The following is a 96,983-nucleotide window of genomic DNA, read 5'->3' as shown; positions in this document are numbered from 1 at the left end:
TATGTTTCTTAATTTTTTAACCGCAGAGTTCGCAGAGGTCACAAAGCTGGGTTGCCCTTAATATTTGATTTAGATTCTCTAGTTTATGATGTTATAAAACAAGTCCGTAGGACTGACATCATTATAGAATTTTCAAGGTAAATAATTCAAGAATCCCATAGGGATGACATAAAATTAAATCTTTAACAAATATTACAAATTTGCAATAATTACCAATTTTTGGTAATTTCAATAAAAAAAATTGAATATGAAAAATACATCAATATCTCTAGGTGATTATTTTGACCAATTTGTGAATAGCCAAGTTACAGCCGGTAGATATAAAAATGTTAGTGAAGTGATTAGAGCAGGACTTCGTCTTTTAGAAGACGAAGAAAGTAAGACTGCTGCTTTAAAAAATGCCATTCAACAAGGATTAAATAGCCCACGTATAGAAAACTTCGATTTTGATGAACACTTAGCCAAACTTAAATCAGAAAGAAATAAGTATATAAAACGTTCTTTATAAATTTTAAATGGAGAATATAGTATTAAAAAAGTATGAAGACTATTTAGAGGCTTTTGAGTCCATAATTTACGATAACTTAGCTATAAAATTAGCGGCTTTTAAAGGTTTTAAAGAGTGTTTAGATTCTGACTTCAAAACAGCTTCAACTAATCTTCCGCTTCTTTATTTTATTATTAACTCTATGCATGTAGATACAGTTATGACAATCTGTAAGTTGATAGAGAATAATAGAGGAGAGGGAACAATACAAAATTTTTTAAACTTCATTTCTTCTAATCAAAAAATAATACAGAAAAAGTATAAAGATTGTGGAGTAAATGTTGTTAATGATAATAAAGTCGATTTAGAATCTTTAAATGAAAAAATAATAATTATTATCAAACAAAGGGACAAATATTTTGCTCATGCTGATAAAGAATATTTTCTAAATCCGAACAAAATTTCCATTGATTTCCCAAATACCTATGATGATATATCAGATATTTTAAGAGTTTTACAAAAGATTATTTCAGCCCATATCTTTATTGTCTCAAAAAGAAAAAGGGCTTGCATTGCTGATTTTTTTTATTTGAATACTTTTAAGATTATTAATCTATTAAATAATAAAAATAATATTACGTTTAAAGGAACAGACTAAATGTTGTTTTGTTAAAAACATAGTATTATTTGCCATAAAATTAGTTAGTAATGAAAATTGATAATGACAATAATGAGCTAAAGTTAGCTCTTTCTTTAGTTCGAGAGACTAATTTGTCATTTTTTTTAACAGGGAAAGCAGGGACAGGAAAATCAACATTTTTAAGATATATTATTGAAACAGTTTCTAAGAACTTTTTGGTTGTTGCCCCTACAGGTATTTCTGCGATTAACATTGGGGGAGTAACAATTCACTCTTTTTTTCAATTTCCATTGAGACCATTGTTACCAAAAGATACAGATATTAAGATATTTGATAAGGATTCAGAAAGGAGAAAAATAATTTCAAATTTAGATACTTTGGTAATTGATGAAATTTCTATGGTCCGAGTTGATTTAATAGATGGGATTGATTACTCATTGAGAGTGAATGGTGGTAATCCTAAACTTCCTTTTGGTGGTAAGCAAGTAATCTTTGTTGGCGATTTATTTCAACTAGAACCAGTAACTGTAAAGAATTCAGGTGATTACAATATATTAAAAGGAATTTATAAAGGAGTCTTTTTCTTCAATGCTAAAGTATTTGAAAAGGTGAAATTACTTAAAATTGAATTTCAAAAAGTTTATAGACAGTCAGAACAGGATTTTATTTCTTTATTGGAAAAAGTCAGGGTTAAAGAGTTATCTAAATCAGATTTGGATAAAATTAATGATAGGGTTTTATCTGACTTAAAGGAATATGAAAATGATTTTATAATCACCCTTACGACAAGAAATGATTTAGCTGATAATGTTAATTCTATAAAACTTGCAGAATTAAAAGGCTCTATATATAATTATAATGCTGAAATTTTTGACGATTTCGAAGTAAGTAAATATCCAACGGACCCTCAATTATCGCTAAAAGTTGGTGCTCAAATTATATTTCTAAAAAATGATATAGCTAAGCGATGGACGAATGGAACTATTGGTCAGGTTTGTGAGCTTTCAAATAATGAAATAAAAGTTAAGCTTAAAAATGAATTAATTTATTCTGTAGAAAAGAGAGTCTGGGAGAATGTAAAATACAAGTATAATAGGAATACTGGAAAAATAGAACAAAAAATAGTAGGAACATTTAAGCAGTACCCTTTAAAGCTTGCGTGGTCAATTACAATACATAAAAGTCAAGGTTTAACTTTTGATAAATTAATTGTTGATTTTGGAAATGGGACGTTTTCTAGTGGACAAGCTTATGTAGCTTTGAGTAGAGCTAAAAACTTTAATGGACTTTTTCTTAAAAATGTAATTAGTTTTCATGATATAAATGTTAACGAAGATGTTAAAAAGTTTTATAGGTCTATTGATGATATAAGTAATATAAGCGAAACACTAGATATAGAACGTGATACATACATTTTAATTAAAAAAGGTAATCATGATAATGTCGCAAGGCGGTATTTAAAGGGGGCTAACAAATTAATTGTAAAGCAACGATATAAGGAAGCATATCACTATTTAATTTCAGGATTTAATTATCTAATCTGTGATTGTATGATATATTTAGCTGTACCGGATGATTTTAGCAAAGTCACTTTCAAAAATATATCTTATGGTTACGCTGAAAATTATATGTACTTTTTAATAGCATACGTTTTTTGGATTAAAAGAGATTATGAATTGGCTCTAAATAATATTAATACTTACATTAAGGGTGCAGAAAATGAAGAAATTGGATATTATTTAAAAGGAAGAATCTATTCTTTAATAAAGGATTTTAAGAATGAGAGAATCTGTTATAGTAAGGCTCTAGAGAGGGAGAAAACAAATAGGTCACTATATAGACTGGGTAGATTAAAGGAAGAAAGATTTAATGAAAATGGTATAGCTGAATTGTATGAAGCATCCTTAGATGATGTGCTTAGTCATGGAGGCGCTTGGTTGGCAAAGTGTTCTTTGAAAAGAGGTAAATTACTTAAAGAAGAATCTTCTTATTATGTGAATATATTTAATAAAGGTGGTGAGTTATTTTATTTGCATGGTTATGAATTTAGTGCAGGGGATAAAATTATATCAGATAATAATAATCAGCTGAATTTTACAATTGAAAAAAACAAATTGAAAAAAGCTCTAATAGAAAATAGTAAGCTGTTTTTATCTGAAAATATAAAGTGTATAAATTATGAATATTATGTGAATGAAATTAATAATATAAATTTAGAAATTAGTGAATCCGAATGGACTGGTCCTGATGACTCTTTTAATGAGGTACTTCTTAATACTAAATTTCATCAGTACCCGGAAAATTATTGGAATATTTCAGAGAGCGATTACTATCATATGAGGTATAATGTATTCCTAGAATTTTGCGAACACAATTATAATATTCCAGAATGTTTAGAGAATTATGGACTCGTTTTTGTAAGTCCTTTTATCCTAGATTATTTACAGTACAGTTATAATTTTTTTGAATTTGAACTGTATTATCGAACTTATAGCAAATATTTAAAAGACTTTGATTATGATTTGGGTTTCATTGAGTTTAGTAAAGAATATTACTTAATGACTTTTACTAGTGATTATAATTATACTTTGGAAAGATATTGGGACTTGTCTGCAAATTATTCGCCATTTTTTTTCCATGGTAGTTTTGAACATCTGGACGACGAATATTATCGCAATAACTACTTGATTTATAATCAAGATAATGGAGTTTATAATGATACAATTGATAGTTTAATTGATTGTATTTTTGATGACTATTTTTGGTACTTATATTAGAGTTCTTAATTCATAAAAATCAAGCTTTCTCTACTTCTTCATCTCCTCCATAATAGCCTGATGAAGTTCTGCTGGTCTTTGGGTACCAATTACATAAATCAAGCCGTCGCGGTCTGTTAAGCGGATGGCATCTTTGCCACCAGCATAAAATTTAATAGAACCGTTTCTGTGTAAATTATATACGGGGTTATTAAGAAAATACTTGCTGTATTCGCCTTTTTCAACTTTAACAATGCTATTTAAATCTATTTTAACCAATCTGGTGGTCCATAAACCATCAATTAAAACAGCTTTGTTGTTTACAATGGTGCGGTAATGAAGTAAAAACAGCATCAACACGCTAACGGCTAAAATTCCGCATCCTACTAAAAGCAATAAATCGCCGTTTTTATCTTTGTTTTCTGTCCAATAGTAAGCCAAGAAACAAAAAATAGCCATCACCAACCTAATGCTTATAAAAGAGTAATCTCTTCCAAGGTATTGTTTTTCATAAAAAGGGTAATAATGAATCATGGCTTTATATTCTTTAATTCGAATTTAGTTATTTTTTTAGTATCGGTAGTTATTTTAAATCTTTCATCTAAACGGTAACCCGCAATCCAAATGATGTTACCATCAGCATTAACTAAAACCGGAATCAGATGTTTTTGCATAAGCGGTATTTTTAAGCTGATGAAAAAATCGCTCAACTTCTTAAAGCCTTTCATTCCTAAGGGCATAAATTTATCTCCTTCTTGCCAAGTTCTTAGCGTTAAAGGGTATTTTAATTTCTCGGTATCAATAAAAGCTATATTTGGATGACGATTGAAACGAGAATCAGTAATTTCTTGGGTGATGATGAAATCCTGAAAATAAAGCATCAAATCATCTTTATTTAAAATTAGCTCGGTATGTTGCTCTTGCTGTGTTTTTTGTAAAAAGATATAAGCTCTATCAATCAATAAAACATAATCTTTACCAAAAAAAGTTTTGCCACTCTCTTTATCTAAACCCAAAATAACATCAGTAACTGTTGTACTATTAAAACCATAAGGCAATAATAGCTCAGTTAAAATAAATTGTACAGCAGGTATTTGTTTTAATTTTTGGATGCTGATTTGATAGCCTTTCGGATGTTTCTGAAACAGTTTTTGCTTATATTCTTGGATACTTGCTTTTAAAAAGGCTTCCAAATCAGAAAAATAAGCGATGTTTTTTTGAAAAGTATCTTCCAAAGAGGGGTTAATCTCTTTCATCACCGGAATAATTTGATGTCTGATTTTATTTCTGATGTATTTGGTAGAGCTGTTAGAACTATCCTCAACAAAATCTAGCTTGTTTGCAGTAATATAAGCATCAATATCCTCACGTTTAAAAAGCATTAAAGGTCTGATGATATTTTGCCTTTCTGTTTTAATGCCATGTAAACCGGCAATACCTGTACCTCGAGTTAAATTTAAAATCACAGTTTCTATCGCATCATTTTGATGTTGAGCTACAGCAATTTTTTGATAATTAAAAGCAGATTTTATTTCCTCAAAAAAGCGGTATCTTAAATCCCGAGCCGCCATTTGGGTGCTTATTTTATGTTCATCAGCGTAAGCCAAAGTATTAAAACTAGTTACATGAAAAGGTACTTCTAAAGTTTTGGCTAATTGTGCTACAAACTGCTCATCATGGTCAGATTCTGTACCTCTCAACTGAAAATTACAATGCGCTATGGCAAAAGAAAAGTTTGCTTGTTTAAATAAATGAGCCATGGCAACAGAGTCTTTACCACCGCTAACAGCCAGCAAAACAGTATCTTTGGGCCCAATTAAGCTTTCGGATTTAATGAAATCCTGAAAAGATTTTAGTTGCCATAACATCAATCAAATTTAACCGTTTAAAATCGTTACCAAAAAACTAATTTTGCTTTGTGAAAAAGTATTCCCTTTTATTGTTTATTCTGGTGTTGGTGCAAATGGTACAGGCACAAAAAATCACTCGTGTAGAACTGTTACAATCACAGTCCTTTATCGGGATGAAAAGGAACGGACAAAATATTCAGAAAGTTATTAGGCCTGTTTTTCAGCAAGATAACGCCACTTTAATTTGCGATAGCGCTTATTTTTATATAGAAAAAAATAGCTTTGATGCTTTTGGACATGTACATATTAACCAAGCAGATACCGTTAATATTTTTGCCGATTTACTGAATTATAACGGTAATACCAAGATGGCGGTATTAACCAATAATGTAAGAATGGTTGATAGAGGCTCGGTTTTAACTACCAATAATTTAACTTACAATATGGCCAGCAAGGTAGGTACTTATACCAATGGCGGTAAAATTGTAAACGGAGATAATACTTTAACCAGCACCAATGGTTATTATTTTTCTAGCTCTAGCGATGCTTATTTTAGATACAATGTAAGGGTTAAAACGCCAGAAGTTTTAATAAAATCTGATACTTTACGCTATAATTCTTTAAGTAAAATTGCTTATTTCTACGGGCCAACCAATATTTACGGTAAAGACGATACTTTATATACAGAAAACGGCCAATACAATACCGCTACAGAGCAGGCTGCCTTTGGAAAAAAGAATTTGTATACGCAAAACTCTAAAAGTTTAAAGGGAGATAGCTTGTTTTACGATGGAAAAGTAGGCTATGGCAGGGCAGTTAAAAATATTCTTTTTGTTGATACCGCCCAAAAAGTAGAACTAAGAGGAGATTTAGGAAATTATCTTAAAAAGGATGAAAGTATAACCGTTACGCAAAATGCTTACATCGTTTTCGTAACAGAAAAAGATTCGGTCTCAAAAGATAGCATCTGGATGTCGGCAGATACTCTTTACAGTAAGGTTTATAGGAAAAAAGAACTCTATGCTATACAAAAAGCAAAGGCTTTGGCCGCATTTGCAGATAGCTTAGCGGCAGATAGTGCTAAAACTAGTTTAGATAGTGCAGCTTTAACTTTGCCTAAGCAAGAAGGTATCACTCAGGCTGATTCTTTAGCTGCCGATACGCTAAAAGCCAATAGTTTAGTCATTATTGAAGATACACCAAAACAACCGGTTACAGTTAAAGCTGCCGAGGAAGAAAAGAAACCTAAACGAAGCAGAAAGCGAAAGAATAAGAGTAATGAAGAGCCTGTACAAGAAACTGCTACGCAAAATAAACCTGCTGTAGAAGACAAAAATTTGGAGCCCATTAAAGTAGATTCTGTTTTAATAAAAGCCAATTTGCGTAAGCAATTTGTGTTAGATAGTATTAGAAAAGATAGTATTTATGCTTTAGAAAACGATACCACAAAAATTAGAGTTGTAAGTGCTTGGCGTAAAGTGAAAGTTTTTAAATCTGATTTACAGGCCAGGTCTGATTCTGCTTTTTTTAGCTACGGAGATTCTACTTTGAGAATTTACCAATCGCCAATGGTTTGGGCACAAGGTAGCCAAATTTCTGCCGACACTATGTACCTGCAAATGGTTAATAAGAAAATGGACAATATGGACATGATTAGAAATGCCATTGTTGTTAATACCGAACAAGACTCTACTTATTTTAACCAAGTTGCTGGTAAAATGATGAAAGGTTATTTTGTTAACGAAAAGCTAGACCGTGTTTTTGTGGATGGTAATGCCGAGAGTATTTATTTCCCTAAGGATAGTACAGCATATAATAGTATGTCTAGGACGCTAGCTGCCCGTATGCGGATTAATTTTACTAATGATAGCTTAATGTCTATCACTTTTATTAGGAAGCCAGAAATGACTTATTATCCTATAGAAGATGTTACAGAAGAGCTAAAGACCTTACCAAACTTTAGCTGGAAACCTAAAGACAGACCAAAGTCTAAGGATGAAATTATTGCTAAAAAAGTAGTTAAGAAAGCAACAAGTAAAAAGCCCACAGCTAAGGCAAGTACAGTTAAACCTAAGACGAATACTTCATCTAAGGCAGCTCCAATTGTTAAGAAAGAGAACGCTCCACCAGCTAAGCAAGAAGCACCACCTAAGAAAATAAGCAGTCAATAATTTAAAAGACAATGGAAACCAAAATCTATACCTTGGTGATAAAGGGTAAACCCGAAGGACCTTTTAGTTTAGAAGAATTAAAAGCTTTGGATGTTAAACCCGATGCTTTCATTAGAAAGCCCGGTATGGATGATTATAAAGAAGCCCATGAGTTTGAAGAGCTAAGGAGTTTATTTGGTTTTAAACAGCAATTTACAGCTCCGCAATACTTCGCCGGCTTTGATTTACGACTGTTAGCTGCCGCCATAGATTGGTTTTTAGTTTTATTTGTGGTGGCTGTTGCCGAGTTTACTTATATCCTAGTTTTTGATAAGGAAGATGCAGTGCAACTTATCATATTAGCCAATTTGATAGTGCTACCGCTACTGAAGTTTGTTTATCAAATTATTGCAGAAACTAAAACTCAGTTTACCATAGGGAAACGTTTGTTAAATATAAAAGTTACCAACTTAGATGGCTTAAAACCATCATTTAATCAGGTATTTATCAGAAATTTTAGTAAAATCATCAGTACTTTAACTCTTTTTATGGGCTATTTATATAGTTTTTTAAATAAGAAGCAGCAATGTTTACACGATGTTTGGGCTGGCACTTTAGTTATAAAAGAGCGTTTAATTTAAAAGCATAAATTTTATGCTTTTTCTAAAACAAATTTTAAAAAGCAGGCTTTTAATAAAATCCTTTATTTTTGTTTAAATTTTATTTTATGGATGCAGAGGCGGCAATGTCTTTAAAAGGTATTTATTGTAATTCTTTAACCCAATACTCCAGATTTAATACGCTAGAAGTTTATATAGGAAATGTTCCTATGGGGGCAAATCATCCTATCAGGCTACAGTCTATGACTACTACTGATACGATGGATACCGAAGCTTCTATAGCGCAAAGCATCAGGATGATTGATGCGGGTTGCGAGTATGTAAGAATTACAGCACCATCTATAAAAGAAGCACAAAACCTAGCAGAAATAAGAAAAGGTTTACATGAAAAAGGATACCACGCACCATTAGTTGCCGATATACATTTTACCCCTAATGCAGCAGAACTTGCGGCAAAAATTGTAGAAAAAGTAAGGGTAAACCCAGGTAATTATGCCGATAAAAAGAAATTTGAAGAGCTTAATTATACGCCAGAAGCTTACGAGGCAGAACTACAACGTATAAAGAAAAAATTTGCGCCGTTAGTACAAATCTGTAAAGAACATGGTACAGCTATGCGTATTGGTACTAACCATGGCTCGCTATCAGACCGTATCATGAGCTGGTATGGCGATACCCCAAAGGGGATGGTAGAGTCGGCAATGGAATTTATTCGTATTTGCTACGAGTTAGATTACCATCAGTTGGTTATCTCCATGAAATCTAGCAACCCGCAGGTTATGGTGCAAGCTTACCGATTATTGGTAGCAACTATGGTGAGAGAGGGAATGAATTATCCTTTACACTTAGGCGTTACAGAAGCTGGTGATGGTGAGGATGGTCGAATAAAATCTGCTGTGGGTATTGGTACTTTGTTAGAAGATGGTTTGGGAGATACTATTAGAGTTTCTTTAACAGAAGAACCAGAGTTTGAAATACCAGTTGCCAGAGTGTTAGCCCAACGTTATGAAGAGCGTAAACATCAGCAAACGCAACTAAAAAATGCAGATGATGTTGAACTTCCTGAATATTTTTCTCCTTTCGAGTATAATAAGCGTCCTTCTGCTGAGCTAAATACTTTTATTGGCGGACATCAAGTTCCACGAGTTATTTTAGATATTTCTAATAAGAACCTAAAAGATCCTTTTGTATTGGTTGATGCTGGATATATCTATTCGGCAGCTTTAGATAAATACAACATGGGCGATCAATCCATTGATTTTGCCTATATGGGTAATCAGCTACCTTCTTTTAGCTTTCCGGGTAATTTAAAACAACTTTTTGATTATCCTACTTGGCAGCAATTGAAAAATAAAACCAATTGCCATCCGCTATTTAGCCTAACAGAATATATAAGCGCAACAGAAAGAGATACTGCGCTTAATCTAGTGAAAATTAAACGTGAGGATTTAGATACAGACGCTTTCGCTGATATTCCTTTCGATAAAACTTTGGTTTTTGTATTAGAAACTAATGAAACACATGGTATGGCAGACCAAAGAGCGTTTTTCTTTAAACTAGCCCAAGCAGGTATCGATACGCCGGTCATTATTAAAAGAAGTTATCAATTTGATGATGAAAATCAAGAAGATATAGCTTTAAAAGCTCAGCTTTATGCAGCTACAGATCTAGGTGCTTTGTTATTAGATGGCTTTGGCGATGGCGTTTGGATAGATGCCCCACAACTGTCATCAAAATTTATTGTATCTACCTCTTTTGGGATTTTACAGGCAACACGTAGCCGTATCTCTAAAACAGAGTATATTTCTTGCCCTTCTTGCGGACGTACCCTGTTTGATTTACAAGAAACCACTCAAATGATACGCAGCCGTACCGATCATTTAAAAGGAATAAAGATTGGTATTATGGGCTGTATAGTTAATGGTCCTGGTGAAATGGCCGATGCCGATTATGGCTATGTAGGAACTGGTCCGGGTAAGATAACCTTGTATCGTGGAAAAGAAGTTATCCAGAAAAATGTTAATACAGAAAATGCCCTGGATGAATTGATAGAAATCATCAGGGCAGACGGTAATTGGGTAGAGAAAGAATAAGTTTATTTAGCTTTTAACGCTGTTATAACTAAGTTTTTATCTGATATAACTTTTTCTGTTTCAATAGCTTTTTCAAGAACTTGATTTAGCGCAAGTTTTACTTTTTTCCTTTCAATATTTAGTCTTTTATTGGTGATAAGTTCACTATAAATAAGTTCTTGCTTATCATTATAAAACATAACGGTTGAGTTTTTTGGCGTTTTTACATTGGATACAATTACCCAATTCCCTTCTTTAATAGCTGTCTTTTCTTGTGCTATGATGTTAAAGCCATAGAAGGCAAGTACTAAAGTAATGATTAATGTTTTCATGTTGTTTGAGTTTTAATGAGCTCAAAATTGTAGAAGCATAGTTATTTATTATATCTCTGATGCTGAAAGACCATGTTAAGAGTTTACAAATCTTTAAAAGGCGTTTAAACGGTCTTTATGGATGAAATTTGGATATATAACTTGCAATAGCTGCTATTAGTCGATAAACTAAAGCTGTTTGTCTATTATTCAAGATTTTTATGAAAGTCTTCTTTATTTTAGATGATGCTTCAAGAGGTTTATTCTTTTCAAAAAATCAGTTATAAGCGAGTCCTGATTCACATCTTATTTTGGCTATTGGTACTTGCTGCACTTACTTTAATATACGGTATAAATAAGCCCAGTTATTTCATGTCTTTCAGAAATAACCTTTTTTATATGCCTGTACATCTTGTTTACTTTTATAGTCTGGCTTATTATTTTATACCCAAATTCTTATTAAAGGGCAGGTATATTGTATTTGCATTTTTGGTGATGTTCTTAGCAATTTCCTTAGCTTTTTTAACACGTATTATAGACATATTTATTGTAGACCCTTATATAGATAAAGTTTTAAAAGCTATGGGTATGCAGGATGAATGGATGAAAATACAAGGAAGCTTTTGGGAGCAATTTACCAATCCTTATTATCTTGTTAATGCTATAAAAGGCTCTAACCTTATCGTTTGGATTGCCATTGCTATTAAATTATTCAAGCTTTGGTATGAGCGTAGGCAGGCAGCCTTACAAGCCGAACTTAATTTTTTAAAAGCTCAAGTGCATCCACATTTTTTGTTTAATACATTAAATAACCTGTATGCATTAACGCTTAATCAATCGCCAAAAGCACCTCATATTGTTTTAGGCTTAGCAGAAATATTAAGGTATATGCTTTATGAATGCGATAAAGAATATATCTCCTTGAAAAAGGATTTAGAAATTTTAGAAAGTTATATCGCTTTAGAAAAACTTAGGTATGAAGACCGTTTAGAGTTAAATTTTAGTATCAGTGGGCAAGTTCAAGAGCAGCAAATAGCGCCCTTATTATTAATCCCCTTGGTAGAAAATGCCTTTAAGCATGGTGTTAGCGAACAAGTAGGCGAGTCGTGGATAAAGATGGATTTAAGCATCCAAAATCAAAAACTGAAATTTAAAATAGCCAATAGCAAACCGCAAACCATCTCAAACGATAGGCATATTGGTAATATTGGTCTAAGTAATGTTAAAAAGAGGTTAATGCTAATTTATCCCGACACACATGAACTCAAAATAAAAGAAGATGAAGATATGTTTTTAATTGTTTTAGATATTGATTTAAGTAGAGGTAATAGCAATCATGAAAATTAAAGTTTTAATTGTTGATGATGAACCTCATGCGATAGAGGTGATAGAAAATTACCTGAGTAATTTTTCAGAGGTAGAAATTGTAGCTACTTGTTATAATGGTATCGAGGCTTTTAAAGTATTGCAGCAAAAACCAGTTGATTTAATGTTTTTGGATATACAGATGCCTGGCATTAAAGGAACTGATTTGGTAAAAAGCCTCAAGAAGCAGCCTTGTATTATTTTTACAACCGCTTTTGCAGAATATGCGGTTGAGGGTTTTGAGTTAGAAGCTGTAGATTACTTAATTAAACCCATCTCTTTTGATAGGTTTTTAAGAGCTATGGATAAAGTGCTACGCCATTTTGGGGCGCAACAGCAAATTGTATTCAGTCAGCAATCTACTTTGGTAGAAAAAGATACTTTTTTATATCTTAAAGTAGATCGTAAAATGATGAAAATTGCTATCAAAGATATTTTATGGATAGAGAGTCAGAAAGATTATATAAAAGTTGTTCTCCAAAATAAGGAGCTTATTTCTAAGCAAAAAATTAGTTTGATAGAAGAGCTGTTACCAGAAGATGAGTTTGTAAGAATTCATCGTTCTTTTATTGTTTCTATATCCAAAATAGATAGTTATTATGCTTATGCCGTTGAAATCAATAATAAAGAGCTTCCAATTGGTAGAAATTATAAAGCCGAAACTCAAAAAAAATTGAAGATGATTAGTTAAGATTTTATGAAGGTAATACTAGCATCACAAACTTGTTTTAATTGTTCTGCTAGTTGGTCTTCTTTATAAGGATGACTAGCTCCGAAAACATGATTAGCTTTGTCTATCTCTATAAAATCAGCCTTCGGATGAAGTTTTAAGAAGTTTTGTACTACACTTAACGGAACATTAATATCATCATTACCATGAATAATAAGCCAAGGTTTTTTAATATTTTCTGCAGCAGTTTTGATGTTTAGTTTATCAGTATTTTGTTCAACATCCTGTAAAAGAGATAAATTTAAAGGCATGTATTCTTTAGTACGAGCGTTAAAAACCTCAATTATGCCTTTCTCTCGCCATTCTGCCTCTTGTTCTTTTTTCCATAAGCTACTAAAACTATCAATAGCGGCCCAAGTAATTAATTTATTTATGGTTTTATTTGTTGCAGTTGTTAAAATACTAATACCACCACCACGGCTATGTCCAATTAAAATAAGTTCAGCATCAGGAAATTTTTGTTTTGTATAGGAGATGACAAGATCTAAATCAAAAAGTTCAAAACTAGGTGTATTAGCAGCAAAAAGAGTTAAATCATTAACATCTACAGGGTTTTCTGGATTGACGCCGCTATGCGAAAAATTAAATTTTACGTAATGAATATCATGTAAAGCAAAATACTGAGCCACCAAATGATGAGCTCCCCAATCCTTAAATCCCTTAAAACCATGTACAAAAATGGCAACCTGCTTTGTTGGTTTTGCACTATAAGTTATGTCTCCTATGATAGTATGTTGATTACTGCCAGTTAGAGAGAAGTTTTCTTTTTTCATGATGATAAAAATAATTAAAACCTAAATCCGGTATTAAAGGAAAGCACTTTATCTTCTCTAGAAAATCCGTAACCTAAACTTATAAAAATATTATCAAAAAGGTTTAACCAAACACCCGGCCCATAACCTTGATGCCAGGTATTACTTTCTATTTCGGCAGAGTGTACGCGGCCAGTATCGTAAAAACCAAATACACCAAAATCTCCGGTTAAGATATACCCACGTATTTTGGTAACAGGTATTCTAACCTCGGTGTTGGCAAAATAGGCTGTTTTACCAGAAAAACGTTGGTTTCTAAAGCCTCTTAAATTTTCATTGTTTCCTAAAGAGCTAGCATGGTAAAACTGGTAATCGCCAATATTGGTTTCTGCACCTAGTCTAACTGCAAAAGTTACAGGGAAAGAAATATTAGGCGTAGCATAACCGCTAAAGCTGGTGTGTAAGTTTAGATGTTTATATTGCTCTGCATTGGTTTGCCAAATATAGTTGATGGTACTTAACCATCTGAATCCCGTTTGCGGATTGATTTTTTTATCTCTCAAATCAAAATCAGCATAGGATTTTAGCGTAATAAATTTATCTGTATTAGCGAAATCATCTGCCAGATTACCAATAAAGCTATTGGGTCTATCTTTCATAATATCAACATAAGCAAGTCCTGGCCCAATACCAAACTTGGCCCTTTCAGATAAACGGTACTGGAAATAAGCATTGGCTTGTAAAGCTCTGGAGCGTACACGATAAAAATCTACTTGATTTTCATTAGGTGTACTATTACCAATACCGTAATAATTAAAGCTGTAAGCTGGTCCGGCAAAATCTCCACTAAACACTAAATCATATTTTTTAGCAAATAAAGAGTGGAAGATACTACGGTATTTCACCTCAAAAGCTCCGTTTTTAGGGGCGTATAAAGCAGTTATTTTTTGCTCAAAAGCATAAGGGTCTTTCCTAAAACCATAGCGTTTTATTTGGTGAGACAAGCCAAAAGATGGTCCGTCTAAACCATTTGGATAATCTACAGAAGGTGCAATGCCTGCTTTATCATACTTAAACCAATTTGGGGTGTATTGGTTAATCCAAGCTTTGTTAGATAATACAATTCTGGTGTTTTTGCTTCCGCTGATGTTATTTTCTGGTGTGTCATAAATAATTATTTTACCAGCATCAGAAGTGTCTGCTATACGGTCTTTTCCATCTCCGCCAACAATTCTAATTTTTAACGGATGTTTGGAGTTACCTCTTACTACAGCGCTATCTCGTTCATCCAAAAGGAAAAAATTAAGCTCTTTGGTAAGGCTGTTATCAAACTTTCTGGAATAAATTATAGTATCGATATTCCCTTCTTTTCTGGTTTTATACAGGCAAACCAAAGTGCTATCGGCTTCTCTTATAATTTCCAGATATTCATATTTATCAGATCCAACAATGGTAACTTCTTTAGCTAAGGTTTTATAATAAGATATTGCAACATTTAATAATTGGTTACGTCTTGATTTTAGTTTTTCAATAATTTCATTCCCAGAAACCATAAAAGCTTCTTTAGGCATAGCTTTTACAGCGTTTACTATCACGCTATCAGTAAGTTCTGTTTGTAACTCTTTGGCTATTTTCTGCCAATCTTTAAGGTTAAGCTCGTTTAAGAAATTTCTATCTAAGTTTCTAGCAGCAATAGAGAGTTCGGCAGGGTCTTTAATTTCATAGCCAAAATGTTGTATGTCTGCCACAAAACTTTTAAAAAGCGAAGGTAGTAAGCCGTCAAATTTGGTGTAAACTTGGTCGCGGTCTCTAGGGATAGGCTTGTAAATAGCGCCTTTGTCTTTTTCAAACTCGGCCCAACGCCATTGGTCTTCATGTCTGTCCCAATCACCAATAAGCATATCAAATAAACGGGCTTTTAAAAAGCTTTTTTGGTCAACTTCGTTATCATTATCTTCTTTAAGTTTTTCATATAAGGTTTCTGTGCCAATGGCATTTTTGGTCCTCCCAAAGTTCTTATATAGCGATAAATTTTCATCGGGTCTTATTTCAATAATACCAACTTTACCACCAACTTCAGATAAATAAGGGCCTAGTAATCTGGAATATGGCATGTAAACCAATTGTGGTTTGGTATGATAAATTCCGGCAGCACTAGCCATTTCTGGTATGGTTAAAGCACCAAAAGGATGGGCAGAAGATATTTGGTCTTGCAAGAAATCATCAGCAAAAGTAGTTTCAAAACCATTTGGTAATAAATCAGAAGGATCTTTGTTTACCGTTCTAAATTGGTATTGGATGCTGTCTTTGCCAATCATCCGTAAAGAAGTAGTTTGTTTACCGCCACCAAGCTGTAAAGGCTTTAAGCCTCCGGCATATTTAGTTAAATCTAAATAGGGAATTTCTACTGGTGTAGCCCAAACGTTTCTATAATGCTCGCCCAAAATTTTCTTTTTAAAATTAGAAGCTCTGTACTGTTTACCTACGGCTACATATTTCATAGAATCTTGAAGGTCTAGCAAGTCCTCTTCCTTTATTTCTGCTTTGGTAGGTGCGGTGGCATATAGTGGTTTTCTGTATACCAGTTTTCCGGTAGAGCCATCTTCTACAGGCTCCCAAAACTCTACCCAGCATTGACCATTGGTATAATAGTTTAGGCGGGCAAAGCCTTTTGTACCATGCCCAAATAAAGCGTCGTTTCCTTTAAAAAGGGCGCTATTTTTACTGCCTGCACCACTAATAATATGATTTAAGTTTTGGTATTTAGTAAACTGCAAAGCGTGTTCATGTCCGGCAGCAAAAACTACATTTTCTGCATTGTTTAGTATAGAAAGTAAACCATTTCTTAGTTGCTGATAATCTTTATTAGAAATATCCTGACGAGACAAGCCGTATTGTCTTAATAGAGGATACAAAGAACCAACAATAGGTAATGGGATATAAAGGTTATCTTTTACTAGGCTTAATGGAAATATATAATCAATCAGGGTAAAATAACCACCGTGTTTACCATTAGAAAACAGCGGATGATGTTGTGTAAAGAGAATATTTTTGCCTTTATTTTTTAAGATGATATCTTTTACTTGTGTAAGTACCTGCTCTTTAGAAATAGCTGTACAACCTTGTTGGTATCGGTTAGATTTGCTGTATTTATGTAACCACCATTCGCTATCCAGAACAATAATTACCAAATCTTTATTCATGCGTACTTCTACAGGTCCGGCACAGCCATTACTTGGGATGAATACATCGGTACTATCTAAATATTGTTCTACAAATTGCTCTTGGCGTTTTACAGCGGCAAGTCCGCCCGGCCGGCTATGGTTCCAATCATGGTTGCCTGGAATAAATATTTTACGTCCTTTAAACTCTTTAACAATTTTTAGTTGTTCTACCAATCGTTTTTCTTTTTCTTCACGGTCATGATCATCCGGCTCTGGTAAACCATTATCATAAATATTATCACCTAAAAAAATAGCTACATCTTTAGGGTTAGATAATTTTTTGATAAGCGTATCGCTGCCAGTTTTAGAAACCACGGTATCGTAATTAAACATCTGCGATTCCATAAGTTTCAATGTAGGTTCTTGTTTATTCAAATCGGGGTTACCTACATCGCCAACCAAAAAAACAGTGTATTTAAGACTTAGTGTATCTGGATTATTGGCTGTTTTCCATTCCTTTTCTTTTTTAGCATAAAAAGGTTTATAAGTTGTACAAGCAGCGTACAAAAAGCTACTGAGAACGATAAATGATATTTTAAACTTATTTGTCATGTATAGATGTGATTTTTAAAATATTACCACTGAGTTTTTTTCCTTCGTTAGAGATGTAAAGCTCTCCTTTACTATTAAATGCCATACCTTCTGGTTGTGTAAAAGCATTACCAACCAAAGATATAACCTGCTTAATTTCTTGTTGATGTATAACCACAATAAAATTATTGGTTGATGATAAAATGTATAAATCCTTTTCTTGCGGATGTATAGCTAATGCTGTAGGAGAAAAAACTTTATTAAGATTCTCGTTTCCAAGTTTTTTAAGAAATGCCTTAGATAGTTCTTCCCATCGGTCTCCTTTAAAAATGTTTAAAAGTTTTTGATGAGATATACTTAAATAAGGATTTTCATCCACCTTAAAATTCGTTAAAGAGCAAGTGTAAATTGCTTTTTTATTTTCGTTGCCTTTTAAATCTTCAGCTTTTACAGCAATCAATAATTGGTGTTTGGCTTCGTCGTAAACGATAGATTCAATATCATTTTTCTTTTTAAAAGCTGTTTTATGTGCTATAACTTTAGGTTTTTTATCTTCAAAAGAAACAATTTGGGTTAAATTGCCTTTGCTATTGATGATAAAAAGATCGGTATTTACTTTTGTGATGTCTTCAAAATCTCCCGACTCTCCAAAAATTAATTTTCTGATGATTTTTTTTTGATGAAGATCAAGAAAGTAAACAATACCATTTTCATCTTCTACTGCGGCTATTAAACTATCGTTAACAAAGGTGATTCCAGAAATTTCTTTAAGCTGATAATCGAGGTTAATGGTTTCGAAATTTTTGATATATGATTTTTGAATAGCCTGTGCTTTATTTTTCTTCAAAGAAGAATTGGTACAGGATATGATAAGTAAAGATGAAATTATAAAAGGTATGATAAAAACCTTATTCATAAAAATAATTTGTAGCACACAAATCAAATCCTATACCATTAACAAAATATATAACCATGACAGCACTATCTGATTTATTGAAAGCAACAGAAGTTTATGTTTTTGATTTATTTAAAGATAAATTACCCAACGAGTTGGTTTACCACAATTTTAACCATACCAAAGATACGGTAGAGGCTTGCCAGGAAATGGCCGATCATTATCAATTAAGCACTCAGGATAAAGAAGATTTGCTGCTTGCAGCATGGTTTCATGATACTGGATATACCGTAAAATACAAAGACCACGAAGAAGAAAGCGTTAAAATTGCAGAGACCTTTTTGAGAAGTAAATTGGATGAAAAACGTTTAAATAAGGTTACTGATTTGATTAAAAGTACCCATATAAATGTTCCAGAAAGTAATTTAACAGAAGAAATTTTACACGATGCCGATTGTATCAATATGGGTAAAAAGCAGTTTTGTAAGAATGCAGAACTGTTGAGGGTAGAATGGGAGCAAAGCCTTAAAAAGCCTTATTCTGATTTAGAATGGGCTGAGGGGCAGTTGCATTTTCTCATCCATAAAAAGTTTAAAACAACCTATGCTTTACAAACTTATGGTGAAGGCAAAGAGAAAAATTTAAAAAAGCAAAGGAAACAGTTAGAAAAACTAAAAAATGACCAGTTTAAACTACATTTAAAAGAGAAAGGGGTAGAAGTAAAATCAAAAAAAGAAGGCAGAGGTATAGAAACTTTGTATCGTTCTGTTTACGATTATCATATCAATTTAAGTTCTATTGCAGATAATAAAGCCAATATCATGATTAGTATCAATACCATCATTGTATCCTTAATCATTACGCTGTTTGGTTCTGGCTATACCTTTACAGGTGACGGCACTTTTGCTAGTGTAAGATTTGTTTTTCCTATGGCGTTCTTAGTAATTAGTAGCTTACTTTCTGTTGTATTTGCTATTCTATCGGCAAGACCAAACATTACCAGTAAAGAAAAATTTGAGCTTGATAATAAAAACAGTAGCATCTTATTTTTTGGCAATTTTGCTCAAATACAAATCAATGAATTTGTGAGCCATATCAAAGAGCTTAAAAAGGAAAAAGATGAACTTTATGATAGCATGACGGTAGATATTTACCATCTGGGAGTAGTATTGGTACGAAAGTATAAGCTGTTAACCACTTCATATAATATTTTTATGGGTGGTTTGGTCCTTTGTGCTGTAGGATTTTTGTTAATTATGCTTTTCTCTTATTAAGCTTTTTAACATCAGCGAAAGCGATATAGTGATAAAACACCGTACCGAAATGTTCGTAATGGTCGGTTCCTTTTTTTAGCTTATCCCAGTTAAACCAGTTTTTAACAACTTTCTTATCCCTCAGCTTATCTATATACTGTTGCGATAAAAGGATATAATTATGTTGTTGTATACTGTTTTTTAATAATTTATGAGCCAGAATAACATCCTCGCCCATCAATTTAAAATGCCCTTCGATGTTTGAAATAGAAATTTTACCGTAATGTATGATAACTTTAATTCCAATTTCTTGATGAGCTAGATATTTGTGATAATTTTTTTCATCTATTTTTTCATAAGAAGCTATAAATTGATTAAAGGTATCATAGATAACCTTACACTGAAGTGCAACTTTTTGTACAGAAGGTAGTCTGCCAGTTTTATAAAAAAAAATAGCATCACCTTCAATCTCGGCAATACTTAATTCTAAAATATTTGATTTGATGAGCGTTTGCAATAAATGCGGAATAAACTCATGTGCAAAATCATGATCAACACTTGTCATAAATCTTGTAAAACCAGTGATATCAGGAATACAAAAAAATACAGGAATTTTAGATTTAGTTTTAATCATTTAAGTTTAAGCATAATTAAAATTACTCATAGCAAAAGCTAAACCATTTTTTTAAATATAAGATTTGAGTTTTAAAAAATATATTTACCTTTAAGAAATTAAATCAACCTAGTACAAAATGAAAAACACAGAAGTTGCACTTGCAGCATTTGATAGTTATAACCAGCAAGATCCAAGAACATTTACTTATAATGGAGTTACGTTTCCACAAGAATATTTTTTAGCACAGAAATTAAACGAATGGATTTTAATACTTCAACCTAAAGCAAGTGTAGAGTTATTATTAGCCTCAAAATGTCAGCATATAGGACGCTGGGAAATACCTCGTGATAAATACCCCCATGGGAGAGAAGGTTATCTGAAGTGGAGGAAGGAATTAGCTAATTTCCATGTCAATAAAGCCCTATCTATTTTAAGAGAAGTAGGTTTTGATGAAACGGTTTGTTACCGAGTAAAACAAATTATTTTAAAGCACAGGATTAAGCATGATCAAGAAGTCCAAATGATGGAAAATGCTTTATGCTTAGTTTTTTTACAATATCAGTTTGAAGACTTTTTAAGTACACAATCTACAGAGAAAATGATTAATATTTTGAGAAAGTGTTTACTTAAAATGGATGCAAAAGGTCATCAATATGCACTTAGTTTAAATCTCTCTACAAATTCAGAAACCGTGTTAGCTAAAGCTTTAGAAGAGCTAGCAGTTTTAAATGGGTAATATAGCTTTCCAATTTTTGTAATCTTTATAAGAGAATGTAACCTCGTGTTAAACAGAGAAAATTTAAGATGGTATAAAGTCTTAGGATTGAAGTTGGGCATATAAGCGCTAATAAACTTTTTAATGGTTTACTACTTTTAAAATTTATCTTGTTAAATAAAAAATGTAAAAAAAATATTGCATAAGAAAAATAAGTGTGTACATTTGCATCCAATAAACAAAAAATGAAATTTAACGCTACATATTACTTCGGTTACTTTTATTATTCAAATAAGAGCCGGGCATAGTATGTTGTAATAGACTTATAAAAATACAAAGACCCGGCCTACGCAGACCGGGTCTTTTTTTTTAAATCAGCATGAGCGGAAAAAAAAGAGTTGCAATACAGGGAATTAAAGCTTCTTTTCACGAAGAAGCCGCATTTAAGTTTTTTGGAGAGGATATAGACACCATAGAGTGCAACTCTTTTAAAGAAACTTTCCAGAAACTTAAAGCAGGTGAGGCTGACTATGTAGTGATGGCTATAGAGAATAGCATTGCCGGAAGTTTATTGCCTAATTACACTTTACTAAGAGAATATAATTTTCCGGTAATAGGTGAGGTTTATCTACACATTCAATTGCATTTAATGGCACTTCCTGGAGTAAAGTTCGAGGATATAAAAACCGTAACCTCGCATCCTATTGCTATCCGTCAGTGTAATGATTTTTTGGATGATTTCCCGCATCTTAAAGTGGTAGAAAGTAGTGATACTGCTGCCTGTGCTAAGAAAATTAAAGAAGAGCAATTAACAGATACGGTTGCTATTGCTAATAATTTGGCAGCTAAGCTTTATGGTTTAGAAATTTTAGAACGTAGGATAGAATCTAACAAGAAAAACTATACTCGTTTTTTAATCCTTACCGATAAAAAGGTGGATATCAAAGATGCCAATAAAGCTTCTTTATGTTTTCAAGTAAATAATAATGTAGGTTCTTTAGCAGCGGTATTAAATATATTCGCCGAGAATAATATTAACATGAGTAAAATCCAATCGATGCCAGTTCTGGGTAAAAGAAACGAATATAATTTTTATGTAGATATAGAGTGGAAAGACAATCAGCAGTATGATAAAGCCATTCGTGATTCATTAAAACATACCAGTAACTTTAGTATCATGGGCGAGTATAAAAAGAATGATAAGGTGTAAAGAAAAAAGATAAAAGAGCAAAGATGAATTGCAATTGTTAAACTATCAACTAATAACAGATAATCAAGTAATAAAATAGATATGAAACTTAACTTAAACATACAACCATTAAGCAGCTGGATGAAAGTATCTAGCGAGCCATTAATCATCTCTGGACCATGTAGTGCAGAAACAGAAGAGCAATTATTAGCAACCGCTCATTTAGTAAAAAACACAGGTAAAGTAAGTGTTTTAAGAGCAGGTATCTGGAAACCAAGAACTCGTCCTGGAGAATTTGAAGGTATCGGCAGTATTGGTTTACAATGGTTAAAAAGAGCTAAAGAAGAAACTGGTTTACCTACAGCAGTAGAGGTAGCAACCGCAAAACACGTTGAAGAAGCTTTAGCAGCAGGTGTTGATATCCTTTGGATTGGTGCTCGTTCTACCGTAAACCCTTTTACAGTACAAGAAATTGCTGATGCTTTACAAGGCGTTGATGTGCCTGTAATGGTTAAAAACCCTATCAACCCAGATTTAGCTTTATGGATTGGTGCTTTAGAGCGTATCAACAGAGCTGGAATAACTAAATTAGCAGCTATCCACCGTGGGTTCTCTTCTTTCGAGAAATCAGCTTACAGAAACGAGCCTATGTGGGATTTAGCTATCCACCTTAAAACGTTAGCGCCAGAATTACCTATCCTAAACGACCCAAGTCATATTTGCGGTACAAGAGACTTAATTCCTTACATCTCTCAACAAGCATTAGACTTAGATATGCAAGGATTAATGATTGAATCGCACATAGACCCTTCTGTGGCATGGACAGATGCTAAACAACAAGTTACCCCAGCTGCTCTAGCTGAAATCGTTAATAATTTAACCATCAGAAAGGCAGATTCTTCTAATCCAGAGTTTACCGATAAATTACAAGGTTTAAGAGATGCTATTGATAGAATTGATGATCAAATCTTACAAAAACTAGGCGAGCGTATGGCTTTGGTAGAGAAAATTGGTGAGTACAAAAGAGATAACGATGTAACCATCTTACAGGTTAACCGTTGGGAAGAAATTTTAGAGAAAAGAACTGCTTTAGCAAGTGCTTTAAAATTAGAAAAAGATTTCACAGAGAAGGTTTTAGAATTGATACACGGCGAGTCTATTCGTAAACAAACCGAAATCATGAACGCTAAAACAGAACTAAACTAATGAGCGGAAATATCCTCATCAGTAAAGCTCCAAAACAAATACAGGAGACGATTAGGTTAACAGGTTCTAAAAGCGAAAGTAATAGAGCGCTTATTATACAGGCATTAAGTGGCGGAAAGGTTAAAGTAGAAAACCTTTCGGCTGCTGCCGATACCGTAACGCTAAATCAAATCTTAAATAGTTTAGCACAAGAACCAGCAGAAGTAAATGTTGGTCCGGCTGGTACAGCTATGCGTTTCTTGGCTTCTTACCTAACTGTTAAAGGTGTTCAAACTGTATTAACCGGTACAGAGCGGATGAAACAACGTCCTATTGGTATTTTAGTTGATGCGCTTAATAAAATTGGCGGGCAAATTACTTATGTAGAAAACGAAGGTTTTCCACCTTTAAAGATAGCTCCTGTTTTTAAACAAACGCAAAATAAGGTAAGTATCAAGGGAGATATCAGCTCTCAATACATTACTTCTCTATTATTGGTAGCAGCCGCTTTAGAAGAGGGTTTAACTTTAGACATTGAAGGCGAGTTAACCTCCAAACCTTATGTAGAGATGACTTTAGGTTTCTTAACTCAGTGTGGTATACAACATACTTGGGAGGGTAACCAAATTACTATTGCACATCAAGAGTTTGAGCGTAGTACCCTTGTAGTAGAGCCAGATTGGAGTGCAGCATCTTATTGGTATGCTTTTGCTGCTTTGGCAGATGAAGCCACGATTACTTTACCTTATTTAAGGCAAAACAGCTTACAAGGTGATAGTGTTATTGCTACTATCATGGCGCATTTTGGTATTGCTACCGCTTATAGCGATGAGGGTATCATCATCAAAAAAGTTCCTCATCAGGTCAGCGAAAAATTCTTTGATTTAAAAGATTGTCCGGATTTAGCTCAAACTGTTATTGTTTGTAGTGCTGCACTAGGGCATGAAGCTACTTTTACAGGTTTGGAAACTTTAAAAATTAAAGAAACAGACCGTGTTGCAGCTTTACAAAACGAATTGGCTAAGATAGGAGTAAAACTTATTGAAGAAAACCTGAACTATACTTTAGATTGTAGCGGATTACATTTTCCAGATAAAATCAGCATTGCTACCTACGAAGATCACCGTATGGCGATGGCTTTTGCGCCTTTAGCAAGCTTGGTTAAAGAGGTTGAAGTAGAAGAAGCAAACGTGGTAGAGAAATCATATCCAAGCTATTGGGAGGATGTAAAGAAAATTGGATTTAGTCTAGAAAGTACAAAGTAGAAAGTAAAAAGTAGCTGGGTGTCTCTTGTTCTCGTTTTAATCATAGCCCTAGGTTTAAACCTAGGGCTATGATTAGGCTCAAGGTAGATTTGCGCTCGTTTGTAACGAGTGCTTAACATGGTTTAGCGATTCAATCGCTTAAAAGAGATAACCGGCAACTGAAAACCAACAACAGATAATAAATAAAAACATGGCAGGAAATTCATTCGGACAAGTATTTAGAATTACCACTTTTGGCGAGTCGCATGGAGCGGCTATAGGTGTTATTATAGATGGTTGTCCGCCAAATATAGAGCTAGACCTAGATTTTATTCAGTACGAGTTGGATAAACGTAAACCTGGTCAATCTAAAATTACTACTCAAAGAAAAGAGTCGGATACCTGTCAGATACTTTCAGGAGTTTTTGAAGGTAAAACCACAGGAACACCTATCGCTATAGTCATCCCAAATGAAGATCAGAAATCAAAAGATTACGATCATAACAAAGACACCTTTAGACCTTCACATGCGGATTACACTTATCAACATAAATATGGGATAAGAGACCATAGAGGAGGAGGTAGGTCATCAGCTCGTGAAACTGCTGCCCGTGTAGCAGCAGGAGCTATCGCAAAATTAGCTTTAAAAAAGGTAGGTATTGATGTAGTAGCTCATGTTTCTTCTGTAGGTACTATAGATGCTCCACATATTGATTTTACTTCAGTAGAAGATTTCGAAGCATTAAGAGAAAGTAATATTGTAAGATGTGCAGACCCTGCAACGGCAAAAGAAATGATTAACCTGATTGATCAAATCAGGAAAGAAGGCGATACCATAGGAGGTAAAGTAAGCTGTATCATTAAAAATTGCCCGGTTGGATTAGGAGAGCCCGTTTTTGATAAGTTACATGCAGATTTAGGCAAAGCTATGTTGAGTATTAATGCCGTACATGGTTTTGATTATGGTTCTGGTTTTGATGGTTCTACCATGCGTGGCTCAGAGCATAACGATATTTTTGAAAAGAATCATCTAGGAAATGTCATTACCAGAACTAATTTTTCTGGTGGTATACAAGGTGGTATTTCTAATGGTATGGATATCAACTTCAGAGTTGCTTTTAAGCCTGTGGCCACCATTATGACCAATCAACAAACAGTGAATAAAGATGGTGATGCTGCAGAAATTAAAGGAAAAGGCAGGCATGACCCTTGCGTTGTACCCCGGGCTGTTGCCATTGTAGAAGCTATGGCAGCCTTGGTGGTTATTGATCATTTTTTACGTCATAACTTATATCAATAAATACACAAGTCGCTTATAAGTAATGCCCCCAAAAAGTTAGATACTTATTGGGGGCTTTTTTGCTTCTAAATTAAGGTTCTACATCTATCATTTCTCATGATATAGATTTAAATATCTTGATTTTCAGGTATCTTTAAATTTGTACATCTTACATAGTAATCCGAAATAAAACAGAAGGAATAAATCTTAAGATAAAAAGTCTTTGCCTCGTTAAACGTTAAGAATAAATAATGATTTTTTAAATTATACACTTACATGACGATAATTTTTGCATCTATTTCTTAAAAGAATTGGTTTTTAGTAACTTCGGTCGACATTTAAACAATTAAACATTTCAATATAAAATCATGAAAATTACGGTAGTAGGAGCAGGCGCAGTAGGTGCAACCTGTGCAGACAATATCGCTAGAAGAGAATTAGCAGAAGAGTTAATTTTATTAGACATTAAAGAGGGTTTTGCAGAGGGTAAAGCTATTGATATGATGCAAACAGCTTCATACTTGGGGTTTGATACCAAAATTAAAGGTGTTACCAATGATTATGCTGCCACTGCTAATTCTGAAGTTGTTGTTATTACTTCTGGTTTGCCACGTAAACCCGGAATGACTCGTGAAGAGTTAATTGGTACAAATGCTGGAATCGTAAAATCAGTAACAGAAAATATTCTTAAATATTCTCCTAATACCATCATCATTGTAGTTTCTAATCCAATGGATACCATGAACTACTTAACCTTAAAAACTTCGGGTTTACCTAAAGAGCGTATTTTAGGTATGGGTGGTGCATTAGATTCTGCTCGTTTTAAGTATTACTTAAGTCAAGAGTTAGGTTGCTCACCGGCAGATTTAAATGCTGTTGTAATTGGTGGTCATGGAGATACAACGATGATTCCTTTAATTAAGCATGCAACTTGGAATAGCATTCCGGTAACAAACTTCTTAAGTCAAGAACAACAAGATAAAATTGTTGCAGCTACCATGGTCGGTGGTGCAACTTTAACTAAACTAATTGGAACTTCTGCTTGGTATGCACCAGGTGCAGGAACTGCTGCAATGGTAGAGTCTATCGTTCGTGATGAGAAAAAATTAATCTCTTGTGGTGTTGCTTTAAATGGCGAATACGGTCAGAGTGATATTTCATTAGTTGTACCAGTAGTTTTAGGTAGAAACGGTTGGGAAAAAATTGTAAACTTTGATTTATCTGAAGCAGAACAAGCAGAGTTTAATAAGAGCGCTGATGCAGTTCGTAATATGAACAATGTTTTAGAATTGTAATAAAGAGAGCCTTACCCTAAATGTCTCTCTAAATAAGAGAGATTTTCCTGAAATGAGGATTAATTTTTTAGGGCAATAATAAAATACATAAAGAAAAAAAGATTTGAAGAGCAACAATACAGGCATTTCCCTCTCCGAAGGAGAGGGGCAGGGTGAGGTACTCATTCCGTTAGAGCTCATAAATCTACAAGGCGACGGCTTCCACCTTTTGGTGGAAGTTGTTGTTTATGGGCAAAATTTTCAAGCTGTTTTAGATACCGGAGCTTCTAAAAGTGCTTTTGATAAAGAAATTATTGAATCTTTAGCTTTTAATGATATTATTCATCTTCCAAACCAACACGCCGTTGGTTTAGGAACTACTACCATGGAAAGATATGTTGCCAATTTTTCCGAATTGAAAATAGGCGATTTCCTTATAAAAAATTACGAAGCTCCAGTATTTGATTTATCTGCCGTTAAATACGCTTATGAGCAATTAAACCTACCCCCTGTAATAGGTGTAATTGGTGGTGATATTTTAATGGATTACCAAGCAAAAATCGATTATGAATCTTTAACTTTAGTGTTGAAAGCCGTAAACTGATAAAGATCATTTTTTGTAACTGATATTTTGTAGATGTTTGTTTGAAATAGGAAAAAATGAAAAAAGATATAAAAAGTATAGATGATATTCAACTACTGGTAGATACCTTTTATGATAATGCAGTAAAAGACCCACAACTAGGACACATTTTTAACGATGTGGCTAAGGTTAACTGGCAACATCATTTACCTATTATGTATAAGTTTTGGGCTTCTACTTTATTAGGAGAAGTGGGTTATACAGGTAACCCTATGGATGCTCATTTCAGATTAAACGAAAAAATATCTTTAAACCATGAAGCTTTTAATAGTTGGAAAAATATCTTTATCGCAACTGTTGACCAATTTTTTGAAGGCCCCATTGCTAATGAAGCAAAAAAGAAAGCTGTTAGCATAGCAGATTTAATGTTCTATAAAATACATAACTATAACCAATCTGCAGGTGTAAATATCGGAAAGGTTAGAAGAGATTAATTATACTTAAGCGTTTTAAAATTAAAAGATTTAGGTTATCTATACGCTAAAAAGTTCCAGACTTTCAAACACCAATCCATCACTTCAAATTCATATCACTTAAGTATAAAAGTTGATAAGAATTAATCTCATGCAAGCTATTTTTAATGTAAGTTGTTAGAAGATATTCGCTATTTTCGAAACTTAATTTTACTGTATGGTCATTGTTATTCAGTGTAAAGATAAAATAGGATTAGTTGCTTTGATATCAGGTGTGTTGGCTAAACATGGCATCAATATCTTATCCATGAGAGAGTTTGTAGATACCACAGCTAGCGTTTTTTTTGCTCGTCTGGTAGTTGATGCTCACGAGCATGCGTCTGATTTACATGACGCTTTAAAAGTTGTACTTCCAGAGGATGCAAGTATAAAGGTTAATCCAAATCCTATTAAAAGAGTTGTTTTATTGGTAACCAAAGAATATCATTGTTTAAGTGATATCCTCATCAGAAATCATTTCAAAACATTAGGTGCAAATGTTGAAGCAGTTATTGGGAATCATCCAGATTTAGAAAATATTTGCCAAAGGTTCGAGATTCCGTTTCATTTCATTAATCATGAAGGAAAGGATAAATCAGTTTTTGAGGAAGAAATTAAACAACAAATTAATGAATACCATTTTGATTATCTGATTTTGGCTAAATTCATGCGCATCCTATCACCAAGTTTTATAGCTGATTTTCCAGATTGTATCATCAATATCCATCATTCCTTTTTACCTGCTTTTATAGGTGCTAGCCCATACAGACAAGCTTTTAACAGAGGTGTAAAATTGATAGGGGCTACAGCGCATTTTGTAACCAACCAATTGGATGAAGGGCCAATTATTGCACAACAAACCATCCCTGTAAACCATACATTTAGTGTGGCAGATATGGTTAAAGCCGGAAAAGAAATAGAAAAAGCCGTTTTAATTAAAGCTATTCAGTTAGTTTTTGATGATAGAGTTTTTGTTTTAGATAATAAAACGGTTGTGTTTGATTAGTTTAAAGGACATTATTATACATAATTAATAACTTTTACTGAAATTAATTACACTACAATAATTTGTAAAAAACACTAAAAGTAAGCCTCAATTACTTAAATAAAGCTAATAAAAAAGCAAACCAGCTTATTTGTGGATCATCGGCTATTTCAAAGTGCTCATCTATCAATAAAGAAAAATCTAAGAGTTCTTTTTTCATGGCTAATTAAATATATATGTTCTAAAATAGTAATTTTTATACCAAAAACCAAAATGGTATATGTTTTATTCTGAAATAAAAAAAAGCTGCCTGTGTATTTTCAGACAGCTTCTATAAGAGTTTAAAATTATTTCTGTTTTACAGCATCGTGTATAACTTGTGCCGAGTCTAAATGTATCTTTAATTTAGGTAGAATTTTACCTGCAAAAGCACTCACTTCTACATCTTTACTTGTTGTGGCTTCTTCAAAAAGTTCTACGTCATCTTTATGGTCATCAACCATCATGTTCATGTAAGCTTTATCAAAATCAGCACCTTTTTTGTTTTTTAAATCATTAATCATTTTTTGATGATCTTCTCCCATAGTTTGCGGAAGCGTAATGTTTTTAGATTGGGCCAAAGCCATCAGCTCTGTGTTAGCAGCAGAATGGTCATTAACCATCATTTGCGCAAAGTTTTTAACACGTGGATGATTGGCATTAGCTTGAGCTAGTTTACCTAGTTCTACCTCCATCATACCTCCGCTAGCAGCTTCTACCATAAATTCTGCGGGGTCATCTTGTTGATTAGTAAGTGTAGAGTCATTAACGGCTTCTGCACTATCAACACTGTCTTGATTAGATTGTTGATTATTACATGCTTGCAAAGCAATCCCGGCTGCAAGCACTGTTGCTAAATAAAATGATTTTTTCATAGTGATGTATTTTTAATTTAACACTACACTTCCAAAAACCAGACCAAATATATTTTTACTGATTAGCCAAATAAATCGCTACTTAAATAACGATCCCCTCTATCACAAGCTATAAACACAATAGTGCCGCTTTCTAACTCGGCAGCCAGCTTTAAAGCAGCATAACAAGCACCGCCAGAACTCATTCCTGCAAAAATACCTTCCACTTTAGCTAATTTTCTAGTGGTTAAAGTAGCATCTTCTTGAGAAACATCTATCACCCTATCTACCCTTTCAGGATTAAATATCTTAGGCAGATACGCTTCTGGCCATCTTCTGATACCAGGTATAGAAGAACCTTCGGTAGGTTGGCAACCTACAATTTGTATATCAGGGTTTTGTTCTTTAAGATACATGGATGTACCCATGATGGTTCCGGTTGTACCCATAGAACTTACAAAATGCGTAACCTGATGGTTGGTATCTCTCCAAATTTCTGGTCCTGTTGTTTTATAATGCGCCAAGTAATTATCTGCGTTAGCAAACTGGTTTAAAAGTAAGTAATCGCCACTAGCACCTTTTTCCTCGGCATAATCTCTGCACTTTTCTATATCTTCTAGTAAAACTACTTTGGCGCCTAAAGCTTCCATGGTTAAAGTACGCTCTCTGGTAGAATTTGCAGGCATCACCAACTCAATTTCAATATCGAATAATCTGGCTATCATCGCTAGAGCAATACCCGTGTTGCCACTAGTAGCTTCTACCAAACGCATACCCGGTTTGATATCACCACGCTCAACTGCACTTTTAATCATATTGAGTGCAGCCCTGTCTTTTACGCTACCTCCGGGGTTATTACCTTCTAATTTGGCGTATATTTTAACGTTTGGGTTAGGGTTTAAACGTTGAATTTCTACTAAAGGAGTATTACCAACTAAATCTATAATGCCTGCCATAACTAAAACTTGGATTTACTTTTTTCTGCTACTTGTACGGATGATAAATGGTAAACAATAGAGTTTTCTGGAACACTCTTGGTAAGCCAAACATTACCACCAATGATACTGTTTTTACCAATAATTGTTTCGCCACCTAAAATGGTTGCGCCAGAGTAAATCACTACATAATCTTCTACGGTTGGATGTCTTTTGATACCCGCCATGTGTTTTTCTACACTTAAAGCGCCAAGAGTAATACCTTGATACAGTTTAACATGATTCCCAATGATAGCTGTTTCACCAATAACAATTCCGGTGCCGTGGTCTATATATAAATAATCGCCTATTTCTGCGCCTGGGTGAATATCAATACCTGTTTTAGAATGCGCATATTCTGTTAGAATACGTGGAATAAGCGGTGTTTTTAATTTCAATAAGCCATTTGCAATCCTATAAAAGGCAATAGCAATAAAGCCCGGGTAGGTTCTAATCACCTCAAATTCGTTATTAGCAGCAGGGTCTCCGGCTAACATAGCAGAAACATCTGTTTGTAAAGTTTCATATAACTTAGGAATATTGCTGATGAAGGTTTGAGCAATTTCCTCGTTATTACATTCTTTACAAGCTTGTGTAGCATTAAGTAAATTTAATAACTCGGCTTCTAACTTATCAAATGATACTTTAACATCCGCTTCTTGAGCGAAAGAAAAGTTAGTGTACTGCGGAAATAACAAGCTGATAAGCTTAATGGCCCATTTTGCTATATCAGAATTTGGTGGTACATTTTCTGTTTGCTGATGCTTGTTAAAAATGTATTGATAAAAGGAATTATCCATTTGTATAATCGCTGGGTTTGATTTACAATTTTATGGATTTTTATGTTTAATCTGTGTAAAAAAGCCTAAGTTTTGAAATTGTGTTAATACAATGAGGATTAATCGTAATGAAACCTACATTTAACGATTAAGATTTCATCATCTTGTACTTGGTATATCAACCTATGCTCATCATTTATTCTTCTAGACCAATATCCTTTGTATTTAAATTTCAATGGTTATAGCTTACCTAAACCGTGAAAAGGTGTTCTTGAAATATCTTTTAATAAATCGTTAATTTTTGATAATAACTTTTTATCAACTTTTTGCCAGTACAGATAATCTTCCCAAGACTCATCTACAAAAATGTATTTCATGATTCAATTAAATCCTTTTGGAAAGACTGCCTATTTTCTATCTTTTCAATGGCATTATCTAAACGTTTCTCATTTATCCTAGAACTTAATTCATGTTTAGTAGCCAGTAAAGAATTATACTCATCTAAAGACATGATAACAACACCATTATCTTTACCTCTGTTGATAATTAAAGTTTCAAAATTTTTAGAAACCTTATCGAAATAATTTTTAATGTCTTTCCTAAAATCGGAAATAGTGGTAGTTAGCATATTTTGTACAATTAGATGTACAAATATATGACTATTCTATATTATATTTTTTATTTTTTTTATAAGTAATTACAAAGCTGCTTTTACCAAATAGGGTAATATTTCTTTTTGAAAGGATATAAAATTCTTACGCACATCGGCATCGCTAACAGAGGTAAAAGCAAAAGAGAAGATGATACTCTTACTTGCTTTAATCAAAAATCTTAATCGCTCGGCGTAGTTATTACCATCATTAAACTCTTCAATAGCAATAAATTCGTTATATAATAAATTTTCTAACTCGTCTGAAAGTTTTTTTAGAAATTCTTGAGAATTGGTAGATTCCCGAATAAAATCCCAACCTATGAACTCGTTGCAAACAGTATATGATAACCTACTAACCTTTAGAATTAAGCTTTTAAGATGCTCTTCTTTTGATATTCCGGAAGTGTTTTGATGCACCACATCATTAACACTTATCTTAAGATAATCCATCAAAATAGCATGTAAAACAAGTTCCTTGCTCTCGAAATATTTGTAAATAGTAGCTTTTGCAATTTTAGCTTTCTTGGCTATCTCGTTAACACTAGTTTTATGATACCCGTATTTGCGAAATAAATCTTGAGCGGCTTTCTTTATGCTTTCTTTGATTTTATCTATTTCCATTAGTTTGTAATCGATATGAGGTTTCCATTTATAGAGACTCTGTATCTTTTTAAAGGTATGGTAGCAGGTGCTTTGGCAGGCGATCCATCTTGTAAATTAAATAATGCACCACTCACTTTATCTTCTGCTAAGTTGCCTCCTATAGGTATAACTGCATTTTTTTGTACTGGGTTAACGGTACTGCAACGGTCATAGGCTCTTATATTTCCTGCATTATTGTATAAAATTAATCCAGCAACACCTACTGCTGTGTTAGAAACTATCCTAACGTTACCCGGACTGGTGATGCCTTCTAATTCGCCACCTATTAAAGACCCGTTATAATTAACAGGCACATCCGGAATTAAGTTTTCTTTATTGCCACAAGCATTTAAGAAAAAAAATACTATTACGATTGCTGTTAATTTTTTAAGCTCCATTAAATGATTTCTGATTGGAATTGTTTTAAGAAACGTATATCATTCTCAGAAAATAAACGTAAATCTCTGATTTGATATTTTAAATTGGTAATACGTTCGATACCCATTCCGAAAGCAAAACCAGAATATTTTTTACTATCAATACCGACGTTTTCTAAAACGTTTGGATCAATCATACCACATCCTAAAATTTCTACCCAACCACTTTGTTTACACATTTGGCAACCATCGCCTTTGCAAATGGTACAAGAAATATCCATTTCTGCCGATGGCTCCGTAAAAGGAAAATAAGACGGGCGGAAACGCACTTTTGTACCCTCGCCGTAAAGTTCTTGAACGAAGTAATACAAAGTTTGTTTTAAATCTGCGAAAGATACATGCTCATCAACATATAAACCTTCTACTTGATGGAAGAAGCAATGCGCTCTGGCAGATATCGCTTCATTTCTGTAAACTCTACCTGGCATTAAGGCTCTAAAAGGTGGTTTGCCAGCTTCCATTAAACGTACCTGAACTGATGAAGTATGTGTTCTTAAAGCGATATCATCTTGTCCGCTATTTTTCTTGATAAAAAAAGTATCCTGCATATCTCTGGCCGGATGCTCTTCTGGAAAGTTAAGTGCCGAGAAGTTATGCCAATCATCTTCAATTTCTGGTCCTTCTGCAACAATAAAACCTAGTCTTTTAAAAATCTCTACAATCTCTTTTCTTACCAAAGAAAGCGGATGCCTGCCTCCAGTTTCTACACCAAAGCCAGGTAGTGTTAAATCATTAGGGATATCACTTTTTCTTGACTGCTTAGAAAAAGCATCTTTAAAATCATTAAACTTGGCCTCTGCAAGTTGTTTAAACTGGTTTAATACTTTTCCTAAAACACGCTTCTCTTCTGTAGAAACGGTTTTAAACTCTTCAAAAAGGTCTTTTACAATACCTTTTGTACCTAAAAATTTTATTCTGAAATTTTCAAGATCATCTGCTGTTTTGGGTTCAAAAACCTCTATTTCACTAGTGTACTGACTGATTTTAGACTGCATAGGTTACAAATTTAGTAAAAATAATTGGGCCTAATATTTTTACTAAATTTTTGTTAGGAAAATGATTTTGTTTTTTACTGTAAGACTTTTCTTTTTTGAGCGTTTATGCTATATTTAAGCATGTACAGCGTAGTGAGGAATGCTGTGGTGTAGACTTAGCTTTAAGGCTTTAAAACCATTTAATAAAAACACTTTTGCGGATTGATTATTGTTTGGCTGTGCTAAATATGAAGAGTAGTGCATTGATATTATTATTAGTGTTGAGTAACCTGTGTGGATTTTCTAATCCAAGATGGAAGGCTACCAATATGGCTGATAGTATTATCAAAAAAGTAATAGAAAGAAATAAAGTTGATAGCTATCTTACACTAGAAGCTGAAGCTTATCTTAAAAATTCTCATGTATTGAACAAAGCACCCAAAAGGTTTTTAGGAAAAAAAGTAACTTCTTTGCTGAAATTGGAATCAAATAAAGAGCAAATTTTGTCGCTTTATGAAGCTAGTTCAAAGCTTTATTTTTCTAAAACAGGAGAGATAAAAGAAGATGTTAAAGCGTACAAAACTTTAGGAAAATATAGAACCTGGGAGTTTAAACATGCAGCAGATTTACAACTAAATTTTAATAAGGACTATATTACACTAGAAGTTTTAACACCAAAAAAATTTATTTCTCCTATTGCTAAAAATGCTTTTAAATTTTATAAATACGAATTAGAGAGAACAGAAATAGATAAGAATGGTGTTAAAATCGATATTATTAAAATTATCCCTAAAAATAAGTTTTCACCTACCTTTAATGGTTATATCCATATAAATATCAATACTCAACAAATTTGTAAGTTGTCTTTAACACTTGGTAATAATGCAGGAATAAGTTTTGTTAACCAAATTAAGATACAACAAAACTTACTACAAATTGATAGTACTTACTATCCTACAGAAACAAAAATCACTTATCAAGGCGATTTAGCAGGTTTTTATTTTAGTGGCACTTGTGTAGCTACTTACAAGTATATGCACAATACTGTTTTTGCCAAAACTTTTGCTCCTTTAGAGGTACTTAAAATTCAGGCTCAAGATAGCAACTCTAACAACTATGTAATCAATAAAAGAACTGTTCCACTTAGTTCTTTAGAGCAAAAAGCTAGTTTTAAACATGATAGCTTGAAAAATAGTCAAGGAGAAAAAAAGTACCTAGATTCTTTAGATAGACTTACTTTAAAACAAAGACTATATCCTTTACTTTTTAGCAGATTTAAGTTTCAAAACTCTTATAGAAGGTATACTTTTTATATGGATGCTGTTGCACCTTCTTTATTTTATAATACAGTAGAAGGACCTGGTATAAAATACGGTGTTGAGTTTATTAAATATGCCTATAATGGTAGTTCGTGGCAAATAAGACCTGAGATTAGATACGGCTTTAAAAATAATGAGCTTAATTCTGACTTGTCTTTTTCGTGGCTTTATGACCCTAAGAACAGGGCTGCTGTAAACTTAAGTTTAGGAAGTACATATCGAGATTTGAATCCTAATGGTACTTTAAGCACCTTAAATAACTCTTTAAATACTTTATTATTTGAGCAAAATTTCTTGAAATTGTATCGTAAAGAATATGTAAGTGTATCATCTGGAAGAGAAATTACAAATGGTCTTTATTTCTCTGGAGGTGTTGAGCTCTCTAAAAATATATCTGTTTCTAATAATTATGATTATTCGTTAAGAGATATTAAAACAAGAAACTTTACCTCAAATAACCCTTTTGACCCTATAATTGGCGGTAAACTATTTCCTGATCATACAACTTTTAGGCTTTCGGGCTCCTTAATTTATAATTTTAATCATCAATACATTACTAAAGAGGGCATCAAAATTTATCAGATACCCAAAAACCCAAGGCTAATTCTTTCTTACCGCAAGGGTATTCCAAATATATTAGGTTCTGAAACTGATTATGATTTTGTTGAATTGGAGATACAGCAAGAACGCTTAGATTTAGGTTTATGGGGTTTCTCATCATTTTCTTTTTCAACAGGGAAATTTTTAAATAATAGAATCAATTATTATCCAGATTGGAAGCACTTTTTGGGTAACAATGCCTTGGTATTTAATAGTAACTTAAAAAGTTTCCACTTTCTTGATTTTTATGCTTATAGCACTGATAAACAATTTATTGAGGCCCACTACGAGCATAATTTCAACTCAAAATTCATTGGAAGATTGCCATTATTACGCAAATTAAAACTTCAAGAACTGGCCGGTGCAGCTTATTTAGGAAGCCCAGATAGAGGTAGTTATTATGAATTTTATATCGGCTTAAGCCGATTAACTGTAAGAGCAGATTATGCTATCTCTTTCGGCGAAAACGGGCGATTAAATCAAGGATTTAAACTGGCTTATTCTTTTTAATTATTTAAATAGCTATTATTTGTGTTGTATATCATTTTTATAATCTCCCTAAAAAACATACATTTGCAGCTCATTTAACACTGTTTACAGCAGTATCAATGAATCATGAAAGCATACCAAACACTTCTTTATTACTGTTATAGCCACATCCAGGATGCGGAGCAGTACGCAGCAGATCATCTAAAATTTTGTAAAGATTTAGGCTTAACCGGCAGAATTATCATTGCGGATGAAGGATTAAACGGAACAGTATCGGGCACACGTGAGCAATGTAAAGCTTATATGGATTATGTTTATGCTGATGGTCGTTTTAATGCTACAGAATTTAAGATTGACGATGTTGACGAGCCTTCTTTCATGAAGATGCATTGCCGTTATAAGTCGGAAATTGTACATTCTGGATTAAAAGACCCTAACGTTATAGATCCTACTAAGAAAACAGGAAAGCATTTAGAACCAAAAGAATTCATGGAAATGAAAGACCGTGATGATGTGGTTATTCTAGATGTTCGTTCTAATTATGAACATAACTTAGGTAAGTTTAAAAATGCTATCACTTTAGATATTGATAATTTTAGAGATTTCCCTGCCATGATAAATGAACTGGCACAATATAAAGACAAAAAAATACTAACTTATTGTACTGGCGGTATCAAATGCGAGAAGGCTTCTGCTTTATTGCTACATGAAGGTTTTAAAGATGTTTACCAATTACATGGAGGTATTATTAAATATGGTAAAGAAGCCGGCGGTAAAGATTTTGAAGGTAAATGTTATGTTTTTGATAACCGTATAGCAGTTGATGTAAACTCGGTTAACCCAGTGGTGGTTTCTACTTGTAGAAATTGTGGCAAAACTACACCTAAAATGATTAACTGTGCCAATCCAGAATGTAATGAGCACTTTACTCAATGCGATGAATGTGGATGGGAATTAGATGGTGCTTGTTCTACAGCATGCAAAGAACATCCGCGTAAGCGCCCTTATGATGGTACTGGTTATTATGTAAAAGTTCCTCAACCTGTAAATAAGAAAAAAGTAGAACTGGCAAATGCTTAACTATAGGAAATAGTGATTATAAAAAATCCCCGATTAGCTTATATCTGCAATTGGGGATTTTATTTTTATGTTAATATGTTTTAATTACAAATCTATATTAGCATATTTTGCATTCTTTTCAATAAACTCTCTACGAGGGGCAACTTCATCACCCATCAACATAGAAAAAATATGATCTGCTTCGGCAGCGTTATCAATGCTTACTTGTTTTAAGGTACGTGTTTTAGGGTTTAAGGTAGTTTCCCAAAGCTGCTCGGCATTCATCTCTCCTAAACCTTTGTAACGTTGTACGTGTACGCTATCTTCTTTACCTGCTCCTTTTAATCTTTGTATGGCTATATCACGTTGTGCATCATTCCAGCAATATTCAAATTCTTTACCTTTTTTTACTTGATAAAGTGGAGGTGCTGCAATATAAATATTTCCAAACTCTATCAATGTTTTCATGTATCTAAAGAAGAAAGTAAGAATCAGGGTGGTGATGTGAGAACCATCAATATCAGCATCCGTCATGATGATGATTTTATGGTATCTTAATTTTTCAATATTTAAAGCTTTATCATCATCCTGAGTACCAATACTAACACCTAAAGCAGTGAATATATTTTTTATCTCATCATTCTCGTATATTTTATGCTCCATCGCTTTTTCAACGTTCAAGATTTTACCTTTTAACGGAAGTATAGCCTGGAAATCTCTATCTCTGCCTTGTTTTGCAGTACCACCTGCAGAGTCGCCCTCAACTAGATAAAGTTCGCAAAGCATTGGGTCTTTGTTAGCACAATCGGCCAATTTACCAGGTAAACCAGAACCACCCATTACGTTCTTACGCTGTACCATTTCACGGGCTTTACGAGCGGCAGCCCTGGCTGTAGCAGCTATAATAACTTTGTTTACAATGAGTTTAGCTTCCTTTGGATTTTCTTCTAAGAAGTTACCCAAAGCTTCACCAACCGCAACGTCAACGGCACCGGTAACTTCATTGTTTCCTAGTTTTGTTTTGGTTTGCCCTTCAAACTGAGGTTCTTGTACTTTTACTGAGATAACCGCAGTTAAACCCTCTCTAAAATCGTCTCCAGTTATTTCAACTTTTAGATTTTTTAATAAACCAGATTTTTCTGCATAAGATTTTAAAGTACGGGTTAAGCCTCTTCTAAAACCTGCTACGTGTGTACCACCCTCAATGGTATTGATGTTATTTACGTAAGAATGTACATTCTCACTATAAGAATTATTATAAGTAAAAGCAAGTTCTACAGGGATACCGTTTTTCTCTCCTTCAATGTAAATTGCTTCTGGAATAAGTGGAGTACGGGTTTCATCCAAATATTGTACAAACTCTCTTAATCCACCTTCACTATAGAAGTGTTCTGATAAAAAAGTACCATCATCGGTTGTTTCTCTTTCATCGGTTAAGTTAAGTTTGATACCTTTATTTAAGAAAGCTAGTTCTCTTAATCTACCTGCTAATGTATCAAACTTATACTCGGTAGTTTGGGTAAAAATGCTATCATCAGGAGTAAAAGTAACTATCGTTCCCGTAATATTGGTTTCGCCAACAGTTTTAACATCATATTGGGGTTTACCGCAAGAATATTCTTGTACAAAGATTTTTCCATCACGATGAACTTCTGCTTTTAAATGGGTAGAAAGTGCGTTAACACAACTAACCCCAACTCCGTGTAAACCACCAGAAACTTTATAAGTGTCTTTATCAAATTTACCACCAGCGTGTAATACCGTCATTACAACTTCAAGAGCAGATTTTTTCTCTTTCGTATGCATTGCAGTAGGTATACCTCTACCATTATCTTTTACAGTGATGGAATTATCTTTATGGATGGTAACAAAGATATCAGAACAATATCCTGCTAAAGCTTCATCAATAGAGTTATCAACTACTTCATAAACAAGGTGATGTAATCCTTTAAAACCTGTATCACCAATATACATTGCCGGGCGCTTACGTACCGCTTCTAAACCTTCTAATACCTGTATATTATCTGCCGAATAATTTGACTTGTCTTCTTTTTCTTCGCTCATGATTTAAATTAGTAATAAATCAAAAATAAGCTTTTTTAACCGAATTTTATTGATAATGTGGATAAATAAAAAGTAGTTTAGTTTTTGATGTTAAATATTTGATTTTCAGTTTTTTATGTGTGATTTTTTAAATGAAAATTATCCACTTGTTTAAGGGTGATTTTTTTGAAAGGTGATGTTAAAATATATCCTGAAAATTAACGCTTATTTTAGATAAAAGCACTAGTTTTAAAGATGGCAATTCAAGAGATTAAACAGCAAGATTTATTGACTTTTGGTAACTTAGAAATTTTAGCTAACCAAGTTGTAGAAGGTTTTGTGACAGGGTTGCATAAAAGCCCTTTTCATGGTTTTTCTGTAGAATTTGCCGAACATAGGCTTTACAATGCCGGAGATTCTGTTAAGAATATCGATTGGAAGTTGTTTGCCAGAACAGATAGATATTTTACAAAGAAGTTTGAGGAAGAAACTAATCTGCGTTGTCAAATTTTAATTGATGCATCATCTTCTATGTATTACCCCCAGCAAGATATAAATAAGTTTCAGTTTTCGGTTATGTCTGCTGCTTGTATCATCAACTTATTAAAAAGACAAAGAGATTCTTTTGGATTAACTGTTTTTGCAGAGGATATAGAGCTTCATACTCCAGCAAAATCTACTCCAGTGCATCAAAAATATATTTACCACGAGTTAGAGAAATACCTGCAACAAAAAGCTACACAAAGAAAAACGCAGTTAGTTAAAAATTTACATGCCGTTGCAGATCAAATACCAAAGCGTTCTATGATAATTTTATTTTCAGATTTGTTCGAAAATTTCCTGCATAATGAGGATTTAGACCGCATATTTGCTGCTTTACAACATCTAAAATATAATAAGCATGAAGTTATAATTTTCAATGTTGCAGATGATAAACATGAGCTTAATTTCGATTTTGATAATAGACCGCACCATTTTATTGATATTGAAACTGGTGAAGAATTTAAGCTTAACCCTAAAGATTATGCAGAAATTTATCTGCAAAAGATGCAACATTTCCGGAGAGAAATAGCACTAAAATGCGGGCAATATAAAATTGATTATCTTAATACAAGTCTAACGCAAGGTTATTTTCATACACTGCAGGCTTGGTTACTTAAAAGAAACAAAATGCTATAATCAAGCATTGGTTTTGTTAACATGATGCAAGTATAAGTCTCTTTGTGGAAACGGTATAGTAATGCCCTCTTTATCAAATGCTTTCTTAATTTCTTCTAATTTATCTTGGTAAACATCCCAATATAAATTGTTTTCTACCACAGCTCTAACTTTAAGATTTACAGAATTGTCTGCCAAAGCGCCAACATAAATGTAAGGGTTGTCTTTATTGATGACTCTTTTATCAGTAAAAATAACCTCTTTGATAATACTTTTAACCTTGTCTATATCATCGTTATAGCCTATACCAAAAATCCACTCTACAGTACGGTTTGCTTCTGTTGTGTAATTGATAATCACATCGTTATAAAGTGGTCCATTTGGGATGATAATTGTTTTATTATCAAATGTTTTTAATACCGTGTGGAAAATTTGTATTTCTGATACGGAGCCAATAACACCTTGTGCTTCAATCACATCTGTAACTTTAAAAGGTTTAATCAGCAAAATTAAAATACCACCAGCAAAATTAGATAAACTACCTTGTAAGGCTAAACCTATCGCTAAGCCTGCGGCACCAAGTATGGCTATAAAAGATGTCATTTCTACACCTAAAGTAGAAAGTACCGTTAAAATGAGTAAAATGATTAGAGCGTTATGAATCAGGCTACTTAAAAATACTTGCAAAGAGGGCTCAACGCCTTTTTTTATGATGATGTTTTTAAACGTTCTGGATAAAAATTTAACAACTTGCCAGCCAATAATTAAAAGTAGTAAAGCTTTAATCAAGGTGAGAACAATATCTGCCCCTCGGGCAATAAAGAACTCTTTTGCATCTAAAAGGTATTCCATATATGGATGAATAGCCGCAAAAATGCTTCCAAAAATTTAAGCTTACTGCTTTATTCTTCTACTTCATCTATAACTTGTAGAATAATTTCACATGCTGTTTTAATTTGTTCATTAGTGATAATTAAAGGTGGAGCAATCCTCATTGCGGTATCACAATGTAAAAACCAATCTATGATAATACCTTTTTCAATACATTTTGAACTCACTTGTTCTACTTGTTTAAAGCTATGAAGTTGGATAGCTAGCATAAAACCCAATCCTCTGATTTCTTTTATTTTAGGATGTTTTAAGAGTTGTCTAAATAGATTTTCTTTTTCTTTTACATGATGAATATAACCTTCGTTCAAAATAGTTTCTAAACTTGCTAAACCAGCGGCACAACTTACTGGATGCCCCCCAAAAGTTGTAATATGCCCAAGAATGGGGTTAGCTTTGATGCTATCCATAACTTCTTTTGAAGCAATAAAAGCTCCAATAGGCATACCACCACCCATTCCCTTAGCTAATAGCAAAATATCAGGGTTAATATTAAAATGCTCAAACGCAAAAAGTTTTCCTGTTCTACCAAAACCTGTTTGTATTTCATCAAGAATAAGTAAGGTTCCGGTTTCATTACATTTGGCTCTTAAAGCTTGGATATACTCTTTATCTGGAACTCTAATTCCAGCTTCACCTTGTATGGTTTCTAATATAACGGCTGCTGTTTTTGTAGTGATTTGATTGATTTGTTGTTTTTGATTAAGTTCTATAAAACGTATATCTGGTAATAATGGGCGATAAGCTTGTTTGTAATATTCATTCCCCATAACGCTTAAAGCGCCGTGTGTACTGCCATGGTAAGAATTTTTAAATGCAATAATTTCTGTTCGGTTAGTAAATCTTTTAGCTAGTTTTAAGGCACCTTCAGTAGCCTCTGCTCCAGAATTTGTAAAGTAAACTGATGATAACGGCTTAGGTAAAACAGCAGCTAGTTGGCTAGCAAATTTAACTTGTGGTGTTTGTACAAACTCGCCATAAACAGTTAAGTGCATGTATTTATCTAGCTGGTTTTTGATAGCATCAATTACTTTTGGGTGGCGATGCCCTAAATTGCTAACAGCAAAACCAGAAACAAGGTCTATATGCGCTTTTCCTTGGGTGTCATAAAGGTAAATTCCTTCTGCTTTTTCTATTTCTAATAAGCGAGGAAAATCAGAAGTTTGCGCTGTATTAAGTAAGAATAATTGCTTTTGGCTTAACATGTTCAAATATAAACATATTATTAAGCAGCATAAAGCTATTTACTTTTTCAAATGTTTAATGAGTTCTTCTCTAAACTCTCTTTCTGCAATGTAAAGCGTTTTAATTTGTTCTGGAGATAAAACTTGTTGAAATCTTTTTCTGTATTGCTTTTTTAGCTGAAACATTTTTTCATCATAATAAAAATCATCATCAACAAGTTTTTGAGGATTATTTTTATTGATTTCTCTAGCCTCTCTTTTCTGGCGAAGAAGAAGGTTAACCTCTTGTAAATAAGACTTATACATAAAAGCAAAACTTTTAGAGTCTTCATCATTAAGTTCTAGCTTTTTTAAAACAAATTCAATTTTTAGAGCTTCAATTCTTTCTCCTTTTTTTTGTGGAGTTTGTGCCTGAATAGCATTAACAGAAACTACAAAAAGTAAAATAAAGATGATATATAAAAGCTTTTTCATGTTTTGTTAATTACTTATTCCTGATTTATATCCTGATATAAATCGCTTTCAAAGGTAGCAACATCATCTAAATTTTCTATCATTAAGTTTACATCATTAGCATCAGAATGGAATTTTAAATAATTAATAATCTCCTCGTCAGGAATGGTAGATAATTGATGATCTACGGTTTGATTGTCTGGATAATTTAAATAAATACCAAAACTTATAGCTAGCAAAACTACCGCAGCAGAAGCATATTTAATGATATTTAATTTAAATATTTTGGTTTTTTTATCTACTGATCTAGATATGATTTGCTCTTCAAGTACTTCAAAGTAATGCGTAGGAACTTTAAATAAGTCAGAACTTTCTTGTTTTAGGCCTGCTAATTTAACTTCACTTAACAATTTTTGTGTAAGATTCTCTTGGTAAGTTTCAGGTATACTAAAATCGGCTTTATTTATAGCTGATAGTTTTATTTGGGCAAGAATACCTTCTTGTAGTTGGTTAAAATAATTTTTATCTACGGTAAAAGGGTTTCTTTTTAAATCATCATTCAAAAAGGTGCTATCTATTTCTCTTTCCTTATTTTCCTCTCTGTCCATACTCTTAATGATTGTTTTTTTTAACGAAGGTTTAATCTGATGCTAATAAAAATTGTTCTATCTTTTTAACAGCAAGGTGATAAGAAGCCTTTAAAGCACCTACGCTAGTCCCCAAAATGTCTGATATTTCTTGAAATTTTAAATCATCATAATACTTCATATTAAAAACTAATCTTTGTTTTTCTGGAAGTTTTAACAATGCTTTTTGTAGTTTTTTTTGTATTTGATCTCCGGTAAAGTAATTATCATCGTTTAAACTTTCGCTTAATTTCTCTGATAGTTCTTCAAAAGATGAGTTGAATTTGGTTTTCTTTTTGTTTAAAAATGTGATACTTTCATTAGTAGCAATTCTGTAAAGCCATGTATAGAGTTGAGAATCTTGGCGAAAAGCAGCTAAATTTTTCCATACTTTAATAAACACGTCTTGTACAACATCATCTGCATCCTCGTGTTCGATAACAATTCTACGTATATGCCAATAGATTTTTTGTTGGTACTTATTCAATAGCAGTTTAAAACCCAATTCTTGAGTTTGCGGATTATTAAACTTTTCTAATATTTCTGAATCCTCTATTTGCATCTTTACCCAAATATAAAAAGCCGAAGCATAACTTCGGCTTTTAAATAATATGTTTTGAAGATTATTTTCTCTTCATTACTTTCTTAGCAGCTTCAATAATGTTAGTGCTATCTAATCCGTATTTTTTCATTAAGTCTGCTGGTGTTCCGCTTTCGCCGAAAGTATCATTAACCGCAACAAATTCTTGAGGCGTTGGTAGTTGTGTTGCTAAAAGTTGTGCTACACTTTCTCCTAAACCACCGTATCTGTTATGTTCTTCACAAGTTACAATACAGCCTGTTTTTTTAACTGAATTTAAAATAGCCTCTTCATCTAGCGGTTTAATAGTGTGTATATTGATGATTTCAGCATTAATACCTTCTTCAGCCAATTTCTCGCCAGCTAAAATAGCTTCCCATACTAAATGGCCTGTTGCAATAATGGTTACATCAGTACCTTCATTAACTATCCAAGCTTTACCAATTTCAAACTTTTGGTCGGCAGGGGTAAATACAGGAATTACAGGACGACCAAAACGTAAATAAACAGGACCTTCGTGTTCTGCTATAGCTAAAGTAGCGGCTTTTGTTTGGTTATAGTCACAAGGATTGATAACTGTCATTCCTGGTAACATTTTCATCATACCAATATCCTCAAGAATTTGGTGTGTAGCACCGTCTTCTCCTAAAGTTAAACCGGCATGAGAAGCACAAATTTTTACATTTTTATCTGAATAAGCTACAGATTGTCTAATCTGGTCGTAAACTCTTCCTGTAGAAAAGTTAGCAAACGTTCCGGTAAAAGGAATTTTGCCACCTATAGTCATACCTGCAGCAATACCAATCATGTTAGCTTCTGCAATACCAACTTGTACAAATCTATCAGGGAATTCTTTTTGGAAATCTCCCATTTTTAATGAACCAATTAAATCAGCACAAAGCGCAACAATATTTTCGTTTTTTCTACCAGCTTCTAATAATCCGGCGCCAAAGCCAGAGCGAGTATCTTTTTTTTCAGTATAAGTATATTTTTTCATTATAATTTTTGGTTAAAGGTGATGAAAGATTAGAAATCGCCAAATGTTTCTTCTAGTTGAGTAAATGCTTCGGCAAGTTGTTCTGCATTTGGTGCAATACCATGCCATTTATGAGAACCTTCCATAAAATCAACACCTTTGCCCATCTCTGTTTTCATCAAAATCATGATAGGTTTACCATTTCCTGTTTTTGATTTAGCTTCTTCTAAGGTAGCTACTAGTTCTTTCATGTTGTTGCCATCTGTGTGCATCACATCCCAACCAAAAGCCAAGAATTTAGCTTCTAGATTCATTAAATCTAGTACTTTAGATGTTGGTCCGTCTATTTGTTGGCCATTTACGTCTACAGTACAAATTAAGTTGTCTACTTTATTAAAAGGGGCAAACATGGCAGCTTCCCAGTTTTGGCCTTCTTGTAGTTCTCCGTCTCCGTGTAAAGAGAATACAATACCACTATCTTTATTGATTTTCTTGGTTAAAGCAGCACCAATAGCAACAGACATGCCTTGACCTAGAGAACCTGAAGCAATTCTTATTCCTGGTAAATGCTCGTGAGTAGTTGGATGGCCTTGAAGTCTTGAGTTTAATTTTCTAAAGGTTTTGAGCTCAGCAATATCAAAATAACCTGCTCTAGCTAAAACACTATAAAAAACCGGAGAAATATGACCGTTTGATAAGAAGAATAAATCTTCTCCGGTGCCATCCATATTAAACTCTGGGTTATGTTTCATTACTCTAAAGTATAGTGCAACAAGGTAATCTGCACATCCTAATGAGCCTCCCGGATGCCCTGATTGGCATTCATAAACCATCTTGATAATATCTCTTCTCACTTGAGAAGCCATTTTTTCTAAGTCGCTAATTTCTGTAGTCATTTCTTGGTTGTTGTAATAATTACACTAAAGTAAACATTTTGATGAAATTGAATAGATTAGAATTGTTAAGAAATTAACATTTTGATGTTGAAAACTTTATTGTTGATTTGGTTAAAATTAAAGGAATCTTTGTTAGAATAATTATAATAAAGATTTTTTATTGATAAAAATGTTTATAACTTTATGTTGATAACTTAATAACCTATATGAATAAATTCCTACCTGCTTTTATGTGCTCTTTTCGCTTACCAGTTTTTACATGCTATTTAGTGTGTCAATATTTGTTGCTGAGTTTAAATACTGTACAAGCGCAAGCTGTTGGTGACGTTGGTATTGGCACTAACACACCTTATCAGAGTGCGGCTTTGGATATATCTTCTACAACTAAAGGTTTATTAATACCACGTTTAACTACGGCTCAAAGAAATACTTTGCAAACAAGCTTCGGAACAAACCCAACAGCAGCCAATGGTATGATGATTTATAACGTTAGTACCTCAAGATTTAATTATTGGAACGGTGCACAATGGAATGATGTAGGGGTAACCTCAACACCTTTAAATGGTACACAATGGTTTGTAGGGGCTAGTATTCCGCCTGGAGGGCTAGCACCTAATTTAAGTTCTTTAGGTAATAGCGGTGATTTATATTTAGACGGTTTTACTGGTTTTGTTTATGTTAAACAAGGTAGTAGCTGGTCTCCGCTTAGGGTTGGTACGGCTAATATCCATGTTAATTTAAAAGGAATAAAGGCTACTCAAGCGATTATTGCGGGCTCTGTTTCTGCTAATTCTTCTTTAAAGCAAACTTATACAGTAGTAGGTGCCTTACCTGGTGGTGCTGTTTCTGTTTCACCAGATGTAGAGCTTCTAGATGGTTTACTAATAGCTTATGCTAGAGTTTCAGCTGTTGATACTGTTGAAATAAAATTTATTAATGTTTCTGGTGCTGCAATTCCATTGCCTGCTAATTTATCCATTGTTGTAACAAATTGAGATGAAAAAAAGATTAATACTTTTTTCTTTCATTTTTATTGGAACCACTTTTCTTGAGGCTCAAGCTCAATTCGTAAGTAATGGCATAATGTCTGTCAGGAGTACCGGTTTATTATCTGTAAAGAATGATTTTATAAAAGCAGGTAATGGTGTTATATTAAATGATGGATTGATAAATATTACGGGTAACTGGATAAATAATTCATCTGGAGCAGCTTTTAATGTGGTTTCTGCTGGAAGTGTAGTGCTTTCTGGTAATAATCAGGTTGTAAGTGGATTATCTGTAACTCGTTTTCCTGGCTTAACTCTTACTGGCACTGGAGTTAAAACTCTTGCTATCAATACTGATGTAAACGTTGGATTAGACTTAACAGATAGAGAGCTTAAACTAGAGGATAAAACTCTTACCATTTTAACAGGAAGGGCAGATGCGGTAAAAACAACTACGGGTTTTGTGAGTACTAATATAGGAGGGAAATTTCAAAGATTAACCAATCTTACTGATAATTATTTATTTCCTTTAGGTTCTAATGAAGGAGGAACTTTAAGACTTAGTAATCTGATAGTAAGTCCAAAAGATAATACAGACAATATTTATGGTGTTACTTTTATCAACAGAAATCCTTCTAATGATGGTTACGCAACTACACAAAAAAGATTTGATGTAAATACGGTTAATGATAAATATTACTATGTTTTAGACCATGTATCTGGCAATACACCTGCCGATTTTACATTATTCTATAATGCCGTTAACGATGGTAGTTTTAATCAAATTGTAAGTTGGCTTAAACCATTGATAGGGTGGGAAAAGGCAGGTATATCAAATTCACAAACTATACCGGGTAACAATGGTTTTGATGCTTCTTTAACTTTTTCTTCCTTAAAGTCTTTTACAAATATACCAGTAACTTTTGCAGGTACCTTAACCAATAATGATCCTTTTACTTTCTTCAATACGTTTACACCTAACGGAGATGGAAAAAATGATAGGTGGGAGATTAAAAACATTGATTTATTTCCTGATAACGAATTGATTATTTTGAATAGGTGGGGAGCAGAAGTATTTAACATCAAGAATTATAACAACAGCAAAGCTTGGGATGGTTCTGGCTTAAGTTCTGGAACGTATTATTACCTATTAAAGGTAAATGTAAACGGCGAGCCAAAAGTTTATAAAGGATTTATTGCTTTACTTAAAAATGAATAAGAAATGAGAAAAATCTTTTTAAACTTCATTTTGCTAGTAGCTAGTTTAAATGTTTGGGCTCAACAAGATGCACAATACAGTCAGTACATGTTTAATAGTTTGGTTATAAATCCTGCTTATGCTGGGTATAAAGAAACTGTTAACCTTAGTTTACTTTACAGAAACCAATGGGTTGATGTAGAAGGGGCTCCTAAAACACAATCTTTAGTTTTGGATGCTGCTGTAGCAGATGATAAAATTGGTTTAGGCCTTAGTGTGGTAAATGATAAATCAGGAATACAAGATCAATTTTCTGCTTTTGCTAATATAGCCTATCGTATTCCCTTAGTCGGAGAGTCGAGATTGTCTTTTGGTTTAGGGGTAGGTTTTACTCAATTAGGAGTTAATGGTAGCGCAGCTATCATAGATGATATTTCTGATACTGAATTTTTATCAGGCAAATCAACCGGATTAGCACCAGATATCAGATTTGGTATTCATTACAGTACTGAAAAATTATACATTGGTTTATCAGCTATAAATTTAATGGAGAAAGCTGTTGATTTTAGTACATCATCTCAAACCTTGCAAGTAAAACAAAGCCAAAATTACTTTTTAACAGCAGGTTATTTAGTAGAAGTTTCTGATTTTTTAAAGTTTAAACCTTCTATTATGTTAAGAGAAGATACTAAAGGACCTACTAACTTTGATATAAATAATTTTTTTTTACTAGGAGAGCGTATTTGGTTGGGAGCCTCTTATCGTACTTCTTTAAAACTGTGGGATAAGCCTGCTATTATCGGTACACCTAATTTTAACAATGCAGTTGTGGGTTTGTTAGAGTTTTTTGCAGGTAAATCTTGGAGACTAGGTTATGCGTATGATTATTCTTTATCTAATATAAGAGGATATAATAATGGTACACATGAAATCTCTTTAGGTTTGATAATAAATGGTGGGAAAAGAGATTTAACAATTTTATCACCTAGATATTTTTAGATATGAAACTTAAGAATCTGTTATTCATTGGCGGAAGTTTTTGCTTAATAACCTTAGGTGTGTTGGTTGCACCTAAAATGTTAAAATCTGATGATTTAGGTAAAGCAAACAAATATTATGAAAAGTATGACTATAAATTTGCTATCGAGATTTATGAAAAACTTTTAGAAAAAAGCCCTAGCCTAGAGGTTGCACAAAAATTAGCCAATTGTTATCGCTTTATAAATAATACTGTTGCTGCAGAAAGAGCTTATGCAACAGTTTTAACTTTTCCAGGATTTGACCCCATCAATTATATTTATTACGCCGGAATTTTAAAACAGAACGGTAAATTTGACCAAGCTAAGCGTAATTATTTAATGTATGCAGAGCGTGTTCCGGCAAGAAGTGATTACGCTGTAAGATTAGCTAATAGTTGCGATGCTGCAAGATTATGGTTACAAAATCCAGATTTGAACGTAGATATTGAAAATGAAAATTCATTTAATACGGAGCATGCAGATTTTTCTCCAGTAGCTTATGATAATGGATTTTTAATCATATCTGATAGATGGTTTCTAAAATCACCAGGAAGCGATAAAAATGCTAAAGTTTATGGTTGGACAGGTAATTCTTTCCTTAAGATTTATCAGGCAGAGCAGGCTAAAGATTCCGCAGCTGGCGTAATGCAACTAACTCTTTTGCCAGAGCAAATTAATGATAAATATCATAACGGTCCTGCAACTATAAGTGCTGATGGAAACATTATATATTTTACAAGAGCCGGTGTTGTAGAGGAAACAGATCTTAAAAAATTAAAGGATGTAGTGATCAAAAAAACCATTTATATTTCCTCTAAAAGAAATGGCGTTTGGTCTGAAGCAACACCATTTCCTTATAATAATGTTTATCAATATTCTGTACAACATCCAGCTTTAAGCCCTGATGGTAATATTCTTTATTTTGCTTCTGATATGCCAGGCGGTTACGGAGGAATGGATTTATATTATTCAGAGAAATCAGGCAATGGATGGTCAAAGCCTATAAATTGTGGAAATACTATAAACTCAGAGGAAGATGAAGTATTTCCGTTTGTGAGAAAAGATGGTACTCTGTATTTTTCCTCAAGAGGGCACATTACTATAGGGGGCTTAGATATTTTTTCATCAACAGGAGTTAAAAATAATTGGACAGAACCTGAAAATTTAAAGTCTCCATTTAATTCAACAAGAGATGATTTTGGTGTATTTTTCTTTCAAGATAATTTAAGCGGCTATTTATCTTCTAATCGCCCAGGTGGTAAAGGCTCAGATGATATTTATAGATTTTATCAAAAGCCCAAAGAACAATTTTATGCAGTTGATGGTAAAGTAACTGAGAAAGGAACTGGTAGCCCAATTGCAGGTTTAAAGATATTTTTAATTAACAAAAATACTGGCGAGGAGAAATCCACCTTATCAGCAGAAGATGGATCTTTTAAATTTAATTTAGATAAAGAAACAGATTATACCGTAAGAGGCGATATGGATAAATTCTTTTCTAGACAAGAGGGAGATATAACCACTAAAGGGGCTACAGAGTCTATTGTTTTCAATGTAAAATTTGAGGTTGAAAAAGTTGAAGAAGCTTATCTGGTAAGGCTAAATAATATTTATTATGATTTTGATAAATATCAAGTCAGAAAAGATGCAGAACCAGAATTAAATAAGGTTGTTGCTTTTTTAAATAGTACACCAGATGTAAATATCGAGTTAAGATCTCATACTGATGCAAGAGGTAAGGCTGCCTACAATCAGAAACTATCAGAACTAAGAGCAGCTTCAGCAAAAGAATATCTAAAAACAAAGGGTATAGAGATAAAGCGTTTAAGTTCTAAAGGCTATGGCGAAAGCCAACTTTTAAATAAATGTGTTGATGGTACTCAATGCTCTGAAGAGCAACATCAGCTAAATAGAAGAACAGAGTTTAAAGTTGTAAAAGTAAATCCAGTATTTTCTTACGCTCCGATACCTTTTAAGAGTTTTTCATATCGTTAATAGTTATCTCAACAAAAGCTTAAGAAAAGTTCTAAATATAAACTATTAGCTTATAAATGATACCCCCTCAATTTTAAATGAAAATGGAGGGGGGTAATTGTAAAAACTATTTTCTGGATAAATCAATTTTCTTAGAGATGATAAAACAGACTATCTTTTTCGTTTTCTATTAGCTATATATGCCAATACTGCTTCTTTAGAAGTAAGCCAGTTCTTACCTTCTTTATAAGCATCAATTTTACCTCTTCTGGCAAGTAAGCTAATGTATTCTTGCCCATAATCAAAACCGGGTTCTTGTACTAAATTAGCAATTTCCATAAAGTTATCATCGGCGCCTGGCATAGCATTTAAATAAATATTAAGAGTACGCTCTACTGCCTGTGTAATCAATAAGATTAGTTTACCGTAATTACCATTGTTAGCTTGGTTTAAGGCTTCATAATATTTTTTTCTATCATTTTTAAGAATAATAGCAGGTGGGAAACCTTTACGCATCAATAATAAATTCATGACTAAACGTACTGTTCTTCCATTACCATCAAAAAAAGGATGAATCCAAACAAATTTATGATGGAAAACTGTAGCCAGTTCAATATCATTTAAACCTAATGGATTATAATTAACAAAATTGATAAGTTCATCAACTAAATCTGATACTTTATTGGCATTGGGCGGAATAAAGTTAGCACCTGAAATTCTTACGCCACCGTTTCTTAACCTTCCAGCAAAATCATCTTCAATGCTTTTCAATACCAAAGCATGTAAAGAAAGAATATCAATAGCTCGTAACTGATACTTTTCATCAACCAAGTTATATAAATAATCAATAGCTTTATCATGGTTATAGGCTTCAAAATGCTCTCTTAAGGATTTTCCTTTTATAGTTATCCCTTCTTGAATGACCAATTGTGTTTCTCTTAAATTAAGGGTATTGCCTTCTATGGAGTTAGAATTATAAGTCCATTCTAGCACTAAGCTTTCTTTAATTTTGTGAAGAGCACTTATGGGCAAAGGTCTACTAGCCTTAAGTTTTTCCAACTTGGTATTAAGCCGCTCAAAAACTAAGTCGTATTCTTCTCTGTATGATAAGTCTATTTCCCACATATCCCAAATATCGGTATTTATTTTTAGTTATTTAAACGATATTAATTATTTTTTTCAAATGCTATCTTTGGCAAAAAAAAATTTTATGCTTACTCATCACGTACTATTTTGGCTTAAAGCCGATACAACTGAAAATCAAAAAAATGCTTTTCGTAAAGGATTAGAGTCTTTAGAAAAAATTGAAACCGTTAAATCTATTTTTATTGGAACACCAGCACCCATTGAAAGAGCAGTGGTTGATACCACCTACACCTTTTCTTTAATTACTTTATTTGAGGATTTAGCAGGGCATGATGTTTACCAAACTCATCCAGTACATCTAGCTTTCTTAGATGAGTTCAGAGTTTTATTTGAAAGAGTCATCATTTATGATTCTATTTAGTTGATATCATAAAACAAGCAATTCATATTAATTGCTTGTTTTATGCATCTAACCTAAATGGTTTTGAGTTATCAAGGTAATTAAATAAATATTTTTACAAATAAAATCGCATGAGCTAATTGCTTTTGTAAAAATTATAGCTCATTTTTTTATTTTCTTTCTGTAAATGATACAATAATCTTTATTTTGTTGAGATTTCAATATGAAGAAAGATTTACTAAGAAAGAAAAGTATTGCTAAAATACTACAAGATAGCAAAGAAGGCTTTAATGATGGTGAGCATCATGGTTTAAATAAAGTTTTAAAAGTAAAAGACCTCACTTTCATGGGTATAGCTGCAGTAATAGGTGCAGGTATATTTTCTACTATAGGAGAAGCTTCTTATAACGGAGGTCCTGGGGTTTCTATACTTTTCGTTTTAACCGCAATAACTTGTGGATTCTCTGCACTTTGTTATGCTGAGTTTGCTTCTAGGATACCAGTTTCTGGCAGTGCTTACACTTATGCCTACGCTTCTTTTGGAGAGTTGATAGCTTGGATCATAGGGTGGGACTTATTGATGGAGTACGCTATTGGTAATATTGCAGTTGCTATTTCTTGGAGTGGATATTTCGTTAATCTTTTACAAGGGTTTAATATTCATATCCCAGCCTACCTTACCATGGATTATTTAAGTGCCTTTAAAGCGAATGAAGAAGTACTAATGTTAATTAAGAGTGGAGTTTCTTTAAATACCCTTAGTGAAAATACTTTAAACGCTGCTCAAGCCTGGACAAGTGCCCCAAGTATTGGTGGCTTAAAAATTATTGCTGATATACCTGCTTTATTGATTGTATTCTTAATAACTTTTTTGGTATATATTGGTATAAAAGAAACTAAAAGAGCTACTAATGCTATGGTTATATTAAAAATAGTTGTGGTTTTAGCGGTTATTGTGGTAGGTTTTTTTTATGTAACACCTGCCAACTGGCATCCCTTTTTGCCAAATGGCTTTAGTGGTATGATGAAAGGTGTATCTGGAGTTTTCTTTGCCTATATTGGTTTTGATGCTATTTCTACCACTGCCGAAGAATGTGAAAATCCGCAAAAAGACCTACCCAAAGGAATGATCTACTCTTTGATTATTTGTACAGTACTTTACATTTTAATTGCCTTAGTACTTACAGGAATGGTTAATTATAAAGAATTACAAGTGTCTGATCCTCTGGCTTTTGTTTTTGAAAGAGTAGGGTTAAATCAGATTGGTTATATCATTTCTGTTAGTGCGGTTATTGCCACAGCTAGTGTTTTACTAATTTTTCAAATGGGGCAACCTAGAATTTGGATGAGCATGAGTAGAGACGGTTTACTCCCAAAAGCGTTTTCCAGAATACATCCCAAGTTTAAAACACCTTCTTTTTCAACAATAGTTACAGGGCTTGTTGTAGCAATACCAGCACTATTTATGAACTTAACAGAAGTAACCGATTTAACAAGTATAGGAACTTTATTTGCTTTTGTGTTGGTTTGCGGAGGAGTTTTACTTTTACCAAAGGATGAAGATACAAGTAGTAAAAAAAGGTTTAAAATGCCTTACATCAATGGAAAGTATATTGTTCCATTGTTAATGATGATACTGGGTGCAGCTTTTTATAATCAAATTTTAAATCTTTTTAATTTTAACCAAAGCTGGGAAATTATTAAAGAACAAATTCCCTTTTACTTATTTATGATTTTGGCTATAACCATGGCTATATTATCTTTTCTTAAAAATCTATCTTTAATACCTGTTCTGGGGCTTTTAAGTTGTAGTTATTTGATGACGGAATTGGGATATACCAATTGGTTAAGATTTCTAATATGGCTAGGCATTGGTCTTGTGATTTACTTTTGCTACGGAATAAGAAAAAGTAAACTTAATCAAATACAAACAGAATAGTAAGGCTGTAAATTTCCTCAAATCTCAACAATATTACACAGTAATAATCAAATTCACTTTAGCTACGTCAAATTAGTGTGATAGATTATTTTCTACACAATATGTATTTATTTGCCTATTTCTAGCCTTCTGTTTGAGATTAAATTAGTTTAAGTTGTTGGTTTATAGTTCTTTATATTATTTTCATGAGTTGTTGTAATTTTTTATGGATTACCTTCTCAGTCTTCTCAAATTTTGGGACTTAAAATTGAATAAAAGTTACTTTAAATGAATTTGAGATGAAAACTTTAATAACATTAATTTTTATTACCTGTATTGGTATATATTATTTCATGAACGAATACCATTGGAAAAAAAATAATCCAGAAGGTTTTGTGAAATCTAAAGCTGAGGTTGAACTAATACTGAAATCAAAAAACAGATAAAGACAAAGAATCTAGAAAAGAATATATGTAAAGAAGCTAAATTAAAAGCTCTTTAACAAAATAAATTAGAATTATATATGGCTAGTTTATTCTTGTAATATCAATCTTTTCTGTTTGCGTAACCATTAAAGGAACTTTTTCAAGCGTAACAAAACTTAAATCTAAGCCAAAACCTTTCTCTTCTGATAAGCTGACCTTTTTAAGGTTAAAATAGTATCCCATAATAAGTTTATCCCAAAAAGATAAATTATTGGCTCTAGAAAGGGTTTTTTCTAAAACTACAAATCTGAAATCGCCAACTATTTTATGTTTATTTAATGATTTGTAATGGCTAGTAATATCAACCTCATTATTTTTAACTAAGTCTTCTACAACTTTTCTAAAAAGAGTACTTATTTTTTGTTCTATTCTAAAGCCTAGTTTAAAATCTATTCTGATTAATTTACCATCTACCAAATGTTCAACTTTATATTCGCATCTGTAAGGTTCGTCTACAACATCAACATGAACAAGCCAATAAACATCTGCTCTTTTAGGTTTTTTCTGAAGGATAGAATAGATAATTTTTGATTCAATTTCTGATGGAAAATTAGCACTTGTAAGATAAACTAGTTGAGAGGCATATTTTGGGACCGATTCATCCTCACTTAATTCTTTAATGATGTCGTAATATTGCTCTATTTCAACAAATTTCAAAAATTTGTTTTTAATCTTTCTTGCAGAGTACCATGCCCACATGACAGAGAATAATATCCCACCAAGTAACACTGTAAACCAACCTCCATGAAAGAATTTAGCTAAGTTACCAATAAAAAATACTCCTTCTATACTTATATAAACTGCTAAAAATAAGACAATAACATAAATAGGATATTTCTTTTTGCTAAGATAAGTTGATAATAAAATGGTGGTCATGAGCATTGCTATGGTAATAGAAAGACCATAAGCTGCCTCCATGTGTTCGGATCTTTTAAAGTATAATACAACCACAATACAACCTAACCATAGCAACCAATTCATACTTGGTACATATAGTTGTCCTTTTTGATCTGTTGGGTAATTGATTTTAACCTTAGGCCATATATTTAACCGCACTGCTTCTGATATCAATGTAAAAGAACCAGAAATTAAAGCTTGACTTGCAATAACTGCAGCTACAGTTGCTGTGGCAATACCAAATATTAAAAACCAATCTGGCATCATTCTATAAAAAGGATTCCGATTATCTAATAGCTCATTTTGTAAGCTCATCAAATAAACTCCTTGGCCTAAATAATTTAAAACTAAGCAGCTTTTAACATAAATCCAGCTTATTCTGATATTACTTCTACCACAATGTCCTAAATCAGAATATAAGGCTTCTGCGCCTGTAGTACAAAGAAAAACAGCCCCCAAGATGGCTAATGCAGCCGGATAGTTAGCCAGTAAATTATAAGCATAATAAGGGTTGATAGCTTCAATAATATCTGGAGATTTTATCAAATAGCTTAAGCCTAGAACGCCCATCATACTAAACCAAATAAACATGATTGGCCCAAATGCTTTGCCTACTAATGAGGTTCCAAATTGTTGGATAATAAATAAACCAGTTATAATACCAATTACAATGGGAATGGTTTGTAAGCCTGGATAAAGAATTTCTAAACCTTCTATAGCTGATGAAACCGTAATAGGAGGCGTAATAATCCCATCGGCAAGTAAAGCGCAACCGCCAATAATCGCTGGTATAACCAGCCATTTAGCTTTTCTTTTAACCAAAGAGTATAGAGAGAAAATTCCGCCCTCGCCTTTATTATCAGCTTTTAAGGTAATAATTACATATTTAAGTGTTGTTTGTAAAGTTAAAGTCCAAAAAACACAACTTAAACCCCCATAAATAAGCTCTTTTGTTATTATTCTATCACCTATAATAGCTTTAAAAACATATAGTGGTGAAGTACCAATATCACCATAAATTATTCCTAAGCTAATTAAAACACCGGCAGCGGTTAATTTATTTAAATCTTTATGTGCAGACACATTTGTATGTATTAGTCGGAAACAAAAGTAACTCAACTTCTTAACAAACACAACCTTAACCGCATATTTACGTACGAGTTAAAAATCAAAAATAAATAGATGTTAAATACTGTTAAAAAAATCATGTTTTTTAACGAAGTTTAATTATTGTTATAATTTTATTTATATTTTTGAAGAGAATAATAAACAATGAAAAATAAATACTTCATCATAACGTTTATAACAGCTATCACTATTGTGCTTTACACTAGTGTGTCTTTTGCTGTAGTAAATGATATAAAAAGTATTATTGATTCTACTAAAGCCACAATCAAGTTAAAAGATAGTAGGCCAAACAGACCAACTTTTTTACCTCCTATCGCCGCAGATTTTCAATTATTTATGATAAAAGTCTCTGCAATAAAATCCATCAATACACCTGGTAAAAGTTTAACAATAAAAAATAATAAAAGTGTAAATACTAGTGTAGAAGTACAAAAACCAATAGATAATGTTAGAATTTATCCTAACCCTATTTCTACCCACATCAACATTGCTTACACGCTTAGTAAAGAGAATCAAGTAACTGTAAAGATTTTAGATGTTTTAGGTAATGAGGTAGTTACACTTTTATCTCAGAAAGTTGCTGCAGGTGAGCAATTAAATTCTTTTAACCTAAATACTAAATTAAGTAGTGGTTTGTATTTTGTTAGAGTGGTTGCTGGCTCAGAATCTATTATTAAAAGAATCTCGGTATTATAAATAAAGACTTAACTTTAAGCCCCAATTGCTAAGCAATTGGGGCTTTTTTTATTAAAAAACATTTGGATTATAAATGAAAATTATAGCTATAGGACGTAATTACGCAGAACATGCAAAAGAGTTAAATAATGCAGTGCCAGAGCAACCTGTTATTTTTATGATGCCAGATACAGCTTTATTAAAAAGTAATAAGCCATTTTATCATCCAGATTTCTCAAAAGATATTCATTACGAGGTTGAACTGGTCTTAAAAATATCTAAAGAAGGGAAACACATTGCTAAAAAATTTGCCCATAAGTACTATGAAGAAATTGGGTTAGGTATAGATTTTACAGCCCGTGATTTACAATCAGAGTTAAAATCCAAAGGCTTACCTTGGGTATTAGCTAAAGGTTTTGATAACTCTGCTCCAATAAGCGAGTTTTTACCTATCAATGCGTTTGAAGATTTAAATAATTTGGATTTTTCCTTAAAAGTTAATGACCAATTAAAGCAGCAAGGCAATACCGGCCACATGATGTTCAGCTTTGATGAAATCATCTGTTTTGTTTCACAGTATTTTACTTTAAAAAAAGGCGATTTGATTTTTACCGGAACCCCCGCAGGCGTAGGTAAAATTAATATGGGGGATAGGTTGAAAGGCTATATTGAAAATAAAGAGCTTTTAAACTTCGAGGTTAAATAATATCACTTTCTATGAGATTTTTTAGAGCAGCACTATTTGTTTTTTGTTTATTTCCTATTTCTTCTTTTTCTCAACAAGATAAACTTCCAGAAATACCACCCAATTATTTTTTAAACCCTTTAGATCTTAAACTTTTTTTATCAGGAACTTTTGGAGAAATAAGAACAAACCATTTTCATTCTGGAATTGATATTAAAACCAATCAGAGAGAAGGTTACCCGGTTTATGCCGTAGCTGATGGATATATTTCTAGACTAAGAGTGCAAATTGGAGGTTTTGGAAATGCAGTTTACATCAATCATCCAAACGGATTAACCAGTGTTTATGCTCATTTACAAAGGTTTAACAGTAAGATAAGTTTAGCAATTAAAAACTATCAATATCTAAGAGAAAGCTTTGAAGCAGATTTTCCGTTAACCCCAATAGAAATACCTGTTAAAAAGGGAGATATTATTGCTTGGTCTGGAAATACTGGTGGTTCTGCTGGGCCACACTTACATTTTGAAATTAGAAACACCAAAACCGAACAAACCATTAATCCATTGGCTTTAGGCATTAAGATACAGGATGATGTTAAACCCCAAATAAACGGATTTTACATTTATAAAATCAATCATGCTCCGTTTAATGAGTTTACTCCCAAACAATATTTCCAAACTATTGGTACAAACGGAAAATACACTTTAAATAAGGTAAGTGTAGTTAATGTCTCTGGTAAAATTGGTTTTGGTTTAGTAACACATGACTTGATGAATGGTTCTGGAAATAGAAACGGTATTTACAGTACAACAATTTGGTTAGATAACGAGAAAATTTATGAAACACAGGCAGATCAGTTTTATTTTGACCAAACTAGAGCTGTAAACGCTTATATAGATTATCCTAGTAAAATATCATCTGGCAGAGTCATAGAAAAAGGCTTTATAAGTAAAGGCGGTAAAAACAGTTTTCATAAAACTCTTGTCAATAATGGTATTATTTACTTGCAGGATAATAATATCCACGATGTTAAATATTTAGTAAAAGATGCTAATGGGAACGAAGCTGTTTTAAACTTTAAAATCAAAAGTATTGATACAAACTTACCTTCTCCTTATAAAGCTAGGGGGACACTATTTAACCACGAGCAAGAAAATACCTTTATAAAAGAAGATATAGCAATTAAATTTTTAAAAGGAACTTTTTATGATGATGTTGATTTCACATATTCAAAATCTGCTAAAACTAGTAACAGTTTGTCGCCAATACACATTATCCATAACAAATTAACTCCTTTACACCAAGCCTTTGAACTCTTGTTAAAAGTAGATTCATCATTAAATAAGATGAAAGATAAATTGGTTATCGTAAATGAAAACGGTATTTATCAAGGTGGCGAATTAACAAATGGATACATTAGAGCTTATCCAAAATCTTTCGGTAAATATTATTTAAAGGTTGATAGCATAGCTCCAAATGTAACGCCTATCAATATAGTTGATCATGCTAATTTATCTTTACAAAAAGCTATTTCTTTTAAAATAGGGGATAACCTATCTGGAATAAAGGAGTTTAAAGGCTATATCAATGGAAAATGGATTTTGATGGAATATGATTATAAAAGAGGTTTACTTTGGCATAACTTTGATGAAAGAACGGGCTTTGGCAAACATACTTTTACCTTAGTTGTTAGTGACATGAAGAAAAACACAAAAACAATTCAATTAAATTTCTTTAGATAAGCTAAAAAACAAATTAAAATGGAATTAAAAGAAGGAGATAAAGCTCCAGCATTTACATCAACAGACCAATACGGAAACTCGGTTTCTTTAAGTGATTTTATTGGAAAAAAAGTTGTTTTATATTTTTATCCAAAAGACAATACACCAGGTTGCACTGCGGAAGCTTGTGATTTTAGAGACAACTATCAAAGTTTAAAAGCCAAAGGGTTTGAAGTCTTAGGCGTAAGTACAGATGATGAAAAATCTCATAAAAAATTTGTAGATAAGTTTGAGCTCCCTTTTACTTTACTAGCAGATACCGAAAAGGATATTGTAGAAAAATACGGTGTTTGGGTTGAAAAAAGTATGTATGGTAAGAAATATATGGGGACAGATAGAAAAACTTTTGTTATCGATGAAAATGGTATCATCCAAACCATTATTGCAAAAGTAGATACCAAAAATGCTTCTGCACAGTTGTTGGCAGCAATAGCATAGATAGTTTTAAAAATAAAAGCCGATACAAAATCGGCTTTTATTTTAATCTAGCTTTTTAAGTTCGTCTTTTATGAAAGAAGCTAATTCTTTTACATAATCTGCACTAAAGTTAAACTCAATTCCTGCTGTTTTATAAATCTCTTTTATAGATTTGGTATATCCCAATTTCAAAGCTTCTAAATAATTATTTAAACCTTTTTCTGGGTTTTCTTTATAATTTTTCCAAACAGCTATGGCACCTAGCTGGGCAATGGCATATTCTATGTAATAAAAAGGAACTTCAAATATATGTAGTTGTTTTTGCCACAGATTTTCTAATGCTTCTTCGTTTTCGGTCCAATCAACAAAGTTGGCTCCAAATCTGGTGAATATTTCTTTCCATGCTTGGGTGCGTTCTTGCGTGGTATGTTCTGGGTTGGTGTAAATCCAATGCTGGAAAGCATCAACTACGGCCACCCAAGGAAGCGTTTTTAAAACATCTTTAAGCTGATATTTTTTTGCCCTTTTTAATTCTTCTGGGTCTACAAAAAACTCATCCCAATGATCCATAGAAATTAATTCCATAGACATAGAAGCTAGTTCTGCTACTTCAGAAGGGCAGTGTTTAAAATCATTTAATTCTAAATCCGCAGTAACAAAAGTATGGATGGCATGTCCACCCTCGTGTACCATGGTAGTTAAATCTCTAAAAGAACCTGCCGAGTTCATAAAAATGAAAGGAGCACCAGTTTCTGCTAAAGGATAATTATATCCACCAGGGGCCTTACCTTTCCTACTCTCCACATCAAAAAAAACATTGGCTTTCATGATTGCTAGTTTTTCGCCTAATACAGGGTTTAATTTGTTAAAACACTGGATAGATTTATCAATCAATTCTTGACCATTTTCAAAAGGTTTTAAAGCGGGTTTACCCGATGTATCAACCTCCGTATCCCAAGGTTTTAAGCTAGATAATTGAAGTGCTATTTTTCTTTCTTCTGCTTGCTCTGCTAAAATAGGCACAATCTCTTTTGCTATAGCCTCATGAAAATCAAAGCAATCTTGTGCATTGTAATCAAATCTGCCTAAAGATTCAAACATGTAATCTCTAAAATTATCAAAACCAGCATTTAAAGCTACTTGATGACGTAAAGCTTTTAGTTTGTTAAAAAGTTCGTCTAGTTTATCTTTATCTTCTAAACGACGGTGGGTTATACTTTCCCAAGCTTCTTTTCTGGTAGCTCTGTTTAAATCTTTTAAGAAATTTGAAGCTTGTTCTAAAGTGTATTCTTGTCCGTTTAAAGTTACAGACATGCTACCGGTAATAGCTTGATATTTTTGCTGTTCTACCTGAAGCTCGGTTTGTAAAGGGATGTTTTCTTCTCTAAAAAGGGCTAAAGCTTTTTTTACTCCTCTTAAGTAAATAAAGTATTTATCTTGATTTAATTGATTTAGAAATGGAGAAGCTACTAATTTTTCATTTAACTGATTGCTTAATGGCGCTATTTGAGGCTCAATCTCGGTAGCAAAATATTGAAAGCTTTTAACTAAATCTTCATTTGCGGTATCGCAAGTCATTTTGATGTAGCGCCAAGCGAAATCTTCTTCTAAAGCAGCTTCAAGCTCGCTTCTATTTTTTAGCCATGTTTCTAATTCTTCTGGAGAATTAATTTCTCTATGTAATAATTCCTGAAATAGGGGTTCTAAATTATCCCATTTAATTTCTAGATTTTCAGGAAGATAGGTTCTTTTTTTCTTTTCTATAATCATAACGAACGGTAGTAAATATCAAATAAAAAGCAAATTGCAAAAGCAACAGATGCAATGCCATTGGTAGTCATAAAGGCAAAATTTACGCGGCTTAAATCATTTGGTTTAACTAGTTGATGTTGATAAACAAGCATGCTGATGAAGATGATTAAGCCCAAATAGTATGGCCAAGAAAAATTATCAGCAGCAATAAAAATGGGTGCTATAACAAATAAAGCAGACAAAATGTGTAAAATATTACTTATCCATAAAGCTTTACTTCTGCCAAAGTAAGAGGGAATAGAGTGTAATTTTTCACCCCGGTCAAACTCTTCATCTTGTAAAGCATAAATAATATCAAAACCACTTACCCAGCATAAAACTGCTAAAGAAAACATGATTGGTAAAAGGGCAAATTCTCCGGTTACAACCAAATAAGCGCCAATTGGTGCTAATGATAAGCCTAAACCTAATACCAAATGGCATAAAGCGGTAAATCTCTTGGTAGCACTGTAGCCTAAAATAACCAGCAAAGCTATCGGCGAAAGCCAAAAACAAAGCATGTTGATAAACCATGTTGTGGCAATAAAAAGTAAGCAGTTAGCAATGGTAAAAATAAGTGCATGGGTAGCTGATATTCTCCCGGCGGGTATGTCACGCACTTTAGTTCTTGGGTTTTTAGCATCAATATCTCTATCTAAATATCTGTTAAACGCCATGGCAGCATTTCTGGCAAGTACCATACAAAGCACCATTAAAAACAACTTAAACCAAGAAAAAGAATGATTGGTAGTGTTTACAGCCAGAAAAAAGCCAATAAAGGCAAAGGGCATTGCAAAAATGGTATGTGAAAAAGTTACTAATGATAAATATTTCTTCATGCTTTATTCCTGTTCTTCTTCTTCAAAATCAAATTGTGGAGCAATAAAATTCTGATTAACCTCTTGGATAAAGTTTAATACATCTTCTTTTCCTAATTGTTTTTCTGATGATGTTAAAATCATTTGTGGTATTTCCTCAAAAAAGGCAAGCAGCGCTTTTTTAAATGCCGCCATATTTTGCTGTGATTTTACGTTAGATTGTTTATCAGCTTTTGTAAAAAGCAATATAAAAGGTATGCTTCTTTCTCCTAACCAGCAGCAAAATTCTATATCAATTTTCTGAGGTTCAAGCCTACTATCTATCAAAACAAAAACACATTGTAAGCTTTCTCTTTTTTCTAGATAGTTTCTGATAAATTTAGCCCACTCTTTTCTGTTGCTTTTAGAACTTTTGGCGTAACCATAGCCGGGTAAATCAACCACATACCAATTTTTGTTAACCAAAAAATGATTTATTAATTGAGTTTTGCCAGGCTTTTGCGATGTTTTAGCTAAGCCTTTTGCATTTAATAACATGTTAATGAGCGATGATTTACCCACGTTAGAACGACCAATAAAAGCATATTCTGGCAATATTGGTGGTGGTAGCTTGCTTATTTTGGTATTACTAACAGTAAATTCTGCCGATTTTATAATCATCCTGTAAAGGTAAGGTTTAGTTTTTTAGTTCAATATATCCTGTTTATTTATTAGTGCTTTGCTGTATAAATTTAATAAGTTATGATTTTACTGAACAAAACACTTGAGTTTGAGGTTTAAATTACCGAGTATGGTAAGGCAACTTATAAATCATCGTTTAAAAAAATCTTAGCTCGTAAAATATATTTTATCTTTGTGCACAATAATGGCAGAAAACGTAACCCCATATAAAAATCAGCAGGCTACAAAAAAAGAGCAAGTAGCCACCATGTTTAATAATATATCTAAGACTTATGATTTTTTAAATCATTTCTTGTCTTTAGGGATAGATATTATCTGGAGAAAAAAAGCAATAAAAGAGCTTTTAAAAGATCAGCCACAGTATATTTTAGATGTAGCAACAGGTACCGGAGATTTTGCTTTTGAGGCTTTAGATATTTTAAAACCTAAAAAAATTATTGGTGTAGATATTTCTCAAGGGATGCTTAACATTGCGGATGAGAAAATTATCAAAAGAAATAAAAGCGAAGTTTTTGAGGTAAGACTTGGAGATTCTGAAAAACTTTTATTTGATGACCATACTTTTGATGCTGTAACAGTTGCTTACGGAGTTAGAAATTTTGAAAATCTGGAAAAAGGTGTTGCCGATATGCTAAGGGTTTTAAAACCAGGTGGTAAAGCCGTTATCTTAGAGTTTTCTAAGCCCAAGGCATTCCCTATAAAACAATTATATAATTTTTATTTTCATTATATCACCCCAACAATCGGTAAGATTTTCTCTAAAGATGCTAGTGCTTATAGCTATTTACCAGAATCTGTAGAAGCTTTTCCTGATGGAAGCAGATTTACAGATTTGATGAAAAAAGTTGGCTACAAAGATACCAAATGTCGTCCTTTAGCGTTTGGCATTTGTTCTATTTACACAGGCGTTAAATGATAAAAAGTTTATCAGTTCTATTATTAACCATTTTTTTTGCAATTGGTGCGCAAGCACAAGGTAATTGGGGTGGTGGGGTAGATGATGAAACCTTACATTTTGGCTTTACTTTTCAATATATTCAATCAGAATATAAAATACAAAAAGGTTTAAATTGGCGTGATAATATTACAGAACCAGCAGATATTGCAAGTACACCGCCAATTACAGAACGTTTAAACAGTGTTAGTTCTAGTTTAAATCCTGGCTTTGGTATTGGTTTATTGGCTAATTTATATGTAACCAAACATCTGGATTTAAGATTTACACCTACCTTAATTTTTGCCGATAGGGTTATAGATTACGAATTTGAGAGTGGAAACAAGTATGAGCAAGAAACTGTAGAATCACCAGAAGGGTTTACCAGAAGAGCAGTATCTTCTACGATGATAGATTTCCCCTTATTAATAAAATTAAAATCTGATAGAAAAGGCAACTTTAGAGCTTATCTTATAGGTGGGTTAAAATACGGGTATGATATTGGTGCAAAAAAAAATGCCGATGATGCTGATAATACCTATTTCAATAAACTTCTTAAAAACCAACAAGGTATACTTTCCTACGAAGCCGGTTTAGGTTTCGATTTGTATTTTGAGTTTTTTAAGCTATCACCTGAAATAAAAATTTCTAATTCTATAAATAGTGTTTTACGCAGAGGAGAAGATCCATATTCTACCCCTTTAGACAAACTTTTTTTAAGAAACTTTATTTTTAGTTTATATTTCGAGTAAGAGCCATATTTTAAATCATATTTTCGCAAAAAATAAGCTATGTCTAAAATTGTGTTGATAACAGGTGCTACATCAGGTATTGGTGAGGCTTGTGCAAAAGCTTTTGCAGCACTTAATTATAAAATCATCATTACAGGAAGAAGAAAAGATAAATTAGAAAATCTAACACAAAGTCTCGAACAAAATTTTGGAATACAAGTTATAGCTCTAAATTTTGATGTTAGAGACTGCAAAGCCGTTACTCAACATTTACATGATTTACCAAACGAATGGCGAAATATTGATATTTTAATTAATAATGCAGGTTTAAGCCAAGGTTTAGACCCTATACATAAAGGGAGTTTAACAGATTGGGACACTATGATAGATACCAATATTAAAGGACTGTTGTATGTTTCAAAAATAGTTTCTTCTTGGATGGTAAACAGAAAATCGGGTCATATCATAAACTTGGGTTCAATTGCCGGAAAAGAAGTTTATGCCAATGGAAATGTCTACTGTGCTACCAAACACGCTGTTGATGCGCTTAACAAAGCTATGCGAATTGATTTATTACCTCATGGTATAAAAGTGAGTGCAATACATCCGGGTGCTGTGGAAACAGAGTTTTCTGTAGTAAGATTTCATGGCGACGAAGAAAAAGCAGCTAAAGTTTATGAAGGTTATGAACCCTTGCTAGCTAAAGATATTGCAGAAACCATAGTTTTTATAGCTACAAGGCCAGCACATGTTAATATTAATGATTTAGTGATTATGCCAACTTCACAAGCAAGTACTAGTCATCATCTAAAAAATAATTAATTTAGTTTTTAATTTCAACAAAGAAGGTTTTAATCCTCATTATTATGTCTTTAGAAAATACCATTAATCAAGATATTAAAGCTGCTATGTTAGCTAAAAATGAAGCTCAGTTAAGAGCTTTAAGAGCTATAAAATCAGCTCTTTTATTAGCCAAAACAGAGAAAGGAGCTTCATCTGAAATAACAGAAGAAGCAGAAGTTAAAGTTTTACAGAAGCTAGTAAAGCAAAGAAAAGAATCGGCCGATATTTATAAAAGTCAAAACAGAGAAGATTTATATCAAATTGAGGCAGAGGAGATTGAAGTGATTGAGCATTATTTACCAAAACAATTGTCCACAGAAGAATTAAATGCTTATATAAAGCAATTGATAGAGAAATTAAATATAACTTCTGTAAAAGAAATGGGGAAAATAATGGGGATTGCCAGTAAAGAACTTTTTGGTAAAGCAGATGGAAAAGCGATATCAGCGTGTATCAAAAATCTTTTATCTTAAATTTTAATAAAATAGTTCTTTAGTGAACCGCTTAAAATATTAATTTTATAAACATTTAATAAGGTTTTGTACCCAAATTAAAAACAGACTACTATTTTAGCAGCTGATATAAATTATCGAGATATATTTTTTTATGGAGTTCACAATTAAAGAAGAAAACGGTTTCAAATATATAGAGGAAGGAGAAGGAGAGGTTTTATTGTTGCTCCATGGTTTAATGGGGGCTTTAAGTAACTGGGAAGAAGTTATCTTAGAGTTTAAAGGCAGATACCGAGTAGTTATCCCTATGTTACCCATTTATGATTTACCATTACTTACCACCGGGGTAAAAAGTTTGGCTAAGTTTGTGCACAAATTTGTGAAGTATAAGAAATTTCAAAACATGATTGTTTTAGGGAATTCTTTAGGGGGGCATGTTGGTTTAGTTTTTGTTACCTCACATCCAGAATTTGTTAAAGCATTGGTTTTAACAGGAAGTTCTGGTTTATATGAAAACTCTTTTGGTGGCTCGTTTCCTAAAAGAGAAAATTACGATTTTATAAAAGAAAAAGTTGAATTTACTTTTTACAATCCAGCTACAGCAACCAAAGCATTGGTTGATGAAGTTTTTGAAACCGTAAACGATAGAAATAAAGTTATCAGGATTTTAGCTATGGCTAAATCAGCAATCAGGCACAACATGTCTAAAGATTTGCACAAAATAAAACTTCCAGTTGCTTTAATTTGGGGTAAAAATGACAGAATTACCCCACCAGAAGTAGCAGAAGAGTTTCACAATTTATTGCCAAATTCTGAGTTATACTGGATAGATCAATGCGGCCATGCCCCAATGATGGAACAGCCAGCAGAATTTAATCAGATTTTAAATAAAGTTTTAGAAAAGATAGAAAATCAATGATTGCAGCGCAGCTCATATCAGATGCGATACCACCCATAAAAACTTCTGATAGCATTCAGAAAGTTGAAGATCGCATGGCAGAGTTTAGGCTAAATCACTTGCCCATTGTAAATGAAACTCAATTTTTAGGTTTAATTTCTGATGAAGACATTATAGAAATCCCTGATTATGATACAACCGTAGGAAACTTAAACTTATCTTTAATAAATCCTTTTGTTTATGAAGATCAACATATTTACGAAGTTATCAGGCTGTTTTATGAGCAAAAATTAACTGCTGTGCCTGTTTTAGATAGTAGCATGAATTATTTAGGATTAATCTCTATCAATACTTTAACAACTTATTTTGCGAAAATTACTTCTGTAGCAGATCCTGGTGGAATTATCATCTTAGAAATCAGTAACCGCAACAATTCTTTATCGCATATTGCACAAATTGTAGAATCTAATAATGCACAAATCTTAAGCTCTTATATAGATACCGTTGCCAATTCTACAAAATTAGAAATTACCATAAAAGTTAATAAAACGGATATAAGCCCAATAATTGCATCTTTTTTAAGATATGATTATACCATAAAAGCTACTTTTAATCATTTGCAGCGAGATAATGACGCTAAAGATCGTTTTGATTCTTTGATGAATTATTTAAGTTTTGATTGATATAAGCTGATAAGAAATTAATCCTCATCCACTGATATAAAAATATAAAGTAATGACCATTGGAATTTACGGTAGACAATTTAATAACTCGGTTTTACCCTATGTACAGCAGGTTTTTGATTGTTTGGTACAGCATGAGGTTGATGTTTTTGTTTATCAAGATTTTTTTGAATTCGTAAAAGATAAATTATTCTTACCCAAACAATTTGGTACATTTAAAACCCATACAGACATCAAAAACAAGGTAGATGTTATGATAAGCCTTGGTGGTGATGGAACCATGTTAGATACTGTAACTTTTGTTAGGGATTCTGGAATTCCGATGGTAGGGATAAACTTTGGCAGACTGGGCTTTTTGGCAAGTGTAAGTAAAGAAGGAATTAAGACAGCTATAGAAGGTCTTATTCATCATAAATTTACGTTAGATGTAAGACGCTTACTCAAAGTAGAATCAAACCAAAATCTGTTTCAAGACCTTAATTTTGCACTTAACGATTTAACCATTCATAAAAGGGATAATTCTGCCATGATGCTTATTCATTGTTATCAAGATGGCGAATTTTTAAACTCATACTGGGCCGATGGTTTAATTGTAGCTACACCAACCGGTTCTACAGCTTATTCTTTAAGTTGTGGCGGCCCAATTGTGTTTCCTCGATCTGGAAATATGGTAATAACACCTATATCTCCGCATAATCTTAACGTAAGACCTGTGGTTTTATCAGATGCTCATACCTTAACTTTTGAAATTGAAGGTAGAAGCTCTAAGTATTTGATAACCTGCGACTCTAGGACAGAAATAGTAGATTCATCTATCAGGATAAGTGTTAAAAGAGCTGATTTTGATATCAACCTTGTAAGGTTAAACAATGAAACTTATTTATCAACGTTAAGAAACAAATTACTTTGGGGAATAGACACCAGAAACTACTAAATCTTTAAATGATTAAATCCTTTTGGCTTACATTTTTTCTTTACGGAATAAGTACTTTTAAGCTTTTCTCTCAAACTTGGGAGCTAGGAATAAGTGCCGGGGGTATGGCCTATCAAGGAGACTTAAATCAACATAAATTTTATAAATTTAATAACTTGGGTTTAGGTGGCTCGGTAAAAAGAAATTTTGATGGTTACTGGTCTTTAAAGTTTTCAATCCTGAGTGGAAGAATCAGTGCAAATGATGCTCAGTCAAACTTTGAACAAGATCGGGAAAGAAATTTAAATTTTTTTTCAAACATTACCGAAGGAAGTCTATTGGTAGAATTTAACTTCTTTGATTACGGCTTTAACTTTGGTCAATCAAGAATTACACCTTTTATATTTACTGGAGTATCTGCATTTGCTTTTAATCCTAAAACCAATTTAAATGGAAGAGAAGTTGAATTAAAATTATTCAATACAGAAGGACAGCCTGGAGATATAGCATATAAAACAATTGCAACAGCTATTCCTTTAGGAGCTGGTGTAAAGTATAGAATTAATGAGAAACTTAATCTAGCAGCAGAGTTTGGCTTTAGAAAAGCCAATACAGACTATTTAGATGATGTGAGCCAGAGATACCCAAATATACCTTATGGTACCGATAGGGCCGCACTTGCAGACCGTTCACTAGGGCAAAACAAGTTAGGTAACCCTGCCACCCCGGATGTAAAAGGTATACAAAGAGGCGATTTTAGAAAAAACGATACTTTCCTATTTGCGGGTATTACCTTATCTTATACCTTTGTGCGTCAAAATTGTCCGTTGTTTTAGTTAAAATATCTTACACAAATAGATGAGTTTCAGAAATCAAATTAACGTTTCTAAATTACCAGACCATGTTGCCATCATTATGGATGGAAACGGTAGATGGGCAAAAGAGCAAGGGAAATTAAGAGTATTTGGGCATAAAAATGGTGTTTTAGCCGTTAGAGATACCGTAGAAGGTGCAGCAGAGTTGGGTATAAAAAATCTAACCCTTTATGCTTTTTCTACTGAGAACTGGAACAGACCAAAATTAGAAGTTACCGCTTTAATGGAGCTTTTGGTAAGTACCATTAATAAAGAAACTAAAACCTTAATGGAAAATAATGTAAGATTGAATGCCATAGGAAACTTAGAAGCTTTACCATCAAGATGTTATAAAGAACTAAAAGAAGCTATGGAAAAAACTGCTGGTAATACACGTTTAACCTTAACCCTAGCGTTATCTTACAGTTCTAGATGGGAAATTACACAAGCATCAAAAAAAATTGCTGCTGATGTTGTAGCAGGTAATATAAAAGAAGAGGATATAACAGAAGCTTTGTTTTCATCTTATCTTTCTACGCATCAATTACCTGATCCAGAATTAATGATAAGAACCAGCGGAGAACATAGAATTAGTAATTATTTGCTTTGGCAATTGGCTTACGCCGAATTATATTTTACCAACAAGCTTTGGCCAGATTTTAGGCGAGAAGACCTATTTGAAGCCATTTTTAATTATCAACAAAGAGAAAGAAGGTTCGGTTTAACAAGCGAACAAATTAGCTAAATTTTACTTTTAACAAATTTTAACAAAGAATAAAGTTAATTTAGCCACGATACGTAAATAAATGAAGAAATTATTTTTAGCCATTATATTCATCAATCTTTGTTTTTCTGGATTTGCACAACTACGTCCGTCTTCAAGAAATAACACTCCAAAAGCCTCAGATGATGAAATAGGATACCTTAATCCAAAAGAATACACTATTGCAGGTATTAAAATCAACGGTGTAAATTACTTGGATACCGCTGTTTTGCTTACCATTTCTAAATTGGCTGTTGGCGATAGAATTATGGTGCCAGGTGAAGCTACCTCTGCCGCAGTAAAAAACCTATGGGATCAGCGTTTGTTTGAAGACATAGAACTTTCTATAGCAAAAATTCAAGGAGACTCTGTTTATTTTGATCTTAATTTAGTGGAAGTACCTCGTGTATCATCTATTAAATTATCCGGTTTAACAAAATCAGAAACTACAGAAATTCAAGAAAAGCTCAATAATCAAAAAAGTAAAGTAGTTAATGAAAATTTAAATAAAACCATTAATGCTATTATAAAAAAGCACTTTTTTGAAAAAGGTTACCTCAATACAGAAATAGATATTACCTATAAAGCAGATACTTCTGATGCTAATAGTAAAATTGTTAATGTTAAAGTTGATAAGAATAATAAAGTAAAAGTAAATGCGATCAATATAGAAGGTAATAAAGAATTTTCTGATGCTAAGCTTAAGAAATTCATGAAAAAAACACATGAACAAGCATGGTATAAAGTTTTTGGTTCTGGTAAATTTATTCAGGAAAAGTACGAAGAAGATAAAGATAAGCTGGTAGCCAAGATGCGAGAAAAAGGTTATCGCGAAGCAGAAATCGTTTCTGATACCATTTATCCGCACAATAAAAAGTCTATCAATATAGACATGAAGGTACACGAAGGACCTAAATATTATTTTGGGGATATAACTTTTGTGGGTAATGCAAAGTATCCTACATCTGTTTTAAAACAAGTTTTAAAAATTGAAAAAGGAGAAGTTTTTAGCGAAGAAAAATTAGAAAAAACTTTACGTTCTAGCCCTAATAGTGATGATGTTTCTTCTCTTTATTTAAATGATGGTTACTTAACTTTTAACGTAGACCCGGTACAAACAAAAATCTATAATGATACCATTGACTTGGAAATCAGAATATTTGAAGGTCCGCAGTATACCATCAATAAAATTATTTTAAAAGGTAATGAGCTTACCAATGACCAAGTAGTTTTAAGAGAGATTAGAACAAAACCTGGTCAGAAATTTTCTAAAGACGCATTAATTCGTTCGCAAAGACAAATTACTCAATTAGGTAATTTTGATGAGCAAAAAGTAGATATTAAGCCAATACCTAACCCGGCAGATGGTACAGTAGATATCCAATATACAGTAGTAGAAAAACCATCAGACCAGATAGAACTTTCTGGAGGTTTTGGCGGTGGCAGGGTAGTTGGTACCTTGGGTTTAACTTTCAATAACTTCTCGGCAAAGAATTTATTCAATTTAAAAGCTTATAAACCATTACCAAAAGGAGATGGGCAAAAACTAAGCATTAGAGGGCAAACCAATGGTAAATTTTACCAATCCTACAGTTTCTCATTTTCTGAGCCTTGGTTTGGAGGTAAAAAACCTATTTATTTTGGTATAAGTGCATTTACATCTTTACAAAGTAATGGTTTAGCTAATTCTAACCCAATTCAGCAAAAAATACGTCTAAATGGTTTAACATTTAGTTTAGGTAAGCAGTTGAAATGGCCAGATGACTTCTTTAGGGTAGATTATTCTGCCAACTTACAACAATTTAAATTAAAGAACTATGCAGGTTATTTGTTTGAAAACGGAGATTCTTACGATTTAAGTTTGTCGCAAGTTTTCAGCAGAAACTCTATCGATGCACCTATATTCCCAACATCAGGTTCAAATATTAAATTTACTGTACAAGCTACTTTACCTTACTCATCTTTTAACGGTAAAAATTACGATAACTTAGCTACTTCAGATAAATATAAATTTACAGAATACCACAAGTGGAAGTTCGAGTCTCAATTTTTCCAAAGAGTTTATGGTAAAATGATATTAAAAGCACAAGCACAATTTGGTTTCATTGGCTTTTATAACAAAGCAGTTGGGCAAGCACCATTCGGAAGGTTTAGATTGGGTGGAGATGGTTTACAAGGCTTCGACTTTTTACAAGGGTCTGAAGTTATCGGCTTAAGAGGTTATGCCAATAACTCGGTAGTACCAGAAGGGGCTGTAACAACCGCTGGTAGCCCTATTTTTAATAAATATGTGTTAGAGTTAAGACATCCTATTACTTTAAGCGAATCTGCTCAGGTTTTTGCCTTAGCATTTATGGAGGGTGGTAACACTTGGAATAGATTTGCAGACTTTAATCCATTTAACGTAAAAAGATCTGTAGGTGTTGGTGCCAGAATATTCTTACCTATATTTGGTTTATTGGGTATAGATTATGGTTACGGTTTTGATAGAATCATTGGAAATAGCGAAGCAAATAAAGGGCAATTTCACTTTAGTATAGCACAACAATTAGGAGGATTTAACTAATTAAAATCATGAGATATATAATATCTGTTTTATTAATCGTTATAAGTAGCGTTGGAGCTTTTGCACAACGTTTAGCTTATGTAAATTCAGACTATATATTAAAACATGTTCCAGAGTATTCATCGGCACAAAAACAGCTTGATGGTTTATCAGAACAGTGGCAAAAAGAAATTGATAAAAAGTTTCAGGAAGTAGAAACCTTAAATAAAGCTTATTTAGCAGATCAGGTTTTATTAACCGATGAAATGCGTAACAAGCGAGAAGAAGAAATCAAAGCAAAAGAACAAGAAGCTACAGAGCTACAGCAAAAACGCTTTGGCTTTGAAGGAGAGCTTTATCAACAAAGATTAAAATTAATCAAACCCATTCAAGAAAAAATAGGAAAAGCAATTGAAGAATATGCAGCCAGGGAAGGATTAGATATGATATTAGACAAAGCTTCTGTAACCATGCTTTTTGCTAGGCCCAATTTTGATCGAAGTAATGATATTATAACAAGATTAGGATATAAGCCAGGTTCATTTGCTAAATAGGAAAATTTATTATAAACTCGTAAAAACAAAAAATACAAATAGAAATGAAAAGATTATTTAAGATTGCGTTAGTAGCAGGATGTTTATTTTTTGCTGGGAATGTGGCTAATGCACAACAGAAAATTGCTTATATCAATTCCGCAGAGCTTATTAAAGCTATGCCAGAAGTAGCAACAGCAGACAAACAATTAGAAACGTATAAAACCACCTTAGATACAGACGGTAAAACAATGTATTCAGAGTATCAAGCTAAAGTTCAAGATTATCAATCTAAAGAAAAAACTTTAAGCGATGCTATGAAAGAGATGAAAATTAAAGAAATTCAAGACTTAGAGAAAAGAATTCAAGAGTTTCAACAAAAAGCCGGCGAAAATTTTGAGAAAAAAAGAGGTGAGTTATACGATCCAATTCTTAAAAAAGCAGAAGATGCTGTAAAAGCGGTAGCTAAAGAAAAAGGTTATGCTTATGTTTTTGATACAACCCAACCAGGTATTGTTTACTTTGATGGTGGTATCAATATCATTGCAGATGTTAAAACAAAATTAGGTTTAAAATAATATTGCTTTAAGCACTGTAAAACGTCTAAATGCGAAGCCAATTTATAAGGCTTCGCATTTTTTTATTTTATTTGTAGCTTGTAACCAATTACATGAAAAAAACACAACCCATAGGTATTTTTGATTCTGGCATTGGTGGGCTAACAGTAGCTAGTGCTATCAGAAAAGTACTTCCGCATGAAAAAATTATTTATTTTGGAGATACTGCACACATGCCTTACGGCGATAAATCTCCGGAAGCTATAAAATACTACAGTCTTAAAATTGGCAAGTTTTTGCAAGAAAAAGGTTGTAAAGTAATTGTTATAGCTTGCAATACAGCGTCCTCTTTGGGTTATCAGGATTTAAAAGATTTTTTAGGAGAAGAGTTACCCATTTTTAATGTGATAGACCCAGTTGTTGATTATATCGTGAATCATCATGAATACAAAAAAGTTGGGGTAATAGCCACCAAAGCTACCATACGTTCTAATGTTTATGCCTTAAAAATTCAACAAGCAAAACCTACTGTTGAAGTTAAATCTTTAGCTACGCCTTTATTAGCGCCTATGATAGAGGAAGGATTTTTCGAGAATAACATCAGTCAAACCATCATCAACTCTTATTTATCATCGCCAAAGCTTAAAAAAATAGATTCGCTTATTTTAGCTTGTACCCATTATCCATTAATAAAAAAGGAAATAGAAGCATATTATCACGAAAAAGTTGAGGTCTTAAGTACAGCAGATATTGTAGCTGATGATGTTAAAAGGCAGTTAGAAGTACTAAATCTTATCAATCCTACTGAAGAGTTGCCCAAAGATGAGTTTTATGTTTCTGATAAAACACCATCTTTTGAACAGAGTACCAAATTATTTTTTGGTGATAAGATTAACCTCGTTCAAAAAAATATCTGGGATAAATAAGCTATTTTATTATTCTTAGGGGCATTTTAGAATCTAAATCATTAAGTTTGCAATCTTAATAAACTAAGCTGTTTAAGATTGGACTTTTACATCCTCTATATACTTACCGCAAGCCTCATTTTTGCATTTATTGCAGTGTTTTCTCTATTTGGCGTTTATGCAGAAAGGAAAATATCGGCTTTTATTCAAGATAGACTTGGTCCAATGGAAGTAGGTAAGTTTGGTTGGATGCAAACCATTGCCGATATTCTAAAGCTTATTCAAAAAGAATTTATAGTTCCTACAGTTGCAGATAAAGTACTTTTTACTTTAGCACCTGTCATCATATTTGTTGCTGTTTATTTAGGCTTTGCCGCTTTACCTTGGGCACCCGGTTTAACACCTGTAAGTATGAATTTGGGTGTTTTTTACGTTTTTGCTATCATTTCTGTAGAAGCTTTAGGGATTTTAATGGCTGGCTGGGGTTCAAACAATAAATACAGTTTAATTGGTGCGGTACGTTCTGTAGCTCAAATAGTTTCTTACGAGATTCCCATTGGCTTCGCTATTATAGCTGCGGTAATGATAGCTCAGACGCTAGATTTGCAACTTATTGGTTTAAATCAAGGCATTTTAGCTCAACAAGAAATAAGATTTTTTGGTTTTTGGGATGTTAAAGATATTGGTGGCATATTAGCATGGAATATCTTTCAAGCACCACATTTAATCATCGCTTATATCATTTACTTTATAGCTTCATTGGCCGAGTGTAACAGAGCACCTTTTGATATTCCGGAGGCGGAATCTGAATTAATTGGAGGCTTCCATACAGAATACACCGGATTAAGGTTTGCCTTTATTTTCTTAGCAGAGTACGCCATGATGTTTTTAGTGGCCATGTTTGGTGTAACCTTATTTTTAGGCGCTTGGAATACGCCTTTACCCAATATCGGGAGCTTAAAGCTAGCAGACTACACCACTGGTATGTTTTGGGGCATATTTTGGGTGTTGATAAAAAGCTTGCTTATAGTTGCTGCTCAAATGTGGATCAGGTGGACTTTACCACGTTTACGGGTAGACCAATTGATGAGCTTATGTTGGAAAGTACTTACGCCTTTAGCGTTTGCATGTTTAGTTATTTCAGGGTTATGGAGGCTGTTGTTGTTTTAATATGATAAAAGAAGCTTTAAACGGATTTACTACAGCATGGAAAGGGTTAACCTTAACCATCAAGCATTTTTTTAACGCTAAAGCGGATAAGAAAATAAAATCTGTAGAAGAAAGCGGATATTTTGATCAAACAGAAGGCATAGTAACCGTTCAATATCCAAAAGAAACTATACCTGTACCAGAAGTGGGTAGGTATCAACTACATGTAGAAATTGATGACTGTATTGTATGCGATTTATGCGCAAAAATATGTCCTGTTAATTGTATCGATATAGAATCTATTAAAGCCACAGAAGCTATAGGAAAAACATCCGATGGCTCTGTAAAAAGATTATATGCGCCAAAGTTTGATATAGATATGGCTAAGTGTATGTATTGCGGTTTATGCACTACAGTTTGCCCTACAGAATGTATCACCATGACAAGCGAATATGATAGAAGTGTGCCTCATATTTCTGATTTGAATTATAAATTTGCGAATATGACAGAGGCCGAAGCAGAAGAAAAAAGACAGGCATTAGAACAACAATTGGCAGAGCGTCAAGCAGCTAAATTAGCAGCACTTAAGCAGGATAATAAAGAATAAACACATTTCTTTTGTTTGACGGTAAAGTCATCCATCAGAAAAATATAATATGGTAGAACAGATAGTATTTTACGTTTTTGCAGCGATAGCCATTTTAAGTGGCGTTTATGTAGTAGCTAGTCAAAACTTGGTGCGTTCTGTTTTTATGTTTTTTGTTACGCTGTTAAGTGTAGCAGGATTATATGTTTTTGCCTTAGCAGATTTTGTGGCTTTAACCCAAATTGTTATTTACGTTGGCGGTGTGTTGGTTATGCTCTTATTTGTTTTTATGCTTTCCTCAAAAGATTCTTTAGACAATATTGTGAACCTAAAGAAAGAAGCACTATCTGCCAACAGAATTCCAGCCACTATAATTACTATTGCTTTATTAGTTATTTTAATATACGCCATTTTATTAGCTGATTTTGAGCAATTAGATTGGATAAAATCAAATAAACTATTGATAGAAAAAGCACAAACCAGTAATGTTCACAATATTGGTGTTAACATTATGGGGAGGTTTTTATTGCCTTTCGAGTTGATTTCTATTTTACTGATGATGACTTTGGTAGGTGCTGCTCATTTAGCAAGAAAGGAGCCTAACAATGATTAGTTTGCAGCATTTTCTATTTATTGCAGCTGTTTTATTTTGTTTGGGTATCTACGCAGTTATCACTAGAAAGAATGCTATACAAGTTCTAATCGGTATAGAACTAATGATAAATGCCTCCATTCTAAATCTCGTAGCTTTTGCTAAATACGACGTTATCAATAACAACGGACAGCTTTTTGCATTATTTGTTATTGTATTGGCTGCTGCTTCTGTAGCCGTTGGTTTGGTTATCATATTAAACTTCTTTAAAAGGGTAAAAACCATCGACCCTAATAAAGCTAATTCTTTAAGAGGTTAATGGATAGTATCATCAACATATCAAATCAAATGGTGCTAATTTTAGCTTTCTTACTTATTTGTGCTCCATTATTATCTTTTTTCTTTAGTTTAATTTTTAAGCGTTTTGCATCATCGATTGCTATAACTAGTATTTCAACAAGTTTTATCGCAGCTATTATCCTATTTATAAAAGTTTGGTTTAGTAAAACGCTTCATTTTTCTATCCCTTGGATAGCTTTTAATAATTTTGATATCCGTTTAGGCTTCTTATTTAATGACCTTACGGTGCTCATGCTATTATTAATCACCTTAATAGCATTATTGGTACATATTTATTCAGTAGAGTATATAAGGAAAGACAAACTTAAGCCACGCTATTTTGCCTATTTAAGCTTGTTTTGTTTCTCTATGCTTAGCTTGGTTTTGGCAGATAACCTTTTCTTAATTTACATATTCTGGGAATTAGTAGGTTTTTCTTCTTACTTATTGATAGGTTTCTGGTTTACAAAAGAAAAAGCTGTTTTAGCCAATAAAAAAGCTTTTATTATGAATAGGCTTGGCGATTTAGGTTTTCTAATCGGTATCATGATTATGCTGAGCCATTTCCATACTTTAGATATTGATGCTTTATTTGGAAGCGGTAATTTAATTGCATCATCTTTTACAACCAACGGCATGTGGGTAAGTCCGTTTAACATGATGCCCGATTATTGGCTAACTATCGCAGGGCTTTGTTTCTTTGCTGGAGCGGCTGCAAAATCGGCACAATTTCCATTACATACCTGGTTACCCGATGCTATGGAGGGGCCAACCGCGGTTTCATCCTTAATACATGCTGCAACTATGGTAGCTGCGGGTGTTTTCTTATTGGTAAGGATAGCACCTTTATTTAATGAAACCGTTTTAATCATAATAGCATCAATAGGTGTATTTACAGCTTTTATGGCTGCAACTATTGCACTTACTCAAAATGATATCAAAAGGGTTTTAGCTTTTTCTACCATTTCTCAATTAGGCTTTATGATGTTGGCTATTGGCGTAGGCGATGAAGCTTCTGCAATTTTTCATCTCGTAACCCATGCTTTCTTTAAGTGTTTACTGTTTTTAGGGGCAGGTATCATTATTCATGAATTACATCACTTAAAAGAAAAACATCAACTTCAGTTTGATGAACAAGATATGACCTTCATGGGCGGACTTTTCAAAAGTATGCCTATAACTGCCATTGTTTTTATTATAGCCGCTATGGCTTTATCGGGTTTACCTTTTACCTCAGGTTATTTATCAAAGGATGCTATTTTGATTAGTGTTTTTGAGTGGGCTGATGTAAAAGGAGGTATCTTTTGGATTTTCCCCATCATTGTTTCATTAACCTCATGGCTAACTACTTTTTATATTTTCAGAGTAATTTTTAAAGTTTTCTTTGGCGATTTTAGACTACCTCAACTATTAGAAGCAGATCATCATCAGTTTAAAATTCATGAAGCTAATGCCTGGTTAAAATATCCAGTAATGGTTTTAGCTGTTTTTTGTATGGCTTTTGTTTTCTCTTATCAGCCATTTAGTTTAGAGGCTTCTTGGTTATTTAATGAGTTGGCACCACAACAGCATGTAGGAGGTATTTATCATATTCTAGTACCTATTTACATCAATATTTTAAGCTTAGGTTTGCTATTGATTACTTATTTAGCTTATGCAAGAAACAAATTCAGTTTTGGTTTAGAACAAACCTGGATTTTTAAACTTTCTTATAAACAATGGTACTTTAATGAGATTTATGATGCTGCCATCGTAAAACCAACTTTACTAAAAGCTAAAGCCTATTATTGGTTTGATAAAAATGTGATAGACGGTTTGGTGAATTCATCAGCAACAGCTATTATACATATTTCAAGTTTAGCAAACTGGTTTGATGTATATATTATTGATGGTTTAGTTAACGGTGTGGCTAGTGTGGTAGAACGTTTGAATATTTGGTTTAGAAATGTTCAGAACGGAAAAGTACAGCATTACATCATCTGGATGCTTTTAATCATGATTACTTTCTTTATATATCTAATGATATTTTAAAATGGGTTTATTATCAATTTTAATATTTGTGCCTTTGCTTTTTGGTTTAACAATTTTGTTACTGCCAAAAAAGTATAGTCAATCTTATAAATATTTTACCGTTGCAGTGGCTGTAATACAGCTAGCTATTACGGCTTATTTGTATTGCCAATTTCAAACCGGAGCAGCTTTTACAGGGGTAAATCAATTAGATAGCTATCAGTTTAAAGAATATTTACCTTGGATACGCTTAGATATAGGGAAGTTTGGCGCTTTACAAATAGATTATTTATTGGGTGTTGATGGCTTTTCTATTCCACTTTTGTTTTTATCTGCATTGGTTATGTTAATTGCGGCATTATCATCATGGGAAATAAAAGAAAATCATAAAGGGTATTTTTCTTTAATGATGTTGTTAAACACTGCTATTATGGGTGTTTTTTGTGCTTTAGACATCTTTTTATTTTACGTTTTTTACGAGTTGATGCTACTTCCTTTATATTTCCTTATCGGAATTTGGGGCGGAGTAAGAAGAGAATACGCAGCTATCAAGTTTTTCTTGTATACTTTATTAGGTTCGGTATTTATGCTATTGGTTATTGCAGGTTTGTATTTTTCTGTTATAGACCCTCTTACAGGAAACCATACCTTTAATATGGTACACATGATGAATCCACAAAACTATGTGCCAGATGGTATTTTCTCTTTCTTAGCACATCAAGATATTTTAGGCATCCCGGCAAGGTTGTTAGGATTTATTGTCGTGTTTATAGCTTTTGCAATTAAAGTACCTATTGTACCTTTTCATACATGGTTACCCGATGCCCACGTGGAAGCACCAACGCCAATTTCTATCATATTAGCAGGTGTTTTATTAAAAGTAGGAGGTTACGGCATTATCAGAATTGCTTACAGCATATTCCCCGATGTAGCCTTAAATCTTTCTTTCTACATCGGTTTGTTAGGTGTAATTTCTATACTTTACGGAGCTATGGTTGCTTTAGCACAAACAGATTTAAAACGCTTAATTGCCTATTCATCTGTATCGCACATGGGTTTTGTATTATTGGGTTTAGCATCACTAACCTCAGAAGGTATTAGTGGCGCCATGATGCAGATGATTTCTCATGGTTTCTTATCGGTGATGTTATTTTTTATTGTTGGCGTGGTATATAACCGCGTTCATGATAGGTATATCTACAACTTTAGAGGCTTAGCAACCCACATGCCTATTTACACAGGCTTTGTGATGATTGCTTTTTTTGCCTCTTTAGGCTTGCCAGGCTTTTCGGCTTTTATTGCAGAGGCATTTTCTTTGATAGGAGCTTTTAACTCAGAAAGTGTAAATGGCCTTATTCCACGCTGGATGGCTATTTTAGGTTCCTTTGGAATATTGTTAGGGGCTGCTTATTTACTTTGGACCTTGCAAAGAATGTTTTTTGGACAACTAAGAGTAAAAGAAGAAAACTGGCTCATAAAATTGAAAGATTTGAATGTAAGGGAAATTTTAACCCTTGTACCGCTAGCATTTTTTGCTATTTTATTGGGTGTCATACCTTCTTTGGTTTTTAATATCATCAACACATCTGTAAACCAGTTTATTTTATTATTTACCTAATGCAAACAGGTTTAGATATAGCGCAATCAACGGAGAATATCATAACCTCTCTGTCTTACTTTGTTTCGGAGTTTATCATAACTATAGGCTTTCTGCTTGTCATTATCATAGATTTGTTTCTAAAAAAGGCAGAGCGTTTGGTGTTTTTTGCAACTATACTTACACTGGTTTTAGCTGCTGTTGCATATCTTCTTCAGTTAAATATTATCCAAACAAACAGCTTATTATTGTTTAACGGGATGTTTTTACATAATAGCTATGTTATTGGGTTTAAGCTATTGGCTTTGTTTGCTTCAATAATATCTTTAGTATTTTTCAATCAGGATAAAGAGCTTAAAAACCATCCAAAAGGAATAAATGATTTTTATACCATTTTCCTAGGCGGTATATTAGGTTTGCTTACGCTGATATCATCTGCAAACTTATTAATGCTTTTTTTATCCATAGAGATGTTGTCTATAGCTTCTTATCTGATGGTTTCTTATACCAATAAAGAGAAACTACAGGCAGAAGCGGGTATGAAATATGTACTTTTCGGGGCTACAGCTTCGGCCATCATGTTATATGGACTAACATTTTTATATGGTTTTTCTGGAACGCTAAATTTGTATAACGAAAATATTTTCGTGGCTTTTGAACAAATAAACAGCTTTTCGGCGAGTTTAGTACTGTTAATGGTATTGGCAGGAATAGGTTTTAAGCTATCATTTGTTCCCTTTCATTTTTGGACACCAGATGCCTATCAGCAAGCACCAACTTCTGTAAGTTCTTTTTTATCTACAGTACCAAAAATTGCTGTTTTTGCATTTTTATTTAGATTGGTAGCACCATTTCAGTTTGTTTCAATACATTTTTCAACCATCATTTTGTCTGCAGCAGGTATAACCATGCTGGTAGGAAATGTGATGGCAGTTTTCCAGAAAGATTTAAAAAGATTATTAGCTTATTCTTCTATAGGGCATACGGGTTTTTTATTAATGTTGTTGGTTTTACCTGATGATAGCACCATGTCTAGCAATTTGTGGTTTTACCTATTTGCTTATAGTATCACTAACATTGGTGCTTTCATGAGTATCGCTTATTTAGAAGATCGTTTTAATATTAAAACACTGCAACAATTGAAAGGCTTAGGTAAATTAAATACCCTGATAGCGCCATGTTTGGTTGTATTTATGGTTTCTTTAACTGGTTTACCTCCAACAGTTGGTTTCATGGCAAAATTTGTAGTGTTTTCTTCTCTAATTTCTGAAACTACAGCTATTAACTTTCTTACGCCTGTATTAATCGTTGCAGTATTAACCACTGTATTGTCTTTATTCTATTATTTTAATATTCCACTACATATTTATCTAAAAAAACCAGAAGAATTGATAGTTAAAAAGAAAAAATCTGTGATTTTTGATTTTTTTGTTTTGATTCTTGCTATTCTAGTGATAATAGCTGGTGTTTTTCCTGATATTTTTAAAATATTTTAGGATTTAAATAGAAAATAAGATTTTAAGTCATGTTTTTAGAGTTTTTTTTGAATAAATATTGCTCAAAATATGATTTGTAAAATGTATTTTTATTGAAAAAATGCTAAAAAATATCCCTAATTTTTTGAATGAATTTCATTTTTATTGTAAAAAGTAGTATATTTTTTGATAAAAAACTAAAAAAATAGAATGTTTAGTATAAATCATATAATTATTTCTAATTTTCAGCCATAATAAATCTAAAACTTATACAATGGCTAAGAAATTATCAAAAGTTCCGTTTATTTTTCTTGCAATTATTGCATTATTAACAATTTTTTACCCGTCAGTACCAGGGGAAATGTTTGCTGGCGAGTATAATTCATCAGATATAGCATGGATGTTATGCGCTACAGCATTAGTATTAATTATGACACCAGGTTTAGCGTTTTTCTATGGGGGTATGGTAAAAAAGAAAAATGTCATTTCTACCATGCTTCAAAGCTTTATTTGTATGGCAATTATTACAGTTATTTGGGTAGTATTTGGTTTTAGTTTAGCTTTTGGCGATTCTATCGGTGGTATCATTGGTGATCCAAGAACATTTTTTATGATGAGTAATGTTATTGATGGTAAACCTTGGGTATTAGCACCAACTATTCCTTTAGTACTATTCGCAATTTATCAGTTAAAATTCGCCATTATAACTCCTGCTTTAATTACCGGAGCTTTTGCAGAGCGTATCAGATTCATTTCCTACTGTTTATTTATTTGTCTGTTTTTTATTGTGATATATGCACCTTTAGCACACTCAACTTGGCATCCCGACGGTTTGTTGTTTCAATTAGGTGTACTTGATTTTGCTGGTGGAACGGTAGTGCACATGTCAGCTGGTTGGGCAGCTTTAGCTTCTGCTTTATACTTAAAAAAGAGAAACGAGCCTAGCCATTCACCAGCAAGAATTACCTATGTTTTATTAGGTACAGGTCTTTTATGGTTCGGATGGATAGGTTTTAATGGTGGTTCTGCTTATGGTGCCGGAACGTTAGCAACTGTTGCTTTAGCCAATACCATGGCAGCATCAGCCGCAGCAGCTCTTGCTTGGATATTTTTTGATTCTTATAAAGGTAGAAAGCCATCTGCAATGGGTACTTGTATTGGTGCGGTAGTAGGTTTAGTGGCAATTACTCCAGCGGCAGGTTTTGTTACTATTCCTCATTCATTAATTATCGGTGTTGTTTCTGCCGTTGTAAGTAATTTAATTGTAGATTGGAGAACACGTACTTCTATAGATGATACTTTAGATGTATTCCCTTGCCATGGCGTTGGTGGTATGGTTGGTATGTTGTTAACCGGTGTTTTTGCACATCAATCTATTAATGGAGCAAATGAAACAGGTAATGGCTTAATTTTTGGAGAAACGCATTTATTTTTAGTGCATTTAGGCGCTTTAATAGGCGTATCTATTTTTGCATTCTTTGGTTCTTGGTTGTTATTAAAAATTACAGATATCATAAGTCCTTTAAGAGTTTCAGAGGAAGATGAAGATGCAGGTTTAGATATTTCGCAACATGGCGAAAAATTATAAGTCGAAACTTATTAAACAACTTTTGAAATAAAAAAAGCTAATTTTTTAATAAAAGCTGAACAGCCTCAATAATTCAAACATTTATTGAGGCTGTTTTATTGATCAAAAAAAAGAGACTGCCCTTTTAGGAGACAGTCTCTTATTATCAAAACTAAAAACTAATTCTTTAAACAGAAAAGCTGGTGCCGCAGCCACAAGTTTTAGCCGCATTTGGGTTATTGAAAACGAAGCCTCTGGCGTTTAATCCTTGTTGAAAATCAACCTCCATACCTGCTAAATACAAGCCATGAGCTTTATTCATGAAGCATCTTATACCATCTATATCGTATTCTGTATCACCTTCTTTCTTTTGGTCAAAACCTAAAACATAATTCATTCCGGCACAACCACCACCTTCAACACCAAGCCTTAAACCAAATTCTTCGCTTAATTCTTGTTGTTCCATTAACTTTTTCACTTCTTTTTTCGCACCTTCGGTTAATGTTACAGGTGAAACTGCTGTTACTGCTGTACTCATAATAATTATTTTATTGTTGCACAAATATAAGGTAAAATGCAGATTTTTGTTTTCACGAGAATCAATTTTACCAATACTTTACAATTTAGAATGGATGCTTTAACGTTTTTACTAGATGTTTTAAAATACACATTATCAGGTTTTTTTGTCATTCTAGGCTCTTACTTCTTATTTAAAAGCCAGTTTGATGCTTATTACAATTTAAAAGAATTGGAATATCGCTCATCTGTACTTAAAGATGTTTTACCGCTTAGGCTACAAGCCTATGAAAGAATGACACTTTTTATAGAGCGTATCAATCCATCAAACTTACTGTTAAGATTACATGTTTCTGGTATGTCTGCAAAAGAAATGCAAAATTTAATTTTAACAGAAGTTAGGGCAGAATATCAGCACAACTTGGCTCAGCAAATTTATCTTACTAATGATGCTTGGCAAATCATCAAAAGAGTAAAAGATGATACGATTAGCATCATTAACTCGGCAGTAAAAAACCTTCCAGCTGATGCAAGTGCTGTTGATTTAAGTAAAGTTGTTTTTTCTCGTTTAGATAGTATCGAGGAAAACCCTTACGAGTTAGCTTTGTTAGTGATTAAGAAAGATATTCAAGAAATGTAAAACTTCATTATATGGCTGATAAAATCAATAAAACAACTTCAGGTATTGAAATTAAAGAAGTTTATCATCAGCCTAAGCAGGATATTGAAAAACCTGGCGAATTCCCTTTCACCAGAGGCATACAAAAAGATATGTACCGTGGTAGATTATGGACAATGCGCCAATACGCAGGTTTTTCTACTGCCGAAGAATCAAATAAAAGATATCATTATTTACTGCAACAAGGTACAACCGGCTTATCTGTAGCTTTTGATTTACCTACACAGATAGGTTATGATTCTGATCATGACATGGCAGAAGGCGAAGTGGGTAAAGTTGGTGTCGCCATAGATTCTTTGGCAGATATGGAAATACTTTTTAGTGGGATTAAACTGTCTGATATCACTACTTCTATGACTATCAATGCTACAGCCGCTACATTGTTAGCTATGTACATCGCTTTAGCAAAAAAGCAAGGAGCAGATTTAACTCAAATTTCAGGAACTATCCAAAACGATATTTTAAAAGAATACGCTGCTAGAGGTACTTATATCTATCCGCCAAAACCCTCAATGCGTCTTATTACGGATGTTTTTGAGTATTGCAGCAAAGAGCTTCCTAAATGGAATACCATTTCCATCTCAGGTTATCATATCAGAGAAGCTGGCTCAACAGCAGTACAAGAGTTAGCCTTTACTTTGGCCAATGGGAAAGCATATTTACAAGCAGCCATAGATAAAGGCTTAGATATAAATCTTTTTGCACAACGTTTATCATTCTTTTTCAATTGCCATAATAATTTCTTTGAAGAAATTGCCAAATTTAGAGCAGCCAGAAGAATGTGGGCAAACATCACCAAATCTTTAGGGGCAACAAATATTAAAGCACAACAATTACGTTTTCACACCCAAACAGGTGGTTCAACCTTAACTGCACAACAACCTCAAAATAATATAGTAAGGGTAACCAATCAGGCTTTGGCTGCCGTTTTGGGCGGCACTCAATCTTTACACACCAATGGTTTTGATGAAGCTTTATCTCTGCCAACAGAAGAAGCCGCTAAAATAGCTTTAAGAACACAACAAATTATTGCTTTTGAAACAGGTGTTACACAAACGGTAGACCCTTTGGCAGGTTCTTATTTTATAGAATCTCTTACAGATGAATTAGAGAAATTAGCTCAGGAATATATAGACAAGATAGATAACATGGGCGGGGCTGTACAAGCCATTGAAAATGGTTTTGTACAAGGAGAAATTGCCGCAGCTGCTTATGATTATCAAAAAACTATAGAAAATGGCGAGCAAATTATTGTGGGTGTAAACAAATATCAAGAAGCAGACAGCATTAGACAAGATGTTTTTAGGGTTGATGACAGCATCAGAAAAACACAAATTGAGAAAATTAAGCTATTAAAAGAAAGAAGAAACCAAGAAGCCGTTACACAAAAAATAGCCGATTTAAAGCTTGCGGCAAAAGATAACATAAACGTAATGCCTTTTTTACTTGCCGCAGTTGAAGAATATGCAACTTTAGGCGAAATTGCCGATACTTTTAGAGAAGTATTTGGAGAATACTAAAACACTAACTCAATCATAATATGAAATTTAAACTTTTAATAGTTGCTTTTGCATTACTATTATTACAAGCTTGTGGTGTTCATTATCAAGTTAAAAATATCCAAAAGCAAATTTATCCTGTCTCTGCGGATTTTTCGGCTGATACTACCTTAAGTAATTTTTATAAGCCCTACAAACAACAGCTAGATTCTATCATGAATGATATTGTTGCGGTATCAGCTCAAGAGATTCAGAAAGGTAAGCCCGAAGCACCCTTAAACAATTTCTTTGCAGACGCTATGTATGTAAGTGCCAAATCAAAAAATATTCAGTTTGATTTTGCTTATACCAATTACGGTGGTTTGCGTACTTCTCTGCCAAAGGGAAATATACCGCGTTATAAAATTTTTGAGTTAATGCCTTTTGAAAATGCTTTCGCAACAGCTACTTTCTCTGGTCAAAATATCAAAGAGTTTTTCAACTTTATTGCAAATAGTGGTGGCGAGCCTATTTCAGGAGCAACATTTACCATAGAAAATGGTAAAGCTTCAGATATTAAAATCAACGGAGAACCTATCAACTTAGAAAAGAACTATACTGTCTTAACTTCCGATTATATGATAAACGGTGGGGATGGTGGCGAGATTTTTACCAAAGCCTTATCTACAAAAGTTTATGAGTATAAACTTAGAGAAGGTCTGCTAGATTATCTAGCAACATTTAAAAACAATAATCAAATTTTAAATCCTGTAAAAGATGGAAGAATTAAACTTAAATAGGAGAGGTTTTATAAAAGGTTCTCTATCAACCGCAGCTTTATTAGCAATGGGTTTTAATCCGATAAGTGTATTTGCTGAAGAAGATTTTGTAAAACTTACCATATTACATACCAATGATGTGCATAGTAGGATAGACCCATTCCCTATGGACGGCTCTCGTAACCAAGGTAAGGCCGGTGTTGCCCCCAGAGCTACACTCATCAATAAAATTAGGAAAGAAGAAAAGAATGTTTTATTGCTTGATGCTGGAGATATTTTCCAAGGCACACCCTATTTTAACTATTGGGGGGGCGAGTTAGAAATTAAAATGATGAGCATGATGGGGTATGATGCCGCTATCATGGGCAATCATGATTTTGATAATGGAGTAGAAGGTTTTGCTAAACAATTACCACATGCAAAATTCCCTATCCTAAACGCTAACTACGATTTTACAAATACCGCATTAGAAGGTAAAACCAAAGGCTACCAAATTTTCAATAAAGGAGACTTAAAAATAGGGGTTTATGGTTTAGGGATAGAGTTAACAGGTTTAGTAAATCAACAACAATACGGAGAAACCCAATATACCGAGCCTATTAAAAAAGCTTTAGAAATGGAGCGCTTTTTAAAACAAGACCAAAAGTGCGATTTAGTTATCTGTCTTTCTCATTTAGGTTTTAAATACCGCGAAAATAAGGTTTCTGATATGGTTTTAGCCCAAAATATATACTTTACAGATTTAATTATTGGTGGCCATACGCATACATTTTTAAGTACTCCAGAAAGCGTAAAAAATCTATCAGGTAAAGAAACTTTGGTTAATCAAGTAGGTTTTGCAGGAATTAACTTGGGGCGTATTGATTACGTTTTCACAAAAGAAAAAAAGAAAAAAATAACTTATTCTTCTGCTATTGAAGTGGTTGAAAATAATTTCAAAATTTAGCTTTTTTAAACCGATTTTTTTTTCAATCTTCGAGACTCGGAAGCAAGCAACCCCGCAGTGCTTCCATCGCATTTAGAATCAGATTATTAAAGAAATATATGGAAAAAACTTGTACCCATGTTTGGGAAAGCTGTCTTCAAATCATTAAGGATAATATCCCCAGCCAGAGTTTTAAAACCTGGTTTGAGCCTATCACCCCACTTAGATTAGAAGGAAGTGTTCTTACGATTCAGGTACCTAGTTTGTTCTTTTATGAATGGCTGGAAGAACATTATGTAGGTCTTTTAAGGAAGACAATTAAAAACCAGTTAGGCGATTCTGGTAGATTGGAATACAACATCGTTGTAGAAAAATCATCCTCACAAAAGCCTTATACTACAAATATTCCCTCAAGTGGTAATGGGGCAGAGGGTAAAAATCAATCTATCCCAATGCCTGTTGCTTTAAACAAGGATATCAAAAATCCTTTCGTAATCCCCGGATTAAAAAAGCTACAGGTAGATCCACAATTAAATCCAAATTACACTTTCGAGAATTTTATTGAAGGAGATTGCAACCGTTTAGCTCGCTCTGCAGGTTATGCTGTGGCAGCAAAACCAGGAGGTACTTCATTTAACCCTTTAATGGTTTATGGAGGCGTAGGTTTAGGCAAAACCCACCTCGCACAAGCTATTGGTAATGAAATCAAAAGAAACATGCCGGATAAATTGGTTATTTATGTTTCTTGCGAGAAATTTTGCCAGCAATTTGTAGACTCTTTAAAAAACAATACCATTAATGATTTTGTGAATTTCTATCAAGCAATGGATGTTATCATCATGGATGATATACACAACTTTGCCGGAAAAGATAAAACACAAGATATTTTCTTCCATATCTTCAATCACTTACACCAATCTGGTAAGCAATTAATCATCACTTCAGATAAAGCTCCTAAAGATTTAGCTGGTTTAGAAGAAAGATTGCTTTCGAGATTCAAATGGGGTTTATCGGCAGATCTTTCTGTTCCTGATATCGAAACCCGTATGGCTATCCTGAAAAAGAAAATGTATCAAGATGGTATAGAGCTTCCAAATGATGTTATCGAGTACGTTGCACACAACATAGACAACAACGTTCGTGAGTTAGAAGGGGCTATGGTTTCTTTACTGGCTCAATCAACCTTAAATAAGAAAGAGATAGATATTTCGTTAGCTAAGCAAATGCTAAAGAATTTTATCAAAAATACAAGCAAAGAAATTTCAATGGAGTATATCCAGAAATTGGTGTGTGAATATTTCGAAGTTCCGGTAGAGATGGTAAAATCAAAAACCAGAAAAAGAGAAATCGTTCAAGCTCGCCAAATTTCCATGTACTTGGCAAAAAGCCATACCAAAACATCATTAAAATCAATCGGAGCATTTTTTGGTGGCAGAGACCACTCAACTGTAATTTACGCTTGCCAAACCGTAGAAGATTTAATAGATACCGATAAGAAATTTAAAGCTTACGTTCACGATATTCAGAAAAAGCTTAAAATGAGCTAATCCAAATTTTCTGAAGAAATCCCGTTAGGTACTTACTTAACGGGATTTTTGTTTTATGATTTTTTTGAAAAGGTCTTGTAGTATCGCTTCGGCAAAAAAAGCAGTCGGGTGGTAAACCATCCCTTCGGGACTGTACGCAATACTCCGAGCTTCTCTAGGGCATTTGCTGCTATCTCGTTTAATTTAGGTGGGTTTCCTAAACTTCGGTCTTCCGTCATCGGACATCGGTCTTCGGACTCCCGACTTACTTCAAAACCCCCATCTTCAAAAAAGCATACATCAATCCCGTAACATGTAAAGCTTGTGGAATTTCATTATTCAAAAGCATTTGTTTTACTTCATCAATACTGTAAAGTTCAATGTCAATATCTTCATGTTCATCTAAATTTTGTTCCTGTACTTTTTTACCACCTTTAGCTAAATAACAATAAGTAACATTGTTTGATGTTGCAGGGTTTGGATAAATGGTAGAAACCAATTCCAAATCTTCAAACAAATAGCCCGTTTCTTCTAAAAGTTCTCTTTTAGCAGCATCAGCTGGGTTCTCATCCCCATCTATTACCCCACCCGGAATTTCTAACGAGATGATATCACCACTATGACGATATTGCTTTACCATAATAACTTTTTCATCCTCAGTAATGGCAACAACATTAACCCAATTAGGATATTCTAAAACATAATATTCTTTAGCAATTCTGCCATCAGGTAATTTACATTCATCAACTCTTAAAGTTGCCCAAGGGCGCTTTACAATATATTCAGAAGAACAAGTCTCCCATTTTTCTATACTCATGCTATAAAAATAAAAAATCCCGAATTATTTCAGGATTCTATAAAACAATTTGTGCTAATATGTTTTGGCACCTAACCACCTAACCACCTAACCACCTAACCACCTAACCACTACCAACTTCCACTACTTCCACCTCCACCAAAACTGCCACCACCAAATCCGCCGCCTCCGCCACCAAATCCACCTGATGAGCCACCGCCCCAACCACTATTTCCACCTCTACCCATACCGGCCAACATAGACCACCAAACTAAATCAGCAGCACCTCTTCCTCCAATCACGCTTCTTCCGCCATTTCCTCCGCCACCTTTACTTACGCCTAAGATAATAATGACTATTATAATCAGTATCACCAAGCCTACTGGGAAACCACGTCCTTTGCCCTTTATCGGTTTGTCATTTTTATACTCACCTTTAGTATAAGCAATAATAGCATTCGTTGCGGCATTTAAGCCTTCAAAATAACGTTCTTGCTTAAAATTAGGTTTTATTTCATTTTCAATAATCCTCTTGGTTATAGCATCTGGCAAAGCACCTTCCATACCATAACCTGTTTGTATGGTTATTTTTCTATCTCCTAAAGAAGCTAATAAAACAACTCCAGTATTTTTTTCTTTACCACCAACACCCCAGGCTCTGCCCAATTGGTATGCGTAATCATTAACCTCGTATCCATCTAAAGATTTTATCAAAACCACCGTTACCTGTATAGATGTAGAGTCATCAAAAGCTACAAGTTTTTGCTCTAGATGATTAATTTGTTCTGGCGATAAGGTACCTGTGTAGTCATTTACCAAAGTACTAGGTTGCGCTGGAAAATTTTGAGAAAATCCCGAAAAAGTAAAAAGAGTAATCAGAATTAATAAAAGTATTTTTTTCATTTTTTACGGGTTATTTCAAGAAAACAATATCATCAGATAGCTCATTCGTATCATCATCAGCATAAGGAAAAAACTTTTTCAGTTGTTTACCTGCTTCAATAATGCCAACACTTAAACCCTCGGCAATATCTCCATTTTTAAATTGTTCAAGCATCAACTCTTTGGTGCTATCCCAAAAATTCTCGGGTACCAAGCTATTAATTCCACTATCACCAATAATGGCAAATTTATGGTCCTCTATAGCTAAATAAACAAGTACTCCATTTTTCAATCTAGTCTTGTCCATTTCTAAATCAAAAAAACAGGCAACAGCTCTTTCATAAGCATCTATCGCACAATTTTTTTCTAGGCAAACCCTTATTTCTCCAGAGGTTGCTTTCTCTGCCCATTCTATAGAATGTTTAATTTTTTCTTGGTCCTTATCAGATAATTGTGGCATTTTAAACAATTAGATGTGAGTAAAGTAAAACGTGAGTTTCCTTAAGAAACTCACGCCAACATTTTTATTTTAGAATTTCACTTCCGGGGCTTTTTCAGCACCAGCCTCAGCAGCAAAGCTTCCTTTTGCTGTAAAGCCAAACATACCTGCAAAAATATTATTTGGGAAAGTTCTAATGTTTGTATTGTACTCTTGTACAGCTTGATTAAAATCTCTTCTGGCAACAGTAATTCTATTTTCTGTCCCTTCTAACTGCGCTTGTAATTCCAAAAAGTTTTGGTTGGCTTTTAATTGTGGATACTGTTCAGAAACAACCATTAATCTGCCTAGTGCTTGTGATAATTGACCTTGTGAAGCTTGGAATTTTTGAATAGTCTCTGGTGTTAATTTAGTAGGGTCAACCTGTACAGAAGTAGCTTTTGCTCTAGCTTCAATCACTTGCGTAAGCGTTTCTTTTTCAAAATTAGAAACTCCTTTTACGGTGTTTACCAAATTCGGAATTAAGTCTGCTCTTCTTTGGTACTGGTTTTCAACCTCACCCCATTGCGCTTTAACTTTTTCATCCAATTTAACAGAACTATTGTAACCGCAAGAACTCAATGATGTTGCAATAACAACTGCAAGAAATCCATAAAGTAATTTTTTCATTTTCTCGTTTTTTTAATTTTTTTCAATTTAATGTTTAGATTTCAATTTTCATACCTTTGTTACAATTTGGGATAAATACCCGACAAAATAGCATGAAAAAGGAAATTGAAATTGTTGTCCTTCCGGATGATATTGATAATCAAGAAAAAATTTTAGCTCAAATTTTAAATCAGACTTCTTTAAAAAAAGCCGATTTAAGCCACTTTAATATCAGAAAGCGCTCTATTGATGCTCGTGGAAAGCAAGTAGTATTCCGTTTAAAAGTAGAACTATATATTAAAGAAACACCTTCTTTAACCATCCAAAATATAAAGTATCAAAATGTCAGTAACGCTAAGCCAGTAATTGTAGTAGGAGCTGGTCCTGCCGGCCTATTTGCTGCATTAAGATTAATCGAACTTGGCTTAAAACCAATAGTTTTAGAAAGAGGAAAAGACGTTAAACAAAGACGTAGAGATCTCGCAAATATCAATAAACAAGGTTTGGTAAACCCCGAATCTAATTATTGTTACGGCGAAGGTGGCGCCGGAACTTATTCCGATGGTAAATTATATACGCGTTCTAACAAAAGGGGCGATGTTAATAAAATGCTCCAAATCTTCGTCGACCATGGCGCAACAAATGATATTTTGATAGATGCAAGACCACATATCGGGACAAATAAGTTGCCTCAAATTATAGTAGCTATCAGAGAAACCATACTCAATAATGGTGGCGAAATTCATTTTAATACCAAACTAACAGATATAGATTGTAAAGAAGGCAAGATTAGAAAAGTATTTACCAATCACGGAGAAATCACTACCGATGTTCTTATTTTGGCAACCGGGCATTCTGCCAGAGATATTTACCATCTACTTAGAGAAAAAGATATTTTAGTAGAGGCTAAACCCTTTGCTTTAGGGGTTCGTATAGAACATCCACAACATATTATAGATAGTTTACAATATCATTGCGATATCAGACATCCTAATTTACCTCCGTCTTATTATAGTTTGGTTGAGCAAATTGAAAATCGGGGAGTATTTTCATTTTGTATGTGTCCAGGTGGTATTATTGCACCTTGCGCAACAGATCATCATGAAATTGTTGTAAACGGCTGGAGTCCTTCAAAGAGAAATAATCCTTTTGCAAATTCAGGCACAGTAGTACAAATCAATATAGAAGATGTAAAAGGTGCCACTGACGATCCTTTCAAAATGCTTAATTTTCAATCAGAAATAGAAAAGCTAGCTTTCAAAATAGGAGGAGGAGATCTTAAAGCTCCAGCACAAAGAATGGTCGATTTTGTTGAGAGGAAAATTTCTAATTCTTTACCAGATAATTCATACCTACCGGGACTAACTTCTTCAAGTTTAGATGATGTTTTACCACCAATGGTCGCAAATAGATTAAGAAAGGCACTTCCTGTTTTTGGGGATAAAATGTTTAATAAAGATAAGAAGGTTGGATATTATACTAATGAAGCAGTCTTAGTAGGGGTAGAGTCAAGAACATCATCTCCAGTAAGAATCCCAAGGGACAAAGAAACTTTACAACATCCTCAAGTCAAAGGCCTATTCCCTTGTGCTGAGGGTGCTGGTTATGCTGGTGGTATAATTTCTGCTGCAATAGATGGTCAGGCTTGCGCCGATGCAGTATTCAATTTCTTAAAATAATCAATATGAAAAAGACTTTAATCTTGGGTGCTACTCCTAATCCATCAAGATATGCTTATTTGGCTGCCAATAAATTAGTAGCTCACGGTCATGAAATTATAAATGTGGGTATTAAAAGTGGTGAAGTTGCAGGTCGGCCCATAGAAAAACCAGAAAAAATTCATGCTGATATTGATACCATAACCATGTATGTAGGCGCTGCAAATCAACCAGACTTATACGATTATATATTAAAAACAAATCCCAAACGTATTATTTTTAATCCTGGTTCAGAAAATCCCGAGCTTGAGGAGCTCGCATTAGAGAAAGGAATTGCCACAGAAGAAGCTTGTACTTTAGTATTATTAAGTACTAATGCTTACTAATTTTTTATATTGGATATGTTATTTTCAACTTTTTCGATAAGATATTCAATGAGTTAGGATGTGAGGGATAAAAAGGTATTAAAAATATTTGTGATAAATAAAAAAGATATGCACCTTTGCAGCCCGCAAGGGGGGAATGTTTGAAATAGAGAGAGGGAAAGAGGGGAAAGATGTTTAGAGAAAATAGAGGGAGAAGCTAGAGAGAATAGAGGAGAAAATTTTTTCAAAAACATTTTGGTAATAAAATTAGAATGATTACCTTTGCAGCCCCGAAAGGGAGGAAGAGTTACAGCGATTGTAGCTAGTTAATAAAAGAGAAAAACTAGAAAGATAAGCAATTATCTGGAAGGAAATAGAAGCCAAACTGAGAAGGGCGGCGCAGAAGTTCTTTAAAAAGATATCATATAACGTAGCGACACTGAGAGATCAGTAACCTAGAGACGGAAGAAAACAAATATTAACGAAAGTTAGTATCAAACCACATTATACAATGGAGAGTTTGATCCTGGCTCAGGATGAACGCTAGCGGCAGGCCTAATACATGCAAGTCGAACGGGATTGGGACTT

Annotated in this window: 92 protein-coding genes, 1 rRNA gene and 1 pseudogene; 60 read left to right on the top strand and 34 right to left on the bottom strand. The window is 33.3% G+C overall.

The features are described from left to right. The first annotated feature begins 247 nt into the window (after nt 1-247). From H510_RS0108895 to H510_RS19585, 3 genes are read left to right on the top strand one after another with little or no spacing between them, the layout of a single operon-like run. The gene (locus tag H510_RS0108895) at nt 248-508 is read left to right on the top strand and encodes a type II toxin-antitoxin system ParD family antitoxin (protein WP_026904006.1); all 261 of its coding nucleotides are present in this window, start codon (nt 248-250) and stop codon (nt 506-508) included. A 7-nt stretch (nt 509-515) separates the two neighbouring features. Then, nucleotides 516-1,145: an AbiU2 domain-containing protein gene (locus H510_RS0108890; RefSeq protein ID WP_026904005.1), complete on the top strand. Its 630-nt coding sequence runs from the start codon at nt 516-518 to the stop codon at nt 1,143-1,145. A gap of 50 nt (nt 1,146-1,195) precedes the next feature. Then, a complete protein-coding gene (locus H510_RS19585) occupies nt 1,196-3,904 on the top strand; it encodes a DEAD/DEAH box helicase (RefSeq protein WP_051291125.1) in 2,709 nt (902 codons plus the stop codon). A gap of 30 nt (nt 3,905-3,934) precedes the next feature. Here H510_RS19585 and H510_RS0108880 read toward each other — a convergent pair whose 3' ends face one another. After that, complete coding sequence (locus H510_RS0108880; RefSeq protein ID WP_026904004.1) at nt 3,935-4,417, bottom strand: hypothetical protein; 483 nt, start codon at nt 4,415-4,417, stop codon at nt 3,935-3,937. After that, nucleotides 4,414-5,751, bottom strand: coding sequence for a tRNA lysidine(34) synthetase TilS (tilS, locus tag H510_RS0108875; protein WP_026904003.1), 1,338 nt, complete (start codon nt 5,749-5,751; stop codon nt 4,414-4,416). Before tilS ends, H510_RS0108880 begins: the two co-directional genes overlap by 4 nt. A gap of 50 nt (nt 5,752-5,801) precedes the next feature. Here tilS and H510_RS18550 point away from each other — a divergent pair, with 50 nt between their 5' ends. The 3 genes from H510_RS18550 (at nt 5,802) to ispG (ending at nt 10,596) form a co-directional block, all read left to right on the top strand. After that, nucleotides 5,802-7,904 (top strand): OstA-like protein, encoded by a 2,103-nt coding sequence (locus H510_RS18550; RefSeq protein WP_081659241.1) that lies wholly within the window; start codon nt 5,802-5,804, stop codon nt 7,902-7,904. 11 nt (nt 7,905-7,915) lie between these two features. Then, nucleotides 7,916-8,524, top strand: a complete 609-nt coding sequence (locus H510_RS0108865; protein WP_026904002.1) for an RDD family protein — start codon at nt 7,916-7,918, stop codon at nt 8,522-8,524. An 86-nt stretch (nt 8,525-8,610) separates the two neighbouring features. Continuing rightward, nucleotides 8,611-10,596: a (E)-4-hydroxy-3-methylbut-2-enyl-diphosphate synthase gene (gene ispG / locus H510_RS0108860; RefSeq protein WP_026904001.1), complete on the top strand. Its 1,986-nt coding sequence runs from the start codon at nt 8,611-8,613 to the stop codon at nt 10,594-10,596. Nucleotides 10,597-10,598: 2 nt separating this feature from the next. On the opposite strand, the gene H510_RS0108855 is transcribed toward ispG, so the two are convergent. Further along, nucleotides 10,599-10,907: a hypothetical protein gene (locus tag H510_RS0108855; RefSeq protein ID WP_026904000.1), complete on the bottom strand. Its 309-nt coding sequence runs from the start codon at nt 10,905-10,907 to the stop codon at nt 10,599-10,601. Nucleotides 10,908-11,285: 378 nt separating this feature from the next. Here H510_RS0108855 and H510_RS0108850 point away from each other — a divergent pair, with 378 nt between their 5' ends. Both H510_RS0108850 and H510_RS0108845 read left to right on the top strand, forming a co-directional pair. Further along, nucleotides 11,286-12,233 (top strand): sensor histidine kinase, encoded by a 948-nt coding sequence (locus H510_RS0108850; RefSeq protein WP_211226559.1) that lies wholly within the window; start codon nt 11,286-11,288, stop codon nt 12,231-12,233. Continuing rightward, on the top strand, nt 12,223-12,942 hold the full coding sequence (locus H510_RS0108845; protein WP_026903998.1) for a LytR/AlgR family response regulator transcription factor: 720 nt from the start codon (nt 12,223-12,225) through the stop codon (nt 12,940-12,942). Before H510_RS0108850 ends, H510_RS0108845 begins: the two co-directional genes overlap by 11 nt. On the opposite strand, the gene H510_RS0108840 is transcribed toward H510_RS0108845, so the two are convergent. From H510_RS0108840 to H510_RS0108830, 3 genes are read right to left on the bottom strand one after another with little or no spacing between them, the layout of a single operon-like run. Next, complete coding sequence (locus H510_RS0108840) at nt 12,939-13,754, bottom strand: alpha/beta hydrolase (RefSeq protein ID WP_081659239.1); 816 nt, start codon at nt 13,752-13,754, stop codon at nt 12,939-12,941. The genes H510_RS0108845 and H510_RS0108840 overlap by 4 nt on opposite strands. A gap of 14 nt (nt 13,755-13,768) precedes the next feature. Next, nucleotides 13,769-17,509 (bottom strand): metallophosphoesterase, encoded by a 3,741-nt coding sequence (locus tag H510_RS0108835; RefSeq protein WP_026903996.1) that lies wholly within the window; start codon nt 17,507-17,509, stop codon nt 13,769-13,771. Continuing rightward, entirely contained in the window at nt 17,499-18,404 is a 906-nt protein-coding gene (locus H510_RS0108830) for an SdiA-regulated domain-containing protein (RefSeq protein WP_026903995.1), read from the bottom strand. The genes H510_RS0108835 and H510_RS0108830 overlap by 11 nt, the downstream gene beginning before the upstream one ends. A 56-nt stretch (nt 18,405-18,460) precedes the next feature. Here H510_RS0108830 and H510_RS0108825 point away from each other — a divergent pair, with 56 nt between their 5' ends. Further along, nucleotides 18,461-19,657, top strand: a complete 1,197-nt coding sequence (locus H510_RS0108825) for a Pycsar system effector family protein (RefSeq protein WP_026903994.1) — start codon at nt 18,461-18,463, stop codon at nt 19,655-19,657. On the opposite strand, the gene H510_RS0108820 is transcribed toward H510_RS0108825, so the two are convergent. After that, the gene (locus H510_RS0108820; protein ID WP_051291123.1) at nt 19,638-20,270 is read right to left on the bottom strand and encodes a DUF2652 domain-containing protein; all 633 of its coding nucleotides are present in this window, start codon (nt 20,268-20,270) and stop codon (nt 19,638-19,640) included. The two genes, H510_RS0108825 and H510_RS0108820, sit on opposite strands and share 20 nt — an antisense overlap. Nucleotides 20,271-20,388: 118 nt before the next feature. On the opposite strand from H510_RS0108820, the gene H510_RS0108815 reads away from it, so the two are divergent. The 9 genes from H510_RS0108815 (at nt 20,389) to purU (ending at nt 29,239) form a co-directional block, all read left to right on the top strand. Further along, on the top strand, nt 20,389-20,988 hold the full coding sequence (locus H510_RS0108815) for a DUF4202 domain-containing protein (protein WP_026903992.1): 600 nt from the start codon (nt 20,389-20,391) through the stop codon (nt 20,986-20,988). A gap of 358 nt (nt 20,989-21,346) precedes the next feature. Then, a complete protein-coding gene (locus H510_RS0108810; protein ID WP_026903991.1) occupies nt 21,347-22,177 on the top strand; it encodes a prephenate dehydratase in 831 nt (276 codons plus the stop codon). Nucleotides 22,178-22,258: 81 nt separating this feature from the next. Further along, a complete protein-coding gene (locus tag H510_RS0108805) occupies nt 22,259-23,362 on the top strand; it encodes a chorismate mutase (protein ID WP_026903990.1) in 1,104 nt (367 codons plus the stop codon). Further along, nucleotides 23,362-24,606 carry a 3-phosphoshikimate 1-carboxyvinyltransferase gene (locus H510_RS0108800; RefSeq protein WP_026903989.1) on the top strand — a complete coding sequence of 415 codons (1,245 nt, stop codon included), beginning with the start codon at nt 23,362-23,364 and terminating at the stop codon, nt 24,604-24,606. Before H510_RS0108805 ends, H510_RS0108800 begins: the two co-directional genes overlap by 1 nt. 190 nt (nt 24,607-24,796) lie before the next feature. Beyond that, the gene (gene aroC, locus H510_RS0108795; protein WP_026903988.1) at nt 24,797-25,885 is read left to right on the top strand and encodes a chorismate synthase; all 1,089 of its coding nucleotides are present in this window, start codon (nt 24,797-24,799) and stop codon (nt 25,883-25,885) included. A gap of 347 nt (nt 25,886-26,232) precedes the next feature. Continuing rightward, the gene (gene mdh, locus H510_RS0108790) at nt 26,233-27,159 is read left to right on the top strand and encodes a malate dehydrogenase (RefSeq protein WP_026903987.1); all 927 of its coding nucleotides are present in this window, start codon (nt 26,233-26,235) and stop codon (nt 27,157-27,159) included. Nucleotides 27,160-27,262: 103 nt separating this feature from the next. After that, complete coding sequence (locus H510_RS0108785; protein ID WP_245584812.1) at nt 27,263-27,742, top strand: retropepsin-like aspartic protease; 480 nt, start codon at nt 27,263-27,265, stop codon at nt 27,740-27,742. Nucleotides 27,743-27,798: 56 nt separating this feature from the next. Further along, complete coding sequence (locus H510_RS0108780; RefSeq protein WP_026903985.1) at nt 27,799-28,215, top strand: group III truncated hemoglobin; 417 nt, start codon at nt 27,799-27,801, stop codon at nt 28,213-28,215. Nucleotides 28,216-28,411: 196 nt separating this feature from the next. After that, entirely contained in the window at nt 28,412-29,239 is an 828-nt protein-coding gene (gene purU / locus H510_RS0108775; protein WP_026903984.1) for a formyltetrahydrofolate deformylase, read from the top strand. Nucleotides 29,240-29,565: 326 nt separating this feature from the next. Here purU and H510_RS0108765 read toward each other — a convergent pair whose 3' ends face one another. From H510_RS0108765 to pheS, 9 genes and pseudogenes are all read right to left on the bottom strand, one after another. Continuing rightward, a complete protein-coding gene (locus tag H510_RS0108765; RefSeq protein WP_026903983.1) occupies nt 29,566-30,132 on the bottom strand; it encodes a DUF4142 domain-containing protein in 567 nt (188 codons plus the stop codon). A gap of 62 nt (nt 30,133-30,194) precedes the next feature. Further along, the gene (gene cysM, locus H510_RS0108760; protein ID WP_026903982.1) at nt 30,195-31,067 is read right to left on the bottom strand and encodes a cysteine synthase CysM; all 873 of its coding nucleotides are present in this window, start codon (nt 31,065-31,067) and stop codon (nt 30,195-30,197) included. Between the two features lie 2 nt (nt 31,068-31,069). Beyond that, nucleotides 31,070-31,885: a serine O-acetyltransferase EpsC gene (gene epsC, locus H510_RS0108755; protein ID WP_026903981.1), complete on the bottom strand. Its 816-nt coding sequence runs from the start codon at nt 31,883-31,885 to the stop codon at nt 31,070-31,072. Between the two features lie 98 nt (nt 31,886-31,983). After that, nucleotides 31,984-32,064, bottom strand: coding sequence for a type II toxin-antitoxin system YoeB family toxin (locus H510_RS20685; RefSeq protein WP_425413797.1), 81 nt, complete (start codon nt 32,062-32,064; stop codon nt 31,984-31,986). Further along, nucleotides 32,050-32,241: pseudogene (locus H510_RS18545) on the bottom strand (Txe/YoeB family addiction module toxin); the annotation flags it as partial. The pseudogene H510_RS18545 and the gene H510_RS20685, both read right to left, overlap by 15 nt. Next, nucleotides 32,238-32,492, bottom strand: coding sequence for a type II toxin-antitoxin system Phd/YefM family antitoxin (locus H510_RS0108745; protein ID WP_026903980.1), 255 nt, complete (start codon nt 32,490-32,492; stop codon nt 32,238-32,240). The gene H510_RS0108745 and the pseudogene H510_RS18545, both read right to left, overlap by 4 nt. A 69-nt stretch (nt 32,493-32,561) precedes the next feature. Beyond that, nucleotides 32,562-33,137 carry a TetR/AcrR family transcriptional regulator gene (locus tag H510_RS0108740; RefSeq protein WP_026903979.1) on the bottom strand — a complete coding sequence of 192 codons (576 nt, stop codon included), beginning with the start codon at nt 33,135-33,137 and terminating at the stop codon, nt 32,562-32,564. Further along, the gene (locus H510_RS18540; protein WP_036692376.1) at nt 33,137-33,556 is read right to left on the bottom strand and encodes a Rieske (2Fe-2S) protein; all 420 of its coding nucleotides are present in this window, start codon (nt 33,554-33,556) and stop codon (nt 33,137-33,139) included. The genes H510_RS0108740 and H510_RS18540 overlap by 1 nt, the downstream gene beginning before the upstream one ends. Further along, nucleotides 33,556-34,590, bottom strand: coding sequence for a phenylalanine--tRNA ligase subunit alpha (gene pheS, locus H510_RS0108730; protein WP_026903978.1), 1,035 nt, complete (start codon nt 34,588-34,590; stop codon nt 33,556-33,558). The genes H510_RS18540 and pheS overlap by 1 nt, the downstream gene beginning before the upstream one ends. Nucleotides 34,591-34,817: 227 nt before the next feature. Between pheS and H510_RS0108725 the strand changes: the two genes are divergently transcribed. Both H510_RS0108725 and trhO read left to right on the top strand, forming a co-directional pair. Further along, a complete protein-coding gene (locus H510_RS0108725) occupies nt 34,818-36,998 on the top strand; it encodes a DUF5686 family protein (RefSeq protein ID WP_155977904.1) in 2,181 nt (726 codons plus the stop codon). Between the two features lie 105 nt (nt 36,999-37,103). Continuing rightward, nucleotides 37,104-38,057, top strand: a complete 954-nt coding sequence (gene trhO / locus H510_RS0108720; RefSeq protein WP_026903976.1) for an oxygen-dependent tRNA uridine(34) hydroxylase TrhO — start codon at nt 37,104-37,106, stop codon at nt 38,055-38,057. 84 nt (nt 38,058-38,141) lie between these two features. Here the strand turns inward: trhO and gyrB are convergent, their stop codons facing one another. Continuing rightward, nucleotides 38,142-40,100 (bottom strand): DNA topoisomerase (ATP-hydrolyzing) subunit B, encoded by a 1,959-nt coding sequence (gene gyrB / locus H510_RS0108715; protein WP_026903975.1) that lies wholly within the window; start codon nt 40,098-40,100, stop codon nt 38,142-38,144. Nucleotides 40,101-40,334: 234 nt separating this feature from the next. Here gyrB and H510_RS0108710 point away from each other — a divergent pair, with 234 nt between their 5' ends. Next, nucleotides 40,335-41,258 carry a DUF58 domain-containing protein gene (locus tag H510_RS0108710; protein WP_036692373.1) on the top strand — a complete coding sequence of 308 codons (924 nt, stop codon included), beginning with the start codon at nt 40,335-40,337 and terminating at the stop codon, nt 41,256-41,258. On the opposite strand, the gene H510_RS0108705 is transcribed toward H510_RS0108710, so the two are convergent. The 7 genes from H510_RS0108705 to H510_RS0108675 form a co-directional block, all read right to left on the bottom strand. Further along, nucleotides 41,259-42,089, bottom strand: coding sequence for a mechanosensitive ion channel family protein (locus tag H510_RS0108705; RefSeq protein ID WP_026903973.1), 831 nt, complete (start codon nt 42,087-42,089; stop codon nt 41,259-41,261). Between the two features lie 50 nt (nt 42,090-42,139). After that, nucleotides 42,140-43,330 (bottom strand): aspartate aminotransferase family protein, encoded by a 1,191-nt coding sequence (locus H510_RS0108700; protein ID WP_026903972.1) that lies wholly within the window; start codon nt 43,328-43,330, stop codon nt 42,140-42,142. Between the two features lie 39 nt (nt 43,331-43,369). Next, a complete protein-coding gene (locus tag H510_RS0108695) occupies nt 43,370-43,783 on the bottom strand; it encodes a hypothetical protein (RefSeq protein WP_026903971.1) in 414 nt (137 codons plus the stop codon). 14 nt (nt 43,784-43,797) lie between these two features. Continuing rightward, on the bottom strand, nt 43,798-44,370 hold the full coding sequence (locus H510_RS0108690; protein ID WP_026903970.1) for a hypothetical protein: 573 nt from the start codon (nt 44,368-44,370) through the stop codon (nt 43,798-43,800). Between the two features lie 31 nt (nt 44,371-44,401). Continuing rightward, a complete protein-coding gene (locus H510_RS0108685) occupies nt 44,402-44,944 on the bottom strand; it encodes a sigma-70 family RNA polymerase sigma factor (RefSeq protein WP_026903969.1) in 543 nt (180 codons plus the stop codon). A gap of 67 nt (nt 44,945-45,011) precedes the next feature. Continuing rightward, nucleotides 45,012-45,965 (bottom strand): transketolase family protein, encoded by a 954-nt coding sequence (locus tag H510_RS0108680; RefSeq protein ID WP_026903968.1) that lies wholly within the window; start codon nt 45,963-45,965, stop codon nt 45,012-45,014. A 29-nt stretch (nt 45,966-45,994) separates the two neighbouring features. Further along, nucleotides 45,995-46,840: a transketolase gene (locus H510_RS0108675; RefSeq protein WP_026903967.1), complete on the bottom strand. Its 846-nt coding sequence runs from the start codon at nt 46,838-46,840 to the stop codon at nt 45,995-45,997. A 206-nt stretch (nt 46,841-47,046) separates the two neighbouring features. On the opposite strand from H510_RS0108675, the gene H510_RS0108670 reads away from it, so the two are divergent. Genes H510_RS0108670 through H510_RS18535 form a run of 4 tightly spaced genes read left to right on the top strand, consistent with a single transcriptional unit; the run spans nt 47,047 to nt 52,038 of the window. Beyond that, complete coding sequence (locus tag H510_RS0108670; protein ID WP_155977902.1) at nt 47,047-47,835, top strand: hypothetical protein; 789 nt, start codon at nt 47,047-47,049, stop codon at nt 47,833-47,835. Nucleotide 47,836: 1 nt separating this feature from the next. Next, complete coding sequence (locus H510_RS0108665) at nt 47,837-49,045, top strand: T9SS type B sorting domain-containing protein (protein ID WP_026903965.1); 1,209 nt, start codon at nt 47,837-47,839, stop codon at nt 49,043-49,045. A 3-nt stretch (nt 49,046-49,048) separates the two neighbouring features. Further along, the gene (locus H510_RS0108660) at nt 49,049-50,023 is read left to right on the top strand and encodes a PorP/SprF family type IX secretion system membrane protein (RefSeq protein WP_026903964.1); all 975 of its coding nucleotides are present in this window, start codon (nt 49,049-49,051) and stop codon (nt 50,021-50,023) included. A 2-nt stretch (nt 50,024-50,025) separates the two neighbouring features. Then, nucleotides 50,026-52,038 carry an OmpA family protein gene (locus H510_RS18535; protein ID WP_051291122.1) on the top strand — a complete coding sequence of 671 codons (2,013 nt, stop codon included), beginning with the start codon at nt 50,026-50,028 and terminating at the stop codon, nt 52,036-52,038. 150 nt (nt 52,039-52,188) lie between these two features. On the opposite strand, the gene H510_RS0108650 is transcribed toward H510_RS18535, so the two are convergent. Continuing rightward, entirely contained in the window at nt 52,189-53,142 is a 954-nt protein-coding gene (locus H510_RS0108650; RefSeq protein ID WP_036692368.1) for a Fic family protein, read from the bottom strand. A gap of 85 nt (nt 53,143-53,227) precedes the next feature. On the opposite strand from H510_RS0108650, the gene H510_RS0108645 reads away from it, so the two are divergent. Continuing rightward, on the top strand, nt 53,228-53,524 hold the full coding sequence (locus tag H510_RS0108645) for a Dabb family protein (protein ID WP_026903962.1): 297 nt from the start codon (nt 53,228-53,230) through the stop codon (nt 53,522-53,524). 202 nt (nt 53,525-53,726) lie between these two features. After that, complete coding sequence (locus H510_RS0108640) at nt 53,727-55,442, top strand: amino acid permease (RefSeq protein ID WP_026903961.1); 1,716 nt, start codon at nt 53,727-53,729, stop codon at nt 55,440-55,442. 506 nt (nt 55,443-55,948) lie between these two features. On the opposite strand, the gene H510_RS0108630 is transcribed toward H510_RS0108640, so the two are convergent. Further along, complete coding sequence (locus H510_RS0108630) at nt 55,949-57,886, bottom strand: KUP/HAK/KT family potassium transporter (protein ID WP_026903960.1); 1,938 nt, start codon at nt 57,884-57,886, stop codon at nt 55,949-55,951. 189 nt (nt 57,887-58,075) lie between these two features. On the opposite strand from H510_RS0108630, the gene H510_RS19580 reads away from it, so the two are divergent. The 4 genes from H510_RS19580 to bcp all read left to right on the top strand — a co-directional run bounded on the left by H510_RS19580 (nt 58,076) and on the right by bcp (nt 61,510). Then, nucleotides 58,076-58,627, top strand: coding sequence for a T9SS type A sorting domain-containing protein (locus H510_RS19580; RefSeq protein ID WP_051291121.1), 552 nt, complete (start codon nt 58,076-58,078; stop codon nt 58,625-58,627). A gap of 73 nt (nt 58,628-58,700) precedes the next feature. Next, nucleotides 58,701-59,312, top strand: a complete 612-nt coding sequence (locus H510_RS0108620; RefSeq protein WP_026903959.1) for a fumarylacetoacetate hydrolase family protein — start codon at nt 58,701-58,703, stop codon at nt 59,310-59,312. Between the two features lie 11 nt (nt 59,313-59,323). Next, the gene (locus tag H510_RS0108615) at nt 59,324-61,033 is read left to right on the top strand and encodes a M23 family metallopeptidase (protein ID WP_026903958.1); all 1,710 of its coding nucleotides are present in this window, start codon (nt 59,324-59,326) and stop codon (nt 61,031-61,033) included. Between the two features lie 18 nt (nt 61,034-61,051). Continuing rightward, entirely contained in the window at nt 61,052-61,510 is a 459-nt protein-coding gene (bcp, locus tag H510_RS0108610) for a thioredoxin-dependent thiol peroxidase (protein WP_026903957.1), read from the top strand. 42 nt (nt 61,511-61,552) lie between these two features. Here bcp and H510_RS0108605 read toward each other — a convergent pair whose 3' ends face one another. Genes H510_RS0108605 through yihA form a run of 3 tightly spaced genes read right to left on the bottom strand, consistent with a single transcriptional unit; the run spans nt 61,553 to nt 64,758 of the window. Then, complete coding sequence (locus tag H510_RS0108605; RefSeq protein ID WP_026903956.1) at nt 61,553-63,259, bottom strand: M3 family oligoendopeptidase; 1,707 nt, start codon at nt 63,257-63,259, stop codon at nt 61,553-61,555. Continuing rightward, nucleotides 63,256-64,119, bottom strand: coding sequence for a UbiA-like polyprenyltransferase (locus H510_RS0108600; RefSeq protein WP_026903955.1), 864 nt, complete (start codon nt 64,117-64,119; stop codon nt 63,256-63,258). Before H510_RS0108600 ends, H510_RS0108605 begins: the two co-directional genes overlap by 4 nt. Before the next feature lie 3 nt (nt 64,120-64,122). Continuing rightward, the gene (gene yihA, locus H510_RS0108595; protein WP_026903954.1) at nt 64,123-64,758 is read right to left on the bottom strand and encodes a ribosome biogenesis GTP-binding protein YihA/YsxC; all 636 of its coding nucleotides are present in this window, start codon (nt 64,756-64,758) and stop codon (nt 64,123-64,125) included. 205 nt (nt 64,759-64,963) lie between these two features. On the opposite strand from yihA, the gene ubiE reads away from it, so the two are divergent. The 21 genes from ubiE to H510_RS0108490 all read left to right on the top strand — a co-directional run bounded on the left by ubiE (nt 64,964) and on the right by H510_RS0108490 (nt 85,726). After that, nucleotides 64,964-65,695 carry a bifunctional demethylmenaquinone methyltransferase/2-methoxy-6-polyprenyl-1,4-benzoquinol methylase UbiE gene (gene ubiE / locus H510_RS0108590; protein WP_026903953.1) on the top strand — a complete coding sequence of 244 codons (732 nt, stop codon included), beginning with the start codon at nt 64,964-64,966 and terminating at the stop codon, nt 65,693-65,695. Next, the gene (porT, locus tag H510_RS0108585) at nt 65,692-66,465 is read left to right on the top strand and encodes a type IX secretion/gliding motility protein PorT/SprT (RefSeq protein WP_026903952.1); all 774 of its coding nucleotides are present in this window, start codon (nt 65,692-65,694) and stop codon (nt 66,463-66,465) included. Before ubiE ends, porT begins: the two co-directional genes overlap by 4 nt. A 39-nt stretch (nt 66,466-66,504) precedes the next feature. After that, nucleotides 66,505-67,266 carry an SDR family oxidoreductase gene (locus H510_RS0108580; RefSeq protein WP_026903951.1) on the top strand — a complete coding sequence of 254 codons (762 nt, stop codon included), beginning with the start codon at nt 66,505-66,507 and terminating at the stop codon, nt 67,264-67,266. Nucleotides 67,267-67,310: 44 nt separating this feature from the next. Next, nucleotides 67,311-67,760: a GatB/YqeY domain-containing protein gene (locus H510_RS0108575; protein ID WP_026903950.1), complete on the top strand. Its 450-nt coding sequence runs from the start codon at nt 67,311-67,313 to the stop codon at nt 67,758-67,760. Between the two features lie 133 nt (nt 67,761-67,893). Continuing rightward, nucleotides 67,894-68,658 (top strand): alpha/beta fold hydrolase, encoded by a 765-nt coding sequence (locus tag H510_RS0108570; RefSeq protein WP_026903949.1) that lies wholly within the window; start codon nt 67,894-67,896, stop codon nt 68,656-68,658. After that, entirely contained in the window at nt 68,655-69,320 is a 666-nt protein-coding gene (locus tag H510_RS0108565) for a CBS domain-containing protein (protein ID WP_026903948.1), read from the top strand. The genes H510_RS0108570 and H510_RS0108565 overlap by 4 nt, the downstream gene beginning before the upstream one ends. Before the next feature lie 52 nt (nt 69,321-69,372). Continuing rightward, nucleotides 69,373-70,254, top strand: a complete 882-nt coding sequence (locus H510_RS0108560) for an NAD kinase (protein WP_026903947.1) — start codon at nt 69,373-69,375, stop codon at nt 70,252-70,254. 8 nt (nt 70,255-70,262) lie between these two features. Then, entirely contained in the window at nt 70,263-71,069 is an 807-nt protein-coding gene (gene porG, locus H510_RS0108555; RefSeq protein ID WP_026903946.1) for a type IX secretion system protein PorG, read from the top strand. Between the two features lie 22 nt (nt 71,070-71,091). Further along, the gene (locus H510_RS0108550; protein WP_026903945.1) at nt 71,092-71,832 is read left to right on the top strand and encodes an undecaprenyl pyrophosphate synthase; all 741 of its coding nucleotides are present in this window, start codon (nt 71,092-71,094) and stop codon (nt 71,830-71,832) included. Nucleotides 71,833-71,893: 61 nt separating this feature from the next. Next, a complete protein-coding gene (bamA, locus tag H510_RS0108545; protein WP_026903944.1) occupies nt 71,894-74,416 on the top strand; it encodes an outer membrane protein assembly factor BamA in 2,523 nt (840 codons plus the stop codon). A gap of 8 nt (nt 74,417-74,424) precedes the next feature. After that, nucleotides 74,425-74,949, top strand: a complete 525-nt coding sequence (locus tag H510_RS0108540; RefSeq protein ID WP_026903943.1) for an OmpH/Skp family outer membrane protein — start codon at nt 74,425-74,427, stop codon at nt 74,947-74,949. Nucleotides 74,950-74,993: 44 nt separating this feature from the next. After that, nucleotides 74,994-75,506 carry an OmpH/Skp family outer membrane protein gene (locus H510_RS0108535; RefSeq protein ID WP_026903942.1) on the top strand — a complete coding sequence of 171 codons (513 nt, stop codon included), beginning with the start codon at nt 74,994-74,996 and terminating at the stop codon, nt 75,504-75,506. 92 nt (nt 75,507-75,598) lie between these two features. Then, on the top strand, nt 75,599-76,411 hold the full coding sequence (gene murI / locus H510_RS0108530) for a glutamate racemase (RefSeq protein WP_026903941.1): 813 nt from the start codon (nt 75,599-75,601) through the stop codon (nt 76,409-76,411). 78 nt (nt 76,412-76,489) lie between these two features. Continuing rightward, entirely contained in the window at nt 76,490-77,560 is a 1,071-nt protein-coding gene (locus H510_RS0108525) for a complex I subunit 1/NuoH family protein (protein WP_026903940.1), read from the top strand. Between the two features lies 1 nt (nt 77,561). Further along, on the top strand, nt 77,562-78,146 hold the full coding sequence (locus H510_RS0108520) for a 4Fe-4S binding protein (protein ID WP_026903939.1): 585 nt from the start codon (nt 77,562-77,564) through the stop codon (nt 78,144-78,146). 49 nt (nt 78,147-78,195) lie between these two features. Beyond that, entirely contained in the window at nt 78,196-78,738 is a 543-nt protein-coding gene (locus H510_RS0108515) for an NADH-quinone oxidoreductase subunit J family protein (RefSeq protein WP_026903938.1), read from the top strand. Beyond that, nucleotides 78,731-79,036 (top strand): NADH-quinone oxidoreductase subunit NuoK, encoded by a 306-nt coding sequence (gene nuoK / locus H510_RS0108510; RefSeq protein ID WP_026903937.1) that lies wholly within the window; start codon nt 78,731-78,733, stop codon nt 79,034-79,036. The genes H510_RS0108515 and nuoK overlap by 8 nt, the downstream gene beginning before the upstream one ends. A gap of 29 nt (nt 79,037-79,065) precedes the next feature. After that, nucleotides 79,066-81,087 carry an NADH-quinone oxidoreductase subunit L gene (gene nuoL / locus H510_RS0108505; protein WP_245584811.1) on the top strand — a complete coding sequence of 674 codons (2,022 nt, stop codon included), beginning with the start codon at nt 79,066-79,068 and terminating at the stop codon, nt 81,085-81,087. Nucleotide 81,088: 1 nt separating this feature from the next. Then, entirely contained in the window at nt 81,089-82,684 is a 1,596-nt protein-coding gene (locus H510_RS0108500) for a complex I subunit 4 family protein (protein ID WP_026903935.1), read from the top strand. Then, nucleotides 82,684-84,159 carry an NADH-quinone oxidoreductase subunit N gene (locus H510_RS0108495; RefSeq protein ID WP_026903934.1) on the top strand — a complete coding sequence of 492 codons (1,476 nt, stop codon included), beginning with the start codon at nt 82,684-82,686 and terminating at the stop codon, nt 84,157-84,159. Before H510_RS0108500 ends, H510_RS0108495 begins: the two co-directional genes overlap by 1 nt. A 253-nt stretch (nt 84,160-84,412) precedes the next feature. Then, a complete protein-coding gene (locus H510_RS0108490) occupies nt 84,413-85,726 on the top strand; it encodes an ammonium transporter (protein WP_026903933.1) in 1,314 nt (437 codons plus the stop codon). A 166-nt stretch (nt 85,727-85,892) separates the two neighbouring features. Here H510_RS0108490 and H510_RS0108485 read toward each other — a convergent pair whose 3' ends face one another. Then, on the bottom strand, nt 85,893-86,243 hold the full coding sequence (locus H510_RS0108485; RefSeq protein WP_026903932.1) for a HesB/IscA family protein: 351 nt from the start codon (nt 86,241-86,243) through the stop codon (nt 85,893-85,895). Between the two features lie 36 nt (nt 86,244-86,279). Here H510_RS0108485 and H510_RS0108480 point away from each other — a divergent pair, with 36 nt between their 5' ends. From H510_RS0108480 to dnaA, 5 genes are all read left to right on the top strand, one after another. Further along, a complete protein-coding gene (locus H510_RS0108480; RefSeq protein ID WP_245584810.1) occupies nt 86,280-86,861 on the top strand; it encodes a DUF7935 family protein in 582 nt (193 codons plus the stop codon). Between the two features lie 11 nt (nt 86,862-86,872). Beyond that, nucleotides 86,873-88,420: an acyl-CoA mutase large subunit family protein gene (locus H510_RS0108475; protein WP_026903930.1), complete on the top strand. Its 1,548-nt coding sequence runs from the start codon at nt 86,873-86,875 to the stop codon at nt 88,418-88,420. A 20-nt stretch (nt 88,421-88,440) separates the two neighbouring features. Next, entirely contained in the window at nt 88,441-89,178 is a 738-nt protein-coding gene (locus tag H510_RS0108470) for a 5'-nucleotidase C-terminal domain-containing protein (protein ID WP_026903929.1), read from the top strand. Beyond that, a complete protein-coding gene (locus tag H510_RS0108465) occupies nt 89,156-90,103 on the top strand; it encodes a bifunctional metallophosphatase/5'-nucleotidase (protein ID WP_026903928.1) in 948 nt (315 codons plus the stop codon). The genes H510_RS0108470 and H510_RS0108465 overlap by 23 nt, the downstream gene beginning before the upstream one ends. A gap of 98 nt (nt 90,104-90,201) precedes the next feature. Next, complete coding sequence (dnaA, locus tag H510_RS0108460; RefSeq protein ID WP_026903927.1) at nt 90,202-91,629, top strand: chromosomal replication initiator protein DnaA; 1,428 nt, start codon at nt 90,202-90,204, stop codon at nt 91,627-91,629. Nucleotides 91,630-91,873: 244 nt separating this feature from the next. Here the strand turns inward: dnaA and H510_RS0108455 are convergent, their stop codons facing one another. The 4 genes from H510_RS0108455 to H510_RS0108440 all read right to left on the bottom strand — a co-directional run bounded on the left by H510_RS0108455 (nt 91,874) and on the right by H510_RS0108440 (nt 94,393). After that, complete coding sequence (locus H510_RS0108455) at nt 91,874-92,425, bottom strand: NUDIX hydrolase (protein WP_026903926.1); 552 nt, start codon at nt 92,423-92,425, stop codon at nt 91,874-91,876. 110 nt (nt 92,426-92,535) lie between these two features. After that, nucleotides 92,536-93,306 carry a TPM domain-containing protein gene (locus tag H510_RS0108450; protein WP_026903925.1) on the bottom strand — a complete coding sequence of 257 codons (771 nt, stop codon included), beginning with the start codon at nt 93,304-93,306 and terminating at the stop codon, nt 92,536-92,538. 10 nt (nt 93,307-93,316) lie between these two features. Next, nucleotides 93,317-93,745: a TPM domain-containing protein gene (locus H510_RS0108445; protein ID WP_026903924.1), complete on the bottom strand. Its 429-nt coding sequence runs from the start codon at nt 93,743-93,745 to the stop codon at nt 93,317-93,319. A gap of 69 nt (nt 93,746-93,814) precedes the next feature. Beyond that, nucleotides 93,815-94,393 carry a LemA family protein gene (locus tag H510_RS0108440; protein ID WP_026903923.1) on the bottom strand — a complete coding sequence of 193 codons (579 nt, stop codon included), beginning with the start codon at nt 94,391-94,393 and terminating at the stop codon, nt 93,815-93,817. Between the two features lie 92 nt (nt 94,394-94,485). Between H510_RS0108440 and H510_RS0108435 the strand changes: the two genes are divergently transcribed. The 3 genes from H510_RS0108435 to H510_RS0108425 form a co-directional block, all read left to right on the top strand. After that, entirely contained in the window at nt 94,486-96,051 is a 1,566-nt protein-coding gene (locus H510_RS0108435) for an NAD(P)/FAD-dependent oxidoreductase (protein ID WP_026903922.1), read from the top strand. Between the two features lie 5 nt (nt 96,052-96,056). After that, nucleotides 96,057-96,416, top strand: a complete 360-nt coding sequence (locus H510_RS0108430) for a CoA-binding protein (protein ID WP_026903921.1) — start codon at nt 96,057-96,059, stop codon at nt 96,414-96,416. Nucleotides 96,417-96,903: 487 nt separating this feature from the next. Next, nucleotides 96,904-96,983: ribosomal RNA gene (locus H510_RS0108425) — 16S ribosomal RNA — on the top strand; the annotation flags it as partial.

The organism is Pedobacter glucosidilyticus DSM 23534, from assembly GCF_000425145.1.
Taxonomy (GTDB): domain Bacteria; phylum Bacteroidota; class Bacteroidia; order Sphingobacteriales; family Sphingobacteriaceae; genus Pseudopedobacter; species Pseudopedobacter glucosidilyticus.
This window is presented reverse-complemented; position numbering and strand designations above follow the sequence as displayed.

Bases quoted from the DNA above. Each gene is read 5' to 3' on its own strand.
- pheS (WP_026903978.1), bottom strand. From the start codon at position 34,590: ATGCAGTCTAAAATCAGTCAGTACACTAGTGAAATAGAGGTTTTTGAA.
- H510_RS0108850 (WP_211226559.1), top strand. From the start codon at position 11,286: ATGCCTGTACATCTTGTTTACTTTTATAGTCTGGCTTATTATTTTATA.
- porG (WP_026903946.1), top strand. From the start codon at position 70,263: ATGATTAAATCCTTTTGGCTTACATTTTTTCTTTACGGAATAAGTACT.
- murI (WP_026903941.1), top strand. From the start codon at position 75,599: ATGAAAAAAACACAACCCATAGGTATTTTTGATTCTGGCATTGGTGGG.
- H510_RS0108575 (WP_026903950.1), top strand. From the start codon at position 67,311: ATGTCTTTAGAAAATACCATTAATCAAGATATTAAAGCTGCTATGTTA.
- H510_RS19580 (WP_051291121.1), top strand. From the start codon at position 58,076: ATGAAAAATAAATACTTCATCATAACGTTTATAACAGCTATCACTATT.
- H510_RS0108660 (WP_026903964.1), top strand. From the start codon at position 49,049: ATGAGAAAAATCTTTTTAAACTTCATTTTGCTAGTAGCTAGTTTAAAT.
- H510_RS0108820 (WP_051291123.1), bottom strand. From the start codon at position 20,270: ATGATTAAAACTAAATCTAAAATTCCTGTATTTTTTTGTATTCCTGAT.
- H510_RS0108480 (WP_245584810.1), top strand. From the start codon at position 86,280: ATGCAGATTTTTGTTTTCACGAGAATCAATTTTACCAATACTTTACAA.
- H510_RS0108710 (WP_036692373.1), top strand. From the start codon at position 40,335: ATGGCAATTCAAGAGATTAAACAGCAAGATTTATTGACTTTTGGTAAC.
- H510_RS0108740 (WP_026903979.1), bottom strand. From the start codon at position 33,137: ATGGAAATAGATAAAATCAAAGAAAGCATAAAGAAAGCCGCTCAAGAT.
- H510_RS0108765 (WP_026903983.1), bottom strand. From the start codon at position 30,132: ATGAAAAAATCATTTTATTTAGCAACAGTGCTTGCAGCCGGGATTGCT.
- H510_RS0108550 (WP_026903945.1), top strand. From the start codon at position 71,092: ATGAGTTTCAGAAATCAAATTAACGTTTCTAAATTACCAGACCATGTT.
- H510_RS0108615 (WP_026903958.1), top strand. From the start codon at position 59,324: ATGAGATTTTTTAGAGCAGCACTATTTGTTTTTTGTTTATTTCCTATT.
- H510_RS0108780 (WP_026903985.1), top strand. From the start codon at position 27,799: ATGAAAAAAGATATAAAAAGTATAGATGATATTCAACTACTGGTAGAT.
- H510_RS0108645 (WP_026903962.1), top strand. From the start codon at position 53,228: ATGCTTACTCATCACGTACTATTTTGGCTTAAAGCCGATACAACTGAA.
- aroC (WP_026903988.1), top strand. From the start codon at position 24,797: ATGGCAGGAAATTCATTCGGACAAGTATTTAGAATTACCACTTTTGGC.
- cysM (WP_026903982.1), bottom strand. From the start codon at position 31,067: ATGGCAGGCATTATAGATTTAGTTGGTAATACTCCTTTAGTAGAAATT.
- H510_RS0108620 (WP_026903959.1), top strand. From the start codon at position 58,701: ATGAAAATTATAGCTATAGGACGTAATTACGCAGAACATGCAAAAGAG.
- H510_RS0108810 (WP_026903991.1), top strand. From the start codon at position 21,347: ATGAGCGGAAAAAAAAGAGTTGCAATACAGGGAATTAAAGCTTCTTTT.
- epsC (WP_026903981.1), bottom strand. From the start codon at position 31,885: ATGGATAATTCCTTTTATCAATACATTTTTAACAAGCATCAGCAAACA.
- H510_RS0108605 (WP_026903956.1), bottom strand. From the start codon at position 63,259: ATGATTATAGAAAAGAAAAAAAGAACCTATCTTCCTGAAAATCTAGAA.
- H510_RS0108670 (WP_155977902.1), top strand. From the start codon at position 47,047: ATGAATAAATTCCTACCTGCTTTTATGTGCTCTTTTCGCTTACCAGTT.
- H510_RS0108800 (WP_026903989.1), top strand. From the start codon at position 23,362: ATGAGCGGAAATATCCTCATCAGTAAAGCTCCAAAACAAATACAGGAG.
- H510_RS0108690 (WP_026903970.1), bottom strand. From the start codon at position 44,370: ATGGACAGAGAGGAAAATAAGGAAAGAGAAATAGATAGCACCTTTTTG.
- H510_RS0108840 (WP_081659239.1), bottom strand. From the start codon at position 13,754: ATGAAAAAAGAAAACTTCTCTCTAACTGGCAGTAATCAACATACTATC.
- H510_RS0108455 (WP_026903926.1), bottom strand. From the start codon at position 92,425: ATGAGTATAGAAAAATGGGAGACTTGTTCTTCTGAATATATTGTAAAG.
- H510_RS0108640 (WP_026903961.1), top strand. From the start codon at position 53,727: ATGAAGAAAGATTTACTAAGAAAGAAAAGTATTGCTAAAATACTACAA.
- ispG (WP_026904001.1), top strand. From the start codon at position 8,611: ATGGATGCAGAGGCGGCAATGTCTTTAAAAGGTATTTATTGTAATTCT.
- H510_RS0108675 (WP_026903967.1), bottom strand. From the start codon at position 46,840: ATGACTACAGAAATTAGCGACTTAGAAAAAATGGCTTCTCAAGTGAGA.
- H510_RS0108445 (WP_026903924.1), bottom strand. From the start codon at position 93,745: ATGCCACAATTATCTGATAAGGACCAAGAAAAAATTAAACATTCTATA.
- H510_RS0108495 (WP_026903934.1), top strand. From the start codon at position 82,684: ATGCAAACAGGTTTAGATATAGCGCAATCAACGGAGAATATCATAACC.
- H510_RS0108435 (WP_026903922.1), top strand. From the start codon at position 94,486: ATGAAAAAGGAAATTGAAATTGTTGTCCTTCCGGATGATATTGATAAT.
- H510_RS0108895 (WP_026904006.1), top strand. From the start codon at position 248: ATGAAAAATACATCAATATCTCTAGGTGATTATTTTGACCAATTTGTG.
- H510_RS0108475 (WP_026903930.1), top strand. From the start codon at position 86,873: ATGGCTGATAAAATCAATAAAACAACTTCAGGTATTGAAATTAAAGAA.
- yihA (WP_026903954.1), bottom strand. From the start codon at position 64,758: ATGATTATAAAATCGGCAGAATTTACTGTTAGTAATACCAAAATAAGC.
- H510_RS0108560 (WP_026903947.1), top strand. From the start codon at position 69,373: ATGACCATTGGAATTTACGGTAGACAATTTAATAACTCGGTTTTACCC.
- H510_RS0108520 (WP_026903939.1), top strand. From the start codon at position 77,562: ATGATAAAAGAAGCTTTAAACGGATTTACTACAGCATGGAAAGGGTTA.
- nuoL (WP_245584811.1), top strand. From the start codon at position 79,066: ATGGTGCTAATTTTAGCTTTCTTACTTATTTGTGCTCCATTATTATCT.
- H510_RS0108535 (WP_026903942.1), top strand. From the start codon at position 74,994: ATGAAAAGATTATTTAAGATTGCGTTAGTAGCAGGATGTTTATTTTTT.
- H510_RS0108825 (WP_026903994.1), top strand. From the start codon at position 18,461: ATGACAGCACTATCTGATTTATTGAAAGCAACAGAAGTTTATGTTTTT.
- H510_RS0108570 (WP_026903949.1), top strand. From the start codon at position 67,894: ATGGAGTTCACAATTAAAGAAGAAAACGGTTTCAAATATATAGAGGAA.
- H510_RS0108450 (WP_026903925.1), bottom strand. From the start codon at position 93,306: ATGAAAAAAATACTTTTATTAATTCTGATTACTCTTTTTACTTTTTCG.
- H510_RS0108490 (WP_026903933.1), top strand. From the start codon at position 84,413: ATGGCTAAGAAATTATCAAAAGTTCCGTTTATTTTTCTTGCAATTATT.
- H510_RS0108835 (WP_026903996.1), bottom strand. From the start codon at position 17,509: ATGACAAATAAGTTTAAAATATCATTTATCGTTCTCAGTAGCTTTTTG.
- H510_RS0108665 (WP_026903965.1), top strand. From the start codon at position 47,837: ATGAAAAAAAGATTAATACTTTTTTCTTTCATTTTTATTGGAACCACT.
- H510_RS0108805 (WP_026903990.1), top strand. From the start codon at position 22,259: ATGAAACTTAACTTAAACATACAACCATTAAGCAGCTGGATGAAAGTA.
- H510_RS0108880 (WP_026904004.1), bottom strand. From the start codon at position 4,417: ATGATTCATTATTACCCTTTTTATGAAAAACAATACCTTGGAAGAGAT.
- nuoK (WP_026903937.1), top strand. From the start codon at position 78,731: ATGATTAGTTTGCAGCATTTTCTATTTATTGCAGCTGTTTTATTTTGT.
- H510_RS0108865 (WP_026904002.1), top strand. From the start codon at position 7,916: ATGGAAACCAAAATCTATACCTTGGTGATAAAGGGTAAACCCGAAGGA.
- H510_RS0108485 (WP_026903932.1), bottom strand. From the start codon at position 86,243: ATGAGTACAGCAGTAACAGCAGTTTCACCTGTAACATTAACCGAAGGT.
- H510_RS0108440 (WP_026903923.1), bottom strand. From the start codon at position 94,393: ATGAAAAAATTACTTTATGGATTTCTTGCAGTTGTTATTGCAACATCA.
- trhO (WP_026903976.1), top strand. From the start codon at position 37,104: ATGAAAGCATACCAAACACTTCTTTATTACTGTTATAGCCACATCCAG.
- H510_RS0108845 (WP_026903998.1), top strand. From the start codon at position 12,223: ATGAAAATTAAAGTTTTAATTGTTGATGATGAACCTCATGCGATAGAG.
- H510_RS0108600 (WP_026903955.1), bottom strand. From the start codon at position 64,119: ATGAAGAAATATTTATCATTAGTAACTTTTTCACATACCATTTTTGCA.
- H510_RS0108580 (WP_026903951.1), top strand. From the start codon at position 66,505: ATGTCTAAAATTGTGTTGATAACAGGTGCTACATCAGGTATTGGTGAG.
- gyrB (WP_026903975.1), bottom strand. From the start codon at position 40,100: ATGAGCGAAGAAAAAGAAGACAAGTCAAATTATTCGGCAGATAATATA.
- tilS (WP_026904003.1), bottom strand. From the start codon at position 5,751: ATGTTATGGCAACTAAAATCTTTTCAGGATTTCATTAAATCCGAAAGC.
- H510_RS18535 (WP_051291122.1), top strand. From the start codon at position 50,026: ATGAAACTTAAGAATCTGTTATTCATTGGCGGAAGTTTTTGCTTAATA.
- bcp (WP_026903957.1), top strand. From the start codon at position 61,052: ATGGAATTAAAAGAAGGAGATAAAGCTCCAGCATTTACATCAACAGAC.
- H510_RS0108745 (WP_026903980.1), bottom strand. From the start codon at position 32,492: ATGCTAACTACCACTATTTCCGATTTTAGGAAAGACATTAAAAATTAT.
- H510_RS0108855 (WP_026904000.1), bottom strand. From the start codon at position 10,907: ATGAAAACATTAATCATTACTTTAGTACTTGCCTTCTATGGCTTTAAC.
- H510_RS0108695 (WP_026903971.1), bottom strand. From the start codon at position 43,783: ATGAAAAAGCTTTTATATATCATCTTTATTTTACTTTTTGTAGTTTCT.
- H510_RS0108515 (WP_026903938.1), top strand. From the start codon at position 78,196: ATGGTAGAACAGATAGTATTTTACGTTTTTGCAGCGATAGCCATTTTA.
- dnaA (WP_026903927.1), top strand. From the start codon at position 90,202: ATGGAAAAAACTTGTACCCATGTTTGGGAAAGCTGTCTTCAAATCATT.
- H510_RS0108680 (WP_026903968.1), bottom strand. From the start codon at position 45,965: ATGAAAAAATATACTTATACTGAAAAAAAAGATACTCGCTCTGGCTTT.
- H510_RS0108430 (WP_026903921.1), top strand. From the start codon at position 96,057: ATGAAAAAGACTTTAATCTTGGGTGCTACTCCTAATCCATCAAGATAT.
- H510_RS18540 (WP_036692376.1), bottom strand. From the start codon at position 33,556: ATGGAGCTTAAAAAATTAACAGCAATCGTAATAGTATTTTTTTTCTTA.
- H510_RS0108565 (WP_026903948.1), top strand. From the start codon at position 68,655: ATGATTGCAGCGCAGCTCATATCAGATGCGATACCACCCATAAAAACT.
- H510_RS0108725 (WP_155977904.1), top strand. From the start codon at position 34,818: ATGAAGAGTAGTGCATTGATATTATTATTAGTGTTGAGTAACCTGTGT.
- H510_RS0108500 (WP_026903935.1), top strand. From the start codon at position 81,089: ATGGGTTTATTATCAATTTTAATATTTGTGCCTTTGCTTTTTGGTTTA.
- H510_RS0108890 (WP_026904005.1), top strand. From the start codon at position 516: ATGGAGAATATAGTATTAAAAAAGTATGAAGACTATTTAGAGGCTTTT.
- H510_RS0108470 (WP_026903929.1), top strand. From the start codon at position 88,441: ATGAAATTTAAACTTTTAATAGTTGCTTTTGCATTACTATTATTACAA.
- H510_RS0108815 (WP_026903992.1), top strand. From the start codon at position 20,389: ATGAAAAACACAGAAGTTGCACTTGCAGCATTTGATAGTTATAACCAG.
- porT (WP_026903952.1), top strand. From the start codon at position 65,692: ATGATAAAAAGTTTATCAGTTCTATTATTAACCATTTTTTTTGCAATT.
- H510_RS0108650 (WP_036692368.1), bottom strand. From the start codon at position 53,142: ATGTGGGAAATAGACTTATCATACAGAGAAGAATACGACTTAGTTTTT.
- H510_RS0108465 (WP_026903928.1), top strand. From the start codon at position 89,156: ATGGAAGAATTAAACTTAAATAGGAGAGGTTTTATAAAAGGTTCTCTA.
- H510_RS0108830 (WP_026903995.1), bottom strand. From the start codon at position 18,404: ATGAATAAGGTTTTTATCATACCTTTTATAATTTCATCTTTACTTATC.
- bamA (WP_026903944.1), top strand. From the start codon at position 71,894: ATGAAGAAATTATTTTTAGCCATTATATTCATCAATCTTTGTTTTTCT.
- purU (WP_026903984.1), top strand. From the start codon at position 28,412: ATGGTCATTGTTATTCAGTGTAAAGATAAAATAGGATTAGTTGCTTTG.
- H510_RS0108705 (WP_026903973.1), bottom strand. From the start codon at position 42,089: ATGGAATACCTTTTAGATGCAAAAGAGTTCTTTATTGCCCGAGGGGCA.
- mdh (WP_026903987.1), top strand. From the start codon at position 26,233: ATGAAAATTACGGTAGTAGGAGCAGGCGCAGTAGGTGCAACCTGTGCA.
- H510_RS0108700 (WP_026903972.1), bottom strand. From the start codon at position 43,330: ATGTTAAGCCAAAAGCAATTATTCTTACTTAATACAGCGCAAACTTCT.
- ubiE (WP_026903953.1), top strand. From the start codon at position 64,964: ATGGCAGAAAACGTAACCCCATATAAAAATCAGCAGGCTACAAAAAAA.
- H510_RS19585 (WP_051291125.1), top strand. From the start codon at position 1,196: ATGAAAATTGATAATGACAATAATGAGCTAAAGTTAGCTCTTTCTTTA.
- H510_RS0108540 (WP_026903943.1), top strand. From the start codon at position 74,425: ATGAGATATATAATATCTGTTTTATTAATCGTTATAAGTAGCGTTGGA.